Raw genomic sequence first — 115,343 nt, forward strand, 5'->3', positions numbered from 1 at the left:
GCAACAATTTCGCGCAAGTCAACCCATCCATTTCAGGCATTTGTATATCTAGTAAGATGACATCAGGCTCGAGGCTTTGAGCCAAGTCAATCGCTTGTTGACCATGTGAAGCTTTCGCAACCACTTGATGTCCAAGTTGAGTGACTAAACGTGACAATCGCTCTACTGCTAGAGGCTCATCATCACAGATTAGGATGTCCATTTCTCCTCCTTATCTCGTTAACGTCATTTATTTTTATTGGTCAACTGAGATTTCTATTTATATTGATATTGCACCACAGTCGTATACATTCCCTCGCCTGCGTAGGTTTGAAAAGTGACATGCTGACCATAATATGCCTCAAGTCGCTGTTTCACGTTTTCGATGGCAATACCATTCCCCTGACGTAATTTAATTGTATCCTGTGTATAGGGATTTGTAATAACGATATTAATTTGATTTTGTAATATTTCAATCAATATATTTATCGTACTCTTTGTCAAAATCTTTTCAACTCCATGAAAAATACTATTTTCTAATAAAGGTTGTAAAGTTAATAGTGGAATTTGTACTTGAGCGTATTGTTCAATACCTTCTAGTTTCCACTCCACCTTAAGCCGATCACCTAAACGCATTTGTTCAATGGCCAAATAACGCTGACACAGATCGATCTCATCTTTGAGACTTACCAACTTCAATTCTTGAAAACTTGCACGGAACAATCGAGATAAATTCAGTAGCATTTGCTCCGCTTTATCTGGGTCAATCGCAATCAAGCTAATCACATTGTTTAAGCTATTAAATAAAAAATGTGGATGAATCCGAGCTTGCATAGCCTGAATGCGTGAGTTTAATTCACTATGATGTTGTCGACCCCACTGTTCTCTTAAATATAAATATCGAAAACAAAATGCCCCAAGTAATACCCCATAGCTCAGATTTAAAACCACACCAGCAGTTAAAACGTCTGCACTCAAACCAGCTAAACTGAAATTTTCACCAAAATAGATCAAAACATTTAAAGTTATGGTGGTGAATAACACCAAAGCTTGCAATAAAACAAACCCGCTAAACATGAGCATTTTCATGCTTAAACCACGCGTCTTGCTCTGCAAAAGCTCTGAAAATGCTGCAAATGCCAATAATATCCAGTTAATAAACAACACATGCTGCATGACACTGGAAACACTTAAGGCTTGCCACGATTGAGCTTGTGCCAAGACCAAAACCAAAGCCAAGATATTGCCCGCAAGAAACAGCTCCCACAGATAGTGCCAACGGCCCATTTTTCCTGAAAATACAGAAATTGTCATAGACCTAAACCCTGTCTAAAAGTTTGATCAACTTGCCCTTCGGCAACTGGGTTCGAATTTGCTATACTCTTGCTCAGTTCTATGCTTTTTATCTTATTGAGCCGACATGACCACATCTTCTAATTCCTCAAATCCGTCACAAGCCCAAACTTCAGGCATGTGGGGCGGTCGTTTTTCCGAAGCTACTGACGCTTTTGTTGCTGAATTTACAGCATCTGTACAGTTTGACCAACGCTTTTATAAACAAGATATTGCAGGTTCAATTGCACATGCAACCATGCTTGCAAAAGTTGGCGTTCTAACTGAACAAGAGCGTGACGATATTATTAATGGCTTAAACACCATTAAAGCAGAAATTGAAGCGGGTAACTTCGAATGGCGCATTGACCTAGAAGATGTGCACATGAATATTGAGTCACGCTTGACTCAACGTATCGGTATTACAGGTAAAAAACTACACACCGGTCGTAGTCGTAATGACCAAGTTGCAACCGATATCCGTCTGTATGTTCGCGACGAAATCGATGCGATTTTAGAATTATTGAAAAAATTACAAAAAGGCATCCTAGGCTTAGCGGCGAAAAATACCAATACCATCATGCCAGGCTTCACGCATTTACAAACTGCACAGCCAGTGACTTTTGGTCACCATTTAATGGCGTGGTTTGAAATGTTGGTACGTGACTCAGAGCGTTTAATCGACTGCCGTAAACGTACCAACCGTATGCCTTTAGGTTCTGCTGCACTTGCAGGAACAACCTACCCAATTGACCGTGCATTCACTGCCGAATTACTAGGTTTTGAAGCTGTCGCTGAAAACTCTTTAGACGCCGTATCTGACCGTGATTTTGGTATTGAATTCAATGCGGCAGCATCACTCATCATGATGCATTTATCACGCATGTCAGAAGAAATGATTCTTTGGACATCGGCTCAGTTCAAATTTGTGAACATCCCTGACCGTTTCTGCACTGGCTCTTCAATCATGCCGCAAAAGAAAAACCCAGACGTTCCTGAGTTGATCCGTGGTAAAACTGGCCGTGTATATGGTGACTTGATGAGCCTATTGACCCTGATGAAAGGTCAACCATTGGCATACAACAAAGACAACCAAGAAGATAAAGAACCACTATTCGATGCAATCGATACTGTTCGTGGCTCACTCATGGCATTTGCCGACATGATCCCTGCACTAGTGCCAAACATTGACATAATGCGTGAAGCAGCGCTGCGTGGCTTCTCAACTGCAACTGACCTTGCCGACTACCTAGTTAAAAATGGCGTGGCATTCCGTGATGCACATGAGATTGTGGGTAAAGCAGTTGCTCTCGGTGTTCAAGAAGGCAAAGATCTTTCAGAATTAACCCTTGAGCAACTTCAACAGTTCTCTGACTTGATTCAGGCCGATGTCTTCGAAAAAGCATTAACACTTGAAGCATCTGTCAATGCACGTAACCACATTGGTGGTACTGCACCAGCTCAAGTTGAAGCAGCAATTGAACGCGCACACGCACGTTTAGAAAAACTTTACGCATAACTTTTTCAAGTTAAATGGAGTATTGATATGTCTCGACAAGTTTTTTGCCGTAAATATCAGGCTGAAATGGAAGGTTTAGACTTTGCACCATTCCCGGGTGCGAAGGGACAAGAATTGTTTGATACGGTATCTAAACAAGCTTGGCAAGAATGGCTAAAACACCAAACCACGTTGATCAATGAAAAACGTTTAAACGTGTTTGAAGCTAACGCGAAAAAGTTCCTTGAAGAGCAACGTGAAAAATTCTTCAGCAATGATGAATCTTTAGAAAAAGCCGAAGGCCTAAAGCCTGAGTAAAACTTAAAGCGTTGCTTTAAGTTTTACGCAAGACAAGCGAAGCGCGTAGTTTCAAATGTCATGAAGGAGTCCCAAAGGGGCTCCTATTTTTATACTCCGCCACGCCGCAAGACAAGCAGCTATGCTGCGCGTAGGCTTGAATTGAAAAGAATCTCCAATCTTGGGGATTCTTTTTTATTGCTCTAAAAATTACGCAAGACAAGCGAAGTGCGTAATTTCAAACTAAAGTCTGAAAGGACTCTTTTTTTTGCTTCGGAGCACTGCTATTTCCGCAAAACAAAGATGACGTCTGTGTAAGCTTTCATTGGGAAATGATCTTCATCATTGCTGAAATATCTTTTATCCATTGATCAATTTTATTTAAACTTAAATAAATGAACTTATTATTTAAATAATGTTAATTGTATTTTTTCCATTACATATATCGATTTTTATCGTTTAAATCCAAACAAAACCTACCAAAGTTACTGGCCAATTTGTATCAAAAATTCTGAATGTAAATTTGTGATACATTTCTCAATAAAACACAACATTACACTACAATAAACTCCATGTATTTCTAAATCTGCTTTCCTATAATAGCAATCAAGAAGATGGAAACATCTTCCATAATAGCGATAAGTAACCCCGATTTTCCTTCCCAGATTTCCCCCAAAATCTGGGAATTTTTTTATCCAAAATTTGCACTAACGTCTCACATTTAACTTCAAGCTCTAATCAAATGAAGCGCTGTTCAAACTAGACAAACCCTCAATTTTTTCTAAAAGCTCGGCAATAAAAAAGCCCCGATCACGGAGCTTTTAGTAACTTACTTTTAAATCAAGGTTGTTTTAAATACGGCCATGCAGCTTTCAAATAAATAAACATCGACCATAACGTTAAAACCACGGCTGTATAGAGCAATCCATACGCCAACATTTCTAGGGGCTGCCAATTTAGCAAAAATACTGAAATCGCAATCATCTGGAATGCTGTTTTATATTTACCAACGGTTGAAACCGCAACACTGGTACGCGCGCCTAATTCAGCCATCCACTCACGTAGGGCAGACACCGTGATTTCACGTGAAATAATTACAATCGCTGCAAAGGCCATCGAAATGGTAGGTTGCCATTGCACCAAAACGATCAACGCTGTTGCAACCATCAATTTATCTGCAACAGGATCGAGAAAACGTCCAAATGCTGAAGTCTGATTTAAACTTCTTGCAAGGTAGCCATCAAACCAGTCAGTGACAGCTGCGATCACAAAAATAGCAGTCAGCAATATATGACGTGACATGCTGGCAGCATGCTCACCCACGCCCATTGCAGGTGGCCAGTACGCCACCAACAAAAACACAGGAATTAAAGCAATTCGTGCCAATGTTAAAATATTAGGAATATTCAGGATTCGACCTGTTGTCATAGACACCCCAGTTTTCCCCTCATGCACGATGAAAATGCAAAATAATTTGAGGATTTATCCATCGTTAGTTGCACTCACTTTATACGAAATGCCCCGCAGTGTCACTAGGCAAACACCGTAACAGTCTGTCGCGCAATCGCTATCAACTGGTTATTTTCATCCCATAAATGAGCATATTCTGTAGCGTATCCATCCGCTGCATAATCGGTAAATACTTTATATTTAAACCAATTATGTAAGTTTGATTGCAAGGGATGTACATAAGTCAATGTCCACGTTAAAGAACTCGCAGGTGCCATGGTTTTGTACATAGGCAGTACACCGGGCGGCCACATATCCATCGAGACCATTAGGTCAGCAACAGTCATCTTACGGTTATCATGACGTTCTGGGTTAAAACGCATCCAACCACTAAAGTCAGGCTTTTGACTTGCTGTACATGGATACTGCCCATCTACCCAGACCAAATCCATTTGCTGAAAGCACTGGGGTGCAAGTGGATGATGTTCGGCAATCTTTAAGCTGCTCACTTCAGGAAAATCGGGTGCTTGACGCTCCTGATTGACGGCAATGCTTGATTCACGTGGAACACCAAAGCTCGCCAATAAAATGCTTTGTACGGCATCATCTTGCCAAAGTCGAACTTCGATAGTGGTGACGGATTTGCCCTGTCTTAAAATTTCAGCACTTAAACGCACGGGCGCCAATTGTACTGGCCCAACAAAGGTCACATTACAACTGAGTAAACGTCGCTGCGGATCGGCAATGGTGGCAACGGCTTTGTGCATCATCATGCCAGCCACTAAGCCGCCATAGATCGTACGTCCTTGCAACCATCCTTCTGGAATCTCAACCCATTCATTGTGTTCAATATGTTGATACAACTGTGCGAGTGACATCATCATCCCTGATCATATTTTTGATTTTTATATCATTGTATAAAAATTAAATGATGTGAATGATCAGTGACTCATGCGTCAATGATCATTTTGGCAAATTCAGGATTGACCCGTCATCGATTGGGCTTAGTTCGCGCTATTCATGCAGGATTTTATAAATGGTGCGCGCCATCACATCACCTAAACCCGGTACAAGTTTTAGATCATGTTCAGAAGCCTTCAACACCCCTTGAATGCCGCCGAAATGGGTTAAAAGATCCCGACGACGTTTTGGCCCTAAGCCCGGAATCACCTCAAGTACCGATGAGCCGCGCTTTTTATCTCGTTTCGCTCGGTGTTTGGTAATGGCAAATCGGTGGGCTTCATCACGAACCTGTTGAATCAAATGCAGGGCTTTATGGTCTTCGGGCAATTGGATTTTTTCACCATCGGTAAAGTGCAAGGTTTCCAAACCTGGTTTACGCCCCTCACCTTTGGACACCCCGACCATAAAGGCATCGAGCTCGAGTTCTTGCATGACTTCCATCGCCATGTGTAATTGACCTTTACCCCCGTCAATTAACAACAAATCGGGCAACATGTGCTTTTTATAACGGCGGGTCAGCGCTTGACGCATGGCAGCATAATCATCGCCTTCGGTAATGTCATTGATGGAAAATTGGCGATAGTCGCGCTTTCTTGCGCCGCCCGCATCAAAGACCACACAAGACGCTATGGTCGCCTCACCCATAGTATGAGAAATATCAAAACACTCAATACTGTCAATCGGCCGCCCAACGACTTGCTCTAACTGATGAAAGCGCTCATTCAATTCAAAATGGTCAGCCAGTTTACCTTTAATGGCGTGCTGCACATTCATTTGTGCAAGCTCTTGCCACTCTGCACGGGTTTCACGCACTTTATGTTTGATTTGAATTTTTTTATCAAAGTGCTGATGTAGTGCATCTTCCATGTCTTTGCGATCTGGAATATCGACATTGATGATGAGTTCTGCAGGGATTTCGTCTGCCACCTGAAAGTAAAAATTAGCAATGAAGTCAGAGAGCATTTGACCTAGATCATCACCCTGCATATCAGGGAAATAACTCTTTCCGCCGAGCATTTTGCCATTGCGCACATGCATGATTTGCACACAGGTCACACCAGCTTGATAAGCAATGGCAATGATATCTGCCTCGCCTTTGACTTTATAAATCGCTTGCTGAGTTTGTACATCACGCAGCAGTGCCATACGATCACGATAAAACACTGCCTTTTCAAACTCGAGTGCTTCGGCCGCAGCTTCCATTTTCCCAATCAGCTCTTGATTAAGCTCTTTAGTGTCGCCTTGTAAAAACCGAATCGAGTTATTGACATCTTCTTTATAATCTTCGGGTGAGATCAAACCCACACAAGGCGCGGAACAGCGTTTAATTTGGTATTGCAAGCATGGTCGTTTGCGCTGCGAAAAATAGTTATTTTCACACTGACGCACATTAAACAGTTTTTGCAGCACCACCAAAGTATCACGCGCGTTATAAGCACTCGGATAAGGCCCAAAAAACTTACCGGCCTGATGCTTGGCTTTGCCTCGCCCTGCGGCAATTCGTGGATAGGGTTTATCGGCTGAAATAAAGATATAAACATAAGATTTATCGTCCCGCAGCATGATGTTATATGGTGGACGATGGAGCTTAATCAGGTTTTGTTCCAGCAATAGGGCTTCAGTTTCGGAACGCACTACTAGCGTTTCAATATCATAAATACGGGCAACCAAAGCCTGCGTTTTGGGATGCTCAATGGTTTTCACAAAATAACTCGACACACGATTTTTTAAATTCTTTGCTTTACCCACATACAGCAACTCACCGTCTTTACCCAGCATGCGGTAAACACCGGGTAGAGTCGTCATATTGGCAAGAATTTTTTCAATATGTTCGCGTGCGTTTTCGTTCACTTTTGCCTTGTTCCGTCTTCGATATTGCTCTTTGACATGATGTGATGCTTTTACCTACATTTTCAAGCAATCCCGCAAATTTATTGTTGCTCATAGCAATGATCTGATTGCTAAAAGCTATTAATGCAAAATTCTAAATTTGCTATGCTCAAAACATCACGCTTTAGGAACATGATGCATGACGAACGCCAATCCCGCCATCCATGTCGTACACCCGACAACTTCGACGCAGAGCACTGCTGAAAAAAACCGTTTGATGGGTAAGCCGCGTTTTCATTTTGAACCGCATGACGTTATGCAACGCTTAAAGCAACGGATCATTGGACAAGAAGCAGCATTAGACGAAATTGAAAAAATGCTGCATGTGGTCAAGGCTGATTTTTCCAGTCCTGAACGACCGCTCTCCGTAACCTTAATGCTTGGACCGACAGGTGTTGGTAAAACCGAAACTGTGCGTTTAATCAGTGAAGTGATTTATGGCCGACCTGATGCCTTTTGCCGCATTGATATGAACACGCTCGCACAGGAACATTATGCGGCTGCCATTACTGGTGCGCCTCCGGGCTATGTCGGCTCGAAAGAAGGCCATAGTTTATTTGATGAAGTTGCCATTGCAGGTAGTCATACCCGACCGGGCATCGTGCTTTTTGATGAACTGGAAAAAGCGTCAACCGAAGTTCTTCGCGGCTTAATGAATGTGCTGGATAGCGGAAAATTAACCCTAACCTCAGGTACAAAAACCATCGACTTTCGTAATTGTATGGTCTTTATGACCAGCAATGTCGGTGCACAAGCGGCACAGCAATATCTAGATAAGTTAAATTTTTTACCCGAAAAAATACAGAAGGTTTGTCTCAAGCGCGTGCCAGTCAGCAGCATTATTGAAAAAGTCATGCAACGTAAATTCGACCCTGAATTTATTAACCGTATTGACCGTGTACTGCAATATCAACCCGTTCAAGATGATGCTTTACCTCGTTTGGTCGAAATTGAGCTGGAAAAACTTAATCAACGCCTACAGCATCAAAAACGCAGTATCAAACTCACAGATGCAGCCAAAGCACATTTTTATCAGAATCATGATATTCGGTATGGCGCACGGCATTTAGCACGAAAAATGCGGGTCGAGCTTGAACCTATTTTGGCGGTGTATTTTTTGAATCATCCCGAACAAACTAAAATACACCTAGATGCACAACTTGGACAATTGGTTATTATTAAATAATTCTCTGGTCTTTAAAAGGCATGCTCACATACCTTTATTCAGCATTCTTATATTTATTGGATTGGAACACCAATCGCTTTAGCAAAAGCTTGCGGATCTTTCGGTGAAACCATGACGAATTTACGTTGTCCATTCTGTATATATTCAATTTTTAACCGTGTAATGGAAAGCGCAGGTGCCGCAGATAAATCCTGACTTGCACTGATGCGTTGGATATTCTGCAAAGGAATCTGCCAATGTAGAAACATGCTACGGATGTTTAATTCTGTAGCGGAAATTTGATAACGTGTATTGAATATTGGCCACCACAGCAGTAATACCGTTAAAATATACACCGCGGTATGAAGAGGATATTGCTGCATCGTGCCTTTGGCTTGCATGGTGAGTAATAATTGAATGAGTAAACCGCTCATACAAACAATAAACGCCACCACCCACCAATCTTTTTTTGAACGAAAAACTTGCATCTTATCCCCCATCAACTGCTTTTATTCTATACAAGATTTTGAAGGATGCATCTGCTATTTCAGCTTTTATTTTTGCAGGAAATAAGCGTATTTATCACATTATTTTCAAGAATATGGAGAACCATTTCGCTCAAGTACCGCTATTCATCAATTGTCATTTTTGGCGTTCTTTACGCTCGAATCACGCTTCTTTCGACATAGGTTGTTCCTGCAAACGTTTATAATTCTTTTTCTCTTGATACATTTTAGCATCGGCTTGTTGTACCAAGCTCATGGCATCTATATAGCCTTGCTGATGGTCTGTTTGACAGAGCCCAATACTTAAACTTAAGCCTGCTTCCATTTCAGCCACCGCTTCTAATAAACGCGGGATAAAACTCGCTTCCACATGCTTTTCACTACATCCCGGCAAGACCAAACAAAATTCGTCTCCGCCATAACGGAAGCAATGATCATCTAAACGTGCAACCGACTTTATGGCCGCAGCAACCGTTTGTAGTACCTGATCTCCACGTGGATGACCTTGTTCATCATTGATCTTTTTAAAATCATTGATATCAATAAACACTACTGTTACGGGTTCATGATTACGCTGTGCGGTATATAAAATACTGGTCAATAAGGTCGATAAATGCCGGACATTTAACAGTCCTGTTAATGGATCGCGCTGTGAAAGTTCTTCCATTTCTTGTGCACGAAACTCTAGCGCATGCGCATACTGTTCCATTTTTTCACGGGAGATCTTCACCTCATTAATCAAACTCCACACATAGGTTTCCACCACCAATGTAGTGTCGAACATAAAGAGCTTTTCCAAGGTGTTAATAATCCGCTGATATTGTTCCGTATCATTAAAGGTACGCTGAATTAAGCGAAACAACATGGTCTTTAGGGTATGCACCGCAGAGAGATACAATTTCGGCTCTACACCTATACGCTTATGAACCAAACCAATCCGTAAACGGTTATTCACATACGCGCTGTCATAGCGCCCGGAAAATAAATCCAATAAATATTGATGCTGCGCGCGTTGCAAACGCTTCAAGGTATCAAGATCACCAATCAAAGTGGCAATTTCTGGAATTGAGGTCTGATTTTCATAAAATTCATCGACCATACTGTCGAGTATTGGCGCCACAATTCCACCAATCGAAGCCAGTTCCGCCAGCTCTAAATCAGTCAAGCCAAGCAACTGTTTACGTCGTTCTATATCTTGCATCGAAATATGCATTTGATGCATCAATGTTTGGTTGGTTGCTTTCATGAATCGGATACCCTTCCCGCCAAATCAATCCCTTCAGGCGTTTACACAGGGTTTCTATGCAGTAGGTCTTCATGCCTGCATGCAAAGCTTCCACCGTTTTCACCTTTGGGTTTTGGCTATCATTGATGATGACGCTTTTCTTTCAGCTCAACGGTTTTGCATGGGCTTAAGTTCGGACGTCAACATCATATTCCTCGTCTATTGGCTCATTTTTTCTGGCTTATTCTGATTCTGGCTTATTTTGGCTAACACGATTCCTGTATTTAGCTGATTTGCTCTGCATAATTATTTTTATTCTGCTTGCAAGATAACTGATATTTCACTGACTGTCAGCATAAAAAAACGCCCCTAAGGGCGCATTTTTTCGATATTTATTCCACTTTTAAAATAAATATGGACGTACAAAAATCAGGAAGAACAGCCCCAACATCAGGAACCACTTTAAAAAGTAATACAGTGAACGATTGGTTTTTTTCAAGGCTTTGGCTTTTATGCGAATTTGATAGACATAGCCAAATACTTTATTTAAACCACCTGTTTTATCACCGCTTTCATTCGGTGAACTTGCAGCAGTCATGACATTTTTACCAAACCAATGGTTAAAAGCTTCCATCCACTTTGACTTTAATGGCCGTTCAACATCTGCAAAGAAAATGATCCGGTTCTGATCCGTTTTATTTTCAGCATAGTGAATATAAGTTTCATCAAACACCACACTCTCGCCGTCACGCCATGAGTACCGCTGACCATCGACATCAATAAAACAACGGTCATCATTGGGCGTCAGTAAGCCCAAGTGATAACGCAACGAACCTGCATAGGGGTCACGATGACGAACTAAACGACTGTCGGGCGCCAACTCAGTAAACATCGCGGCTTTAATAGTGGGTAAATTTTTTAACAAGGCCGTAGTTTTTGGGCAAAGTTCAGCAGCCGAAGGATGAGCTGAGTCATACCATTTTAAATAAAAGCGTTTCCAACCTGTTTTAAAGAACGAGTTAAATCCAAGGTCATCATAAGTACTCGATGCTTTGATGCCCCCTTTTTCATACAAGGCCTTGGCTTCATCACGAATCATTTCCCAGTTTTCATCTAAGACTTTTAAATCTTTAAAATGCTGCGTGTCGATATAGGGTTGACTCGGCACTTTTGAAAACATGTACATGAGAAAATTGATCGGTGCGAGCAATGTCGAATGATCAAAAAACTGACGATAAAATGAATGACGGACTTTACCGCGTTGCTGGATATAAAACGCAGAAATGACAAAGACCGCCAGGATAATCCACTTAATCATATGAGGACCTCGTGCTAATAAGCATTGTGCTTAATGAAAAATTAACTTTTTTGAGAACGCGGCGAGTATAGCATAGTGCTCAGTGATGCCTAAATAAGCAGCATAGAACACTGTGTCTCAGCAAAGATGGATGACAATGTTAAAAGTGAATTGACCATTCTGCCGAAAAATATACTTGCTTTTTTCTTGAATTTTTCTTTCGCATCTCAATCTATAGCTTACATTTATAAAAAAATGTGAACTGAAACATAAGCTTCAACATATTTAATTAGAGCGATAGCGATTAAAGGCAGATCCAAAGTCTATTTCCAAAAGAAATTTTGATGACCCTAGCGTCACGGCTTGATACAACTTGTTATGTTCTTTTTAGATATAGTTATCGTAAGATTAGCGAGGCATAAAGTGTACGCAGGAACCGCGTACTCGCTTCACAACATCAACTTAGAAGTCCTCCAAAATAAAGGAGATCAGGCATGATCCACGCTGGCAATGCCATTACCGTCCAAATGCTTTCGGACGGAATTGCAGAATTCCGCTTTGACTTACAAGGTGAGTCGGTCAACAAATTTAACCGCGCAACAATTGAAGATTTTAAAGCTGCAATTGACGCTGTTAAAGCAAACGGTGACATCAAAGGTTTAATCGTTACTTCAGGTAAATCTACATTTATCGTGGGTGCAGATATCACTGAATTCGGTGACAACTTCGCTCAAGGCGAACAAGCGATTGTGGATTGGGCATTGCCTGTTCACGACATCTTCAATGCGTTTGAAGATCTAAACGTTCCTAAAGTTGCTGCAATCAATGGTATGGCATTGGGCGGCGGTTTTGAAATGTGCTTAGTGTGTGACTATCGTGTGATGTCAGAAGCTGCACAAGTTGGCCTTCCAGAAATCAAACTGGGTATCTACCCTGGTTTTGGTGGTACGGTTCGTTTAAGCCGCGTGATTGGTATCGACAATGCGGTTGAATGGATGGCAATGGCTGCACCGAAAAAGCCGGCTGCTGCGCTCAAAGACGGTGCTGTTGATGCAGTTGTTGCTGCAGACAAACTACAAGACGCTGCAATTGACCTTGTGAAACAAGCAATTGCTGGCCGTGTAGACTGGAAAGCAAAACGTCAAGAAAAATTAGATCCTGTTAAATTGAACATGCTTGAACAAATGATGGCATTCAATACAGCGAAAGGTGCAGTTCTTGCAAAAGCAAATCCTGCTCAATACCCAGCGCCAAAACTTCTTCTAGACTCATTACAAGCAGGTGCAAGCCTTCCACGTGATGAAGCATTGAAAATCGAAGCGCAAGGTTTTGCTAAAGCGGCTGTGACTCCACAAGCAGGTGCGTTAATTGGTTTATTCCTTAACGACCAAATTGTGAAGAAAACTTCGAAGAAATATGAAAAAGGTGCTCACCCTGTCAACCAAGCTGCTGTACTAGGCGCAGGTATCATGGGTGGTGGTATTGCTTACCAAGCGGCAAGCAAAGGCACACCAATCATCATGAAAGACATTGGTAACCCACAATTGGCGTTAGGTATGTCTGAAGCGAACAAATTGTTGACTAAACAAGTTGATCGCAAAAAAATGACTGCGGCGAAAATGGGTGAAACTCTTGCGCGCATCCGTCCGACTTTAAGCTATGACGAGTTTAAAGAAGTGGACATCGTGATTGAAGCAGTTACAGAGAACCCTAAAGTTAAGGGTATCGTACTTGCTGAAACTGAGAAGAATGTTCGTGAAAACACGATCATTGCGTCTAACACATCAACCATTTCAATCACACGTTTGGCTGAAAACCTAGAGCGTCCTGAAAACTTCGTAGGTATGCACTTCTTTAACCCAGTTCACATGATGCCATTGGTTGAAGTGATCCGTGGTGAGAAAACATCTGCTGAGGCAATCGCAACGACTGTGGTTCTTGCTCAGAAAATGGGTAAAACCCCAATCGTAGTCAATGACTGCCCGGGCTTCTTGGTGAACCGCGTATTGTTCCCTTACTTTGGTGCATTTGACCTTCTACTGAAAGACGGTGCTGACTTCCAGCAAGTTGATAAAGTGATGGAAAAATTCGGCTGGCCAATGGGTCCTGCTTACCTCATCGACGTTGTGGGTATCGACACAGGCGTACACGGTGCAGAAGTAATGGCGGAAGGTTTCCCTGACCGTATGAAGCCTGACTTCAAAGGTTCAATTCAAACGATGTATGAAGCAAAACGTTTGGGTCAAAAGAATGACGTTGGTTTCTACAAATACGAACTTGACCGTAAAGGTAAGAAAGCCAAAGTGGTTGATCCTGTGGCTTACGAACTTGTGGCTTCTGTTGCAACTGCGGAAAAACGTGAATTTGATGCTCAAGAAATCATTGACCGTATGATGCTGACGTTCTGTAACGAAACTGTTCGTTGTCTAGAAGACAACATCGTTGCAACGGCTGCTGAAGCAGATATGGCGATGATCATGGGTGTAGGTTTCCCTCCATTCCGTGGTGGTCCATGCCGTTACATCGACCAAACAGGTGTCGCTGAATACGTAGCGCTTTGCGACAAATATGCGTATTTAGGTAAGGCTTATGAAGCGCCACAAATGTTGCGTGACATGGCTGCAAACAACAAAAAATTCTACGGTTAAGGAGCAACGTGAATGGCTACTTTAAATCCACGTGACGTTGTCATCGTTGATGGCGTACGTTCAGCAATGGGTAAAACCAAAAATGGTATGTTCCGTAACGTACGTGCTGACAGCTTATCTGCTGAATTAGTACGCGCGCTTGTTGCTCGTAACCAGTTTGATACCAATGAAGTTGAAGACGTAATCTGGGGCTGTGTAAACCAAACCCTAGAGCAAGGTATGAACATTGGTCGTAACATTGCGTTATTGGCTGATCTTCCAAAGACTGTTGCAGGTCAAACAGTGAACCGTCTTTGTGGTTCTTCTATGCAAGCAATCCACACAGCGGCTGCGCAAATTGCAACCAACCAAGGTGATATCTTCATCATTGGTGGTGTAGAGCACATGGGTCACGTTGGCATGATGCACGGCATCGACATCAACCCAGAAGCGTCTAAGCACTATGCAAAAGCGTCTAACATGATGGGCTTAACGGCTGAAATGTTAGGTCGTATGAACGGTATATCGCGTGAAGAACAAGATGCGTTTGGTGTTGAATCACACCGCCGTGCTTGGGCTGCAACACAAGAAGGTCGTTTCAAAAATGAAATCGTGGGCGTTGAAGGTCACGATGCAAATGGCTTCAAAATTCTGTGCGATATCGATGAAGTGATTCGTCCTGATGCAAACCTTGAAGCATTCCAAGCTTTACGTCCAGTATTCGATCCGAAAGGCGGTACAGTAACTGCTGCGACTTCATCAGCATTGTCTGATGGTGCGTCTGCAATGTTGCTGATGTCTGCTGAACGTGCTCAATCTCTTGGTCTTAAGCCACGCGCTGTGATTCGCTCTATGGCTGTTGCAGGCTGTGATGCTGCGATCATGGGTTATGGTCCTGTTCCTGCGACTCAAAAAGCGCTTAAACGTGCTGGCTTGTCAATTGCTGATATTCAAACGTTTGAATTGAACGAAGCGTTCGCAGCACAAGGTTTGTCTGTTCTTAAAGGCTTAGGCATTTATGACCAACAAGACCGTGTGAACTTGAACGGTGGTGCGATTGCATTGGGTCACCCATTGGGCTGTTCTGGTGCTCGTATTACGACTACATTGCTGAACGTTATGGAACAGCAAGATACACAAATCGGTCTTGCGACCATGTGTATCGGTTTGGGTCAAGGTATCGCGACTATTATCGAACGTGTTTAATGCTTAATTAAATACTGAGATAAAAGAAACCCCGCTTATTGCGGGGTTTCTTTTTGGCATATCATAATATTTCACTTTGTTATAATTACTAATGAAGAAATTCCTATTACACTCAACAAACTTACAATCATTCCGGCTTTAAACAAATTATAGTTACGATCATTTTTTGTATTTAAAGCCAATATCCAACTTGTTAGAAGCATAATAAGCAATGTAAAGCTTAATAATAAAATTGATACTGCAAATACAAAGACAGGTAAACTCCCCTCATTGGTAAGTAATTCTACAGCTGCTTTTACTAAGCTCATTCCCCCAAATAAGGCTATAATAATAGAAGCAAAAATACCTAGAATTGTGACAAATTGAGTTTTAGACTCCTCAGCATCTTTTTGCGCCCTCTGAGCTGAAATCAGTGCCTTGTTAGTATCTTCTTGTAACTTTGTTATCGTACTATTTAATGTCTCTACTGTTATTTGCGTATCTTTAGCAATTTCACTTGAAGTTCTGACTGATCTTAATGATTTAGCAATGATTGTACGCGAATCACTTAACTCTACCTTTGCTCTTCTCAACTCCCCTTCCAAATCAAATATTTTATTTTTTAAATCATATATTTGACCTGATACTTTTAATGTCTCTTTACTAATAAAAACTTTTTGGCATACAGCTAATTGAATATGCGAGACAAACCGCTTGTATGCATTTAATTGATGGTTTGCTTTCCTATTTTTTTCTAATTTCAGTTCATCAGAAGTCAAACCATCTAATTTTAATAATTTCTTTAATGGCTCGATTAATCCTTCAATTACACTATTTAATTCATCTGAAAATTCAAAATCTGATGCATAAATACATTCTGTAATTTCTTGATATGGAATAGGATAAAAAGTTTCGCCTGTACTATCATCTACAAGGTTCTTTTCCTGACATATAAGTAAAAATGACTGTAAAATTTGCTGGTGCAAATCTACAGTCATTTTTAGTGGGTCAAGATGTGATTCAATTAATTCATTTAACTTTAGAAATTTATCAGAATTACTATTCACACTGTACCTAGCTAATCAAATCTTCAATATCATAACTTTCATTACGTAACTCATCTTCAGAATATGGGATATTCTTTTCCCCATTCTTAATAGCTTGTTGTGCTCTTAACCAAGAGTCTTCTTTATGAGTTAATTCAACTAATTCAAAAGCTTCTTTATCTACTAAATTTGTAATTATAAAATTTAACCTTTGTCTTTGATCAACCGTTAGGTCTAGGAGTTCTGGATCAAACTGCTCTCTTTCAAAGCGAATCCCATTTTCGTCATTTACAAAGCGAACTGGTGTTTCAGGCGTAGTAATACGACTAAATCCATACGAACGAAAAGTACTATAGACATTAGGCGTCACCGGCCCATATTGCCATTTTTCAATTTGATCATCAAAAATCGAGAAGCCACTCTTCAAAAAGTCACAATAAACATAGTAAAGAATTTTTTGTAATTTCACGTGTGTAAAGCTAGTATTCGGAAAATTTTGATTAACAAACCAAATAATATAGTTAGCAAAAGCTAGAGCATTCATACCATACCTCCATTTTCACTAAAACGAATTTAAAACCCAAAAGTACTTATATAATAAGTGTCGACGTATTATCCATAAATCAATATTTTTATAAAGGCTGAATAACTTAAATATCTATACTATTTTTAACATGAGCGACCTAAGCTGTCACCCTAAATCCGATATGAATTTTTTTAATTTTTAAAATTAAAAAATATATAACCATAACTTAACTAAAAATTGAGGAGGTTAATCAGTTCGCTGCGCCAACAAAGTTGCAAAATGCTGTTTAATCCGCTTCCCATCAGCATCCACCCGATGCAACTCCCCGACATTTTCATTGTATTTCACAATATTCCAGCCATCGTATAGCGTACTTAACTCCCCTGCTTTAAAGCTAAATGGAAAGTCAGGCTGCGCAGGTAAATCAGGCGTATCCATAGCGCAAACTATCAGGTTATAGCCATTTACACTTGTCGCTTGCTGCATCTGCTGAATCAGCGGCTTGACTGTATTGGCCTCTAAAAACATCATCACCACAGTACAGCAAATAAAGTCGTATGTACCTGTAATGCTTGGGTCAGCGTTTAGATCACGCTGCTGTACATGAATATTTTCAATGCCTTCCGCAGCGATCACCTCTTGCAGCTTGTGCAAACTGTGTGGATTGACATCCCATGCATCCACCTCAAAACGCTGCTCAGACAACTGACTTAAGTACAGCGAATTACGCCCCTGACCACAGCCGACATCCAAAGCACGTCCACCATGCAAATACGGTGTTGCAGCCAAAATTTCTGAATGTGTTGGGCTGAGTTGATACTTCTTATAAAAATAGTCCTGTGCTAAACAATAAAAACTTAACTGACATTGCACATCATCACTCGCAGACATAATCTTGTGCCACGCCTGTGGTTCTATAAACGGCGGTGGTAGGTCTGGACTAAATACATGCGTCGAGAGGACATTTCCAGACGCATCTAACATGGCAAAATTTACTTCACCTTGCAGCACGGTGAGTTTTGCCCATGTCCCTGCTTTGGTATTGTGCTGTTGTTTAAAACCTTGTGGAATCGATTGCTGCGTCCACACAGGGAGCTGTTTATAACAAATAAGCTGCTGCATCTGTAGTTATCCCTCAAGCGACGTTATTTTTATGCCATACCAATGGCGGAAATGTATATTCACCATAACGGCTTTAACAGTGATTTTAAATCAGCTTTGAATTGAAAATTTCGAATGCTGTGCAATGCACGCTGTTTTTGTTTGTTTTTCTGCGTAACACCATGTTATCCGTTTGTAACATTGGTGGAATATTCACACAATCGAATCCCTCACTCTGTGCCGTGTAACCTAAGCGCTGTTGATAAGGCATAAAATTTACAATGCCTTATTTTAACTAAGTTTTATAGAGTGATGACTATGAACGCGATCAAAACTACTTTAGCTGTTGCTTTAGTTGCTGCTACAACTTCTGCTATGGCAACTACTGCTGTAGAACAAAAACCTGCGACTGCTGTTGAAGTTGTAAAAGCTCAAGCTGCACAAGCGAAAACTGCAACTGTAGCTGCTGCTCAAGCAACTAAAGATGCTGCTAAAACTCAAGTGGCTGTTGCAGAAAAAGCAACTCAAACTAAAACTTTAACAGTGAAAGAAACCACTAAAGCAAAAACTGCTGACATGAAAAAAGCAGTTGTAGAAAAAGCAGCAGCAACTAAAGAAACTGCAGTTGCAGCAAAAGATGCAACTGTAGCAAAAACTGTAGCGGCTAAAGACGTTGTTGTTGCGAACACTGTTGCAGCAAAAGACGCGACTGTAGCAAAAACTGTAGCAACTAAAGATGCTGTCGTTGCAAAAACTGTTGAAGCAAAAGATGCAGCTGTAGAAAAAGCAACTGATGCAAAAGAAGCTGTTGAAACTAAAACTGAAGAAGTAAAAGCTGAAGCGAAAAAAGACTGCGCTAAAAAATGTGCAGAGAAAAAAGCTGAAGCAGCAAAAGCTGAGAAAAAAGGTTTCTTTTCTTGGTTCAAAAAAGCAGCTTAATCGTTGATTAAATGCTAAAAAAAGATGCCTTCACGGCATCTTTTTTGCCCATTTAGACTGCAATACTGCTTTCTGCTAACGGAATAATCTTTTGATAAACAAACTGATTTTTCCCCTGTGATTTCGCCTGATATAGGCAGGCATCGACATGCTGTAGAGTCGTGGAGTAATTGGACAAACTCAACTGTTGAAACTCGGCCAAGCCCATACTAAAGCTGACATCTAGCCTTAATTGATCTTTTCGAAACGGTACATGTTCGCAGCGTTCCAAAATTGTTTCACACAACATTTTACCCTGCTCCAAATCGGCACCTTCGAGCAAAATTAAAAATTCTTCACCGCCCCAGCGACTGATAAAACTCGCGCGAGGACTACAATTTTTTAAGATTTTTGCCAAATGCACCAAAACACTGTCCCCCATTTGGTGTCCATATTGGTCATTAATTTTTTTAAAATTATCGACATCGAGCAAAATGACACAGCCTTTATCAACCGCACCCTCTATAAATATTTGTTCTTTAAAAGCATGGCGATTTTTCAGCCCCGTCAACTCATCGCAAAAACTTACACGTTGCAAAGCCAAATACAGGCGTTTATTTCGTGCATATAGCTCACAAATAAACAGAAAAATGATCAGATAAATACCCAATGCCAAACGATAAGAACTGATCCGCGAGAGCATATGTACTTGTGCATCCGACCAATATTCCCCAGCCAATGGCATGGCACCATACCAGCCACAGATCAGCGTCATTAAACCAATCAGCCAGCAAAAGGTTTTGAGTTCGTATTTGATCGCGTAATAACACATCAATAAAGGCAAGACCATGCAAGCATAGAAGATCTGATCATTTGAGATCACATATTGCACGGCCAGTGCCACGATCAGATAGCCATAATCCATCCACGGCACATTCATCCAGCGCTGAACACCAAATAATAAACACACCACAGCCAAACTTGTTGCAAATTGCTCTAGAAAATAATCAACAAAGGCAAAATATTGGTTGTCCATCTGAAAGCACGCCACGAACAATAGACTGCCTGCAAAAGCACTCACGATACTCGGAACAGCCAACATCAGGGTTCGCTTAAAGCGTCGTTTTTTTAAATGGCTCAGTGCCAAATAGGCTTTAATAAATACCCAAATCTGAAATGCTGAAATCGCACACAGGAGAAATTTATCTTCTAAGGTTTTGGCGGGATCGACCATCAGCGAAGCCACAAAGATCGCACTAAAAGCATAGAGCACGATCAGTAAATCGTGGCTTAAATGCTTGCGTATTAAAATCATGCCATAGGCAGCGAATGCATTTACCACCCAAACAGGGCTAATAAATAATTCATAGGTATAGCCTATCGACACCAATGAAACCGCACATATGGCAAGCCATAGCAGTATTAATTTTTTCATACGCTAAAAAAATCGTCTCTAAAAATGGCGATAAACCTTTCATTCAAAGCCAATCGGTCTAAGGTTAGAATGATTGCAAGTTCAATACAGCTCAGCTTCTTATGCGTTATGGGCTGCTGGCTAAAAATTTATGTTTAAATTTTCGGCGTATTTTAAGTGATTTAAGTCACACTATTGATTAATAGTTGTATTAAATTTGCAATTTAAACAATCAAAGACTGTTTTAAAGCCAATGTTTTTTGCGTTATTCATGCTAGTTCGGAACTCAGCTCCCAAATTGATGCTCGATAGCAACAAAAAAGCCATCCGCTAAAGGATGGCTTTCACTTGTATAACATGTCTTGAAGCTGTGCTGAATAATTTGAATGAGAAGGACTTATTTTAATATTTGTAATTGTTCCATCAACCAAGCCATGTATTTGTCTTGATCCATAAAGTCAGGCGCCGTCCCTGTATCCAAACTATAAAATTGTTGATTAAATTCAATCACAATCTGTTCAGTCAGATGCCAATCTTCAATCATGCGAAAATACTGACTAAAGAAAAAACGGTTCTTGCCCCAGTTGTTTAAACTTTCCAAACGTGGATATTGGCGGTTCGCGATAAAGTCGATATAGACCTGCTGAATATCATCAAAAATCTGAATAGCTCGCATGAGCATGGACCTCTATATGATGTAAAACCCTGCTATAAGCCACTTTATCGCGCAAATTTGAAAGAGTGATGACAGTCAGTTAAAGCTTTTGTTTCAACTCTGAACGGTTCTTTTGGCGGATCTCATCCATTTGCGCATTGAGCGCTAACATCTCTGTATAAAGCTGATTAAACTGCTTTAAAGGCGCATCTTCATAGAACATAAATAATTTATTTTTCTTTTCCCATTTATTGGCTTTCAGCACAGCAAAGAGCTCATCAGCCTTCGCCAAGCTTTGCTTTTCTAACTCAAATAAAGCATGCGACTCATCACTATCACGACTGTCTCTTAAACTCTGGGCAATTTGCTGACGAAACACCTGTTTGACCGCCAACTGTTTGGCCTGAGCTAAACCATTTTCCTCTTGCTGAGTGGTTTTTTGCTCATAAGCATCGACCACAGCATGCACCTGTTGCAGCATTTGCTCAGTCTCTTGATATTGGTTTTTTTTATCTTGCAACAAGCGATCGATGTCGAGAAATTTATCCCAATTCAGTGCTTTAAGATCACGAATATATTGATTCCGCGCTTCTGCACGCTGCAGCATTTGGCTCAAAATAAAATCCGACATGATTTTATAATCACCCGTTAGCCGTGCATCTGTCACATTGAGTTGTATCGGCTCTTCCCAGTGCTGAGCTTGCTGAAAAATTTGCTCGGTTTTTTCGCGCAAAACCGTTTCATAGGTCGAGAGTTGCACAGCTTCTTTTTGCTGTACTGAATATTGATAAAACATCCATCCAAAGACCAATACCGTAGCACTGGCCAAGACAACAAAGATACGCGGCATAATGAGCTCCGAATGCCCTTTTATTCAGTTTAACCAAAAGTTTGAAGATTGACGATAAAATAGCCATGCTTTTTAAGGAGGCTATTTGAAAACATCAATGTCAATACACTTAAATTGCGCACGTCATCAAAACGAAAATTCATGGATAAAACATGAATTTTCGCCTTCAATTTGCTATAGAGATGTATTCGATTATGGGGTCTTGATCGGATTGGTATTTAACTGACGGTCAATATTGCCAAGATTGATTTGATCACGACTGATTTGCACATTGGTCGCATTTCGGTCTATCCCAAAGGGTTGCAACATAATATATAAACCATTGCGTGGGTCAGAAGACTGTAAGCCTGCGGCAATATCTAAAACATGCTGCTGCATCAAAGGCGATAAATTCGACATATCAGGCACTGCTGTCGCAGGCAAGACATCTACATTTGATACGATTGTTGCATCGACACCTTTGTTTTGCGTATCGCGCTCAAGTTGCATCACCCGTTGCTGTAAAGCTTTACGGCGATCCACCTGCTCTTGATACTCAACAATGCCCGTCTCTGCACGCATTTCACGCTCTGCCATAATGGTTAAAGCAGGCATCTGAATAGCTTGTTGTTCGGTATCCTCAGCTTTTGTAGTGGCTTTTTCCGCAGCCAAAGTACTCATAGCCGTCATTGCTGCGCTAACAAAAACCAAAACGGAAACAGATTTAGGGAGATTCATCATGTTCATTCCGAGAGATTTAAAAATAGAAAATTGAAAAAATTTACACTGCCATTATTGTACAACAATTAATCAATTTACTAGATTTAAGCCCGACAAACGGCACGTGAGTACAGCTTATTTAAAGCTCACGTTGCTCATTCTAGACTTAAGATTTCATCCTTTATCTATCTATATTGCGGCTACTTTTTCTTTTTTATACGGTCCCGATTCTTAACAGCACAGGAAATGACAAAGCAAACTCTTGCTGCAGATGGCGGCTAAATAAGTCATGCAAAGCTGCACACGGTTGATGTGTTGGATGTTGTTTTTGGTAGTGTTTTAACCCAGACCACGTTTGCAAATAGTCCAAAATTTGCTGTGCACTCCACCTATAATTTAAAAACAGCTGAGGTGTCGCTAACTCCTGAAATGGAAACGGAATACTGCGATATTCTTCGTCGATGTAACGACGTTCAACATCCCAATAGCCTTTTAAGGTGACAAAATACAGATCCTGTAAAAGCTGGTTTAATTCCGCATGTTCAAATTGAATCAGACCATAGCCCACAATGGCGATGTGACCTTGGGGTTTCAAAACGCGTCGTACTTCTGCATAAAAGGCAGCAAAATCGAACCAATGAATCGCTTGCGCAACTGTGATTAAATCCACTGAATGGTCTGCAAGCGGACAATGTTCTGCGCTGGCTTGCTCATAACGTACATTATCTAAATTGGGTGCTTGTGCCAATTGTTCGGCACTCAGATCTGTCGCTAAAACCTGTTGAAAATAGGACGCCAAACCTTTGGTAAATTGACCTGAACCTGCACCACAGTCCCATGCCAGTTCACGCACGGCAACATGCTGCAAGATGCTATCGACGACTTCAGCAGAATAACTTGGACGTGATTGTTGATACAGCGCACTCCCTGTAGAGAAAAGGTCTTTCATTGTAAAAATTCATTGGTTATTTTTTATCAGTTTAATCGAATTTTTAGGGGCAGAAACTAGCACTTAAGTCATAGCTTCAACGATAAAATTTAGCTTTAAATATTTACTCAATCACGTGCTGTATATAAAAACTGGTCTGCGCAATCGGGCTTAATTGATCATTCATTTGATAATATTTCACATCATAGTGACCTGGCTTCCAGCCAGCGACAGGACTAAAACTGACCCAATTCTGTTCACGCTGAGCACTAATCCGTTGAGGCATAAAAAACAGTACTTCTCCAGTAGATTGATCGCTCCAACGTACAAAAACCTGCTCATTATTCGGAGTTTTTCCTAAAGTATCAAAGTGAGCAAACAACTGCTGCTCTGCATAAATGTCACGCGGCAGTACATTTTCAACCCCGTATTCTTGCTGTGCCATAACCGCGGCTCGTCCACTCATAGGCTCATGAGGATTATTTGTTGCATCAACAAATTCGCGTACAAGATGCTTCGCAAATTCGCGTTTGTTTTTTATTGCCGATAAATCATAGCTGGGAAAAGCTTGTTTTAAATATTGATCCAACTGTTGTGGTGTCGCCTGATCAATGACGGCATTCACCTGAGTCATTTGATTTTTAAGTTGCTGTTGTAATTCGATATTATTTTCAGACTGCTCAGGTATATTCTGCTGAAGGTTTTGAATAAACCTAATCCCTGTCTGATCTCTATTACTTTCTATAACTGTAGGATCATCAGATACAGTATTAGACGGGGCTATTAAATAGCCCAATCCAAAACAGACGAGTCCAATCAACATTGGCACAATGAATTTCATCAGCATTAATTACACGTAATCGTTTCAGTCACGTTATTCGCCAGCGTGATTTTCAAACTTCCATTTGTAAATAATGCCCCCTGATTCACTTCTTCTTTAGTTCGATTACTGCCTGACAATAATCTTAATCCTTCTGATGTACAGATTCCTGTCTGGGTATCATTTGTTAGCTTTAATACACAGCCTGCTGTTGTCACTTTATGGGTATTTGCTACAGGTTGAGTACATATTGCCGTGATCACATTTGTAGACGGTGTTTTAAGATCACACGCTGAACAATCTCGACTTGCACTACCGCATGCATTTGCTGCTTTTTCACTGCGGCAAATATAGGTTTGAGTACCAAAAGTAAATTCTTTTTCATAAGATGAATTAAAACTCCCACTGCTTCCACCACCACATGCTGTTAATAAAGCACTTGTCATTACAGTTAAAGCCATTAACATTTTGTTCATATGCATTGTCATACCTTTTATTTTTAAAAATTTTTTTAACTATTAGTCAAATTATATTCGGTAGATTGTAGCAGTTAAATTGTGTAAATGATAAACAACCGAAAAAACAACAGGCAAAAAAAAACCTCAAACAATGGTTTGAGGTTTTTTCGAATATGGTGGCGAGACCCAGGATCGAACTGGGGACACACGGATTTTCAATCCGTTGCTCTACCTACTGAGCTATCACGCCGATGCGGTGTATTAAGCCGTATCTCAGTCAATTAGTCAATCATATTTATAAAAATATTTTTCGTATGCATATTTTTTAGGCAAAAAAAAATCCCTGATGGGATCAGGGATTGATAAACTGAAAAATCAGTTTTGAATATGGTGGCGAGACCCAGGATCGAACTGGGGACACACGGATTTTCAATCCGTTGCTCTACCTACTGAGCTATCACGCCGATGGGGCGTATTAAACAATTTCAGTCTCATGGCGTCAAGCATCCGTTGCACTTTTTTGTGCAAATGTTTATTTTTAAATCAATATTTCACATTATTTGCTTATTTTTTGAGTGCTTTTAAATTTCCACAGCTGAAATTACTGTGACAACAACGTATTTATCCAACAAAAAAGCAGCTCAATGGCTGCTTTCAATTGGGGGACCAGTTATTCAGCCGCAGTAATTTTTCCAATGTGCGCCAAACAGCGATGGATCGCGCCACAACCTGGTTCAAAAGTTTTCACCCCTTTTTCTTCTTCCATACGGGTGGCCTCACTGACCAAGCGCTCTGCAACACCACGCCCGCGATTTGCTGGGTGTACCACAATATATTCAAGGGTTTTGCTTTCACCTTGGCCTGTACACCAAATCGCACCAATCACTTTTGTATTAAATTCTGCAGTATAAACTAAGGTATACTGAGCTAAGTTCTGCTCAAGTTGTTCAATCGCATCGGAACCGTCGCTAAACTCAGGGCTGGTGTCATACAGTCGCTCAAGCTGGCTGCGCACTTCATCATTTTCCAAAGAAGTATAGGCATGTACGGTAATAGGCATTGATAAACCCTCCTGAGCAATCTAATATGCGGTGACTTTTCGTCACAGCGAAAATATTTTTACATCAATCATTTTGACGTATTTGAGGAACGTGTCTATGACAGATCGTATCAGTGAAGTGGTAAGAAACACCAACGAAACCAAAATTCGAGTTCGTGTGAATCTTGATGGTACTGGTCAAGGCACTTTAAACACTGGTGTTCCATTTTTAGATCATATGATTGATCAAATCAAGCGACATGGTCTGTTTGATATTGATATTCATTGTGATGGCGATCTTGAAATTGACGATCATCATACCGTAGAAGACTGTGGGATTACACTTGGCCAAGCGTTTGCTCAAGCACTGGGCAATAAAAAAGGCTTACGTCGCTACGGTCACTTCTATGCGCCGCTCGATGAATCACTGAGTCGTGTTGTGGTGGATTTATCTGGCCGTCCGGGTCTGTGGATGGATATTCCATTCACTCGCGCGCGCATCGGGACTTTTGATGTGGATCTTTTCTCTGAATTTTTCCAAGGTTTTGTGAACCATGCGTTAATGACGCTGCACATCGACAACCTAAAAGGTAAAAACAGCCACCACCAAATTGAAAGCGTATTTAAAGCCTTTGCCCGTGCATTACGTATGGCGTGTGAAGTTGACCCGCGTGCCGAAAATACTGTTGCGTCTACCAAAGGAACATTGTAATGACCCGTATTGCCCTTCTTGACTATGGCATGGGAAATCTTCACTCAGCAGCAAAAGCCCTCGAACACGTGGGCGCAACTGTTGATGTCACCAATGATCCTAAGCTGATTGCACAAGCAGATAAAATTGTGTTTCCTGGCGTTGGCGCAATGCGTGACTGTATGCAAGGCATGCATGATGCAGGCATTGATGAAGTGGTCCGTAAAGCGGCATTTAATAAACCTGTGCTTGCGATCTGTGTCGGTATGCAAGCCCTAATGCAGCATTCCGAAGAAAATGGCGGTGCAGATGCATTGGGTATTTTTGAAGGTTCGGTTAAACGCTTCCCTGATGTAGAGGGATTAAAAGTGCCGCACATGGGCTGGAACCAAGTGCATCAGGCAGACCATAGCCACCCGATGTGGAAAAACATTGAGCAAAATGCACGTTTCTATTTCGTACATAGCTTCTATGTAGAGCCGCAAGACTCAAGCATTGTCGCTGCTACCTGTGACTATGGTTTGGAATTTTGTACCGCAATTCACAAGGAAAACTTGTTTGCGACACAATTTCACCCAGAAAAAAGTCATACAGCCGGTCTGCAATTGCTGAAAAACTTTGTGGAATGGGATATTTAAAATTCCTTCGCCGCAAAAAAGCCCGCTCCTTGCGGGCTTTTTTGTACTGTTTATTTTTCATCCTTTTATTTTCTACATATTCATTTTAGAATTTGCCTACTTATAAAAATACCAAAGCCTAGGAATAATAATGAATACATTCACATCTGACTCACCGACCCAAGCCAGTGGTCGCTTTAGCCGTCGCGCATATCTTGCATGGAATCTACTGCTCGGCATTATTTTTACACTAATTGCTGTTGTAGTCGGCCTGCTCATACCCGGTGCGCAAAATGCGTTGACTGAAGGTGCAATGTCGACGCCACTCATGATTATTTTCTTTATCATGTATGCCATCGTCATTTATTACAGCGTCATTTTCTTAATCCGTCGTTTACATGACCGAGACCATTCTGGATGGCTTGCACTGCTGATCTTAGTTCCTGTAGTGAATATATTATTTGCGCTCTATGTGTTATTTGCACCGGGTAATAGCGGTAGTAATAGCTTTGGACAACCACGCCCGACCAAAGGCTGGGAAACAGTGCTGGCTGTTTTGTATATCGTGGTGTTTATAGTCGGGATACTTGCTGCGATCATGATTCCCTCTTACCAAAACTATGTGATCCGCTCTCAGCAAACCACGATTCAACAACAATAATGATAAATTATTAGATGCCGCCTATATCACTCTAAACAGCAATACATCTACTCAAACAAACTCACACATGTGGGCTTTTTTTGTACTTTACCTTTATAATCAACGCGCTTTTTATGTTCAGGATCAAATCCTGTACTTTTTCACATTTTTATGTCGTTTTTAGCTCAATTTTTTTGCGGCTAAAAATGAATGATAACTATACTTTTTACGATAATTTAAGATCATTTAATATGAATAATTCACCCAATATAAACTCTGGTTGGAACCGTGACGGTCGTTTTAATCGCATGTCTTTTATCGGTTGGAATGTCTTCTATGGCCTCATGCTGAGCATATTGATGCTACTGATCGTCAGCATGATGCCCAATACCCTCAATGCCCTAATAGCTCATGCAGAAAATCCAATGACGCAAGTGATTGGATTTATCCTGAATGTTTTAATGCTGATCCCTTTGATGATTTTTTCCGTACGTCGTCTGCATGACTTTAATCTCTCAGGCTGGTTTGCACTCTTAGAGTTGATTCCGTTGCTCAATATCGTTATGTGCATTGCTCTGATGCTCATCCCTGGGTCTGCAAATGCCAATCAATATGGTGAGCCACGTGCATCCAAAACATGGGAAGTGGTCCTCGCCTTTCTCTTTATCGGTTTATTCTTACTGATCTTGGTAAATGTATTATTTACTGCGCGTTTTCTGTTTTAAGTCACTGTGTTTAAGTGCCCTCGTCACTGTCATAGCAACGCGCTATGACAGGCAGATGAGTCAATGGCTCATGCTCAACGCCACATCTCGGTATTTGCATTTCCCTACTAAACGCTCTAGGCTGCAACAACAAGCCTTTGAATTGAATCACAATGACTGATGCTCTACTGACACCTATTTTGCCAACAAAAGAACAGATTAAAGATTTTCCATTGTTCCAAAATTTAGTGCCAGAGCAGATCCATGTCATTCACAATGCCGAACAATGCCAACACTGGTCCGATGAATTACAGACAACTGCCTTATTCGGTTTCGACTCTGAATCTAAGCCGACTTTTCGTAAAGGTGAGGTCTCTACCGGCCCACATTTAATCCAACTCGCGACGGCGCAACAGGCATGGTTGTTTCAAATGAACGAATGCACTTGGGATTTTTTAAGACCAATCTTGAGTAATCGTGATCAAATTAAAGTGGGTTTTGGCTTAAAAAATGATGCGCATTTATTTCGTAAAAAAGGCATCGAACTGAATAGTGTCTTGGAACTCTCCAAGTGCTTTGCTTCTTTTGGCTTAAGCCAACCTTTAGGTTTAAAAAATGCCATGGCACTGCTTTTTCGTGTGAATTTTCCAAAATCTAAATCGGTCAGCACCTCGAATTGGGCCAAAAAGCGCTTAAGTCCGGAGCAAATTCGTTATGCCGCTGCCGATGCCTATGCCCCTGTTTTGGTCTTTGAAGAATTATTACAACGTGGCTTATTACCCAAAACCATTCCCAATACTTCTCTCAAACTAAGAATTCGTCCGCACATGAATTTATAAATCCTTAATTATTTTAATGATTTAATTTATATTCAGCGATGTAACCGCTCTGTAACTGGATATTGCCCCAATCTATGGCATGACCAAGTGCAAAGATCGGCTGAAGAGTGCCAATGAATTTGCAGTTTATTTGCACTAGAGATTTAAACAGTACGTTATTGCTTTAAAAATAGTCACAACACAGTCTAAAAACAATAAAATCGCACCTTTTAAGTACATTTATATCTTTGATTTAACTCATTTTAATTACATTAATATACATTTATATTTTTATTCAGCTAAGGTTTTGATCTCTCTGGGTTTTCTAGCAGAATTACATGATTTATCTCATTCTTTCTATACTTTCATAATTTGTTTTCATCAATCTCCTTTTGCTAAAACAAGTCTGCCAAATACATAACACATTATAATTTAAAAGCTTGGAGAACCTGACATGTTGAACTTATTTACAGGAAAAATCAGCGGTGTACTCAGCCTGACTTTACAAGGGATCAGTAAAGCGGTTGGACTGGTTTTAAATACTGTTTTGGATACAGTAGACAGCGTATTAGAGACCGTAAGTAGCTTAACAGCGCCCTTAACGAATGCACTGACTGAGCTTCCGCTCATTGGTGGGACCATCGAAAAAGTACTCGCGGTTGAAAATCAGTTGGTTGGCACCTTAGGTGATGGCTTACATGCGGTAGCCGATCAACTAGCGACAGGTGATCTTCTCGGCGGTGTACAAACCGCTCTCAATGGCGTAACTGGTGTGGTCGGTCAAACCGTGACGGAAGTTGCAGGTTTGGTTGATCATCTCAGTGGCGTGGCTGCACCAATCACAGATGTACTTTCTGACCTGCCATTGCTGGGCGGTCTATTGGATGCAGTAGGCGAAACTACGGGGAATTTAACAGGCTTGTTGGCTGAAACGGGCGACTATGTAGCCAGTATTGATCCTACCGAATTATTAACATCCGTCCTGAATGATCCTTTAGCAAGTATGGGTAGTGTCGTGCAAGATGTTTCAGGCACTTTAGATGCCTTACTGGATGACATTGTACCGATTACATCGATTGCCACTGAACTTCCTGTGGTGGGTGATCTTATTCAAGTGGTCGGTGAAAGTACCACAGCCCTCAATCAAGGCTTATACGATGTCGGTAGCTTACTTCAATCCGTAAACAGCGATTTATTACAAACAACCGCTTATGTTTAATGACTAAAAACGCTAATACACAGCGCATTTTTATAGACCAACAATAAAATCCAATCCTTTATTTGCACTAGCCTGACACATGTCAGGCTTTTTTAATTCATCAATTCTGATATTAGCATTTAGTGTATAGCCGTTTATTTGATAAGATTAGGTACAAATTCATTCTTAATTTGATTGAGCAAGGAGCGAAAGCATGCTGATCATCCCTGCAATTGACCTGAAAGATGGCAAATGTGTCCGTTTAAAACAAGGTCGTATGGAAGACGATACCGTATTTTCTGACGATCCAGTGGCAACTGCACAGCATTGGGTAAATGAAGGCGCGCGTCGCTTACATTTGGTAGATTTAAACGGTGCTTTCGCTGGTACACCGATTCATAAGCCTGTGGTTGAAGCGATTGCTAAAGCACAGCCTGAATTACCAATTCAAATTGGTGGTGGTATCCGCTCTCTTGAAACTATTGAACACTACCTTGATGCAGGCGTATCGTTTGTCATCATTGGTACAAAAGCGGTAAAAGAGCCTGAATTTGTTGAAGAAGCGTGCAAAAAATTTGCAGGCCATATCATTGTCGGTATCGATGCCATGAACGGTATGGTAGCAACAGATGGTTGGGCAAATGTCACTGATGTGAAAGCTACTGATTTGGCAAAACGCTTTGCAGATGCTGGCGTATCGAGCATCGTCTACACCGACATCGCACGTGATGGCATGATGCAAGGTGTGAACGTTGAACAAACCGTAAACCTTGCAACATATTCAGGCTTACCTGTTATTGCATCGGGTGGCGTGACTAACCTTGACGACGTACGTAACTTAAAAGGCCAACCGGGCATTTTAGGTGCGATTACTGGTCGTGCAATTTATGAAGGGACATTGAACCTTCGTGAAGCTCAATTACTGCTTGATCAACAAAGCTTGTAATTTGCCCGAGCAGAAAAGAGGTCTTCGGGCCTCTTTTTTTATTTCTCATTTTTATTTCCCCTCTTCGAACAATCAAATACACATGTCAACCGTCCAATCTGCTTGGAAAGCCAAGTTTCCGCAGCTCGCACTCATCCTGATTACCATGATTTGGGGCGCCAGTTTTATCACCGTGCAATACGGTTTAAATTTTAGCAGTCCCGTGCTGTTTGTCGGTCTACGTTTTGCCGCAGCAACACTGGCTGTGAGTCTTTTATCACTCAAATATCTTAGACACTTTTCTCAATATGATGTCATTGCGGGCGCAAGTATCGGCGCGGTGATTGCGATCGGCTATGCGACGCAAACAATCGGCCTGCAAAGCATCAGCAGCAGTGAATCAGCTTTTTTAACAGCGCTGTATGTACCGCTGGTGCCGATTTTTATGTGGCTCTGTTTTCGGCATAAACCGCATGTGATTACATGGCTGGGTGTGTGTTTGGCTTTTGTTGGTTTGGTCTTTTTAACTGGTAATGGTTTTGGCGCCATTCAGCTCAACTTTGGACAAATCATTACGCTGCTCGGGTCGATTGCCATTGCCTTTGAAATTATCTTGATCAGTTATTTTGCACCCCGCGTCAATCTACGCAGAGTGACGGTTCTACAATTGGCATTTGCCTCACTGTTCTGTTTTTGCTTTGCTCCAATGGTAGGTGAAACCACATTGCCCAAATTTGAATGGCCATTAATCGCTGTACTGTGCGGATTGGGGCTGGCCAGCGCCGTGATTCAACTGGTGATGAACTGGGCGCAGCGTATGGTTGATCCTGCACAGGCGGCAATCATCTATGCAGGTGAACCGGTTTGGGCCGCAATCATTGGGCGGCTTGCAGGTGAACGCTTAACACCGCTCGCTCTCATTGGCGGACTGTGTGTAGTGCTTGGTGTGATTGTGAGTGAATGGCGGCCGAAATGGTTAAAGAAACGCTAATTTCTGCATCCTCTATTAGATCAAAAAAGCGACTCATACGGTCGCTTTTTTGATGCTAAGATTTTTATTCCAAAAAGTTCTGAACTCGCATTACTCATACATCGGTCGGTTGTCATTGACACGGATTAAACCTTTAATCGCGCGGTACACAATCCATAACCAAGACAGTCCGATCACCGTGACACAGAAGGTACTCGCTCCCAGTGCTACACCTGCAAAGGCATTGGCATTATTGCCGGTAAAGAACAGAAAAATAAAAGGCACGAAAGCAATGATATTCCAAATGAGATACCACCAAAACGTGCGAATCTGCCAAGTGAAATGGCTTTCAAAAATCGTACCGCGGACATCACTGCGTTTGACGTAATTGATAATCAGCGCGAGGACCGCAAGCAAGCCGGCAGAAAAAATTGCCACAATATAAAGAATATACAAAATAATCGTGAGCAGGCGGTTTGGATCTTTATCAATGGAATAATTCATTTCGCTCTCCGTCATGATGATTTTGCGGATCGTTCCACCTAAATATGCAGGATATTAAATGGTGAAATTAGCCATAAAATCAGTAGTATGTTAAAGGCTATGGTACAGAAATATATTTTTCGAAACGGTTGTTTTTGTGTTTTATGCCGCAAACGTTGCTGAGCCAGCCATGCCGCCGGCCACCCACCTAAAAAAGACAAAAGATGCAGTGTATTTTCAGGCACGCGTCGGTTCCCCATTTGCGCAGCTTCTTTATCCTGCGCATAGAACCAATAGGTCAAGACATTGATAATACTTACAAAAAGCAGCACCATGCCACTGAGTAAACCAGCCACAGACAAGCCCGCCAAGGCGAGGATATAAATGATGCACAAGATTTGCATCGGCTCTGCCTGACGCGGCATCTGCACCACATTTTTTTTATTGGGGCGTTGTGTAGCTTTGGTTTGTGAGGCTTTTAAATAATGCACTTGCTGCGCACGAAAGCGTCCGCGTTCGTCTAAGATGACAGCATAATCCAACGCGCAGCCCACGATTGGTCGTGGGCCGGGACGGGAAAAGTCTTTGATGTGCAAAAATACGCGATCTTTGGTGCTATCGTTCGGTTGAATGAAGCCGTAACCCTTATCATCAAACCATTCTACTAAGCGTCCTTGATCACGCATGCTTTTCCCCCTCGTTGTTTTTAAAATTTATGCAGTGACGAACTTTAATCGTTCAATCAGCATATTACGCATTTCAGCAGGGTTTTTCTGCAAAATATCATCCCCTGTACGGCCTTCTGCCGCATTTTTCTGTGCTACCTGTAAACGCATCATCCAGAAACGACCTGCCGCCATCGCCAAATATAACTCTAGGCATGATTTTTCATCTGCGGTTAATGGACGCACGCTTTCATAGGCATTTAAAAAGGCAATGGCTTTGTCTTCATTCAAATGTACATCCGGATATTCAGTACAAAAGTCATTTAAAGTAATAGCAATATCAAACAAGAGTTCGTCTTTATTTAACTCATAAAAGTCTAAAATGCCGTTGAGTTGATCGCCTTCAAATAGAGTATTGTCACGGAACAAATCAGAATGAATAAAACCGGTAGGACGGTTTGGGTACATCGCTGTTAAGATGTCATATAAGCCCAACAAATTGTTAAGCAACGTGGTATCTGCTTCATTTAATGTTGGACGAATATCCCGTGAAACTTGTAACCAATAAGCATGATCACGATATTCTGCACGTTCCAAAGGGAAATCTTGTAAAGCCACATGCATTTTCGCTTGGGCTACAGCAATCGCTTCTGCTTGCGCTAAGCTCGCAGGCATGGGATGTTGACCTTGCATGCGTGGCGCAATCTGTGCAGGTTTATCCTTTAAGCTATGAATCGCTTTACCCGAATGATTCAGTGGTACAGGCACAGCTAGACCAGCCTGCCCCAAGTGTTCGAGTACAGGCACCAATTCCCCTGCACCTTGCTCGTCCATCTCTTCAAAAACGGTTAATACATACTGCGTGCCATTTTCGCAAACAATAAAATAGTTGGTATTTTGAATACCGCCTTGAATCGGAATCAGGTCAATCACCTCCAGTCCATAAGGTGCTGCAAAATCCTGAACTTCCTTTAAAGTCAAAGTGGTATAAACCGACATAGAAAACCTGCGAAAAAACTTACATATTTTTGATAGAATAACCGCTCCGACTACTAAGGTGTAGCATCTAAGTCGCGAAGTTTCATAATCGGCTGTTATTTTTGGAAAAAATTATGCTTGCTAAACGTATTATTCCTTGCCTCGACGTGGACAACGGTCGTGTAGTGAAAGGTGTTCAATTTCTTGATATTCGTGATGCAGGCGATCCAGTTGAAGTTGCACGCCGTTATAACGAACAAGGTGCGGACGAAATTACCTTCTTAGACATTACCGCAACCTCAAATGGTCGTGATACCACTTACCGTACGGTAGAGCGTATGGCTGAGTCTGTATTTGTGCCATTAACAGTCGGTGGTGGCGTGCGTAAAGTAGAAGATATCCGCCTGTTATTAAATGCGGGTGCGGACAAAGTTTCGATTAACTCTGCGGCTATTTATAACCCTGAATTTGTACAAGAAGCCTCTCAGCGTTTTGGCGCACAGTGTATTGTGGTTGCTATTGATGCGAAAAAAACCGGCGATAATAAATGGGAAATTTTCACCCACGGTGGTCGTAAAGAAACCGGTATCGATGCCATCGAATGGGCGGTAAAAATGGCGGACTTCGGTGCAGGTGAATTACTCATCACCTCAATGGATGCCGATGGAACCAAAGCCGGTTATGACATTGAACTGATGCGTAATATCAATGACCGTGTGACCATTCCAACCATTGCTTCTGGTGGTGTCGGTAATCTCCAACATTTGGCCGATGGCATTTTAAAAGGCGGTGCAGATGCGGTGCTTGCAGCCTCTATTTTCCACTTTGGTCAACACACCATTCCTGAAGCGAAAAAATATCTTGCAGAACAAGGTATTGAAATGCGTCTTTAATTGATTCGTTTTCAATGAAGATTTAAAAGAGCGATGATTCGCTCTTTTTTTTGCTTTGGTGTTTTTGATGCAACAACATGAAGTTACAGCAGAGCATCGTCCATACAATTCATTTACTATAGACATAAAAAAAGGAGCCTTGTCGGCTCCTATAAACCAAGAAAAACTACAGCACTTGGTCTGATACTTAAAACAAATGAAAAAATATACATAGCAACTTCATCAATCAACTCGTCGTGTACAAGCCTTTTGATCATTTAAATATAGGGCATTTGCACTGCATTTGATTGACAGTAGATTCATAATTTATTGACAAATTGCGACAGCTCAATTGAATGGCAAAGCTAGTTGTCAAAACCCATGGTGCGTTCATATTAGACCGTTTCAAGAAGTGCAGCTGGCTTTTCACGCTCAGCGACCCACTTTGCAGGAAATACCCGATTGACCCAGTGTGACAATGGTTTAGCAATCGCTGTCGGCAGTAGCACACCCAATGGGTTCTGCTCCTGTAATTTCGCCGAGGAGATCACCCGAGTTCCTAAAATATAATCAAACCACGGCTTAGTCACACACCAATTGGCATCCTGATTTGAGTTCATATGGTGGTCATAGTGCCATGGAATCTTTTTCATCGCCCACTCTGGCTCAAGATGTGCGCGACGATGGATATAATAATAATTCCCTGCACAATACAATACCGACAAACTCATTCCTTTGGAAATAGGATAAAACAGCGGGACAAATACGGCTGAAACTGCCACCAGTGACAATATTTCATTTTTAGTGCGCCAGTTCTGTACACCTTCAACATAGCCATGATCATGAAAATCTGTTTTTCGAACTTCACGATGATGTTCCCAATGTGATTTCATGCTTTTCGGTACTGGACTAAAACGTGGCTTGCCTGACCGATGTGTCCCATGCAAAACATATTTATGTGCGAACCATTCAAAGGCATTGGCGACGACCAACCCTGCAATAAAACCTTTTAACATGACCAATATCTCCTTTTCTTAGCTCCACTATAGGTAATGAAAAAGGCTAGATATTGACCGTTTTTTTTAATATTATTGACAAAACACGACAAAATTTAGAATTAAAAAAATATGCAACAACTCAAGGACTATACAGGATCGGTCTATGGAGGACTGGGCCATTTGCTCTATGCTTATCACCAAGCTCAAGGCATTGCCATTCCTGAAAAATTGAATAGAGTTCAAAACTTAGAGCGTTTTGATTATGCCATTTGGCGTGATTTATTGATGGATTTAGATCAAAAGATCCAAAAGCCGGCGCTGGGTTTAGAAATTGCTGAACATGTGCAACCCAAACATATTGGCATTATTGCGTATATTGCTCTGTCCTGTGAAAACTTGGGCGAAGCACTGCTCCGCTACCATGATTTTCATCGCTTAATCTTCGATGGCAGTCCATTGCTGATTGATATTCAAAATGATTTTTTCTCCATCGGTTGGAATGATTTACCCATGAATATGGCCAATCAATTGACCGATGAAATTGCGATTGCGTTAATGCTGCAGTTTCTAAAATTATTTATGCGTTTTGAAGATATCAATTTACACGAAGTGCATTTTCATAATCCTGCACCGAAAAATGTCGCTCAGTATGAACAATATTTTCGCTGCAAAGTTCGTTTTTCCCAAGAAAAGTCGAAGGTTATCGTTCCCATTCAAGAACTGTCTCGCCCTTTTTCCCAAGGCGATCAGACCTTACAAAAACTGTTGATGCAACAAGCACAGTCTTTATTAGAAAAACTGCCGAATACCACGCAAATCGACCAACGCTTACAGCAAGCCATCTTAATGGGTTTGCAAAAAAATCAGTTCCAAATTGAACATGTCGCTACGCAACTCAATCTTTCCGTCCGACAATTACAACGCCATTTACAACAACAAGGCAGCACCTATCAGCAACGTATGCAGGAAGTCCGCTGCATGATGGCAGAAGAATTTTTAAGAGACCCACATTTGAGTTTGCAAGAAATTGCGCTACTGCTGGGTTATTCAGAACAGAGTGCATTTCAACGTGCTTTTAAACAATGGCGAAATTTAACCCCACAGCAATGGCGCTTATCGCAAATTGAAGCAGCAAGTTAAAATGTGACACAGTTATCAATTTAAATGTTGTGATTTTCAGCAAAATCCATTAAATCTATGCATATTCAATAAATGAATAAAACAACACTTCACAACTAGATTGCACTCATGCTGAGTGAAAGATTGAAAATCTATTCCAAATGACAAAAACAAATGGAGTTTTAAATGAATAAATATTTAGCAGAACTGATCGGTACGTTTTGGCTGGTCTTTGGTGGTTGTGGTAGTGCGGTCTTGGCTGCGGCCTTTCCTGAACTTGGCATTGGCTTCGCTGGCGTGGCACTGGCCTTCGGTTTAACGGTATTGACGGCTGCTTATGCGCTGGGTCATATCTCAGGGGGACATTTTAACCCTGCCGTGAGTATTGGCTTGTGGGCCGGTGGTCGTTTTGAAGCCAAAGAACTAGCGCCCTATATTATTTCTCAATTGCTGGGTGCAACCCTCGCCGCATTTATTCTATTCATCATTGTGCAAGGTCAGGCCGGATTTACAGGCGTCGGCGGTTTTGCCACCAATGGCTATGGTGAATTATCTCCGGGCAAATACTCTATGCTCTCAGCCTTAATCATTGAGATTGTGCTGACTGCTGGCTTTTTGATTGTGATCATGGGAGCAACGGATAAACGTGCACCTGCCGGATTTGCCCCAATTGCGATCGGTCTTGCGCTTACATTGATCCATCTCATCAGCATTCCCGTCACCAATACTTCGGTCAACCCAGCGCGTAGTATGGGTGTCGCATTCTTTGCTGAAACTGCTGCGCTGTCACAAGTTTGGCTGTTTTGGGTAGCCCCAATCATTGGCGCAGTGATTGGTGCGGTCATCTATAAACTGATGGCAAAAGACGCATAAATAGAAGAAGACACTATAAAAAAGCTCACAACCTGTGAGCTTTTTTTCATTCATCCCGAATTGAGCATTGCTTCCTTCGACGGTCGATGACACAGCTTTAAAGAAATGGATTTTCCACTTCGTTGTCTTCACCGCCCTGCGCTATTTTTTCAGCTAAGTTGGTATCCGCCTCAAGCGTTGTCACCACATCATTGAAAAATGCCTGTAAAGCTTTCGCTGCAGCTAAACCTGCTTTGTCTTTCGTCACCTGTAAATTGCCATAAATATTAATTCGATCTTGGCCATTTTCTAGTGTTAAGTCATGAATTGCATGCGACGCTGTATCATTTTCAAATGCTTTGAACATGATGGATATCCTTCTTTTTTGTTGTAGTGATGCAGCAATAGAAATACGTGAAAAAGATTTCAACTGCAAGCAATGATCTTCTTCATCACTCACAGTTCAGCGCTATTATCTGCTCGATTATTTCAAAATCTGTAGCAGATATTGCAGAATTTCTTCAATCAATTGTTTGACCAAGGCATCTTGATTGTTGTCATTTCCACTACTTGCCGTGGATGTCTCGCCCACAGATCCACCACTCGATTTAAACTCTTTTTGCAAACTTAAAATCTTGTCTTCTGCGACATCTGCAGCACACTGGCTTTCAGCATCCCAATGCAAATAAGCGATATCTTGATTTGCTTTTACTTGGGTGGCTTTGAGTGGCAAACGGTAGGTATTACGCTTTTGGTCTTCGGTTAATTCTGGAAAGAAATTAATTCCAGTCAGTTCTTCTAGCGCACAAATACTCATGACTTTGACTGTAGGTGCGGTATCACGCAAGGCATTGTCTGCATAGTACACGCCTGCAACACCTTTTTTCGGCAAATAGATCGCCTTATAAGTGGCGGTCGGCACGATGACCCCTTGCCCGATGGTTTTTAATTTTTTCGCACTGTATACCGGCCCCGTCACCACATAGACATCTTGCTTTTGTTTGGTCACTATCGCCCGTGTGGCTTCTTCTAACTCACGCCACACTTGCTGATTATTTTTTGGAGCTTGCGGCACCATATTGGCCAAAGAAAAACTGTCTAACTGCGCAGCTTTATTGGGCATATCGGCATTTGGCGCCATGTGTCCACGGTCATAGCCTGAAGATTTATAGTCTGAAAGCAAAGCCCGATATTCAGACGGCACGCGAGTCTCTTCATGAAAGTTATCTTCACGCGGAATTTTTTGACTCAGGCGTGCGGGGGTTAATGCTTCTGCAACCCAAAGCGGTGTCTTGGATATCCCTGAATACATGACATTAAAGCCATTAAAACACAATGGAAAACTGTTTTTATGTAGGCTTTCACGGACCAAATAAGGAGGCACTTCACGATAAAATTGGTCCAAACAAGCGCTATTTGAAGTGCTGCTCATAGAAACAAGTTGTTGAATTTTTTCTTGCCCGAAAGCAATAGCAAAGCTTCCTGTTGCCACCAGACCCAACAGCACTTTTATGCCATTTTGCCCAAATAACTGTGAAAGCGGATTTGCTGAATTGCGTTTCTTTTTGACCATGACTTACAACAATGACTTCTAAAAGGACTATTTTTCCGCAGCTTAACAAGGGTGCAAATTTTAGTACACTTTTCTTTTTTAATTTGCTTAACAATCACACAAATATTGTTTAACAAAGCAGCAGTTGATGTAACTTTATGTCGCAGTTGTGCAGGTCTTTATAGGAAGTCATGAAGCAGTTGCGTATGTTTCATTGAATTCGCCTCAAGAATTATGACAAGGTAAAAATACAAAAAATTGCGATAAAAATATACGGAGTGATTATGCATTCTAAAATTTTAGGTTTAGGTTTAATTTCAGGTTTAATGAGCGCAGCAGCATTTGCAGAGCCGCCGATTCAACCCGGTGATACATTAGAAAGCTTATCTAAAGTCAAAATTGTGACCACCGTGAATGGTCAACCTGGTTCCATTCAGGACTTAGTTTCAAGTGGCCAAGTTCAATTGGTTGAAGCTCCTGCCGGACAAGTCAATGCCGCTGCAACAGAACAGCCCTTAAACCCTGAACAGGCTCAGGCAAACCAAATCGATCCGAATGCCCCTGCAGTCCCTGCAAATGCTGAACAAGCCGTGACTGAAGCGGAAAATGCACTCGCAAATGAACAACAAAGTGTAGCTGCTGCACCTACAGAGCAGTCCGTTCCAACTGAACAAACGGCAGTGGTCAATACACCTGAAGCCGTTATAACTGAAGCACCTGTGGAAACAGCACAGCAAGCACCTGAAGCCGTAGCAACGGATGCCAATGCTGCGCCAGTCATTGCCTCTTCTGCAGAAGCGCCAGTGAATGCCGATAGCGCATCGGCTGCATTGCCTGAAGCTCCTCAAGGACAACAAGATGCTTTTATGGCAGCACCTGAGACTCAAAGTGTAAATCCTGCAGATGCATCAATTCAAGCCAACCCAGAAGCACCTGTTGCTGACGAAGCCATCCAAGCTGCGCCTGAAGCCTCTGCAGATGTAGACGCGACAATCAACTAATCAGCGTATTTTCAAGGATGAAATAACGCAACATCTTCATTCTGTTGTTTTGCTCGCATACTCCTCCCAGGAAAAAGCAACAGAATGATCTCTATGTCTTTGGACTAAAAAAGTTTAATTATTACAGATAAAAAAAAGCCAGAATTGATCTGGCTTTTTCGTGTCTAACTTTTAAATCTATGCCTAAAAGTTCAATCTACGTCTTAAATTTCAATCTGACTGCCCAACTCAACCACACGGTTGGTTGGAATTTGATAAAAATCGCTGACTGGACTGGTATTTCGCTGCATAGAGATAAACAGCTTTTCTCGCCAAGGTGCCATGCCTTCACCCAAGGTATGAATAATACGGTCTCTGGAAATAAAGAAACTGATTTGCATTAGATCAAATTCAAAGCCCAATTCACGATACGCATGCTCCAAAGCGGCAGGAATATTCGGCTGATCTTTAAACCCATAAAACATCGTGATTCGATAGAATCGATCATCTAGTTTTTCCGTGATCACCCGCTCATTTTCGGGTACAAATGGCACATCTCGGGTGTTGACCGTAACCATAATATTGCGTTCATGCAGAACTTTGTTGTGCTTAATATTATGCAACATGGCATGAGGCACGATCTCAGGCGTTCCTGTCAAGAATACGGCATCACCTGGAACAAACTTGGTTTCACTACCCATGCTGACACTGCGAATAAACAGGTCAATAGGCAAAGCATCTTTACCGAGTCGATTGAGCACCAATGCCCGACCATCTTTCCACGTCATTAAAATCGTAAACAATACCGCACCAATCAGGATTGGAACCCAACCGCCCGCTGCGATTTTTAATGATGTCGATGCAACAAAGATCAAATCAATCAATAAAAATGGCACTGCAAATATTGCCACTTTCCAAACGGGCCAACGCCATAAACCATAAGCCAAAACTGAGATCAAAATCGTACCGCAGAGCATGGTCATGGTCACAGCTACGCCATACGCACTGGCCAAATTCGCACTGTTTTCAAACAGCAAGATCAAGATCAGCACCGAGATAAATAATGCCCAGTTAATAAATGGTAAATAAATCTGACCACGTTCAACTTCAGAGGTATGTTTCACTGTCAAACGCGGCAAATAACGCAATTGAATCGCCTGATTGACCATAGAGAATACCCCTGTGATCACCGCTTGAGAGGCAATCACCGCGGCCGCTGTTGCCAAAGCAATCATTGGATACAATGCCCATTCAGGAATCAGCATATAGAATGGATTGGCTAAAGCTTCAGGATTACGCAGTAGCAAGGCACCTTGGCCCGCATAGTTCAACAGCAAGCACGGCATCACCACAATAAACCATGCCAAGCGGATTGGGAGTCGGCCAAAATGGCCCATATCGGCATAGATTGCCTCACCACCCGTCATCGTCAAGATGACCGCACCCATGGTTAAAAACGCAACATAGGGCTGCTGTACCACAAAATTGAAAGCCCAATGCGGACTGATCATGGTCAACACAAATGGCGTTTGCGAAATACTCCATAGTCCAAAACCGCCAATGGATAAAAACCACATGAGCGTCAAGGGACCAAAGAATTTACCCATCGTGCCTGTGCCATGGCGTTGCACTAAGAATAGCCCCGCTAAAATACCAATCGATAAGGGTTGCAGCCATTGGTTAAACATCGGCGTCGCAATACTTAAGCCTTCAATCGCGGATAACACAGAGATTGCGGGGGTAATGATCCCATCACCAAAGAACAAAGATGCCCCAATAAAGCCAAGGGCGATCAGGTAGATTTTTTTGTTTTCGGCAATTCGTGTGGTTCGTAGATTCAAGGCCAACAGCGACATAATACCGCCCTCGCCATTGTTATCTGCGCGCATAATGATGCTGACGTATTTAAAACTAATCGTCAGCATGATGCACCAGAAAATCAGGGACAGAATACCCAGCACAGACGCTTCGCTAATCGCCAAGTGTGCTGTGAGGAAACATTGGCGCAGCGCATATAACGGGCTCGTCCCAATGTCTCCGAATACTACGCCCAAAGCTGCCAAGGTGATGGCAGGCAATGCGGCTTTTTGTGCAGTACTTTGCATATAATTGTCTTCAATTTAGACAGGATTTTTGCGAATCATAGCACCGCTCAAGATGTTTTTGTCTAATTCAATTGTTTCTCTTGGCAGAATATATTTTTTTCGCTATTATCCACCGCGCAAAAGGTGAAGTGTCCGAGTGGCTGAAGGAGCACGCCTGGAAAGTGTGTAAACGTTTATAGCGTTTCGAGGGTTCGAATCCCTCTTTCACCGCCAGAATAAACTGCAATGCCAAGCAGAATGAAGGTCTAAATTGATAAAATTTAGGCCTTTTTTAATTTTATTGTTCTCAATATTAAATATTCCCCTAATTGATCTTCTATTTGTTTAGCTCAATAACTTCACAGTATTTAAGTCCTGATTTATGGATTTAATTCACACGTTTTTTTCCTAATGCACGACTTATGGATTTTTTATTGGCAGCAAGAAAGACACGTTTATTTACAAATACAAATTTTATATTCTAAAGACAATTACTTAAGCCTATGCTAAAAATAAATCATCCTCTCAATATAGGTGCTATTCAAAAAATTATTCATTAATTTAAACATCATAGAACTGAAACGCGATTGCGGTACTTTTAACTTGATCAACGAAAAACTTAAAAAATACCTTTCATATATCACTGCTATTCGGGAGAGAACATGAATAACAGCCAGAATTATGTTAAGCAGATCAAGAACGCCAAACGTGGTGGCTATACCCCAACCCTTGCCAAAGACATCAATAAACATAAAATTCAAAAAGCACAGCGTCTGATTGACGAATGGCGAAAGCTCGCCAATGAACTCCGCCCCCAAATGCAACTGGAGATGGCATATACACTTGAAGAATGCGCACAGGATCTAGACCAAATTTTAAGAATGAAATAGCACCCAACGTTCATCTATCCTACTTTTTCGCCCACATCTTGTGGGTGAAACATTGCCTAATTTTATTTCTCTGGTTTTTAGAGCCAAACATCGGTCAAATGCTGAATAAATCAAACGTATAAATTACATTCGATTTGCTGTTTTTTTAACTTGCACCACTTCAAAAAATCTGTAGAATGCATTCCACAACGCCGGCATAGCTCAGTTGGTAGAGCAACTGACTTGTAATCAGTAGGTCCACAGTTCGAATCCGTGTGCCGGCACCATTTCTTAGCCTCGCTTTTTAGTGAGGCTTTGATGTTTTTAGAGCCGCTCTTTTATGGCTTCCTCGCGCTAATCTGCACATAACGAATCAGCCCATCTCGATACAACTTCTCGCACAATTTTGCCGTCATCTTGATTTTGAATTGATCCACATGACTCAGGCTCGTCTGACTTTGTTGTTCTTGAATATAATCGGCAAAACCCTGAAATACGAATTCGCTGATATCTTCGATCTGGATATTTTCGAAACCTGCCTGTTGCACTTGGTGTTGTAAATTTTGTTTTGAATTTAAATTTTTAAAATTCACATCTGCTGCTTTCAGCAGACTTTGATATTTCAGTCGCTGTAATGAATTTAAATTCAAAAACGCATCGGATAACATTAAATAGTGAAAAGCAAAGCGCCCTTTTGAATTCAAAACATCAACGACTGGTAAAAGCAATGAATTCAAATCACTATGATAAGCAGCATCAATACACAGTACGGCATCCATACAGTTTTGTGGATAAATATTTTTTAAATTCAAAAATGAATCTTGTTGTATTTTGATTTTTGAATTTAAATTTTTTTGGATTTTTTCCACACATTCGGTTTGCAATTCGACTGCGGATAAGTTTTGAATTTGAAAATGTTCCATCCAAAAAACCAAGCTCGCGCCCTGCCCACAACCAAGGTCTAAAACACGATCTGTAGATTTTAATTGAATGGATTCGGCAAGATGTAAAGCGAGTTTTTGACAGGCTGCAGGATAGGATGATTTTGCATCATCCCAATAGCCCAAATTGCTCCAAGCAAGCTCCGCATCATCTCCGAGTAGTCGACTGTTAATCGCATATTTATGGCTAGGAATATAATGACGAATTGATTGAAGCCATTTCATGTTAGTAACCGAGTTGAGGGGCAACCTCCACTTTAGGTTTTAAACCTACAAACGGCAATGGTGCACCAAAAATTTCTGCAATATGCATAGCAGACGTTACCGCAGATTCTAAAATCGGCAGACCGTCACAAGACCATGAGCCACAGAAGAAGACTTTACGCTCAGGCGATAAATGTCGTTGCTGTAACTCTTTATTCAGCGCCACGGTATGAGAATCCACCACTGCGCGTGTCAAACTAACCGAAGAGATCACTTTTTTAGGATCAATCGGTGTCACTGGCTGCCAAGTTTGGAACACTGGAGTTTTACCCACCAAGCTCGGCTCGATTGAGTTCAGCCACACGGTAAATTGCTGACGAGTAAATTTACGATCCATCATATAACTTAGTACAGACCAATCTTTACGCTTCGGCGGCATCACGGTTTGATCGGTGTGAATCACCAACTGACCTTGCTCAAATTTAAATTTCTTTAAGAGCTCAATATCATCAGCAAACTGGGTTGGATCTAAAAATTCTTCCGTTTTGGTGGTTGGTGTCGCAACAACCACACGATCGAATAGATGATGTGCTCCGGCCTCAGTTTCCACCAAGACTTTATCGTCTTGCTGGTGCACTTTGGTAATTGCCGTACCACTTTGAATATTTAAACCTTCAATCAGTTTATCAACCAACGCAGGTGTACCACCTTGGATTCGCAGCAAGGCATCACCATTGGTCAATTGACGCAAGAAAATCAATAGTGGTTTCGCAGGCCATTCCCCAATCGTTTTCGGGTTACAGGTGCAAATGGTATACAACACAGGCATGACCGCACCATGCCAAAATACTTCTTCAATTTCATTTTTATTAATGAACTCGGCAAGCGTGATGTCCTGATTTTTTGATTTAAAAAATCGAGTGATCGCGGCTTTGAGTTGCAACATTCCTTTGACTAAACGCCAGCCATATTGTTGTAAGCCTTTACGATTATTAATAATTGGGAAATTACCAATACGGCTACGACTAGTGGTCAACCACGTTTCTGTACGATCTTCAAATAGCCAACTGCATGCCATATAGGTACGGACTGGGAAAGTTTTAATCCCTAAATGGGTCGCCAAACTTAAGGTATTTTTCCAGAGGTGTGGATTCATCACACGCAAAGGGGCATCGATCAAGCCACCTTCAAACTCAGTGCTGTGGCTATCCATACCACGACCAGGCAGAGCTTCGAAAATTGTAATGTTATGCCCTGCGTCTTTAAGAATTCTTGCGGTAGCCAGCCCAGCCATGCCACTACCGATGACTGCAATTTCCAATTTTCTTTTCCATCTATAAAACACAGTTTAAAAGTATGACTGATCAGAAGTTAAAAATAGCTATTAAAAAATACCAGATTCGCACTTTTTGTATGGATTTCAGTACAGCCGTTTTTAAGTTAAATTTACAAATATTTACAGTCAAAAATCACACAATTTAAGCTTTGTTTTTTAAACATATTTTTCTTTAAAATTTTAATTACTCTATAAAACCAAACAATTAAATTAACCATTTTTATAACTTTCGGTTTACTTTAAAGCCAAGTCTCGCTAAGATGCGCCACATAAGAAAGTGATAAATTCATCACAATTTATAAAAAGTAAAATGATATTTAAATCATGACAACTATAAATACTACAGCGCTTAATAAAAAAGCCTCTGACTGTTCAGAGGCTTTTTTTTCGGCTATTTCAATGTCATGAATTTCGCTTAAGCTTCATGCGCCACTGCAATTTCACCAAATTTTCCGTTATTGAAATCATCAAAGGCTTGAATGATTTCAGCTTTGCTATTCATCACAAATGGGCCATAACCTTGAATCGGCTCATTTAGTGGCTCACCGCTAAGCAACAAAAATTGTGTGTCCTGCAACGCTTGTAGCTGAATGGCGATATCGTCTTTGGCAAACATGACCATCGAACTGTCTTGCACTTTATGGCTTTCATTCACCACAACCTCACCCTTCAAGACCACCAAAATGGTGTTATGCCCTTCAGGTACATGTAAGGTGGTTTCATATTGAGCTTTTAACTCACCATCCCACACATTCACTGGACTAAAGGTCTGTGCTAGCCCAAGGTGACCACCCATTTCACCGGCAATCACCCGAATATGCCCTGCACCTTCATCCATGTCTATGCGTGGAATATCTTGGCGCGTGATCGCTTGATAACGAGGCTGAGTCATTTTGTCTTTTGCCGGTAAATTCACCCACAATTGAACCATCTCAAAAAGACCACCTGCTTGAGCAAATTCAGGCGAATGAAATTCTTCATGTACCAAACCCGAACCTGCGGTCATCCATTGCACATCGCCCGTTTGAATTGTGCCACCACCACCACTTGAGTCTTTATGAGTCACTTCACCGCTGTAGGCGATAGTCACGGTTTCAAAACCACGATGTGGATGTGAACCCACGCCATGCTGTGCAGTGGTGGGATCGAACTGATAAGGTGCCGCATAATCCAAAAGCAAAAATGGGCTAATCGCCTGACCTAGACGATCATAGGAAAATAAGCTTTTGACTGGAAAACCATCGCCCACCCAGTGCATTTGCTGATTACGATAAACACCAATTACTTTTTTCATTTCTTAGCTCCTATATTCATACGATAGGATGAACATAGCGCTAATTTTAAACTTTGAAATACTTACTGACCATCATCCAGATAGCATTCTATATCTCAAATATAGAACAATAATCAGTAATACAATCTAAAATTTACTCAAAAACAAGCATTGATTTGAAAAATATAGGGGTTTAAGTCATATTCAACAATAAATTATCCCAATTTTATGATTGTTTTTCTCATTTAAACCCATTCCATTATCCCATTTGTATAGCTATGCTAAATCGAGTTAACACGCAGACTTCATCTGATCCTGCGTACTTGCAAACAGGAAAGAGGACAATAAAATGGGCAAACCTTACGTTCGTTTAGACAAAGACAATGCCGCGGTACTTTTAGTTGACCATCAAACAGGTCTACTTTCATTGGTTCGCGATATTGATCCAGATAAATTTAAAAATAATGTGCTTGCACTGGCTGCAGCTGCTAAATATTTTAATCTTCCAACAATTCTCACCACCAGTTTTGAACAAGGTCCAAACGGGCCATTGGTTCCAGAACTCAAAGAAATGTTCCCTGACGCACCTTATATTGCACGACCAGGTCAAATTAATGCTTGGGATAATGAAGATTTTGTGAAAGCAGTCAAAGCAACCGGCAAAAAACAATTGATTATTGCCGGTGTAGTGACTGAGGTTTGTGTGGCATTCCCAACCTTGTCTGCTTTAGAAGAAGACTTTGACGTCTTTGTGGTGACCGATGCTTCAGGTACTTTCAACCATTTAACCCGCGACTCAGCGTGGGAACGTATGACGCAAGCGGGTGCACAGCTCATGACGTGGTTTGGTACCGCGTGTGAATTACACCGTGACTGGCGTAATGATATTGAAGGTTTAGGTGCGCTTTTCGGCAACCATATTCCAGACTACCGTAACCTCATCAACAGCTATACGCAAAATACTGAAAAGAAATAATCCTCCAGTAGTAAAAAGCGGCTTCGAGCCGCTTTTTTTATACCTGATGTATAAATTGACGTATGATAATTGGAATTGAAATAATTTTTCACTGCATAAGGTGATCCATGCATTCATTTGATGACTATTACTACTTTTACTTGGTGGTGAAACATGGCGGTTTTAGCGCTGCAAGTGAAGCATCGAATATTACAAAATCAAAATTAAGCCGACGCATTTTAGATCTTGAAGCCAAATATAATGTCACCCTTATTCAGCGTTCTACCCGACACTTTAAGGTCACGACATTAGGCCAAGAATTGTATGAAGAATGCATAAAAGTGATCGAACAAGTCGAATGTGCGCATCAGGTGCTCTTGAAGCAAAAAAGTGAACTTGAAGGCTTGGTTAAAATTAGCTGTCCACCAGTCATGATGGAACATCAAATTCGCCCCTTGTTAAATCAGTTTTTAAAAGATCATCCCAAAGTTCAGGTCGAACTCGAGCTGTCTAGCCGCCGTGTGGATGTCTTACATGACGACATTGATTTGGCGATTCGCACCAATTTTAGTAAGAATGAAGACTCGAGTATTATTGTACGTGACGTGATTAAAACCGTGCATTGCTTAGTGATTAGTCCTGAACTTTTACAAGGACGCGAGTTAAAGCATATTACCGAATTGACAGAATTTCCGAGTATCGTTTTGGGCACTCAGAAAAACCGCTATCAATGGCATTTGCATCATACGGGACAGCAAGAACAGATTGAAATTGCCTTACAGCCTCGGATTAAAAGCAATGACTTAGCCGGTACTTATTATGCAGTACTCGATGGTTTAGGCATTGCAGACTTACCCTATTTAACCGTGCAAGCAGATATTGAGGCAGGTCGTTTAATTCACCTCTTCCCCGAATGGTGCTCAAATGTCGGTACGGTGCAATTGGTATATGCTTCGCGCAAAGGTCAACGCCTAGTCATGGAAAGATTAATTGACTATTTAGTCGATGGAGTTCGTGGCTATGCTCCAGAACATGATGGCTATTTAGTCTAATGATCTAAACCACAAAAAAGCCAGAACTGAGTTCTGGCTTTTTTAAATCTACGGTTGGATCACCAAATTAGATTTTACCCACTAGGTCGATCGATGGTGCAAGCGTCGCTTCACCTTCTTTCCATTTTGCAGGACATACTTCACCTGGGTGTGCATGTACATATTGAGCAGCTTTTACTTTACGCATCAATTCAGAAGCATCACGACCAATACCACCTGCATTGATTTCAACGATTTGGATTTTACCTTCAGGGTCAATTACGAAAGTACCACGGTCAGCAAGACCATCCGCTTCAATTAAAACATCAAAGTTTTTCGCAAGTGTCCAAGTTGGATCGCCAACCATTGGGTATTCGATTTTCTTAATTTCTTCAGAAGAATCGTGCCAAGCTTTATGCGTGAAGTGTGTATCAGTAGATACTGAATAAATTTCTACGCCCATTTTTTTGAATTCAGCATAGTGATCAGCAAGATCGCCTAATTCTGTTGGACATACAAAAGTAAAGTCAGCAGGATAGAAAAACACCACAGACCATTTACCGTAGAAGTCTTTTTCTGAAACTTCAATAAATTGACCGTCTTGGTAAGCGGTAGCGTTAAATGGTTTTACTTCAGTATTAATTAAACTCATTTGATATTCCTCTAACTCATTTCAGGGATTGCTTATCTGTTGAAGCTAGAATACGACTTATCAAATCATAGGTAAAACCGAACTTTTTTATAAAAACTATCGGATTTTTAGATTTATTATTTAAATCAATCTTTACCTTTCCATCGAGCAAACCAATCAATTTCAATGAGAGCAAGGCTTTATATCCATACAGAGGGCCTGCCAAGCAGCCTGTGTAAACTGTTGTTTATAGTGTGATGGTGGCGTTTTGACTTTATGCGATAACCATGCCCGACAATAATTTTCCGTTGCCCCTAAGACCAAAGACATCATTAATTCTTTGGGTAGATGCTCGATCAAATGCCAATCGGATTGTGCGGTCAACCAATCCAGCAGCGCGGTATTGCGTTGTAGATTATGTTGTTTTAACTCGGCTTGTAGCGTTTCCTTACGCATACTAAACCCTGCAGCATATAAGAATTCTGCAAAATCAGGATAGGCTTCGACTCAGTCTATATACGAGCACAAAATGGCTTGAATGCCTTCCTGCAGCGATTGGGCCTGTGTCAAGGCGTCTGCCCTTTTCGCAAATTGATCTTGCAATGCCGCAAAATACAATGCTGCTACTAAACCATCTTTATTTTTAAAATGATGGTAAATCGCTCCAACACTGGTCTCTGCACGGTCTCGTACATGTTCAATCGTCGTCGTTTCAATCCCTTGTTCTACAAAACATGCAAGGGCTTCTCCTAAGATCTGCCTTTTAAGTTCCGCTCTGCGACCACTGTAAATTCGTTGCAATAATGCTTGATTTGACGACATCGATACTTTCCTTTGCTCGGGTCATTTTAAAATAATGTTGGCTTTTTTTAATAGCTGTGACGTCATTTACGCCACTAACAGAATATTATTCTGCATTAGAATTATATTCTGAATAATGAAGGATAATTAAGCATGAGCCAAGCATTAAAATTATGGAAGACCTTCCAAAACAAACCCGCAGGGAAATGGACTTTTTCTAAATTGCTGTGTTTAAAAGCACCGTATTTCAGCAGTATTTCGCCTGTTTTTGATGAATTAAAGCCCCAATACTGTGAACTACATATTAAAAAACAGCGCAGTGTGTTGAATCATATTGGCACTGTCCACGCGATTGCCATGTGTAATATGGCCGAATTGGCTGGCGGTACCATGACGGATGTAACCGTTCCGAGCAGCCATCGTTGGATTCCCAAAGGCATGACTGTGGAATATTTGAAAAAAGCCGATACAGATTTAACGGCCATTGCCACGCCTGTCGATGCTAATTTTACGTGGAATGCAGGGAGTGATTATTTGGTGAATGTCGTGGTGAACAACACGCGTAATGAAGCCGTTTTTAAAGCCGTAATTACCATGTGGGTTTCTGAAAAAAAATAAGTCGTCGACTCAATTGCAAAATGAAACTGATCTTTCAAGATGAGACCTGCGAAAAAAACCCTCAAGATTGAGGGCTTTTTTTGATGATGATCTACCGTTTTAAACGCTGTGTTTAAGGTTCATTAGAACGGTAAGTCATCATCTAAATCTGCTGCTGCAGGAGCCGGTGTCGGTGCAGGCTGTTGTTTTGGCGCAAAACCACCTGGGTTGTTATTGCCATAGCTATTGCCTTGAGCTGGTTGGTTATTGCCATAACCGCCTTGGTTTGAGCTATTACCGTAGCCACCTTGGTTTTGGTTATTGTTATAACCACCTTGTTGATTATTAAAACGAGGCTGACCAAAATCACCGCCTTGACCTTGTTCGCCTTGTTGGCGATTATTGTCAAGCATTTGCATTTGTTCACCACGAATTTCAGTCGTGTAACGCTCTTGACCGCCTTGATCTGTCCACTGACGAGTACGTAATGAACCTTCAATATACACTTTAGAACCTTTGCGCAAATATTGCTGTGCAATTTCACCTAAGCGGTTATGTAACACAATACGGTGCCATTCTGTTTGCTCTTTACGTTCACCTGTATTTTTATCTGTCCATGAATCACTCGTTGCAATTGAGAACTGAGTGAGAGAACCACCATTTGGGAAAGTTTTTGTTTCAGGGTCACGACCCAAAGTACCAACTAAGATGACATTGCTCACTAATGTTTACTATAACTACTTTTTAATTCATATTTATCAATTAATTAAAATGATTTTTTAAAATTTAACTCTATCTTGAATTACTAACAATAAAGAATACTTTTTCGACATATAAATTTTTATAGATTTTACGAATGTATGATTTTAGCTAATTTTGAATTAGCTAAAATCTTGTAAAGGCTAGCTTGTGACTATAGATATAGAAATGTTGTTCATCATCCTATAAAGCATGAATACAGTACTTATTAGTCAAGAACAAAATCACACTAAAAAATGATCAATTAATCTAATCGATCAAACCCCATAACTTACAAACTTCTTGAATCTTCTGAATCATTAAATTTTATTATTGGCAATATATTTAGATTATGTTCATTTAATAACATCGTGAATTTTACTGATTCACCATTATTAGTTTCTGAATCATTAAGAACTGCCTGCTCTTTCAACTTTAAATACATTTGCTCAAAGCAATTTAGATAGCCCATAAGTTCAACTAGGATATCAAAGTAAAACATTTCGCTATAACCAAGAGTATCATCAAAGCACATTCCATTATCATAAGCATTTTTTACACAAAGAGAATTTAATAGTCCTGCCATTTCTTGGGTAGTGTAACTATGTTGCATAAGGCGTTTGATTTCCTCAAATCCTTCTTTGCTATTACGCCACTTATTTACCAAGTAAATATGTGACATTTTTTTTTCAATTACTGATTTTTCCGAGATTGGTCCACTTGAAATCCCCCCTCTAGTATGAGGAAGATAATAAAACAACTTGAATAAAGCCTCTCTCATTACATTTATAGAATCTTGGATGACTTCATCCTCACCAAAATACTTCTTGTCTGTATAATATTCACATACAACCTGCATAATCAAAATATCAAGCAAAACCATGAAATTTTCTTTGGTTTCTAAAACAGGATGCTTTATATCTCCAAAGGATAAAGGGTGTATAGTAATCTCACCTTTATAGTTATGTTCAGGAACTCTGGATAATTGCTTGAGGTAATGAGAAAACAGATCAGCAAAACGTCCAGTTAAGCCTGATGCTACGATATCAGAGTGATTTAAACGACCACTCACTAACTTTTTGTAAAATACCTCAAACAAACGGAAAGTACCGTCTTTGTTGTACTCAATGAACCGATTAAATAGTTCATTGTTTTGATACTTAATCATATCAACGAGGTGATTTGTGAAATGCAGTAACATCTTTTCGATATCAAGCTTAAATTCCCTTAAATCCTCATGTGTAACCACATCAGAACCAAAAGTATTCTGCATTAAATCAAGAAACTCTAATGGACTTAAGCCTTTCACTAAATGGGGTATAAATTTCGCTTTATTTGTCGGATCCATACTCTGACCACCAACAAATATCTTGGCATTCGAAGCTAATATTGAATCAATTAATGCAGATTTTTGATGATATTTTTCAATTGTTAATGCACCGATCCCCATAAGACACCTAATCTAATTTTCAACAAATTTATTTGAACAGTTAGTTTGATAAAACAGTAACAGAATCACTATGAAAAAGTTTTTAAAATGACAATATTGAGCTTTAAATCAAATAAATTATCTAATCGAAAGTCACAAATACTAACTCTATGCCACATTGTAGTTTCATATCACTATAGCTAGCACACTACAGTCATTACAACTTAAAAACGCAACGCATTTTTTTAATTTTTTGTTACAAAAAAAATCCGATATATGCTTATAAATAATACATCTAAACTGCAAAATGAGTTCTATCTAAATAAAAAATTTACTTAATGGCTTTAGAAAAAATAGAAACGTTGACCTCGATAAAGACTCGTGATGGCTTAATTGTAACTAATAAAGTAGTTGCCTCATTAAATGGAAACACAGAGACTTACTATTTTTCATATATTATTAATGAAAAAAGGCAAGTTGTGATTTCTGAGGACGTACGTTCAGACCTCAAAAATCTCAAAATAGAGAGCGTCGTAATCGACTTTTTAACAACCCCTTTTGTTTTAGATAAAATAGCACCCATCTGACAGATATTACATCTTCCGCAGATGGGCTATTCCAGAAAGCGTTATATGCGTACTCATATGTATTTGAAGAGGCTGTCTTGGATTATTTAAATCTCCACTCCTCTTTCACCTAAGTATTAAACATTTATCGTACAAAATATTTTGTTATGCGTTACAGAGACCATCATTGAAGGTGGCTGTATTATTAAACTCAATACTATTTTCTAAATTCAATCTCTTTCGTAAGCTTATTGTATTGATAATCCATTATCTGCCTGCGTATTCTTATTTAAATGAACAGGCGTTGGACACCTGTTCTTATTTTACTTGGACCCAGTATTTAAATCTGCTGCCAATCATCAGCTATCTCTTTCCAATCTACACAACGGGTAACGTTATTTCCATCCTTATCTTGTCCAGTCCATACATTCCAGTAATCAGGATCATCTGATCTAGGTCTATGTTCAGCTGAAAGATGATTCATTTGAACCAATACGGGTAATTCCGAAGCCCAACCAAGTAGTATTGCATTTCTAGAAGGTAACGAGGGTAAATCTCTCAATAATCCGCGAAGATTATCAGGCACCAATTTGTGTATCAGCTCTTGATCTCGTTCATTACTAATTCGATGAAGCAAAAAACTATTACATTGAGAAAGAACAGTAGGTGAAAGTTCGCTAGGTCTTTGTGATGAAAGCATCATACCTAATCCAAATTTACGACCTTCACGAGCAATTTTTTCAAAAACTTGACAACAAATAGAAGAAGAATTTTGATGCTCGACATCATCTTTGTATCTTTTCACAAAAGTATGAGCCTCCTCCATAACCAATACTGTAGGTAAGACTTGCCCATGATTCATTCGACGATATCTTTGTAACGATTCCAATGTCATTCGAGCTATAGTGGCTGCAATGATATGTGAAATTTCTGCTGGAACTAATGAAAGGTCAATAACTGTAACTGTTCCATTTGAAGAATTGTTATCCCCGATATAATTAGAAAGCCAACCATCCAAAGACATTTCTTCTGCACCGTCAATCTGACTTGTTAAAACTTTCATTCGAGTATCTGAGAGAAGAGTCTTAATTCTCATTTGCATAGTATCAATATATTCTGAGACACCTAGCAATTCGGCATTTCCTTCAATACTTTTTAATAAATTTTCACCAGAAAATGGTCTTGGAATATCAGCATCTATGGGCAATGCATCCATTGCACTACCACCAAATGAGGTATAGGCAATTTTTAGTAATTGTAAGAAGTCATTAATCTCAGTTCTCTCAAAGTCAAATTGTGCATATTGAGCTGAACGCGCTTGTTCAAAGTGGGTTATCTTATCTTTAATTTCTGTTAAACAAGTTTGTTGATTACCATCAAATACATCTTGATCAGTAATTCCAATTTTCCATTTTTTTAACTTTTCAAAAAAATTCTTGGGTTTGGGAAAGTTTCCCCAAGGTGAACCTGAGTTAATCTCGATTTGGGTAATGCTAATGAGTGTTCTTAAATATTGTTTCATTTCTTGATGAGCAGATTGCTCAATATTAAAAACACCTTCCCGAACCGAACGTAAGGCCTGAATTAATGTAGGACGTTGAGTTTTAGGACTTGCCTGAGTAAAAGAAACCCATTCAGAACTATTCCAAAGCCATAACGGAACTTGAAGTTGCTGTATGTCTTCATCTTTGGGTTCTACAGAAAAGATTCGAACGTTTTCTTTGTCTTTAAAAGTTTCTGAATACTCGCCATTAGGATCTAATATGATAAATCGGGCATTTGGCTGACTATGTCTAACTTTTTCTGCTGCATCAAGTGACCAGCGAATCAAACCAGCTACAGAACAAGATTTACCACTTCCAGTATTACCTAATACTGCTAAATGACGACCAAAAAGACGATCTGGATCAATCATCACTTTTGCACCATTTGCCAATGGACTGGTACCAATACAAACTCTTCGATTATCACCAGATTCAACTATATCTTGTAATTGATGTTGAGTTGGCAAAATAACAGGTGTTCCCACTGTGGGGTAGCTTTCTACACCTCTTTGAAATTTATAATAAACCCTATCATTTTCTTCTTTGTCGTAAATCAAACAACCCAAAGGATTTAAGCTCATTTTCCGCAAAGGATATGGTAAATCAACTAAACCAAAATCTTGCATTCCTTTTCTTTTTGGATATTGTGAGCGTTCTATCGTTATCCATTCAATTTGACCAACTAAATATCCGCAATCACTAGCTATAAGAACATATCCATTAACTTTGGGAAATGCTCTTGGTGTGCCTGTGTTTAATGCAGTGCCTTCTGGGGCTTCAATATCAAGTAGAACTTTGATTTCACTTGGTGAAACAAAATCCACAGTCCCTATTCTTAGTGAATCAGTATAAGCTAATGGAGAAATACTCATAATGTAATACCTCCATTAATTTTATCTAAATTTTCTGAAATAATGGATTCTTGATTTGAAGGCAATCTTTGTTTTAAAAGTTCACTCATCCGAGAAGTGGTTTTATCAATTGCGGCTTTAGGTAAATAGTATTGTGTTAAGTTTGTGAGATCTGCTAGTGCAGGACCTATAAGTAAACTAATTTGAGAATTACGTCCCAACTCCTCATATAATTTCATGATTCTTCCCATATTGTCATCATAAGAAATAATGACCAAATGGGTCGATGGGATCGTTAACATATCTCGAATAACTCTATTGATATGATCATCACCGAAACTATAGCCATATGTAACTAGAGTGCTATTAGGACGACAAATAGCAGCAGCCAGATCACGGAATAATTCAACATAAGGATAATTTGCCGTTTCTTGATCTTTTGCTGAATTTGGGTAAATCATTAATTCATGTGGGGTCATATCATCATAACCTGCCACTTCAAGAAATGGATCTATTGATTTTGCTCCAAATGGCAAACCAATACGCCGAATATCTTTATTTACTTGTATCCAATCTACTGATCCGTGAAGTTTTGTATATCGAACAACTCCTTCAAGGTAACGAGGTTCTCCACGGATACCAGGAGGATTATAATGCATGTCTAAATCTAAACGAGATGACCTAAAAATAGGCATTAAATTGCCTAAAAATCTATCAAGTAAGTGAATACCTGCTAATTCTGAACCAGCTTCGATAAGTCGATCATAGTTCGTTGTAAAAATATTTAACCTATCTCGTACACCAGTACGACTAGCAAAGCTCATTAGAAATGTAACTAAGATATTGAAAGCATTTTCTCTTTTTTCAAAGTTTGCTGTGGCAATACCATTTTCACTAACCAATATTGAATTAGCAAAGCCTTGCATTGCTATTTCTAATTCTTTTTTAAGGGCAATAGCTTTATCATCATTCAAAATTTCTAGCCCACGGAGCAATTCATTTGCTACACGTAATTGATCTTCTAGGTTACCATTTTTACGACCAGTCGCTTCAGATGATTTTTTTGCCGCCTGATTTACTTCGTCGTTGAAATTATTAAGTGTTAAAGCATTCATACCCGTAGCAGCTTTATCTGCTGCTAAATAATGAACTGCATGGGTTAAACCAGAACCCGCAAGCAAAGAAAGATGCTCAGATTGAAATAGAGCCGTTAGCCATGGTTCAATTCTTGTGCGAAGTTCTTTATAAGAAAATGATTCATTAGGATTGAGCCAAGAGCACTCAATATCTTCACATAAAGAAAATCTAGAAGAATCAGTAGAATCCTGTTGAAACTTTATTGGTGAATGATCATCCCGAACTTTAATAATATTAGTCATATATCCCTTTAAATTTAATTATCTTAATTCAATTGCTTTCGTAAACTTATTGTATCGATAATTCATAATTTGCCCATTTACCAATAATTCGACAGCTTGCTGAATTACTTCTAAAGGTGCAATAAACCACTCTTTAGGTTGATGATTTTTACCATGTTTGTCTGTGACCAATAGATCAAGGCAAGATTCACCAAAAAAGGCATGTAGGTAATATTCAAATTTTTGAGGATTAATATTGAAAGCTTGATATTCAGCAATGACTTCAACATCAGCCATCAAATAAGTAGGCTCTTTTTTTGCATTCGCAATACGTTTATCAACAGTTGTTGTTGCAAAACCAATTTTATAAAGATGATCATATGATTGGATACGTGGATCTGTACTTTTAGATTTCAGAATATAAATATAACCTGTCGATGTATCGTCTTCAGTGATACCGCCAAAATTAGTATAAAAGTTAGAGTTTTCTTGTTCGTTGGTCTCTGAAATAATGCGTCCATCTTTATACAATGCTTTGGCTAATGAACGGTAAAGCATGGTTGATTCGGTTCCATTCTCAAAGATAGTACGTGTTCGACCATCTTTGCGGAAACGTTTACCCTCAACAGTTTTGGCTTCTGACGTAAAATTAATATCGGCAAGATAAACCAGCAAGCCGTTTAAAACATAGTAATTACCTTCAACCAGTTGATAACCTTTATCATTAAAAGGCAATAATTTACGTTTACCCTCCCGAAGCTCTCGATGAACATCTTTAAATAAATGTTCAAATTGATCAAAGTCCTTACATCGCTTACGTTTAGCAACTTCATCAGCAGCTGCACGTTGGACAGGTATATGCTTAATTTTAAAGATGTCACCATCCTTACCGTCATCTAGCAAACCTAGATCATCATCATTAAAAATATCTTCTAGTGATTTTATCTCTGACATATTTTTAATCCTGATGTTGTGGGAGCAAATTATGTTCATCATAATCAGCCAAAGCCATATATTGCTCTGGATTGGACTTAATGGCTTCTAAACGGCTCGCAAGCATAAATTCCGAAATGTTTGTCATATTCTTAGCAGGTACACGCCCATTCTGTGTCACAAAGCTATTAATCTCATTAAATTTAGAGACCAATTGTTCATCAGCAGTAAGAGCTGCCGTCTTTTTCTTAACTTTTAAAAGCCCCAAGTCATCATCGGCAATCATATTGTGAAGCCAGTTAAAATCTTCCACCTATTACACCCCAGCTCGTCTACGTTGCTCACGAATATAGATCAAACATTCAGCTAATCGTTTCTCAATTAAGTTACTTGATTCTAGACTAGGCTCACGATCAAATTGAATTCTAAAGTCTTTAAGTTTAGGCCATAGCTCAATTGCTTCTTCCTGAGTCATACTAATCTTAGTTGCTTCAATTGCTTCCTTAATCAATTTTAGTACATTGACTGTGACTTCTTTTGATAGGATTTCAAACGCTTTTTGGAATGGATTCACAGATTGAATTAAATCAATATTCAGGTCTTCGATATTGATAAATTTATCCGCCATACGAATAAATTTTTTATCACCAACTTCTTTGACTTCTGCTGTGCTAATCACTGAGTCAACGACTAAATATTGACTCACTTCTTCAAGTTCAGCTTTCGTTAAGTTAGGATATTTTGTTTGGATAATCTTAGGGATAAGGACTTTATTCACCACTTCAGGCTCAACCTTACCTGCTGAACCTGCAATCACTTTAGCATCTTGAAGAATCGCTGCTTTTAGGTCCACAAGATCATTTTCAATAATAGCCTTTGTTTTTGCTGTACTTGGTTCTTTAAAACCTTTGATCGTAAGCGTACCTGATGGAACAATATCCTCATCATCACGTTTGGTTTTAAATTTGAAGTTTGGTGCGAGTATTTGTTCCATTAATAAAGATGCAGTAATTGCTTTTAGCATATTGTTTACTGCAAATTTAACTTCAGTATCCTGTGCATCAGGTTGAGCAATAAGATTAGTAAATTGCGCATGTGATTTGTTCGAGCTATCTCGTGTACAACGTCCCACAATCTGCACAATTTCAGTTAAAGAGCCACGATAACCAATCGTTAAAGCATGTTCACAGAATTGCCAGTCAAAGCCTTCCTTCGCCATGCCTAGGGCGATGATGAGATCAAGATCATCTACGGTTTTAATGTTACGTAGATATTCAACAACTTTATCACGACCATCTTCTTCAACAAGGTCCGCTATTTTTAAAATCTTACCATCTGCACGTTTTACGGTGATAATTCCAGTATCAGGATCTTTAGCGACAAATTCACCAATGATTTCGAGGATCGCATCCACCTCATCATATTTATCTTTGGTTGATTCACCTGAATTTACGTTTGGAATATGAATGATGGTTTTTTTATCGGTATCTAGTACTTCTGCAATTGCAATAACGCCTTCATCATCTTTTGCAAAGTAACGTCCTTTATAGAAGTGATAACCAATGCCTAATGACTTTAAATAGCTATAGCCATTAAGTTGCTCGTAATAGTTAAAAGAAACTTTATCAAACTTCGCTTCATCTTCAGGCGTAAGTACAGGAACGCTATCGCCACGGAAGTATGAACCTGTCATCGCAACAATATGAGCCGAGGTATTGTCCATTAAAGATTTAAGAACAGTACCTAGAATATTGTCAGCATCAGCTGAAACATGATGGAATTCATCAATTGCCACTAATGTATTATCAAATACATGATCTTCAAGCTCTTCAAAGGCAAATCTTAGTGTTGCATGAGTACATACTAAAATTTGATCTGTACCTTCCATAAAGCGTTTAAAGGCTTTTACTTTGCTTTTATCACCACCAGCAGTACATAAGTTGTTTTCAGGTTTGATATTCCAATCTGCAAAAAAACCACTTTCGCTCAGCTTTGTGCTAGCAAATGAACCACCAATAGAGCGTTCAGGTACAGCTACAATAACTTTGCTCAACCCTTGGTTGTGTATCTTGTCTAAACCCAAAAACATTAATGCACGAGATTTACCTGATGCGGGTGGGGCCTTTAAGAGTAAATACTGACTATTACGAGATTCGAAGGCACGAGCTTGCATAGCTCGCATCCCCATATTATTGATTGAGGTGCTTTCCCCAGTTTGTTGATAATTTACTTCTACTAAATTTTTCATTTTTATCTCAATTTAACATTGTTTCGTAGTAGTGGAATAATCGCTCTAGACGCTCTTCATCTGTCTTAAACTCGCTTGATTTATATAGTTTTTCTACTAACAAATCATTCTCTATATGAGCTTGTTTTAAGTCCAAAGGCATTTTTTCAGGATCATAAAGTTGAGCCAAACTCAAATGTGAATAGGATTCACGCACAGCCAGTATTTTAAAAGCAGATTCATTTAACTTGAAAATCGCTGCTTTCATAAGTTTTGGCACAGGAAAAGTGTTATAGCAAATCGCTGATGTATAGCGAATATCTGTTCTTAGTCTTCCTGCTAATGTTTTAGTCCATACCATGTGCATTCTTGATTGAAGTAACGCAAAAACATACGGTTCAGGATCATGCACGATACTTGCAGAATTACTTACAATCACAGATATATCACTAAAACCCATAGGAATATATTCTCTACGTTCCGAAGAAACGGTAGGAATAATAATTTGAGACTGTTGAGGTTGATTAATCCATGCAAATTTATGAGGACGTGAAATAGCTGTTTGCGCCCGTGTCCCAGCGTTACTTCTAAATTCCTTAACTGCATCAATTCGTTCTTTTAGTAAGGGGATTGCCAATGCTTTCTCTAATTCATTATCTTCAATCCATAGGCAGTATCTTTCAATTCCGTTAATGAATTCGTTAGAACCTGTATAGTTACGAACAAATGGCTTAACCCTTTCGTCAGCTAAGATTAATTTTGCTTTTTCCTCACTAGAAAGAATTAAATTCCCCCCATCCAACGCGCCACTTCCATCTGAAATTTTAGGCAGTTTTGAAAGTGGGACACGCCTTTTAGCTACTATGACATTTGAGCTATCAATAAGATAAGAGTTAATATTCTTGACTACTGATTTAGATAAATTATTTATAAGAGTTTTGGTTTTAATAGCGTCTTTATGCTGTAACCCAATAATAACGCAGGTAACCCCTGCATTAGATCTTGCATTATTTGACCACTTGAAGGATTGGTGAGCAAAGCAAATATCCACACTACGTTTATAAATTTCGGGCCACAAGAGTTCTACTTGTACCCCTTGGCAAATGGAATTAGTCGATACAAATCCAACCTTACAATTTTCATTAATATAATCACTTGCTAGCATAAACCAACAAGCAATGTAGTCTAAAAATTTATAATTCGATACTTCATTGAAAATCCTTTCCATATCCTTTTTTTGTTTTTGATCTTGCATCTTGAAACCCATATAAGGAGGATTACTCAAGATATAGATTTCAGAATCAGCGTTATTACAAACCGATTTCCAATTAATTTGTAGAGAATTACCTTGAACAATATTTCCAGAATCTCTTAATGGAAGTAAAGCCTTAGATTCCCCAAATTCATCTTTAAAGACAATATTCATTTGATGTTCTGTCAGCCATAAAGACAAAATCGCAATTTCATGAGCAAAATCATCAATTTCTATTCCATAAAATTGAGAAACTTGAATCACTGAAAATGGTTTTGAAAATTGCCCTGTTTTTTCTAGTTCTAACTCCTGAATACGTTTCAAAATCTCCATTTCAAACTTGCGAAGCTCTTTATACGCAATAATAAGGAAGTTACCTGAACCACAAGCAGGGTCAAAAATTTTAAGTTGACCTAAACGTTGCTGTAATTTTAATAGTTTATTAATACTGTCTTGGTTTCTCTCTAATTCTTCATAAAGATCATTTAAAAGTAAAGGTTCAATCACCTTCATAATGTTGGGAACTGAAGTGTAATGCTGTCCCATCGTACTACGCTGTTCAGTATGAACAACCGCTTGGAACATAGAACCAAAAATATCAGGGTTAATATCAGACCAATCTAATTCAGCACCACACTCAATCAAAATCCTACGTGATTTACGTGTGAATTTTGGTACTTGAATATCATCTTTAAACAAACCGCCATTTACATACGGAAAATCTGCTAAATAGTCAGGTAAATCTGCTTCACGATCTTCAGCCGATTGGTTTAAGACTTTAAATAATCGACTAATTAAAGCTGATAAATCTGATCCATCTTCATTACTCTTGGATATTGCCGAAGTGAACTGTTTGTCCTTAAAAATTTCGGTATCTTCAGCAAAATAACAAAATAAAAGTCGAGATAAGAAAATATTGAGTTGATGTAAGTTATCTTTATTATTTAAGTCATTTTCATCAAAATTATCGGCTTTAATTTCGTCAAATAGCTTTGCTAGTTTTTCAGCAGCCTTAACATCCGCAGGGTTTTCACCCTGATATACAGCTTTTTCCATGCCTGCCCAAGGCAAGAAAAAATCAAATTTCTTCGCTAAGTCAGCGAAAGGAACATCTAATGGATCATTTGTTTTTGTATCAATGGCTAAAATAGTTTTAAAGTCGGTCACAATCAAGAAACGAATTTTGTTGGTTTCAGTTCGCTTCTCTTTCTTCATTTCATCGATAAGAACATGTAGATCTTGTTGTCTTGCGATCTTAAAATAAAGCTGACGCTTCCAAAAAACGGAATTCTCTTTATCTTCAGCTAAATTTCGCTCACCTGAACGTACACGCCACACAGACTGACTACGATGACCATAAGCTAAAAGCAATTCATAGATAAAATCTTGTTGATTTAACTCATTTTGAGTAATTTTACTGATGATCTGTTTAACAGTTTCTTCGATTTGGACGATATTCATTTGTATAGATGACCGAGTTAAAGCTAATAATTAGTTTATAGAAACAGTAGTTTAAATGAAATAAATCCTCTTATCCCTACGACATAAACAGACGTACTATCAATTAAATGTTTTCAAGAATATTGAGAGATACCGAAGAACTAGAAACCCTTATAGTAAGGAATCAAGGTTTTTTGTTTAATTTATATCCAAAATTCTTAAAATAAATTTAATTATATTAATCAAGTTTTAACCCAAAATTTTCAAGTACTAATTGCTTAGGATCTTTTTTCGAATTGAGTAAAACCCGTTGTTTTTTTAAAATATCTAAAGTATAGAAAAAGCACTTTTCACATAACTGCAATTCGTACCGCTCACCATCAGATTGAGAAAAATACCCCCAATTAGCAGCTAATGTAGCAAACTCTAATGTAGTTGATTGACCACAAATGTCACACAGGACATCACTTATGACTTCAGTTAATCTAAGTTGTTTTATCTCCATAAATTATGTCCTTACAGAAAGTTTAAATCTAATTTCTCGATACAAATTAAGAATCTATTACTCGTATCTTAAGAGAAAATTCTACTTTTAGATCCTATTATGAGGGAGGATTACACAACAAAATTAGTGATAAATATATGACTAAAAAAAAGTTTACAGAATTATTTCTAATATCTGTAAACTTCTTTTGTAACCAATTAAAACTAAAGAATAATTTTATAAACTTTACAAAATCATATCTTTAGGGTGTGTCAGAATGGAAGATCATCATCTAAATCTCCAGGTGCTGGAGCCGCTGGTGCTGCCGCAGGCTTAGGTGATTGGAAACCTTGATTCACATTGTTTCCCCCACCATAGCTTTTACCTTGATTGCCATAACCACCTTGGTTACCACTAGTTTGGTTGTTACTAAAGCCAGCTTGTTGATTATTATTGAAACGTGGCTGATTGTAGCCGCCATTGTCTCCACCAAAGCCTTGACCTTGTTCACCTTGTTGACGTTGACTATCAAGCATTTGCATTTGTTCACCACGAATTTCGGTAGTGTAACGTTCTTGACCATTTTGATCTGTCCACTGACGAGTACGCAATGAACCTTCGATATACACTTTAGAACCTTTACGTAGAAACTGTTGGGCTATTTCACCTAAACGGTTATGTAATACAATACGGTGCCATTCGGTTTGTTCTTTACGCTCACCAGTATTTTTGTCTACCCATGAGTCGCTAGTAGCAATAGAAAATTGTGTTAGCGATCCGCCATTAGGAAAAGTTTTAGTCTCAGGATCTTTTCCTAATGAGCCAATCAAAATGACCTTATTAACAGAGCCTCTAGCCATAATAACCTCTTGAATTAAATATCTTTAAATTTAAACTAACCAACAATAACTTACTTACAATATAAGGTTATTAGCTATCCTTAAAACCTTCCGCAATGGAAATAATTTTAGAATATTCTATCTCATTTTTCATTATTTGAATTTGATCTTTCGCCTCCTTCAATCTTTCACCTCCAAAATACTTAACTTCAAATTTTTTTATAATATTATTCAATTTCTTATGCCCACCAATTTTTTGATTTAACAAAGAACTTACTATATACAAATTTATTTCTAGATTTTGTATATAATTTTCATCATTCTGATGAACTGTATTTTCTAAAGTATGCTCCAATTGCACAAACTGAGCTAATAATTTACCATTCTTACACTTAAGATCTTGTATTTCATTATTTTTTTCCTCAATTATTTCTGAGAAAGATTTTTTAAGCTTATCTGCGGGCTCTACTTTAGCTAAATCTGATATTTGTTGGTCCAACTCTTTTAGCAAATCTGCATGGATATACGCTTTCGTTACAGAATTTTTCGCATACAAGGTGGTTTTCCCCACAAGAGAACCATCTTCAAATTTAGCATTATCAATAATTTTCTTTTTAGTGATTTTTGTACCACTATTTTTAAGCAATTCAAATGAACGCCTTATCGCTTCTTCAAATCTGCCTTTACTATTTGCCACAAATTTTCTCACTCACCCTGCATCTTTTCTTTTACTAGAATAGAACTTAACATCTTTTCTGCCTGATTAATGAATATTGTAGAATGCTCGATCAATTTTTCATTTTTACTGCCATCAATAACCTCTTGATGTAGCTTAATTCTATTTTGCCAATGTTCTTTTCGCGAATTATCAATTGTAAAATTAGGACATTGTAAACATAAAGAATCTGTTCTCTTTAATGGATCTAACCCTATTCCATCAGTACGACATAAAGCTAAATCTAATCCATTCTTTTGAATAAAGCAGTACCCATCTGAATGAGCAACAATACGCATATTATTACTTTGAATAAATTCATCTACGAAGTCAGCAATAGATTGAGAATCTAAAAAATTAGATTTAGCTTGAATCAGGCGACTGTAGCGTTCAAGTGTATCGCTGATTTTTCCACTTAATATTACTTTTCCTTGAAAAACTCTATTCAATAGATCAAATGCCAAATCCTGTTCTGTTTGGCCCATAAACTCCCAAATATTTTCATCATCTGTATATTTTTTTGTAAAAGTTGTACTATTGTGCTTCAGCATTAAAGACAATTCCTCAAGATCTCCTATCTCAAATCTCCAAGTCCATAACATCGCATATGCTCTTCTGAACATATGTGGTCTCAGTTTTATCCTTTCAAATTTTGCCGATTTGGCAAATTGCTCTAAAATAACATATAGACCATTCGTCGTAAGATAAAAGGTTTTATTGCCTTTTCCATTATCTGAATGACTGAAAGGTAGCTTTAGTAAAATTGTTTCATTTTTTGATTTTATTCGATTGTATGAAGTTAATTCTAAAATAACTAACATTGCATCCTTAACCTCTTGAATAACAGCTCTCTCTGTTCTTTTTCCTGTTTTCGTTTTCGCAGTCTTTTTCTCTAGACCAATAAGAATATCAATTTCATTATTTAATAATTTTAAAACATCAGTTTCCTTAGTAAGTGATAACTCATGCTTTCTTTCTGCTAATAAAATAAAAATTATTGTTACCGCAGCACCGTATAATGCACGTACTTTACTTTGTAATTCACTAGATTTAAAACCAGTCTGCTTATAAAACTTCAAATACATTGACCTATGATAAATAGTACTATCTGCATGTATTTGCATATATTTTCTTAATAATATCAACGTTTCTTCAGATTCTTTTACTAACTTAATAGCATGATTTAAAAGTGAAAAAATTTCTTTAGGGTAAAGTGTAGGAGTATGTTCATTTTGAGTTGAATAAGCCTTAGCTAAAAGATATGTCTTTTTTGTTTTAAAAGGGTCGAAGCTTAGCGATTCTTTTAGATATCGTCTTAAAGAATACGCATATGAAATTACTATTAATTTAGATAAAACTGTACTTTCCTTTAACCGCATCAACGATATGTGCTCACAAAATGAGACAATATCTTCATTTTTCACTGCTGCTAAATCAAAACAATGTCTCTCAAAACATAACCATTCATAAAACTGTCGGATATTGCGACAAATACCAGCTAAAGTACTAGTAGTATTACATTTGCTTTCTGGGGCCTCCATTATCCAATATCCTAGTTCTTTTGCAGCATTCTTCCAATAATTCCATCTATGAAATACGCCACTATAGTTTTCTAAACCATATAAATCCCATGTAATTGTGTATTTTGCCTTATCATCCGTAATAATATGAGGCCTGAGTTCCCAAACATCATCCGTATAACAATTTTTCAACCACGTTATATTAATAGGTGCGAAGTTATTATTTTTAACTGTACCAATATCTTGTTGGAATAAATAATCATAAAGTTCTGAATTTTCAATCATATTACTCTCTTAAGACAAAGGTGGAAGCTTAATATTGGCAGCAATGATCAAAGCATTTTTCTTATCTGATGCTAGAACATTTCCTAATAAAGTTTGGTATTTAACTAATCTTGGCAACCAATAATTTTCCCATCTAATTGGGTTTTCAAACTTCAATTTGTCTTCAGATACACTGATAATTCTTTCCCAAGCAATCCATTCTGCAATTACCTCATTATCTTTAAACCATATTCTTTTAGCATCACAACTGATCCATTCATCTACAGCATGGTCTGTAGTTGGACTTAATAGTTCCTTACTATTATAAAACTCAGGTTTCTTTGAATTTTCAACGAGAAAGTTCTGAAATTTCTTAGACTTACTAAACATAATTCCCTTAGTTGACAAACGATCAGTATAACGTTGTGTAGTCGAAGAGGACTTATGATTAAATAATCGCTGAACTGATGCTAAGCTATTACCAGTCAATACTTTTATTAACCCTATGGTAGGTCTAAAATTTTGCCCAGTACATTTACCTTGAACTAAGGGTAAAATAAAAGGATGATTTTCTGATAAATTAACTAAAAATCTCTTAACTATATCTACAACTGTAGTTGGATCTAAAGTATGGATACCTCTCCTCTTACTTTTATTATTGTGTTGTAAAAGTAATGGAATATCCTTTTGAAGAATTATTTTTTTTGTCTCTTCAAGGTCGATACTTTTCAGTACTAACGACATCCTCTCTGAATGCTTCATACACAATGCAATCATAGGATCAGTAGAATTTATATCTCTATTTGTTGGTGTTGACCTTTTCTTATCTATAAAGATATTTACTTTTCCCTCTTTGTTACTAGGCCTAAAACTTGATAGATAAGTATAAAAAGCGACAGAGTCTACATTTGGTGCTATATCAACATGAGATAATAAACCTACAATAAAAGGAGTCAATGTATGTGGGGTTGGGAAAAATGCAGAAAGAATCCGAGAGCTACTCCAATTTCTATATTTTAAATAGTCGCCTAGACCAATTGGCCATTTCTGCGATTCTGGTAAAATACGACCATAATTCGCGTAAAGTATAGACAATGCCAATTCAATACTCCTAGGATCTCTGTCATGTGAATCTATATAATAATCCTCAACCTCATTTAATTTTTTTTTAAGTTCAGATGATAATTTTTTTAGACTTTTATTTAATATATCTAAATCATCAGGGTCTTTAGAGCTTCCATTTAATAAGTCTTTAACTCGGCTAGTTTTCCATTTCTTAAAGCGAAAAAATTCCTCCATACCTTTAGGCCAATATTTAACCGCTGGAATATTATTTCCAAATTTTGAGTATAATATTTGAAAGGCTTCTTCTAGACTCCTTTCACGTAGAGGAAATTCTTTTGTAAAATTAGTAACACATCTGAGCTTATCTAAATCTTTATCATCAAGTTTTTTAATGATTTTCTCTACTTTATCCCAATCTTCTTCCCATTTTTTTATATCACTCACTGCTTTTTGATGAATGAGATCTATTGCACCTAAATCGTAAATGATAGTCTTAGCCTGAAGACGATCTAAATCGAAATGATCTGCAATATTTTGTATATCTTGATTATCAAAGTTATTGTCATCTTCAATATAGGTTCTTGCTATTTCACAAAAAGTTTCTTTAGGTTCAGCATCTACATTTTCAAAGCCAAGAGGTATTGGAAAATCTTCAATAACATTCTCGCTAATTAAAAGTTTTACAAACCCAGTAGCTCTTAAAAATTTTTGATACTTAGTTGTCAATACAATCTCTTCACAAGCATCTAAAAAAACTTTATATCTGATAAGTGTATATTCATCTATCTTTCCACTATTTTCTAAAAAAAATTCCAGTAATTTTCTTAGCTCACGAAAGACAGACTTACCTTTGCTTTGGGTTTTTAAATATTTTTTTAGAACACTAACTATTTCAGAAATATTTTCTAGGCTCGAGAAATGACTAAGATCAAACGTCTCACCATCAACTGTAATTTCCAATTTTGGAAAGTCTAGAACAGCATTTTTTTGCGGATGCTTTAATACTATTGGTTCACGTTTTAACTTAGTCATACATATCTTCCAAATAAACACCAGCCGTGTATATATCTAATGTCGAAGCATGACTATGCCTTGTGAGCGTCTTTGTAACCTGACGGGGATCACGCACATATTTTAAGTGCGTTATTTCTTTAAGCTTATCTGTAGCAAATCTATGTCTTAATCCATGCACCCATACATGTTGATATTTAGTCAGGTTTCCATTTTCAACGGCTTTTTGCCACCTGGCATTCAGCTGATTAGAAAACGTCCTATAATGTAGTGCTTTACCCGTTCTACATGATATAAACACCTGATAAGGCTCAATATATGCGTTTCTCTCACTGCGTGCTTTCTTCTTAAATTTTTTTATTAAGTGATTTCGCTCAGAGTTAATATAATCTAGAGTTTGCTTTAATAAAATTCCACTTACTGGAATTCGTGCCTTCTTCTTTCCTTTCGTTACCGTTAATTCAATAAAGGTATTCTTCTTCTCTATAATATTTTGCTCTACCGTCTCCCGTGATGGTATTTGATCAATGGTTAACTCACATATCTCATGTGCCCGTAATCCACAACTACGTCCCCATTCAAGCATCAAATTAAAGCGTATTTCTAAATCTTTAGACCTAAAGTGATCTTGGCTCAATAATTTCTCTATCCATTCATCTCTAGGCGCAATTTTTGGAGGAGATTTCTGTTTTTCATAGTATTTAATTAAATTATGTGTGAAGCCTTTTTTAGTTGGACGGATTCTTATTCTAAAATTTGCGTTATGCCCAATGAGATTATTGCAATACTTATTATTTTCACACCAAACTAAGAAATTAAGCACACTACTTAATATTTGTGCTATGTACTTTCCTCCTGTTGATTTTGGATTCCTACGCGCAATCTCATGTGCATAAGCTTCTAACCAATCATCATCTATATGATCAAACGTACATTCTGGATTTTCAACTTCCAACTGAGAAATAAAGTCATATAAATGTTTTGTATAAGTATATATGGTGCTATCTGCCCACAATACTCTTTGAGATAGAAAATATTTGAGTATAAGTCTGTTTATATTATGATTATTATCTAAAATTAAGGGAAATTTTTCATAAGATTTGCCAGCAAAGACTACCTCGGCAGCATAATCAATATATGCCATATATTCACCTTAATTGATTGAATCAACCATGCTTTATAACATAGCACTCAAACAAACTTAAGTGAATATACAGCAACCTCTGAGGAAAGCATAAACGACTCTTAGAGTAAAAATTAGAGCAGTCTATTTGTGAGCAAGAATGACCTTATTTACACCACGCATCAGACGTATTCTTCCTATTTGTTTCTATTATTTACTTTATAAGAGTTATGCTTAAATGGCTACCTCTTTCCCTAACAAGTGCGTTAAATGTTGTCGCGCAGATTCATCCATCTGCTGCTTATCCACTTTTACATAAGCCACTTGCTGGTCAGACATCACCACAACTTCTTCAATACCACGAATTGCTAAAAGCTGAGAAGTCCATTCATCCGTTTCTTTATCTTCAGGCAAACTGAAAACCATAGACGATAAATAACGCGGCTGAGCCAACCCAAAACTAATGATCAACCATAAAGTGGCTAGCCCTGTCAGGATGCCCCATCCCATTGCCGTATCATTTAGCAACAGAAGTTGCCCGCCAATCATACCACCAAAAAATGCCCCCAGAAACTGACTGCTGGCATTCACGCCCATGGCAGTCGCTTTGGATTGAATTGGAGCTGCTTTCGATAACCATGACGGTAATAATGCCTCCATCACATTAAATGCGATAAAGAATAAACCTAAGCCTGTCAGCAAAATATATTTTGATTCGAAACCAAAAATTAAGATGCCCAATCCTAAAATAATGCCACCAATGGCGGTCAAGAAAATGCCGCGCATTTTGCGATATTTTTCCGCCAAAATAATACTTGGAAATGCAAAAAACAGGCTCACGACCAAAAGCGGCAAATACACCAGACCATGTGAATGTAATGGAATATTAGCGAAGTCAATCAACTGAGATGGCACATAAATAAACATCGCTGTGAGTAGTAAATGCAATGCAAAGACTGAAACGTGCAACCGATTTAGATCAGGCATTTTCAGCACTTGCTTCAATTGCGTCAGATAACCTTGTTGGAAATTTCGGTGATGACGCGTCACTTTCGGCACCAACAGCAACATCGCAATCGCAGCAAGTCCCATGATGGTGGTCACCCAAAATAAACCCGAGATACCGACTAAACCTGTGAGCCAAGGTCCAAGGCTAAATGCCACCACAAAGGACAAACCGATACTCATCCCCATCATCGCCATGGCTTTAGTACGCTGTTCTTCACGTGTGACATCGGCTAACAAAGCCATCACCACCGCAGATACAGCGCCACCACCAGCAATCGCACGCCCGATAATTACGCCATAGATACTATCGGACATCGCCGCAATTGCACCGCCTAAAGCGAACAACAGCAGCCCGATCACCACCAACGGTTTCCGGCTATAACGGTCTGCAATCAGACTAAACGGGATCTGTAAAATCGCTTGGGTCAAACCATAAACACCAACCGCTAAACCAATGAGTGCCGGTGTAGCCCCTGCATATTGCTGACCTGCCACAGAGAAAACAGGAATAATCATGAACAGCCCCAGCATACGTAAGGCAAAAATACTACTCAAAGCAAAAGTTGAGCGTCGTTCAAGAGCATTCATCATAGCTGGTTAAAAATTCATTAATCTTGGAATGGGATTATAGGACATTCAGCTTAAAACGAAGCAGGATTTTTATTGATTTTAAATATCCTGATAATTGGACAAATAAAAAGCGCAGCTAATGCTGCGCTTTTTGGGAGATTTCAGGCAAATTTAAATTAGCCTAGACTTTCTTGGCGCTTTTTATATTGAATTGAGGCAATCACCGCCCAAACAATAAATGCCACACCAATCAGGCCCGTTACCACTTCAGGGACATGCAGACCTGTGCCACTCGCCAACATAATGAAGGCCAAAGCACCAATCGCATAATGCGCACCATGTTCAAGGAAGATATAAGCATCTAAGGTGCCTTTATCCACCAAGTATATGGTCATCGAACGCACGAACATAGCACCAATAGCAAGACCGAGCATAATGATTACCACATCAGAGGTAATCGCAAATGCACCAATCACACCATCAAAACTGAATGAGGCATCGAGTACTTCAAGGTAAAGGAAACCACCAAAACCTGCTTTGATCACGCCCGTCGGTACGCCATTTGCGTCATGTCCAACCGCATTACCGTTTTCATCAACTTCAGGTTCACCACCCAATAAATGACTCAGTACTTGGACACCGATATACACCACGATCCCCCAGATACCCGCCATCACTACCGCTAGACGAGAGACTTCGGCCACGTTTGCTGCCATTACCAATAACGCAATTAGAGCAATAAACACGGACATCGCAGGAACGTTTGCAAGATTGGCCAAACGGCGCTCTAGCCAACGGAACCAATGGGTATCTTTCCCTTCATCTAAGAAGAAGTTCAGGAACACCAATAATAAGAAAGCACCACCAAAGGCCGCAATTTCTGCATGATGGGCCATCAATTTAGCTGAATACTGAATTGGATCATTCAACGCCATTTGAACCACTTCCATTGCACCCATGTCTGCGGTCACAGCCACGATCACAATTGGGAAAATCAGACGCATACCAAAGACAGCAATCACGATCCCAACGGTTAAGAAAATCATTTTCCAAAAATGATCCCAACCACGGAGTACGGATGCATTAACGACGGCATTGTCAAAAGACAAAGACACTTCCATCACCGCTAAAATGGCAGTAATGGTCAGTGCTGTCAGCATGGCTTGCACGCCTGCATTTGGGCCATGATTCAGACCCCAATATGCAGAAATAGCAAGACACACGATCGTAAAGACGATTGAGAAACCAAAATGTTTCATCATGATAGATCGACCTATTCATTCAATAAGATTTCAAAATGAGGGAATACCCAGTTTGAAGCTAAGTTTATGGCGCAATTATGCCGCTTTTCAGAATTGAAACCAAAAATTATTCGTTACATTTTGAATAAACACTCTAAGATGGAGGCTCTCAAATACATCGCATCATGGTGTAGACCCGTCTTTCATTTTTAACGACAGGAATGTTCAATGCGTTTTTCTGAAGAAGTTTGGCAACGTAATACCGCGTTATATCAGCAGATTCTCCATCTACCGTTTAATCAGGAATTGGCTCAGGGCAGTTTAAGCCGCGACGCCTTTTGCCACTATGTCATTCAGGATGCCCATTATTTATTGGCCTATGGTCGTGCGCTTGCGGTGTGTGCAGCCAAGGCATTTGATGCCGACGATGTGATTCAGTTTTCTGAAGCCGCCAAAATTGCCATCGTGGTGGAACGTAGTCTGCACAATAACTTTATGCAAGGTTTCAACATCAGTAAAGAACAGTTTGAAAATACCCCACTGACCCTTGCCTGCCATCATTACACTTCGTTTCTAACAGCGACAGCATGGTCAGAAAGTTACCCTGTGGTCCTTGCCTCACTCCTGCCTTGCTTTTGGATCTATGCGGAAGTCGGCAAAGCCATTGTCAGCCAATCTGTGCCGAATAACCCTTACCAAGCATGGATCGACACCTACTCAGGTGAAGACTTCAATACCGCTGTACAAAACGTGATTCAAACTATTGATCGAGTGGCAGCCCGCTGTGATGCAGATACACGTGAAAAAATGCATGCGGCTTATACGAACGGCGCAAAATTAGAATGGATGTTCTGGGACAGCGCGTATCAACAGCGGACTTGGCCCATTGAATAAACCTGTGATTTAAGCTGTATAAAAATTTAAGGATCTAAAATTGCTTTTAGATCCTTTTTTAATGCGGTTGGATTCGTTTTTTAAAATGATCCTGCACGATCATTCAGTGTATTAGCGTTTAAAACGATACCATCCGAGGAAAACCCCCATCGCAATAATCACCAAAAAAATCGCAAAACGTGCTTCACGCAATTCACTGCGCGCTGCTTTGCGTTCCTGCATTTCTTCTGAATGAAATTGTGATTTGATCATCGGATCAAGTTGAGCAATAGCCAATAAATCCTTGGGCTTTTCACCTTTACCTAAAATCAAATACAGTCCTTTCACCTGCATTTCATTGAGTTTACCCAGTTCAATATTCAGTTGAGTTGCGTGTGCATTATAGTCAGGCACCCAATCTTCTACGCGGGCATATACATGGGCACGACTAGCATCAAAGATTGATGCATCCTGCACTTTCTTGCCAGTTTGATCTTCCAGTTGTTCACTCAGATCGGAAAATTGGGACAGTACATAGTCTTTTTTCTGTGCCAACTGCACGCCGTCAAAACCGTACTCTTGTATTTTTTGTGCAGGATTATTTTTTAATAATATACCTTGAGGAACGACTTTAAAGTCCAGTACGGTGTTATCAGGGACTTGGTTGGTTTGCAGCACCATATATACTACAGACCATAGCTGTTCATTTTGCGCGACCGCAGGCACGCTCACGCTATAGCGCTGCTCTTCTGCAGGGTCAATAAACTGTTCAAACGCGAGGATTTGACTGTCTTCAGCCCACAAGATTTGACTTGAAAACATGAGGCAGATGATCACCCAAAATTGTTTTAACATTATTTGCTCTTATCATGATTATTTGCTGTTCTGGCAGAATTATAATCAATTATTCAAATACTTACATTCAAAATCACACATTTAATGATTGGAAATTCATCATAATTTAAAGCAAATCTATTGTTTTATAAATGATCTAGAACCCATAAAAAGTTGATCTGAATCAGCACCGATATAGGCTTTTGATGCTTACTGAAAACTCTGCCATGCATAAATCAAAACAGCTGCAGCAAGCACCCAACTCAAAGTTGCCACACTCAAACATGCCGTTAAGCTCATACGTGTTGCGAGCAGATACACCATTAATAAATAAATGAAATATGGGATGAGAGACCAGAGTCCAAACAGTGCTGTTTTTTGTAATGCGGCTGCACCCTGATCATTTGCCACGATCACATGGGCAATCAACGCAAAAGTCGGAAACAATGGGACCAGTCCTGCAATATAAAACGCCTTACTTTTAGACAGCAAAGCAATTAATACCACAACAAAGGCACCCATTAAGCTTTTGAGAAATAAGGACAGCATGCCTAACCGTTTCCACAAATTAATTCATCACGCCACGTAGTCTACGCTTCAAAACATGATTTGCTTAGACAAAATTCACCACTATTAAAGCAATTAAGGCTGGCAGCGCCTGAATATAGATAATTTTTTTACTCGCAGTGATGCCGCCATAGATCCCTGCAACCAACACACAGCCCAAAAAGAAATTCGCCAGTGCAACAGCATAGCTTTCAGGTGCAAACAGTGACCAAATCAGCCCTGCTGCTAAAAAGCCATTATAGAGTCCCTGATTTTGTGCCAGCACCTTAGTCAGTTTTGCTTTTTCTGCACTATTGCCAAAAGTTTTCATGCCTAAAGGTTTATCCCAGAGAAACATTTCCAAAATTAAAAAATAAATATGCAAGAATGCAATCAGGGCGATGAAAATTTTTCCAACAATCATGTGATTTTCCTTTTTGTTTTAACTCGCTTAGGATAGATTGCCTAAACTGCCAAATGATGATCCATCCCTAACAGCTCAAACTGGATGAATGCAATTTTTCTATTAATTACCCTAGATAAAGTTTACAGCTTTGACAATAGGTTAATTTAGCCGTCATAGGCTGACGTTTAATTTCATTTAAATAAAGCTTGAACATTTTTCATGCGCTATCATATATAGGTTTTTCGATGAATCTTTTAGGACCCCTTGCATGAGCCAAAGCCATATCCGTATTCGAGGCGCACGTACCCATAACTTAAAAAATGTGTCACTCGATATTCCACGCGACAAGTTTGTGGTCATTACGGGTCTTTCTGGTTCAGGGAAGTCCTCTTTGGCTTTTGATACCTTGTATGCTGAAGGTCAACGTCGCTATGTCGAGTCCTTATCTGCCTATGCACGCCAATTCCTTTCGCAAATGGAAAAGCCCGAAGTTGACTCGATTGAAGGCTTGAGTCCTGCGATTGCCATCGAACAAAAATCAACGAGCCACAACCCACGCTCAACAGTGGGAACAATCACCGAAATTTACGACTATTTACGTCTACTCTATGCCCGTGTCGGCACGCCGTATTGTCCTGAACATGACCTCCCGATGGTGGCTCAGACTGTGTCTGAAATGGTTGATACCGTCAAAGGTCTAGAAGAAGGTACGGCGCTTATGTTGCTTGCCCCTGTGGTCCGTGACCGTAAGGGTGAATACACCAACTTGTTCGAACAATTACAAGGTCAGGGTTTTGTCCGTGCCCGTGTCGATGGTGAAGTCATTGATATCGACACACCACCCGAATTAGACAAAAAGAAAAAGCACACCATCGAAGTCGTTGTTGACCGTTTTAAAGTTCGTGATGACCTCGGTAACCGTATTGCAGAAAGCTTTGAAACGGCTTTACGCATGGGCGGCGATATTGCCATTTTGTCGTGGATGAAAGGCGAACAAGAAGATCGCGTATTTTCTGCTAAGCACTCTTGCCCTGAATGTGAACGTGCCGTTGGTGAACTTGAACCACGGCTATTTTCCTTCAACAATCCATTCGGTGCCTGCCCTGTTTGTGATGGTTTAGGCACACGCAGCCATTTTAGTGCTGACAAATTGATTCCCAATAATGAAGTTTCGATTAGCCAAGGGGCGATTCGCGGTTGGGACCGTCAACGTCCGTATTACTATAGCATGATCCAAAAAGTGGCAGATCATTTTGGTTATTCTTTAGACACACCGTGGAATGAACTCGATGCCGAGACCAAAAAGAAATTCCTTTATGGTACAGGCAAGGAAAAAGTTGACCTCAGTTATATTGATGAACGTGGTCGCTCGCATAAACGAGTACAAGCCTTTGAAGGGATTTTGCCGCATTTAGAACGTCGTTACCGTGAAACCGAATCAAACTACGTGCGTGAAGATTTGGCGCAGTATTTATCCAATGCTGCATGTGATGCTTGCGGTGGCTCACGTCTCAATGAAATTTCACGTCATGTTCGAGTTAAAGATAAAACCATCGCGCAGATCACTAAAATGTCGATTGGCGATGCTGAAAGCTATTATCAAGACCTCAACTTAAGTGGTGCCAAAGGCGAAATTGCCGATAAGATTTTCAAGGAAATTCGTGAGCGTTTGCACTTCCTAGTCTCTGTGGGTTTGAATTATTTAAGTTTATCGCGCTCGGCAGAAACACTGTCGGGTGGTGAAGCACAGCGTATCCGTTTGGCTTCTCAAATTGGTGCGGGCCTCATGGGCGTGATGTATGTCCTCGATGAACCCTCAATTGGTCTACATCAGCGTGATAATGACCGCTTGCTTGAAACCTTAGTTCGCCTACGTGACCTTGGTAATACCGTGCTCGTCGTTGAGCATGATGAAGATGCCATTCGAGCGGCTGACCATATTATTGATATTGGTCCAGGTGCAGGTGTGCATGGCGGTCATGTCATTGCCGAAGGAACTTATGATGAAATTTTGGCAAACCCTGACTCACTGACAGGTCAGTATTTATCAGGCAAGTTAAAAATCGAAGTTCCAAAACAACGTGTACAGCCACCCAAACCTGAAGAACAAATCAAATTGATGGGCGCTGCGGGTCATAACTTAAAAAATGTTGATCTGACCATTCCTTTAGGGGTAATGACCTGTGTAACGGGGGTGTCGGGTTCAGGTAAATCGACACTGATTAACCGGACATTATTGCCGCTTGCAGCAACCCAATTGAACGGTGCAACCACACTGACTGCGGAAAAATTTGACTCGATTGATGGCTTACAGTTCCTTGATAAAGTCGTCGATATTGACCAAAGCCCAATTGGTCGTACTCCACGTTCAAACCCTGCAACTTACACCGGTTTGTTTACCCCTATTCGTGAACTGTTTGCGCAAACCCCTGAAGCCAAAGCACGTGGCTATGCTGCAGGTCGATTCTCGTTTAACGTGAAAGGCGGTCGCTGTGAGGCCTGTGAAGGCGACGGTATGATTAAGGTTGCAATGCACTTCTTACCTGATATGTATGTGCCTTGTGATGCCTGTCACGGCAAGCGCTATAACCGCGAAACGTTAGAAGTTGGTTATAAAGGTCGTAACATTTCAGATGTCTTAGAAATGACGGTTGAAGATGCGATGCATTTCTTTGATGCTATTCCTGTGATTCACCGTCGTTTGGAAACCTTGAACCAAGTGGGCTTGGGCTATATCCGTTTGGGTCAGTCTGCAACCACACTTTCAGGTGGTGAAGCGCAGCGTGTGAAATTGGCACGTGAGTTGGCGAAACGTGATACAGGCAAAACCTTGTACGTGCTTGATGAACCGACGACAGGTCTGCACTTCCATGATATTGCCAAGTTACTCGACATCCTGCATGAGCTACGTAATAAGGGCAATACCATCGTGGTGATTGAGCATAATTTAGATGTGATTAAAACGGCCGATTGGATTGTGGATTTAGGCCCTGAAGGTGGTGCAGGTGGCGGTATGATTATTGCGGAAGGTACGCCAGAGCAAGTGGCGAAGAATAAAGTGTCACATACAGCGAAGTTCTTAAAGCCGATGTTGAAGTAATTGAATCCTCCCCAACCCTCCTTTAATAAAGGAGGGGGTATCCCATTATTAATTCAGTGGAGTTTCCCCTCTTTTTTTCCTTGCGCCATATATGGCTCAGGGTTAGGGGGAGATTTAGTTCTCTAGTCGAGTTATCAGATAATCCATATAATTTTTATAAAATTCAGATTCTTTTCCTTTTTCTTCATAGATTTCAGTGATCATTGTTCTAAAAGAAGCTTTAAAATTTGAGGCAGTAGGCCTTTCGAGTATTTTTTTTACTATATAGCTACTATTAATATCATTAAATCTTTCATCTTGGAGGATTTGAATAAATAACAGTTCTTTCCATTGTTGTTTATTCGCTTTTTCTACGGATAACTCATCCTCACTACTTCCAGCGCCATTAACAAATATTTTAAAAACAGCATCAACTAGAATTGGTAAATGTTCAGAACTCAACTCAAATTTTTCAATATAATCTTCAAAAACGGGTCTAATTTCACCTAATTGATTTATACCTATAAATGATCTTCTATTTCTAATCATTTGTTCATGTATCCACTCACATGTAATACATTCTAATTCGATCGCTTGATCGGAATGCCCAAATAGCTCTAGAAGTTTAATTGCAAAACTTATATTTCCTAAATTTTCTAAGCCTATTACTTTTTTTGTTATTTCAAATAAATCTTTAGGAAAATTTTCATCTGCTTGCAACTTCCAAAATTTCTTAGTTATTGCATGAAAACTTTTTGTATAGTCATTATTTTTTTCGGATATCAATTCAGAACTAGCTAACTCTTTTAATAAACCGAAATCCAGTTCATCTACTTGATCAAACCATTTTTTGAACTCACTAAGCCATACATCAGAATGTATAAAATTGTACGAAATATTCTGTAATGCTTTATATGTTTTAACTTTCCTCTCAGACCAATCTTTTTGATTATCTTCGAGAACCAATTGGATATCTTCCCATTGAAAATCATATTTAACACCAAAATCAGAAATGAAATAACCTTGTAGAATTCTAGTTAGAATAATTAGTTTAGTGGAATCGGCCACCACTTTAGGTAGTTGATCTAGAAACTGGCTATACAATTTTATGACTTTTTGAAAAAATCTAAAATTATGAATCTCTAACTCTTCAGCAAATTTAATCATCAAATTAACTAAATCATCATCTATATCTTTTGTATTTGCACGAATCAAAGGTTCAACAGATGTAATTTTTATGGTTTCATCAATCAACTTTTCTTTATATTCAGCATATTTTTTCTTATTCTCTCCTTCAGCTTTATCTTCATCTAAAATCAAAACGATCTGACAATTTCTCTCTAACTTCAGTTGATTAGCTAAGCCCATGACATCCTGAATTTTAATTTTTTCCGATAACCTTTCAAAATCATCAAAACAAATAATCGCATTTTTCACTTGAGAAAAAAGTAATGACTCTATCAATCTAGAGCTCGAACTCACACCATAGTGAGAAAGCTTTATATCTTTAAACTGATTTAATGTATTTTTTAAAAGCTGAGGTATTCCATAATGAGCATGTTTATATTGAGAATATGGATTCCAGCCAAGTTTGATGGCTATTTCGTTTTTAAGGGCATCAAGACTTTCGATACCAAATAGTGATACATAAGCATATTTCTTATTTTCAAAAACATTCAGATATTGTTGCTTGCTAATTTCATAGTAAAAATTTTCTTTTGTATCAAACTCCTTAATTGTCTGGCTTCTAAAAAAATTATTCCAAAAGAAAGTTTTTCCCACACCCCAACAACCAGTGATTGCAATTGCGATTTCTTTATTTGCATTTTTTCTAAAAATTTCTTCTAAACGTTGTTCTTGAGAATGGTTCATTTTCTTGAAATATTAATAACTTGTACCTTTTATATCTGCAAAAAAATATAAATTCAATCTCATAACGGCGACATGGATGTCGCCTGTTTGACTGGGGCATACGGATGTACTCTCAGTCAAACAAAACATTTTGCTTACTTCTGTGCTTTCAAAAGTAAGCATCTCCTACGCAATGGAAACTCAAACCCAATGCAAAGTGAGGACATGCAAACTCAAAACTCATAAAATTAGCGTAAATAATGAAACACACCTAACTTATCCAACACATCCAAAGTTAACTGCTTACGCTCCGCCACATCATCCCCTGCTGCCATCTGCATATTCAAACTAAACGCCGTGATCTTGCCATGACCATCATCCACCCAACCGGTATACCAACCGACTTGAGGGTCAACATCCATGCCCCAACCGCTCTTGGCATACAATTTTGCATCGCCACGACTTTCAATATAAAGCATGTCTTTGACTTGCCTTTGCACCGCGACATCAAACGGTAGTTTCTCTGTCGCAAGCTGATACGCAAATTGAGCTTCTTGTTCAGGCGTAATCTTTAACGGCCCTACCAACCAAAAATGATCCACCTGTTTGCCAATATTGGCATTGCCAAAACCAACCCGCTGGACTTCACTTTGCATTAAGTCGTGACCAATCCGCCGTGCCAACTGCTGATAAACCGGTACAGCAGACGCTTGCATGGCTTCACCCAAAGTCAGGTCTTTTTCCCATGACGGGAAAGCACGTTTTTCACCTTTCCATTTAAAAACTTCAGTGGCTGTCGCCTTCTGATGTTGCAAACCAATTAAAGCATTTAACATTTTAAAAGTAGATGCAGGAATGTATTCTGTCTGGGCACGCTGTAAGTCATTGCCATAATGACTCACGCGCTGACCATCAAATGTGACAAAAACTGCCTGTGTTTGTGCTTGATTAAATAAAGACAGAATCTCACTCACCCATGAATTTTCTAAATTGGCTTGAGCCGTTTGTTTTAAGTGTTGAGATGAATCCAACATGCCTTCATTTGCTGTACATGCGGTCAAACTCAGGACAGTCATCAACGATAGATATATTTTTTTCATTGCACTATTTTTATGGTGTTTAAAGTCCATAGTATAAGATGAAGTTCAAACCTGAATTGTTTACTTTTCAACAGTCTTCAATCTGTCGAAAACTCAGCATATCGACTATTTATTTTTAAACAAAACATCCTTATGATGACGCCTATCGTGGACTCAACAACCAATAATTTTTAATTTTTAATTTTTAATTTTTAATTTTTTAAAATATAAAAGCATACTAACAATGAATAAATTTATCTTAAGTTTCAGCCTCTTATTATGTCCAATATATAGCTTTGCCGATGGCTATCTGAATGAATACATGGTGCTGTTTGTCTCACAAGAAGACCCCGATCTTAGCCCATGGAAAGATAAGCTGCAGTGTAAAGCCCTCAGCACCCCGACACCACACAATGGGATCTTTGAAAATCAATATGTCTATGCCAATGGCAATGCCCTGACCACCATCTTTCTGAGTAATAGCAAAATTAAAAACGGTGAATGTGAACATCTCATTCACTTTCCAGATGGTATTCAAGGCTCAGGCGTATTTGAAAGTTTCTTCCCCAACGGCAAACCCCGTAGCCGCATTGCTTATAAAAATGGGGAGTACGAGGGCAAACTTGAGTTTTGGTTTGCCAATGGGATAAAAGAGCAAGAAAGTAGCATCATCAATGGTGAATCGCAGGGGGATTACAAAATTTGGCATCCAAATGGGCAACTGGCTTTTTCTCAAAATTATAAAAATGGGATCGAAAATGGCCTGCGCCAACGCTGGTACAGTAATGGTAAACCGTGGACCTATGCCAATTTTCAAAACAATAAATTGATTGGCGAGCTGAAAATGTGGTTTGAAAACGGCAAACTAGAACGCCAAGGTTATTATCGTAATGGCGTTCGTCATAACAGTTATAAAATTTGGTATGACAATGGGCAACCTGAAGCGGTGCTTCAGTACGATTTAGGCAAAATTACCCAAGCCCAGTGTTGGAATGAAGATGGTAGTCAAATGAACCAACAAGCCTGCAATAAATTATATAAAGATGAAGATTAATTGATTTTTCTAGCTAACTTTATGAATCTGCCAAGATATTTATGAATATCAAGCTGCGTTTAGGCTGAAACACGGTCACGCCCCGCAGCTTTGGCTTTAAATAATGCTTGGTCTGCGCGCTCTAATAAATCGATCCAGCTTTTGGCACCCACTGCAACACCAATACTCACCGTCACGATGAGATCTGCTTCGTCTTCTGCCAAATTGAAATTCACATGCTGAATATCATGCCGTATGGTTTCGGCAATGTGCTGGGCTTTGAGCATATCAATCCCCTCGATCAGGACTAAAAACTCATCTCCACCATATCGCACCACCAAGTCGGATGAACGAATATGTTGTCGTAATTGATTGGCAACATGTTGAATCACCAAATCGCCGACAATATGCCCATAGCGATCATTCACCTGTTTAAAGTGATCAATATCAATCACGATCAGTGCTGTATGTAAAAAGCCTGAATTTTGGCTGTCACGAAATTTAATATATTCATCTAAGGCAAAACGATTGGCGACATTGGTGAGTGAGTCAGTATTGGCAATATGTTTAAGCTGAAATTCAAAGGCATCACGTTGTTCCAACATGTTTTCAATATGCTGAATGGCATCAAATAAACTGAGATAACCTACTTTGGCAGGTTCAATCACGCCTTGATCCATTTGTCGGTGCCGAGCCAGTTTAAATAACTGATTACGAGCACGAATTAAAGGTTCAAACACCCATTTCTTGGCATAGAACATCGTTAATAATGCAGTCAGTAATGACACGAGCGAGACAAAAAGCGTGAAAATCAATTTATTTCGCGCTTCACGTTGTTCATCCGCAGCTACTTTGAGACTGTAATCTAAAATATAACTTTGCAATTCCACCACTGTGACAAATTTATTGACCATTGCATCAGTGAGCTGGGTGCCATCCATGTGATAACGCTGATGTTGAAGACTTTTTTGAGCCAAACCATCAATAATTGGCAAACCTTTATCTAAAAATTCCGTTCGTACCGCATGATGTAACTGTTTAAACTCGGGTGTTTTGTCATGTTCGGACTGCACGACATTGATCAATTCCCATAGATAGCGTGTTTGACGCTGGGTTTGTAAACTCCGCGCTAAATTTTGCTCTGGAATTTCCTGTTGAAATGATACCGCAGCCATAATATTTGATGCGACTCTTCCCGCCTGATCACGTAATTCTGCCAGTAATAAAATCAGCGTGTAATAGTTCGATACACGGGTATCTTTACCATGTGAATGATTGACCAATTTCTGCATGGCAATATAGCTTTGATCCCAAGCTTGGAACATCGCCAAAATGGCATAATCCAATTTTTTAGCTTCACGCTGTTGTGTCGGCAGCGCAATATATTGATCGACCGTTTTGCGACCCTGCAACAAATATGGATATAAATTGGACTCTAACTGCTGGGCGATCGGTGCAAAGCCCGTTTCTTTTAAAACTTTCAGTGTATCTTGATATTGCCGATCAACGCCTTGACGATATTCAGCCAACTCAATAATTTTTTGCTCGCGCTGTTCACCTTGACTCGACATTGCACTGTTAGCTGGCGCACGTTCACGGGAAATTTGGTTGGTTAAATCTGCCACCATTTTCAGCATCTGAATTTCTTTCAGCGCTTCGGCACTTTTGAGGTAATGTTGATTGCTGCTCACAATCAATGGAACACTGATAAATACGATAGACAAGACGATTACTAGCATCGCAAGTTGCAAGCGCTTACTAATATGCTCTGTTCGTAATGTTTCCATCTATTTTATGCCCCACACTTGTTGCATACCCCAACCCACTTCTCAACTAAACGCGGGAATATTTAAATTAATAACCAATAATTTATTAATTTGTAAAGTGAACATTTATAGCTCTAAATTCTATATAAATGTGCTTAATCTGTCACATTTTTATCACTTTTGAACGAGATAATTTGCTAAAAAACAGCAGCATATTTCAAAGCGAAATATTTTTTATTAACTTGTTTAAATAAATATTTACAATTGCAATAAATTGGTGCAGAATGCACCGTATTAGGGCACACTAGATTTCTTCCTCAGCAGAATATTTTAGTTTCCCGAAAATTTTGGCTAAAAAATCCTGATTTTCCTTGAAAATCAGGATTTTTTTTGTCTATATCACTTTAATTGAAAGATAAATAGAATTATTAACGCACCATAAAAGTGCATTGATTTCTACAAGATATTTGCTCTATATTTTATCTTTAATATAAAGTTGCATTTTTGAATAAAAAAAAGCCCAACCTTGGGGAAAGCTGGGCGAATAAAAAACAATAATGGAGAATCAGGGTCAAAGTCACACTTTTAAACCGTGTGACGACTCGATTGGCAAATTATGAATCAAATAAAACCTGATGTAAAGCCAAGTATTTCACTAGGATATTAAAAATATCACAAAGACACATATTTAAGTGACATATCCCTCAAACTTAAAACAAAAATGTCTATTTAATATACAAATAAGTGGTTTTAGCCCAACAATTCAGCAGTCAAAGTCCCGATTTATTACCTCAAATGCGTGAAAAGCGTTAGAATTTACCCACTACAATAAATGTTATTTTGAATTAAAATAACAATAATAATTGTTATTTTAGATTGAAAAGTTGTGTATTTTTTCAAGTGTATTTTTTTAATTAAGAATTTAATCAAACTTACTTAATTGTTCTCAATGATTTTTTTTCAGTGACTTATTAGTTAGAGTAAAAACTGAATTTCTTATTATGAAATAAAGATCTGAGTCAGAGACTGAATAATAACCTTTAGGATCATTGACTTAATATATTGTTACAATACAATGCTCAATGTTTAATCCATTTGTAACAACTGGTAGAAAATCATGAAAAAACTCGGTTTAGCCACTGCTTTATTATTAGCCATGACCGGTGCTCAAGCTTACCAATTTGAAGTTCAAGGCCAAGCAGAATACATCGACACAACTGCAAATGACAAAGATTTCATTGGTGGTGTTCAAGGTACTTACTACTTCAAAAATGTTGACTCTACAAAAGGTCCTTTAGCAGAAGCTGCATTCTTAAACCAAGCTTCTAACGTAGCTGTTGCTTACAACTACGGCGAAGTTGGTTCACAAGGTGTTGACGTAATTGCTCATAACTTTGGTGCTAAAGCTGAAGCTTATGTTCCAACTAAAGTTGTTCCTGTATATGCAAGCGCGTCTTACAGCCACACTATTTTAGATTCTAAAAACCAAGCATCTAAAGTATTAGAAGACAACGGCGACCGTTATGCATTAGAAGTTGGTGCGCTTCCAACTCAAAACTTCTTAGTTGCTGTTGGTTACACTAGCGTTGCTGACCAAGCTGCTGTTGACGCGTTCAACGTTATGGGTAACGGTGTTGCTAAAGCTGTTGCTGAAGCTACAACTATTGGCCAAGACCAAGACGCAATCACTGCACGTGCTAAATATGTTGGCGCAATCGACGACACTAACATGGCAATTGGTTTCGAATCAGGCATCATCTACGGTGATGACACTGCTTACCAATTCAAAACTGATCTTTTCGTAACCCCTAAATTAAGCGTTGGTGCTTCTTACGCTGAATCTAGCTTTGCTGGTACTCCAGACTCAGCTTGGGGCGCGAACGTAAACTACTTCATCACTCCTGCTGTTGCAGTTGGTGCTAGCTATGTAAATGCTAATGCTGAAGAAGTTGCGCTTGACACTCAAACTGTTGGCGTAAACGCTAAATTCCGTTTCTAATTCATATTAGATACTGAATACCAAAAAGGACGCATTTGCGTCCTTTTTTTATTCTGCCATTATTTGTCTTTAGGCTCATGGCGTTCCGGTAAATGGGCAATATATTGCAAAGCAATTAAGCGAGAAACGATGAGAGCCAAATACATCACTCCACAAAACATTTGAAGCATAGCCAACACCCGTGCAGGCGCACTCACAGGCATGAGATCTGACAAGCCCGTTGCAGACTGCAAACTAAAACTTAAAAATAGTAAATCTAACCACGACTGCATACCCGGCTCTGCAGGATTTACAAAACTATCCGGATAAATCAGCTGACAAATACTATAGAGAAAAGCAAAACCCCATGCGATGAGGGTAAATACTGCCCCTGCTGCAAAAAGTTCATCTTTGGTTAAATAGCGATCGGCAAACATATAGCGTAATAAGCCATAGGCTGCACTAAAATATGCGCATGCTTCAAAACCATGCGCAATAATTTGAATATTGGGATGATTTACACCGAGCATAATCAAAGTAGAAAACAATACGGCGCAGCCAACAAAACTCAGTCCTAGAATCGTAAACATTGGAGTTTGGCGAATCACTTTGGCAATGATCAATAGTACTGACACCCCAAGTACCCAAATCAGCGCACGAAAAGACAGACTTTCTCGGGTAATCGCGGTTAAAACCAAGATCAGAAACTGCACCAGTAACAGCCATGCTGAGGGTAAAAGTCTAAAGCTTTTCCAAAAATCTACAAAACCTTGCATTATTTTCAATCTCTATATTTTTTTTCATGCGCTGAAATGATCGATCTGAAGCATCATCAACTGATTGATTTTAAATTAGCACGAAGTGAGTTTTTTTTATTGCAAAAATTTGTTGATCTTAATCTGAAAAAGCATCCATATGAGCACTGTTCTAGCTGGGTTTCTTATTACCAAAGAGGTTCAAAAAACCTACTGTAAGTTTCAGTTTTCAGGCACATATTCAAAGGAATCTCCTGCGTGGTAGATTTCATTATGAAAAAACATCTCGTATTTGCACCCCTCTGTCTGCTCATGCTCTCTGCCTGTACACAAAACAGTCCGCTCCTCAAAGGCCATAAAAATTATGTGGGGACTTGGCAAAACAACCACAGTGAATTAGTGATCAAATCGTCGGGCGAAGTGACGTATTACCATCAAGAACATACTGAAAAAAGTATTGCCAACCAAACCTTCAGTGGTGCTGAACAGTCGTGAATAAAAGCCCATTTGAGCAGTTTTGGTGATCAGAGCTTTAGCATCGGTCAGGATAATTTCTCTCAACAATTCACCATTCAGCGCTCGCCTTATCAAGATGATCAAGGCCATTGGAAAATGTCGATCAATGGAGAAAATTATACACGCAAATAGGACAGAGATTTGTCTACAAACCTCTGCGTCATATCATTCACTAAATATAAAAAAAGCCCCTTATTAGGGGCTTTTTAGGCGATTCAGATTAGTGATCTGAAGCACCAGAGATACCAATACCAGTTTGTGAACGTACATACTGTGCATCGAATGCTTTACGCTCAGCTTGTGCTTGTGCTGAATTATCAGTCACAGAGAACAACCAGCAGCAGATGAATGCCAATGGCATTGCAAAGATAGCAGGACCATTGAATGGGTTAATTGGTGTTTCAGAGATTGCGAATGTATCTACCCAAACTGCTTTAGACAATACAATTAGAATCACGGCAGTTGCTAGACCAACCACACCACCCATCACCGCACCACGCGTCGTTAAACCTTTCCAGAACATCGACAATACAAGCACTGGGAAGTTTGCACACGCTGCTACAGAGAATGCAAGACCGACCATGAATGCAACGTTTTGTTTCTCGAATAAGATACCTAAAATCATTGCGAAGATCGCAAGACCTAAAGTCGCGATTTTAGACATACGAAGTTCAGATTCAGGTGTAGTTTGACCTTTCTTGAATACGTTTGCATACAAGTCATGTGAAATTGCTGAAGCACCTGACAATGTTAGACCTGCAACTACTGCAAGAATCGTTGCGAATGCTACCGCTGAAATAAAGCCCATGAACAAGTCACCGCCCAATGCATCAGACAAGTGAACCGCTGCCATGTTGTTACCACCAACAAGTTCTAACTTGCCAGTTACAGCCATTTTCGCTACATCAAGAAATTGTGGGTTGTTCGATACATAAAGGATCGCACCAAAACCGATGATGAAAGTCAGTAGGTAGAAGTAACCAATGAAACCTGTAGCAACAACTACTGATTTACGTGCTTCTTTTGCATCTTTTACAGTAAAGAAACGCATCAAAATGTGTGGAAGACCTGCTGTACCAAACATCAATGCAAGACCTAGAGAGATCGCATCAATTGGGTTGGCTGCAAGTTTACCTGGACCCATAATGTTTGCAGCTTCAGCTAAAGATACGTCATGTACTTTAGAGAAAACTTGGATCGATTGAGTGAACATTTCAGAGAAGCTGAAGCCCACGCCTTTCATGACCATGAATGCCATGAAGCTTGCGCCAGAAAGTAGCATCACTGCTTTAATGATCTGTACCCAAGTTGTTGCCAACATACCACCGAAGATTACATAAGCCATCATCAGTAGACCAACGATCACAACCGCAATGTTGTAGTTCAAACCGAATAGCAGTTTAATCAACTGACCTGCACCCACCATCTGTGCAATCAGGTAGAACGCTACAACCACAAGCGAGCTTACTGCTGCAAGGGTACGGACAGGTTTCTCAGCTAGACGGAATGACACCACGTCAGATAAGTTGAACTTACCTAAGTTACGCAGACGCTCAGCCACCAAGAACAATACGATTGGCCAACCCACCATAAAGCCCAATGAATACAGCAAGCCGTCAAAGCCTGAACTGAATACCATTGCGGAAATACCGAGAAACGATGCTGCTGACATGTAGTCACCGGCAATCGCTAAACCATTTTGGAAACCCGAAATACCACCACCGGCAGTATAGAAGTCTGCAGTGTTGGTGGTTTGCTTCGCTGCCCATTTGGTAATAAACAAAGTCAAGCCAACAAAAATTGCGAACATGATAATCGCATGCCAGTTGGTTGCTTGTTGCTGTGCTTCACCTAAATCTGGTCCAGCCATTGCCATGCTTGACATGAGCAGAGCAGGAGCCGCTAATACTATTGCTTTCAATGAATTCCATTTCATCTTAGTGCGGTCCTTTTTCTTGAGTAATTGCTTCTACTTCACGCATTGCTTCTGCGTTTAATGCATCCAACTTGTTGTTTGCAATATACGAATAAACACCACACAGTAAGAATGACAATACGATAATGCTTAGACCTAATGGCATACCAATCGTGGTCACACCACCACTCACGGATTGCATCAAGAACTCTTTGTTATAGCCCACAAGTAGCATAAAGCCGACATATACCACCAACATAATGATCGTCAAAGTCCAGCTCAACTTACTTTTACGGCTGACCATTTCCTTAAATTTTGGATTCTGTAGAATTTGTTCTACCTGTCTCTCATCCATAATATTCTCCTTACGCCGAACCTTGGCGCGTAATTTTCTAATTCGAATTATTTCGAAGCTAAACTTACCAATGTTCCTTATCTCTTGTAATTTAGACTTTGGTCGTTAAATTTTGATCAATAACCTCCCTAAGCCTATGGATGCGTTATCATTAAGCGAGAATTAATATGCTGCAGGCTCTATGAATAGTTGGCTTATCGTCGGGGTATTGGCCCTTTACATCGCATTACTCTTTGTATGTGCATTCTTTGGTGAAAAGCATGCCAGCAGGCTCAGTACTCGCGGCAGAATGCTTCTCTTTAGCCTAACTTTAGGGGTTTACTGTTCATCTTGGACATTTTATGGCGCAACAGGTGCCGCCGTTCGTGAGGGCATTATTTTCCTGCCAATTTATCTGGGACCGCTGCTATTTGTTGCGCTCGGCTATGATATTTGGCGACGTTTAGGGCGTGTCCGTCAGCATCATGCCATTTCATCGATTGCCGACTTTGTAGCAGCACGATATGGTAAAAGTGGCCCCTTAGCATCACTGGTCACGATCCTTGCCGTAATTGCCATTATTCCCTATTTAGCCTTGCAGCTACGTGCGATTGCCTTAAGTGCAACAGTCATTTTAGAACCGACCGCTGGTCTGACAGGTACCACCAATAGTGTGCTGTTTTTGACCGGTGTATTGGCGATTTTGGCCATGATGTTTGGGACACGACAGATTGCTAATACTGAACAGCACGGTGGCTTAATGTTGGCTGTGGCATTTGAGTCCTTCGTCAAGCTGTTTGCACTACTTGCAGTTGCATTTTTCTTTGTTTTTGAAGCACCTGAAAACATGGCGCAAATCAGCCATGACATTAGCAGTACATTTAAAGATGTCCAGCTCAAAGGTGTGCCAGAAAGCTTCTGGATTCAAACTTTATTGGCTGCTTTAGCAATTATTTGTCTACCACGTCAGTTCCATGTCGCGGTAGTTGAACTACGTGATGAAAAGCATATCCGTGGTGCTCGTCGTTGGTTCGCCATTTATCTGATTTTAACCATTATCGCGATCATCCCGATTGCCAGTTGGGCGCTGCATGCAGCACCGGCTTACTTGGCAATACCCGATGTTGCCGTGCTCTCACTGCCTTTAAGTTATAACCAAGACTGGTTGACCTTACTTGCATTTCTCGGTGGTTTTTCAGCTTCGACAGGTATGCTGTTGGTGTCGTCAGTGGCCTTATCCATTATGCTCAGTAATGACTTGATCATGCCTGCACTGTGGCGTACACGCTTATTGTCACGTCATGACAAACGCCTACCACTCGTACTGAAATTCACACGTCGTGTGTGTATTTTAGCAGTCATGTTATTGGGCTTCTTGTTCTTCCATTTCTTCAATGACATTGACCAATTATCGGTATTTGGCCTATTGGCCTTCAGTGCTGTGGCACAGTTTGCACCGGCGCTAATTGGTGGTTTGTATTGGCGTGGCGGAAGTAAGCAAGGTGTATATGCGGGTCTGTTGGTCGGTTTTGGCATGTGGGCTTATACCCTGTTATTACCAACCGTATTGCGTAGCTTACCTGAACAATTTAAAACATTTACCGAAAATCTTTTAAGTCAGGGTCCGCTAGGCTTGAGTTGGTTACGTCCTGAAGCACTGTTAGGGTTTGAATCTTTCGATCCACTTACCCATGGCGTAGTTTGGGCACTCGGTTTAAATATCACCCTCTATATTTGGATTTCCCGCGTCTTCCGTCCAAGTGTTGCCGAGCAAATTCAGGCCGAAAGTTTCTTTTATTATGAAACCAAGCCCCTTCCTGCTCAAAGTACATCGAATGACATCAGTTATATTCACCATGATGTGGCGCGCTTAAAAGTAGGTGATCTGATTACTTTGGCAAAACGCATTACCGGTGAAGGTCCAACCATGCGTGCCTTCAACCAGTTCTGCGCACAAAACAATGTCGTTTTAAATGAAAATAGCAGCGCCAACGGCATGTGGTGGCGTTTTACCGAACAGTATCTTGCCGGCACCATCGGTGCGGCATCTGCCCGTACCTTACTCACCACAGCCATGGTCAATAATGGTTTAGCACTCGGTCAGGTCGCCAATATTCTTGACCAAGCCTCACAGTGGCAGCGCTTTAACCAAAACCTGATCATGACCATGATCGACCATATGACTCAAGGTGTGTCCGTGGTTGATGAAAATATGTGTTTGGTGGCATGGAACAATCAATACCTCAAACTGTTTGATTATCCAAAAGACATTGTCTATGTCGGTTGCCCAATTTCAGATTTGATTCGTTATAACGCTGAACGCGGCGAATGTGGTCCCGGTTCAGTCGAAGAACATGTGCGTAAACGCATGCATTGGATGCAAGTCGGCAGCGCACACGAATTTGAACGAATTCGTAAAGATGGTCGTGTAATTCAGATGCGCGGGAACCCAATCGAAGGCGGTGGTTTCGTCACGACCTTTGCCGATATTACCGCATTCCGTGAAAATGAAGCCTTGCTTGAAGGGCGTGTACAAGACCGTACCCAACAGTTGGCAGATGCCCTGTCCGAACAACAATTGGCACGTGAGCAAGCCGATAAAGCCAATATGTCGAAAAGCCGCTTTATTGCTGCAGCAAGCCATGACTTATTGCAACCGATGCATGCTGCGCGCCTGTTTAGTACCGCCCTCGAGCAAAGCGTACAAAATGATGATGATCGTAAAACGCTTCAGCAACTTGATCGTGCGCTGCATGGTGCGGAAAGTATGCTCTCTGCCCTCTTGGATATTGCACGACTCGAAGGTGGAACGATCCAGCCGAAACGTCAGCCTTATCCGCTGCATGACTTACTCAGCGACCTTGAACTGCAATTTAAATCGATTGCAGCACAGCGTAATATCAAACTGACCGTACACGATGCTCAGTTCTGGATTGACACGGATCCACAGTGGATTCGTCGTATTATCCAAAACTTCGTCAGCAATGCCCTACGCTATACAGCGCGTGGTCGTGTTGTGGTGGGTGTGCTACGTTCAGCACGTCCGGGGCATATTCGTATTGGCGTTTGGGATACAGGTCCTGGGATCGCGGAAGAACAGCGCATTAAGTTGTTCCAAGAGTTCGAACGCTGTGGACACACCTCTCCATGGGGCGAACAGGGTCTGGGCTTAGGTTTAGCCATCGTGCAACGCATGACCAGCCTACTCGACTACCCAGTACATGTGTTCTCAGAACTTGGTCATGGTTCATGCTTTATGATTGAAGTCCCTGTAGTCGCTGCGCCAAAAGTGGTCGCTGCACCGACTCAAGCCGTTCCGCTGAAAACCAAAGCCTATAAGATTCTGTGCTTAGACAATGATGAAACGATTTTAGAAGGTATGTCGACCTTACTGACCAAATGGGGCTATCAAGTCTTTAAGGCCACTGAACCTGAACAGGCCATGGAGTTAATTCAACAAGAAAATATTCAAGTTTGGTTGGTTGACCAACACTTAAATAATAATAAGATCGGTCTCGACTTTATTTTAGATAACCGTCAGGAAAATGTCCCTGTGGCGCTGATTACCGCAGATTCTGATCCTGAATTACCGCAACGTCTAAAAGAGTTAAACATCGTCTTACTGAAAAAACCGTTGAAACCGGCTTCACTCCGTTCATGGTTATCTGGTTTGAAGATTTCAAATCAGTAGCGCTGTTACATGACATCGCTCTGTGAAAAATAGCCCATTTCATTCACATGAAATGGGCTTTTGTTTACCTTGTTCTTACTTAAACTTACCTAACTGGCAAAAAAATTTGTCTCAGCGGCAAGATCATTCAAAATAGCCCCGACATTTCGTCTATTTATTAGCCATAAATATCAAATTTAGATTGCCTATGGCAAAAGATATCGAATGCATGAGTGAACACTTGTACACTTAGTTACAATTAAAAATCTATTTGATTTAACTCAGTATTTTATAAGTTAAAATAAAAACTAAAACTTTAGTCGTATATTTAGCTGCCACCGTTCGTTTTAAAAATATTCATAAGAAGTTGATCAGTTTCAAGCCAATTCAAGAAGCGTCATAAATCAACACTTGAGAAGCTGATCTCCCCCTCATATTAGGAGTGATCTTGTGAATATTTCAGAAACAATGCCGCATGGTTTTGATCAAAATCTACAGTTTCATCGTCAGTATGGTGCCAATGCCATTTTGCCAGAGATCGATTGGCGTCAGCTATTTAAGTTCAGCAAATTAAGTGATGTGCATGTCGAAGCGCTAGAAACGCTCTATCGCAGTGCCGTTCCTCTTGCGTTACAGGTATTTGACGAACTGAATTTTGATGTCTTTGCACCAAATGCCTACAAACCCCAAGGTCTTGGCTTATTCGATCGACTGGCAGAACAAGAAGATCTACTGCTGCAAAATTTAGAAGCAGAATCCAATAGCTTAGGTTTGGACACCCGTCATCAGATTTGGAGCATGCTACTGCGTGGTGGTGCGGTCTTAGTATTTAAAGCTTGGCTCGGTAAAGTCAAAACCGACAAAAACCAGCTGGATAAAACACAGTTTGATGAATTATCTGATTTACTGTTTATTAAAACAGCGCCATTTGAATTGGCACAACGTTTAAATGTCGATGCCAACTCCAAGCAAGACCATATCTTCCTGATGTACGACAATGATGTCTATCTGGACCGTTTTAACAGCTTAGAAACTGCAGCCCTATTTGTGGATTTGGGTGTTTATGATGCTGCTTTTCTAAGTTTACGTGATGACCGTGTCGCGGATTATCTCAAAGCGCGCGGCTATGTGTCCGATGAACAAATTGATGAACTGCAATGTGCGCTCAATCCTTTGTATTGTACCGATCTGACGCCTAAGCAAGACTATATTGCTTAAGTTGAAGTGGTCTGTTTAAGTCATTGTTAAGTTGCATTGCTCTATTGCATTTAAACCGCATGTAAAGACCAAACGGCATTTAAAATGCGAAATGATCTAGCGCCAGCCTTAGTGCTTAAACAGCAAAAAAAAGACCTCCACGATGGAGGTCTTTTTTTTTTGAAAAAATCCTTAGATTTTCTTTTCTTCAATATTCAATGCATTAATTGCCAAAACAGCTTGGGTTCGGTTTTGTACGCCCAACTTACGGAAAATTGCCGTCACATGTGCTTTGATGGTTGCTTCAGACACATCCAACTCATAGGCAATTTGTTTATTCAACAAACCTTCCGCCACCATCATTAACACACGGAATTGTTGCGGTGTTAAAGACTGAATACGTTCTGCCAATGCTGTTTCATCTGCAGCACGTGGGTCAAAGTTCATGTTGGCAGGTAAATTTGGTGGCAACCAAATCTCGCCTTCTAAGACTTGACGAATCGCTTCACCAATGTGGCTTGGATGCGCAGATTTTGGAATATAACCCATCGCACCATGTGCAATTGCACGTTGGATAATCGACGCTTCTTCATGCGCAGAGACCACAATGATTGGAATCGATGGATATTGTGCGCGAATATGCACCAAGGCAGAAAAGCCTGAAGCACCCGGCAAGTTTAAATCCAATAACACAAGATCAGGCTCAGGGCCATTTTCAAGACGTTCATAGCATTCATTGACTGCTGCAGTCTCATGAATTTGCGCCTGAGGCAAACTATAACGAACCGCCTGAATTAAAGCATGACGAAACAGCGGGTGATCATCAACGATTAAAATATTCATAAGCAACGTGAGAGATCTTGTGCACAATGACCCTATTCTAACCACACATGCTATGTGAAGGATATGCAAGAACTTATTTTTTTGCATTTAAAATGTAGATTTTCACCTAAAATGCGTCTTTTTTCGCATTTTCTATAAATCTTTAAATCTAATCATATTTTCATATAAATTTTATCAACACAGTAAAAATGCTTATAGCTAAGCATTATATGTTGAAATATCAACAGTTTAAAATTTGATATTTCACGAATCTTGTGGTTTTTCCAACATATCTAAAAATCAGATAACTTTTCTGATTTTCGTTATTTTACAGTGATCCACCCATCGGGATTAATAAAAGGCATTCCGAGAAACCACACTTTTAGGTTTAAAAAATGTCTCAAGTTAATCTACAAAAACCCCTGAATATTGTTGCTGTGTCAGGTGGTCTAAACAATCCATCTAAAACCGAAGCTTTGGTACAAGCCATTGTTAATGAACTCGGTGATGCAACTCCAATCAATGTGCATTTTATTAAGTTTAGTGAAATTGGCAATTTATTAGGTGGCGCGATTTACCGTAACCAATTGCCACAACGTGTACAAGATGACCTTGCTGCCGTTGAAGCTGCTGATGCACTGATTGTTGGAACACCCGTTTACCGTGCTTCATTTACAGGTCTGTTTAAACACTTCTTTGACTTTGTCGAACAAACTGCATTGGTCGATGTTCCTGTCTTGCTTGCAGCTTCGGGTGGTTCTGAACGCCATGCCTTAGTGCTTGAACATCAATTGCGTCCATTATTCAGTTTCTTCCAAGCGCAAACATTACCGATTGGGGTCTATGCAACAGACCGTGATTTCACCCCTGAATATACCATTCATAGTGAATTACTCCGTGACCGCATTACTTTAGCTGTAGCACGTGCGCTGCCGATTTTGGAATGGGCTCCAGCCAAAGGTCAGCGTGCTGAAGTGGTGAAAGCCAAGTCTCAACAAGCCAACCAAAACTTGGGCATTAATAAGCAAATCGAGCAAGAAGAAGTCCTTCCTTCTGCAGCTGTTCCAAGTTTGGATGCCGCTGAAGCTCGACTGCATAGTAAAAAGCCAAAAACGCAAGTGGCCTAAACACCACAGCATAACAATTCGATCCCGAGGGTTTGCAAAATGTCAGTACAAGAAAAAAACATTACATTTGCGTACTGGGTACCAAACGTGAGTGGTGGTTTGGTGGTCAGTAATATTGAACAGCGTACCGATTGGAGCTATGACTATAACGTGCGTTTGGCACAAGCTGCAGAAAAAAGTGGCTTTGATTATGCGCTGACTCAAATTCGTTTTACAGCAGGTTATAACGCAGAGAATCAACACGAATCGGTGAGTTTCAGTCATGGAATTTTGGCCAAAACTGAAAAACTCAAAGTCATTGCAGCGATTTTACCCGGCCCTTGGAAACCGGCTCTGGCTGCAAAACAATTGGCGACCATCGATCATCTTACCAATGGCCGTATTGCAATCAATGTTGTAAGTGGTTGGTTCCGTGGTGAGTTTGATGCGATTGGTGAAGAATGGCCCGAGCATGATCAACGCTATGCACGCTCTGAAGAATTCATTCGTAGCCTAAAAGGCGTTTGGACGCAGGATAACTTTAGCTTTGATGGTAAATACTATCAATTTAAAGACTACACCCTATCTCCAAAACCGGTGCAAAAACCGCATATCGAAATTTTCCAAGGTGGCAGTTCACGTGCAGCACGTGACATGGCATCACGTGTTTCCGATTGGTACTTCACCAACGGCAATACCCCTGCTGAGTTGAAAAAGCAGATCGATGATATTCGTGAAAAAGCCAAAGCTAACAACCATCAGGTCAAAATCGGGGTGAATGCCTTCATTATTGCCCGAGATACGGAGGAAGAAGCCCAAGCGGTGCTTCAAGCTATTATCGATAATGCCAATACTGAAGCGGTCAATGCCTTTGGCGATGCAACTCGTGAAGCAGGTGCATCCACAAAAGAAGGCGAAGGTAACTGGGCAAAATCTACTTTTGAAGATTTGGTTCAATACAACGACGGCTTTAAAACCAATCTGATTGGCACGCCACAACAAATTGCCGAACGCATTGTGGAACTCAAAAGTGTAGGTGTCGATTTGGTTCTCTCAGGTTTTCTCCACTTCATTGAAGAAGTGGAATACTTTGGCGAAAAAGTGTTGCCACTGGTTCGTGAACTGGAAGCTCAACAGCAGCAAGTTGTGCAGGCTAAATCAGCATAATTGTTGATGGAGTCACAGCTCATGTAATCAGCATAATAATCACAACCGGCTCACTTCACTTTCCTCCCCTAAGGCTCGGCTTAGGGGATTTTTTATCTCGAGTACCATTTAAAGACATGCTCTGATTCTAGAAAATGAGCGGATCTGTAGACAAAGAAAAAGCCCGACATCCTGTCGGGCTTTTTCTATATGGATACTTAAGCATGACTCCTGTCTTGCTTCACAGTCCTGATGGTGAACACTTTGTTATTGTTTTATGTTCCGGAACGTCCTGTTCCTGTATGAGTTCATCTTAGGTAAAATTTAAAAGTGCGCCTAGCGTCAAAAACTTCGTTGCTTGTACGCTTAAGCTGACAGAATTGTGCGCAATAGGTTAAGTTAAACGATAGATATTATATGGTTTTTTATTAAAATCGATATTTTTTTAGATGATTTTATCACCAATTGACACCCCCGTAATTCCAGTGATATTTCCAACACAAACGAGGCAATAAATATGCAACTGGTTTGGTTTCGACAAGATTTAAGACGACATGACCATAGCGCACTGTGGCAGGCGACACAGTCTGGTCCAACGATTGCCTTTATTGCGCTTTCTCCTGAACAATGGGCAAGGCATGACGATGCCCCCATTAAAATCCATCGCTATCTTGCCCAACTGGAACTTTTGCGACAGCAATTGGCTGAGCTAAATATTCCACTGATTATTCAGCATATTCCCCATTGGTCAGACATCGCCAATGAGCTATTAACCCTATGTACTCAGCTCAATATACACACTGTTCATGCACATATTGAACATGGTGTGAATGAACTTAAACGAGATCGCGAAGTACAACAGTTATTAGAACAGCAGCACATCTCTGTTGAGCTGTACCATGACCGCACCCTGTTTCCTGTTGGCAGTATTCGCAATCAATCTGGACATCCTTATCAAGTTTTCGGTGCATTTAAGAAAAATTGCTACGAAAAATTGAGCATCAGTTTGCCTACTTGTTATCCCGCTATTGAAGCCCAAGCGGCTCTCGAACCGCATCCGCTGTGGCAAAATCAATTTGATTTACGTCCTTTTTATCCCACATCGCTGTTAGCTGCTCAAATCGAGCTTTGGCCGATTGGAGAAGATCACGCAATACAGTGCTTAGATGAATTTATTGAACAACATCTGCATCGTTATGCTGATGATCGGGACTTTCCTGCGCTCAATGGAACCAGTCGAATTGGCATGTATTTAAACTTGGGCATCTTGTCTATTCGCCAATGTCTGCAAGCCCTGTTTCGTGAACAAGGCGGCTATTTCCAGATCGACCACAGAGGACAACAAACTTGGCTCGATGAGCTGCTTTGGCGTGAATTTTACCAGCACATTTTATTTGACTACCCGCAAGTTTCTCAGCACCAGCCGTTTCAAACCAAAACATTAAAAATAAAATGGCGCCATGCACCACAAGACTTTGCTGCGTGGCAATACGGCCAGACGGGCATTCCGATCGTCGATGCAGGGATGCGTCAACTACTGGCTACGGGTTGGATGCATAATCGGGTGCGGATGATTTGTGCCATGTTCCTTAGTAAGAATCTACTGATCGATTGGCGGTTGGGGGAGCAATGGTTTATGCAGCACCTTGTCGATGGTGACTTAGCAGCCAATAATGGCGGTTGGCAATGGTGCGCCTCGACGGGTACAGATGCTGTACCTTATTTTCGGATTTTTAACCCGATCAGCCAATCTCAGAAATTTGATCCGAACGGGGATTATTTACGTCAATGGCTACCTGAACTGGCAGATTTGGATGCCAAACAAATTCACCAACCCTTTGCCAAAAATCCTCAACTGGAATTGAATTACCCTCAACCGATCGTCGATATAAAGCAGTCTCGCTTAACTGCAATTGAAACATTCCGAGCATTGTAGATATTGCCAAGATCGAACTGTTAGAGATCAAAACACTGTACTGAAATGGTCACTCTAAGGCATAGCCGAGCGTTCGTTTTGTCCCTACAATACAGAAAACGCAAATCATTTTAGAGACGCTCACATGTATACAGGCATCGTGCAAGGTTTAGAAAAAGTCTTAGAGATTCGTCAAGGCAATGGCTTCACAACCTTGGTGATTTCAAATCATCAGAATTTTTTTCATGATGTCTTTATCGGGGCAAGTGTAGCGATTAATGGCGTGTGTTTAACGGCTACACATATTGATTTGGCAGCCAACCAAGTGCATTTTGATGTTTCTGAATTGACCAATCAACTCACCACGTTAAAAGCACTCAAGGCCGGTGATGAAGTCAATGTCGAACGCTCAGCCAAAGTTGGAGCAGAAAATGGTGGTCACAATCTATATGGTCATATCGAAGGCACAGCCACGATCAAAAACTTAGAGCATCGCGGGGAAACCTTTCATCTCGATATTCACATTCCGGCAGGCAATATTAAATATTTCTTTCTCAAAGGTTTTATTGGACTCAATGGTTGCAGTTTGACTGTGAACCGTGTTGATCGTGCCAATAGTGAAATTTCAATCGATCTCATTCCTGAAACACTGCGTCTCACCACATGGAAAGATGTCCAAGTCGGTGATGCCGTGAATTATGAAATTGATCAAACAACGCGAACCTTAGTCGATACCTTAGAAAATATTCATCAGCGTTAAATCGACTGACAGCACATTGCAAAAAAGCCTCCAAAACGGAGGCTTTTTATTGGCTCATGTGCAATATACGTTTAAGAATAAAAACTTGGATCTGGCACTTTCGCTGTGAGCACCCATTCACCGACCTCCTGATATTTATAATCAATCGGATCGTGTAAGGTTTGGGTACGTACATTGCGCCAGAAGCGATCTAAATTTAGTTTGGCAGTTGTGGCACGTGCGCCCATCACTTGGAAAATATTTTGCGTAATGTACAGCGCACTATTGGTGGCCGAAATTTTGGCTGTTGCAATCGCAATAGAAACTTCTCCACGTTGTTCCGCCGTTAAAGCTTCACCAATCTCCCAAGCCCATTGCAAACGCTGAACCGCTTTATCTGCCAATAAACGTACACTTTCTAATTGCACATAAAACTCAGCAAAATGCTTTTGAATAAATGGGTCATTCACTGCATTTTCAACCAATGATTTTGACCATGCTTTTTGGTTTTGAACCGTCTGTTTTGCTGTTTCAAAAGCCCCTTCTGCCACCCCTAAAAACATATGCACAAAGATCAACTGTGCAATCAACGGACGTAAGCTTGAATACGGTGTACTCAAAGGCCCCGGGTTCAGTAGTAATTCATCTTTGGAAATTTTAACTTGTTCAAAATGGCTACTTCCACTGTCGGTTTGACGTTGCCCCATATTGTCCCAATCGCCGAGAAAACTGACGCCTTCACGTGCTGTAGGAATCACCCCGATCAATAATTTTCCATCTTCATTGAAGCCAGAACACAGCAAAATGTCTGAATCCATGGAACCCGAACAAAAACTTTTATCGCCATGAAAGACGTATTCGTGTTCAGACAGTTGCGTCGCTGTAGTACGACGGTCTAAGGGGTTTAAGGTATTGCCCCAAAATAAATGCTCACGTGCAGTCTGTTCAAACCACGGGCCATATTGCTCTGGCTGCGCGAACAACTGTACCGTTGCAATTAATAAATGATGGAAACCATAAACATGCGCCAATGAGCTATCCACTTGAGCAATGGTTTGAATGGTTTTAAAAATCGTCAGCCAATCTGCACCCTGTCCACCGTATTGCTGTCCAATGGACAATGCAAGTAAACCACTTTGACGAATCAAATCACGTTCAGCTTTGGGATTTCCCCCCTGCTTATCACGCTGAGCAGCCGTCGTGGCAAATTCTGCCGCCAGTTTTTGGGCAATATCGATTGGATCTTGAGTCAATGGAGTTGAAGCGTTCATATATCTGTCTGATTATTCTGTTACCGTTTTAGCTTAACAAAGTAGAGGCATTCAGCTTATCTCAATGCCTGCAGTCTATATCTGTAAAATCTATATCTAATGAAATCTAAGTCACCAAGATTCAGGCGACTTATAATTTGATCATTTTATACGTCGTATTTAGGATGGATAAAATGCATCATGAACGGCCCTTCATCCTAATCAACTTTTATAGGAGAAAGGACGTTCATTATTGCTTTAATAATCCTTCATATAAGCCATAGTGAACTTTCATCAGAACGTGATCACTGACGCTCAAATTGTTCTTATGACTTCGGATAAACCGTAGCAATCAAATGTTCAACCACTTGAGGTTCTGCCAAGGTCGAGGTATCACCTAAAGAGTCCAACTCATTGGCCGCAATTTTTCTTAAAATACGGCGCATGATTTTACCAGAACGGGTTTTCGGTAAGGCCGGCGCCCAATGCAATGCATCTGGCGTTGCCACTGGTCCAAGGACTTTGCGTACCCAAGCCACCAGTTCCTGACGTAACTCATCCGTCTCTGCTGTCCCTGCTTGTAAAGTCACAAAGGCGCAAATCCCTTGTCCTTTAATATCATGTGGCATACCCACCACCGCAGACTCTGCCACAGCATCATGTGCAACCAGCGCACTTTCAATTTCAGCCGTTCCCAATCGATGCCCTGAAACGTTCAAGACGTCATCCACACGACCCGTAATCCAATAATAGCCAGACTCGTCACGACGTGCGCCATCACCTGTAAAATACGTCCCCGGATAAGTGGAGAAATAGGCCTCAATAAAGCGCTCAGGATCACCCCAAATGGTTCGCATTTGTCCCGGCCAAGAATCCTTAATCACCAAGTTACCTTCTACGGCACCTTCAAGCTCATTGCCTTCAGCATCGACAATCGCAGGTTGCACACCAAAGAATGGACGCGTCGCTGAACCTGGTTTTAAATCGGTTGCTCCCGGCAATGGCGTAATCATGAAACCACCCGTCTCTGTTTGCCACCATGTATCCACCACTGGGCAGCGGCTTTCACCTACCACGGTGTAGTACCAATTCCATGCCTCTGGGTTAATGGGTTCACCCACCGAACCTAGTAAACGCAGACTACTGCGGTCACTTTCTCGGACAAAGGCATCCCCTTCTCGCATCATGGCGCGAATTGCAGTCGGTGCCGTATATAAAATAGTGACGTTATGTTTATCAACAATATGTCCGGTCCGAGCCCAACTTGGATATTGTGGTACACCTTCAAACATCACGGTCGTGGTGCCATTCGACAATGGCCCATACAACACATAAGAATGTCCCGTAATCCAACCAACATCGGCAGTACACCAAAACACATCATCTTGTTTAAGGTCAAAAACTTCACGGAAGGTACAATTCACATAGGTTAAATAGCCGCCTGTGGTATGCAATACACCTTTCGGTTTTCCTGTCGAACCTGATGTATACAAAATAAATAGCGGGTCCTCGGCATTCATAGGTTCAGGTGGGCAGAGATCATTGACCGACATGATTTCCATGTGATACCACAAATCACGGTCCGCTTTCATTTCGATCGGATTACCTGTACGGTGTACCACAATGACATTTTGAACCGAAGATGTGCCTTCGATGTCGAGTGCAAGATCGACATTTTCTTTGAGTGGAATGGGCTTGCCACCACGCATCCCACAATCCGCAGTAATCACGACTTTCGCCTGACTGTCATCGATACGACTTGCCAATGAGTCTGGTGAGAAACCGCCAAAAACCACGCAATGTACTGCACCAATTCGGGTACAGGCCAACATCGCAATTGCCGCTTCGGGCACCATTGGCATATACAACACCACACGGTCGCCTTTGCCCACGCCATGTTTTTTTAACACATTGGCAAAACGGCAAGTTTCATCATGCAGTTCTTCAAAAGAAATAATTTTATGCCGTGAAGGATGATCACCTTCCCAAATAATGGCCGGTTTATGTGGATGTTCTTTTAAATGTCGATCGAGACAGTTAGCACTGACATTCAATTCACCGTCAGCAAACCACTCGATCTTAAAATCATCTTGCTTAAAATTTGTATTTTTAACTTGGGTAAACGGTTTGATCCAATCGATCTTTTGCGCTTGCTCCGCCCAAAACTCATCTGGTTGTTCAATCGATTTTTGATAACGCTCAAAGTACTCCGACTCGTTGATGCGTGCGGTTTTTTTGAAACTTTCAGGTACTGGATAGATCTCTTTCATATTGTATTTTCCTTGATCTGATTCATCTCATCACGAGATGCCATGCCACATTTCTACTTTTATAATTCCTGCATCACAGCAGTATGACGATTAATTTTTAATCGCAGCAATCATGCTTTGGTCGTATTATTCTTTCCCATTTAAAGCACATCTATAAGCAAAATTTCAACAAAAACATGTTTTAATTCAGTATCTGACCAGTTCAATTAAACCTATACTGCAAAGGTAATTTTACTCAGCACTCCGCTTTTTCATTCTTTCATATACGTTGAGTTGATCCGATCATGAACACCAATGACTCTTCTTTCTTTTCCCGTCAGACGACCACTACATCGGATAATCCCCTGAAACCTGATGGACGTTTTGGTCGACTGAGCATGATTGGTTGGTATGGCTTTCTCAATATCATCAGCTTTTTTGCCATAATCGCTTTAAGCCTTGCCGTGGGTATTTTTAACATCAATACCATGGCGTTAAATGAGCAATTTGTTGGCATATTCACCGGGGTATCTGGCCTCGCCTATTTGGCAATTATTATTCTCTATATCTATTTCTATTGTGTCTTTGTCGTCCGTCGACTGCATGACCTCAATAAAGCCGGTTGGTTGCTACTGCTTTTATTTATCCCCGTGATCAATCTATTCTTTATCCTGTATTTATTATTGGCCTCAGGCACACCGACCGTAAATCAATACGGCGCGCCACGCCCTGCTGCCGTTTGGGAAAAAATTCTGGCATGGTTGATGATTTTAATCAGTGTGTTGTCGCTCTTGGCTACAGGTAGCATCACCTCGTATATGATGGGTAGCGGTGAAATTGAATCGCCGACAGAAATCATTCAACAAGGCACTGAATATTTCTAAGCCACTGACCGAATCTGAGCCTGTCTGAATTTTGATACATCTGTTCACAAGCCTGTAAATGAGGGTTATTTTCGCCACTAATTTCAGGCAAAATAGCGAAAAACCGAAACATTTGGAAAACTCGTGGCTGAAAAAGAAAATGCCTTGAGTGATGTCACTCAAGGCACGACTCAACTTTTGCAAGAGGCAACAGAAAAAACCGCACAAACCGTGCTGGAACATACCTCTAAATATAATGACGCATACTCAACGATCGATAAATTTGTCGATGGATTTTGGGAACGCCTGCCATATATTTGTATCGCATTAATTGTTTTTACGATCTTCTATCTACTGTCTAAACTCTTTAGATTCTTTGTTCGTAAAGCGCTCACTGACCGCTCTTACTCAAAACAAAATCTAGTTTTGGTCCTGAACCGTGTCGGTAGCTCAGCCATTATGTTCTTCGGTTTCCTAATTGCAATGGTCATTGCGATTCCTGGGTTCACACCGGGTCAGCTCATGAGTGCATTGGGGATTGGTTCGGTCGCAATCGGTTTCGCGTTTAAAGATATTTTCCAGAACTTACTGTCAGGTATTTTGATTCTCCTAGGCGAACCGTTCAAAATCGGTGATGACATTATTGTGTCAGGAATGGAAGGTACTGTTGAAGATATTCAGATCCGTGCAACCTTCCTACGCTCTCCAGATGGTCGTCGTATCGTGATTCCAAACGCGACGGTTTACACCAGTGCGGTAACGGTGAATACCGCTTATCAACGTCGTCGTTGTGAATTTGTGGTGGGTATTGGTTATGAAGATGACATTCAAAAAGCTAAAAACATTGTTTTGGCTATTTTGGACAAAGACCCAACCATCTTGAGCCAACCTGCGTTTACCGTAAACGTGAATGCTTTGGCTGATTTCTCAGTCAATCTGAATGTCCGTTGGTGGGTAGATACCACAGAAACCACCACTGCGAACTCAATCAGTGAAGTGCAAGAACACGTTATCCAAGCATTCAATCAAAATGGTATTTCAATTCCTTACCCTGTACAGGAAGTGAAAGTTTACCGTGGTGATCAAGCTGAGACAGAAGCGTCAACAGCTAAATAATCGCCCTAAAACGTACGGAATCACAGTTTCTGTGCGGATAATTCGGTTGCCTAAGCTGACTGCTTGGCAACCGTTTTTTATGAGTAAATCGACCTCATAAGGGATAAATCCACCTTCAGGTCCAATAATGATCGTACATCCATGTTGAATCCCTGCAGGCATCACATCTTCGACATAAGGGTGCGCCACATAAGCGGGATAATCCGATGAAATCATGCTTGGCAAAACATCCTCCACAAAGGGTTTAAAGCGTTTATACAGTTCAATTTTGGGCGCAATGGTGTCACCTGCCTGCTCCAAACCCAACGTCACATAGTGATCGAGCTGCTGTAAAAATGGTGTCTGCCAATAGCTTTTATCCACGCGATAACTGTGCAGCAGAATGATTTTTTCTACACCTAAAGTGACTACATCCATGATCAGACGGCGCAACACTTTCGGACGAGGCATTGCCACAATTAAAGTCACCGGATGCTTTGCAGGTACTTCTTCTTCTTGTAAGGGTTTAAGTTGAATGCGCTCATCACTGATACTGACGATTTGGGTTAAATAGCGTCTTCCTTCCCGAATACCGACTTTGAGTGTATCGCCCACCTGTATATTCACATGGTTTTTTAAATGCTCAATTTGACGTTTGGCACTGATACTCCACAGTTCAGATTCAGTTTGACGTGGGTCAAGCAGGACGATGTTCATAAAAAATTCTCTTACCCAACTCAATTGGATACACGAAAACGTCATCCACAACGGTTCAAGGCAACACTCAATAGAATCACTCAAATTTTAGCGATTATTTGTTAGACATAAAAATTCGACGCGTTTTGTCGTGAGCTGCATTGCACCGCAAGATGGCTTCCTTGCGAAGCTTCGCATCTCATTTTACCGAATGAGAAACAACGTTTCGTAAGAGTACCTTCAGCCGAAGGCTAACACCTTTCTTCAAAACTTAGACGTAAGACTCCGTCGAGTCTATTCATAAATCTATTTAAAATATCCAACAATTTAATTCATTGTGAAAAATCAAAGGTACTGATCAATCACCTGAATATGCTTTTGCAGCGACCCGGTATTCTTTTGCATAATCAGCTGAGCTGCATCATTTAAAGCCTGAGCTTTCGCAGTATTTTGAATGATGTCAACCAATGCACTGGCCGCCTGCTCAAAATCCCGCACAACCACAACCGCATAGGCCGCTACAAACTCATCCACAATGGTTTGAAAATTAAAATAATGCTGACCTAATACTGTCGGGACATGTAACGTAATGGGCTCCAAAATATTATGCCCACCACCAGGTTCATTGAGCGATCCACCCACAAAACAAGCCTGACTCAATGCGTACCACAACCACATTTCACCCATACTGTCTGCTAAATACACTTGTGTATCAGGCAAAATAGTCTGATTAAGGCTGCGGCGCTGGGTATTTAAATTTAGTTTCTGCGCTTCTACAAAAACGTCATCAAAGCGTTCAGGATGACGTGGTACGACGATACATAACAGCTCAGGCTGTTGTTGCAAAATCGGCTGCAGCGCTGCGAGTAGTTTTTGTTCCTCGGGCGCATGCGTACTGGCAATGGTGATGATTTTACGCTCTTGTAAAGCCCAATCTTGACGCAACTGCGCTGCTTGTTGCACAAAGCTATCGGGCGCATGAATATCAAACTTGATACTACCGACGACCTGACTGGTATGCGGGTTTGCACCCAACTCAATAAATCGCGCTAAAGTTGCCTGATCTTGCGCCAATAATTGTTTCAAACTCTTTAGCATCGGCTGCGTCAAACTCGGGACTTTGCTATAACCCTTCGCCGATTTTTCAGATAATCTGGCATTAATCAATAAACACGGAACATTGGCCTGATCGGCTTCAATCATCAAATTTGGCCAGAGTTCAGTTTCGACTAGAGCCAACATTTTCGGTTGATATTTTTCGATAAAACGACGGACTAATTTTTTTTGATCTGCTGGCAGATACACGGCCTGAAATAGCGATTCATACGGTGCTTTTAAAAATAATTGTTTCGCACGCGCTTGTCCGGTTTTGGTGGTATTGGTGACTAAGACTGGATGGCCTGCTTTGAGATAATGTTCAATCAGCGGCTGCGCAGCGTTGGTTTCTCCGACGGAAACCACATGAAACCAAATTGCATTGCGGTTTTTAACCGGCTGAAATGGCCCAAAGCGCTCAAGACACTCTTGCTGATATAGTTGGAGATCTTCAGCACGTTTTTTGATGCGCCATTGATATAGCGGCTTAATCAGCGCCAAAGCTGCGTTATACCAAAAAGGAGTAGTCAAATTATTACGCTCAAAAACGGTTTGAATCGGCAGAATATATCAGAGCATTATCCACATGTTAATGGATAATGCGTATTCAAGTGTCGATTAATAGGTTGAACGACCTGAACCAAATTTATTTTTCATGCTTGGATAATCAATATAGCCTTCGGCAACATCTGTCCCAATCATATTTTCCAACTGCAATTCATTCAGTGCAGCATTCGCTAGCAAACGTTCAAACAAATCTGGATTGGCAATATAAGCTTTACCAAAAGACACCGCATCGGCTTTACCTGAGGCCAATAAATCAACGGCATCTTCACGGCTTAAACGCATATTGGCAATGTACGGCACACCATTTGAGCGCTGTTTCAGATAGTCACTAATACTGTCATCCGCCAGATATTCACGGGTAAAGAAGAAGGCAATCTTCCTCTGCCCCAACTGTTCTAAAGCATAGCCAAAGGTTTCACGTGGATCATGATCGCCCATGTCGTGTTCATCACCACGCGGCGCAAGATGCACACCTACACGACCTGCCCCCCACACTTCAATCAGCGCATCCACCACTTCAAGCAATAAACGTGCGCGGTTTTCTACAGAACCACCATACTCATCTTCACGTAGGTTGGTTTTGCTTTGTAGGAATTGATCGATCAAATAACCATTGGCCGCATGCAGTTCCACACCATCAAATCCCGCTTCTTTGGCTTTGATCGCAGACTGTTTGTATTGTTCTACAATGCTTTTGATTTCTGCAATCTCTAATGGACGTGGCACGACATATTCGCGTTTTGGGCGAAGCAGACTGACATAACCCGCCTGTTGTACCGCACTGGCAGAAACTGGTGTATCACCATTCAAAAGATCGGGATGTGAGACACGTCCGACATGCCACAATTGTGCCACAATTAAACCTTGCTGTTCATGTACGGCTTGGGTCACCAATTTCCAGCCCTTAACTTGAGCATCGGTAAATAAACCCGGCGTCTGCAAATAGCCATTAGCTGCTTCTGAAATGACTGTTGCTTCTGAAATGATTAATCCAGCACTTGCACGCTGTGCATAATATTCAGCCATCATCGGCGTTGGAACACGGTCAATGGTTGCACGACTACGGGTTAGTGGCGCCATTACAACGCGATTTTTGAGGTGTAAATCACCCAAAATGAGAGGAGTATTAAGTTCAGCCATATATGTCTCGCCTGACACTTCAAATGCGAAAAATGATTTAAAGTGAGTTCTGCAGATAATCAATATATTGCTGAATGAGTTCTTCATTGCGTGAAAAATACGACCATTGACCATATTTCTCGGCTTGAATTAAGCCCGCCTGTTGTAACACAGACAAATGATTAGACATCGTAGACTGCGAAACATTACCGAGTTTTTCGATATTGCCAGCGCATACACCACGATTAAAGCCGCCACATTGTTCTTCTGACAAAAACTGTTCTGGTGTTTTCAACCATTCCAAGATTTGACGTCGAGTCGGATTGGCAAGTGCTTTAAAAATTAAATCAATATCCATAATTTAAACGGGTTTAATTAAATAAAAATTTGGACAACAAAGTTCTATTCAGCATCTTGAATACACTATATCGTATTTTTTCGATTTTTATATCGATTTTTATAGATATATTAATCAAAAACAGATAGAACTTTGTTTTCTATATAAATTTAAATTACAAACCTTGTTTGAGGCTGGCTTCAATAAACTTATCTAAATCGCCATCAAGCACTGCACCAGTGTTTGAACTTTCCACACTGGTACGTAAGTCTTTAATACGCGAGTCATCTAAAACGTATGAACGAATTTGACTGCCCCAACCAATATCTGACTTGGTGTCTTCCAACGCTTGTGCCGCATCATTACGTTTTTGCATTTCAAGTTCGTACAATTTTGCACGTAACTGTTTCCATGCATGGTCACGGTTGGCGTGCTGTGAACGTTGGTTCTGACATGCCACCACAATCCCTGTTGGAGCGTGAGTTAAACGTACCGCAGAGTCTGTTTTGTTAATGTGCTGACCACCCGCACCAGATGCACGATAGGTATCAGTACGAACATCAGCAGGATTGATTTCAATTTCAATATTGTCATCAATTTCAGGGGATACAAAAACCGCTGAGAATGAAGTATGGCGACGATTACCCGAGTCAAAAGGTGACTTACGGACTAAACGGTGTACGCCAGATTCTGTACGTAACCAACCATATGCATACTCACCTTCTACACGGATCGTTGCAGACTTGATCCCTGCCACATCACCATCAGATTCTTCCATCACTTCTGCTTTAAAGCCATGACGTTCAATCCAACGTAGATACATACGCAGTAACATGGATGCCCAATCCTGTGCTTCAGTACCACCAGAACCTGCTTGGATTTCGACATAGCATGGGTTCGGGTCCATCGGATTACTGAACATACGACGGAATTCTAATTTCGCAAGTTCTGCTTCCGCTGAAGTTAACTCTGCTTGCACATCCGCAAGTAAGCTTTCTTCTTCTGCTTCAACCGCAAGATCCAACATCGCTTGGGCATCTTCTAGCTGAGTTGAAAGCCCTTCGAGCACGTTAATGACGTTTTCGAGTTCACCTTTTTCTTTTGCCATTGCTTGTGCACGGCTTTGATCATTCCAAATTGCTGGGTCTTCCAGCTCACGTAGAACCTCTTCTAAACGCTCTTTTTTCAGATCGTAGTCAAAGATACCCCCGTAATGTTTGACCACGGTCGTTTAAGTCTTTTAGCTGTAATAGATACGGATTAATTTCCACGTGAATTACTCTCAATCAAAAAATTTGGCTTAAATAGCCGCCTATTATATCACAGAGAATTTGCACAGATTCAGCCAGATTGATCATCCAAATCATTGACTTCAATGCACATAATATGAACAATACGCTCGCGTTACTATTTATTACATTTTATTTACAACAATAATGTTTCGAGGGTTTTATGAAAAAGACATTACTTGCACTAGGGTTAGCTGTTATCACTTCATCAACTTTTGCTTATGATGGTCAAGTTGATGGCGGTTTTACTTATACAGATTGGGACAATGACATCGTAGATTCAAACGGATTGTTCAACTTACAAGGCACGTTATATTTAGACTCAGTAAACCCTAAAAATGGCCCATTAAACGAAGCTGCATTTTTAGGTCATAACAGCAATATTTATGCTAAATATAGCTATCAATATTTAGATACAAAAACAGTTGATGTATCAGATTATTTTCCTGTTTCAGGTCCGCTTGCAGGCAAAGCAGAATATGACAGCCACCATATTTCATTAGGTGCTGAATACTTCTTTGAACAATTCTACTTTAATGGTGAATTAGGCTACAAAGAAGAAAAAGCTGAAGTAAAAGTTGCTGGTATTTCAGCAAGCGAGGACTATGATTCAACAACATACCGCGCATTAGTAGGTTATTTACCTGTCTCTAACCTTTTACTTGCTGTTGGTATTGATGGCTATCAAGGTGACAATGATGAAGACGAAGACAACCGTTTTGCTGTTAAAGCAAAATATGTTGCTCCTCTTAATAATGGTCAATACATCAACCTAGAAGCAGATGGCGCTTTTGGTGATTTAGACTCTGTTACGATTGGCGCAGACTACTACTTCGATCAAGCATTTAGCGTAGGTGCATCTTACAATATCGAAGATGATGGTGATGAAGACACGGATTACTTCGCTATTCGTTCAAAATATTTCCTTAACCCGAACCTAGCAATCGGTGGTCAAGTTGGTTTTGGTGATGACGTTCAAGCGTTCAACATCAATGCAACTTTCCGTTTCTAATTTCGTTTGAATTAGAAGTTTGCTAAAAAAGCACCTCTATTTTGAGGTGCTTTTTTCTTTTCGATGTAATATTTACTTTAAAAAAAGTCCAGTTATTGACCAAATAACCCACAAATTCATATTATCTACACAGTTTTAATAAAACAAAACATTATAAATAAACACATACTTTTCAATATTTTAAATAATTTTAATTACATAAAATTACCGAATTCACAGTTCCACAACTTTGCAGCGATTGACCATCTTTAAAATTTCTCTAGACTAAAACTTGTAACAAAAAATGTATTAAATTTAGCCAAACAATTTAGAGGGGTAGTTTCCATGAAAAAACTCGCAATTGCTTCAGCACTTCTTTCTGCACTTGCTATTACAGGTACAGCTCATGCTTATCAAGCAGAAGTGGGCGCTTCAGCTGGTTACATCGACCCAGATAATGGAAGCTCTGGCAGTGAATTTGGTGTAAACGGTACTTATTACTTCAACCCTGTTCAAACTCGTAACGCTCCTCTTGCAGAAGCTGCATTCTTAAACCGTGCAAGTAACGTAAATGCACATGCAACTTTCGCTGACCGTGGCAATGTTGACGACAATACTTATGGCGTTGGTATCGAATATTTCGTACCAAACTCAGATTTCTATGTATCTGGTGATGTAAGCCGTAATAATGTCGAAGTTGACACTCCATTCGGCACAGTAGACAACGATACAACTTACTACGGTGCTGAAGTCGGTTATCTTCCTGCACCAGGCTTCTTAGTTGCAGTTGGTGTGAAAGGTTGGGATAACGATGAAGATGACGGCGTAGATCCAACTTTACGTGCTAAATACGTAACAACTTTAAGCAATGGTAAAGACATTAACCTTGAAGCGGGTGCAGCATTCGGTGATCTAGATGAATTCAATCTAGCAGCGGATTACTTCATCGACAAAACATTCAGTGTTGGTGCTGACTACTACAACAACGATGTCACTGATCGTAACGAAGTAGGGATCAATGCACGTAAATTCTTTAACCAACAAGTAAGCCTTGAAGGTCGTGTTGGTTTCGGTGAAGTTCGCAACAATGACTACAATTCATTTGGTGTAGCAGCGAAATACCGCTTCTAATCCATTGAAGTCAAAACCATAAAAAAACCGCTCTTCTGAGCGGTTTTTTTATTTGCCTGTAAAAATAGAATTTATTGAGCCAAGTGTAGAACTCTCAATTGAACACTGACATTTCCTCTAAATTCATTTTTATCGAGTTCGTAGACCAAGCGGATTTTATCTTGCATAGGATTAAATTCATATTTTTCTGCCGCATTAAATGCAATTGCGTCCACCATTAAGCCATTATCTAAAGCAAGTTTTAATTTCAGATGCACATCTTTCAACCAACGATAATCTAAAACTTTAAATAGGCCTTCATAGACCGGTGCAGGGAATTTTTGTCCCCATGGACTTAAATTTTGCAAAAGATCGACGGTTTCGACATTAATGGCCGAATCGGGCAATTCGCCATCTGTCCAAATAGTGGCCTGAAATAAATTTTCATCTTGCGCAGCGATGAGTGCTTCAAAAGCGGTTTTAAATTCAGAAAAATGCTGCTTTTGAATGGTTAGTCCTGCCGCAGCAGCATGCCCTCCAAAATGACTCACCAAATGCGGATGTAATTCAGCAATACGCTCAATACTGTCTCGAATATGAATACCTTCGATCGAACGCGCAGAGCCTTTAATATGTACGCCATCCTCATCTGCGGCAAAGACGATTGCAGGTCTATGAAATTGTTCTTTCAAACGCCCTGCAACAATCCCAATCACCCCTTGATGCCAATGCTGTTCAAACATGATCAAGGCTGCAGGTAAGTTATCCTGATCAAGCTGAATATGTTCTAACTCAGCCAGAGCTTCCTGTTTAATCTGCCCTTCGACTTGGCGTCTTTCAATATTGAGTTGATTCAACTGCTGCGCAATCGGATAAGCCGTACTTAAATCTGCCGCAATCAGACACTCAATCCCAATATCCATAGTCTCCATACGCCCAGCTGCATTGAGTCGTGGGCCGACCACAAAGCCCAAGTCCTGTGCTTTTAACTGTGCAGGATCACGACCGGCAATATCCAATAATGCACTGATCCCTGGACGACATAATCCTTGCTGTATCCGCTTCAAACCAGCATCAATCAAAATCCGATTATTCAGATCTAGACTTGCAACATCGGCATAAGTGCCTAAGGCCACCAAGTCCAAATATTGGCTGAGGTTGGCTGTGGATTTAGCATTTTTTTTACGCATACTGGCCAAATTTGCCAACACATAAAATGCAACACCTACGCCAGCCAAGGCTTTACTTGGAAATTCACATCCCAATTGATTGGGATTTACCACCGCTTCTGCT

Annotated in this window: 100 protein-coding genes, 4 tRNA genes and 2 pseudogenes (2 of these 106 running past the window's edge); 39 read left to right on the plus strand and 67 right to left on the minus strand. The window is 40.2% G+C overall.

The genetic code is table 11. The features are described 5' to 3' along the window. Both FTU62_RS01135 and FTU62_RS01140 read right to left on the minus strand, forming a co-directional pair. On the minus strand, positions 1 to 202 hold the 5' end (the start) of the coding sequence (locus FTU62_RS01135) for a LytTR family DNA-binding domain-containing protein (RefSeq protein ID WP_078190465.1). It extends 539 nt beyond the left edge of the window; the window shows 202 of its 741 coding nt (coding positions 1-202); it begins with the start codon at positions 200 to 202; the stop codon falls past the left edge of the window. A 53-nt stretch (positions 203 to 255) separates the two neighbouring features. After that, positions 256 to 1,409 (minus strand): annotated as a pseudogene (locus FTU62_RS01140) (sensor histidine kinase). On the opposite strand from FTU62_RS01140, the gene argH reads away from it, so the two are divergent. After that, a complete protein-coding gene (gene argH / locus FTU62_RS01145) occupies positions 1,400 to 2,830 on the plus strand; it encodes an argininosuccinate lyase (protein ID WP_171319324.1) in 1,431 nt (476 codons plus the stop codon). The pseudogene FTU62_RS01140 and the gene argH sit on opposite strands and share 10 nt — an antisense overlap. Positions 2,831 to 2,857: 27 nt before the next feature. After that, on the plus strand, positions 2,858 to 3,127 hold the full coding sequence (locus tag FTU62_RS01150; RefSeq protein ID WP_180101552.1) for an oxidative damage protection protein: 270 nt from the start codon (positions 2,858 to 2,860) through the stop codon (positions 3,125 to 3,127). Positions 3,128 to 3,946: 819 nt separating this feature from the next. Here FTU62_RS01150 and pgsA read toward each other — a convergent pair. The 3 genes from pgsA to uvrC all read right to left on the minus strand — a co-directional run bounded on the left by pgsA (position 3,947) and on the right by uvrC (position 7,369). After that, on the minus strand, positions 3,947 to 4,534 hold the full coding sequence (gene pgsA, locus FTU62_RS01155; protein WP_078190467.1) for a CDP-diacylglycerol--glycerol-3-phosphate 3-phosphatidyltransferase: 588 nt from the start codon (positions 4,532 to 4,534) through the stop codon (positions 3,947 to 3,949). Positions 4,535 to 4,638: 104 nt separating this feature from the next. Then, on the minus strand, positions 4,639 to 5,433 hold the full coding sequence (locus tag FTU62_RS01160; protein WP_180063073.1) for a thioesterase family protein: 795 nt from the start codon (positions 5,431 to 5,433) through the stop codon (positions 4,639 to 4,641). Between the two features lie 136 nt (positions 5,434 to 5,569). Further along, positions 5,570 to 7,369, minus strand: coding sequence for an excinuclease ABC subunit UvrC (gene uvrC, locus FTU62_RS01165; RefSeq protein WP_180101553.1), 1,800 nt, complete (start codon positions 7,367 to 7,369; stop codon positions 5,570 to 5,572). Positions 7,370 to 7,547: 178 nt separating this feature from the next. On the opposite strand from uvrC, the gene FTU62_RS01170 reads away from it, so the two are divergent. After that, positions 7,548 to 8,594, plus strand: a complete 1,047-nt coding sequence (locus tag FTU62_RS01170) for an AAA family ATPase (RefSeq protein ID WP_180078006.1) — start codon at positions 7,548 to 7,550, stop codon at positions 8,592 to 8,594. Positions 8,595 to 8,647: 53 nt separating this feature from the next. Here FTU62_RS01170 and FTU62_RS01175 read toward each other — a convergent pair whose 3' ends face one another. The 3 genes from FTU62_RS01175 to lpxO form a co-directional block, all read right to left on the minus strand. Beyond that, positions 8,648 to 9,061, minus strand: a complete 414-nt coding sequence (locus FTU62_RS01175) for a PH domain-containing protein (protein WP_180078004.1) — start codon at positions 9,059 to 9,061, stop codon at positions 8,648 to 8,650. Between the two features lie 181 nt (positions 9,062 to 9,242). After that, a complete protein-coding gene (locus FTU62_RS01180) occupies positions 9,243 to 10,325 on the minus strand; it encodes a diguanylate cyclase domain-containing protein (protein WP_180024933.1) in 1,083 nt (360 codons plus the stop codon). 382 nt (positions 10,326 to 10,707) lie between these two features. Next, positions 10,708 to 11,622 (minus strand): lipid A hydroxylase LpxO, encoded by a 915-nt coding sequence (gene lpxO, locus FTU62_RS01185; RefSeq protein WP_078190472.1) that lies wholly within the window; start codon positions 11,620 to 11,622, stop codon positions 10,708 to 10,710. 473 nt (positions 11,623 to 12,095) lie between these two features. Between lpxO and fadB the strand changes: the two genes are divergently transcribed. Together fadB and fadA are read left to right on the plus strand one after the other, a co-directional pair. Further along, on the plus strand, positions 12,096 to 14,249 hold the full coding sequence (gene fadB / locus FTU62_RS01190) for a fatty acid oxidation complex subunit alpha FadB (protein WP_180059365.1): 2,154 nt from the start codon (positions 12,096 to 12,098) through the stop codon (positions 14,247 to 14,249). A gap of 12 nt (positions 14,250 to 14,261) precedes the next feature. Continuing rightward, on the plus strand, positions 14,262 to 15,434 hold the full coding sequence (gene fadA / locus FTU62_RS01195) for an acetyl-CoA C-acyltransferase FadA (protein ID WP_180101555.1): 1,173 nt from the start codon (positions 14,262 to 14,264) through the stop codon (positions 15,432 to 15,434). Positions 15,435 to 15,505: 71 nt separating this feature from the next. On the opposite strand, the gene FTU62_RS01200 is transcribed toward fadA, so the two are convergent. The 3 genes from FTU62_RS01200 to tehB form a co-directional block, all read right to left on the minus strand. Next, the gene (locus FTU62_RS01200; protein WP_180101557.1) at positions 15,506 to 16,480 is read right to left on the minus strand and encodes a hypothetical protein; all 975 of its coding nucleotides are present in this window, start codon (positions 16,478 to 16,480) and stop codon (positions 15,506 to 15,508) included. Positions 16,481 to 16,487: 7 nt separating this feature from the next. Beyond that, positions 16,488 to 17,003, minus strand: coding sequence for a Panacea domain-containing protein (locus FTU62_RS01205; RefSeq protein WP_180101559.1), 516 nt, complete (start codon positions 17,001 to 17,003; stop codon positions 16,488 to 16,490). A 228-nt stretch (positions 17,004 to 17,231) separates the two neighbouring features. Beyond that, positions 17,232 to 18,107: an SAM-dependent methyltransferase TehB gene (tehB, locus tag FTU62_RS01210; protein ID WP_180101561.1), complete on the minus strand. Its 876-nt coding sequence runs from the start codon at positions 18,105 to 18,107 to the stop codon at positions 17,232 to 17,234. Positions 18,108 to 18,404: 297 nt separating this feature from the next. Here tehB and FTU62_RS01215 point away from each other — a divergent pair, with 297 nt between their 5' ends. Further along, positions 18,405 to 19,025: a hypothetical protein gene (locus FTU62_RS01215; RefSeq protein WP_180101563.1), complete on the plus strand. Its 621-nt coding sequence runs from the start codon at positions 18,405 to 18,407 to the stop codon at positions 19,023 to 19,025. A gap of 52 nt (positions 19,026 to 19,077) precedes the next feature. Here the strand turns inward: FTU62_RS01215 and FTU62_RS01220 are convergent, their stop codons facing one another. The 10 genes from FTU62_RS01220 to FTU62_RS01265 all read right to left on the minus strand — a co-directional run bounded on the left by FTU62_RS01220 (position 19,078) and on the right by FTU62_RS01265 (position 25,888). Further along, positions 19,078 to 20,439 (minus strand): GGDEF domain-containing protein, encoded by a 1,362-nt coding sequence (locus tag FTU62_RS01220; protein WP_180101565.1) that lies wholly within the window; start codon positions 20,437 to 20,439, stop codon positions 19,078 to 19,080. A gap of 376 nt (positions 20,440 to 20,815) precedes the next feature. After that, positions 20,816 to 21,094, minus strand: a complete 279-nt coding sequence (locus FTU62_RS01225) for a hypothetical protein (protein WP_078190480.1) — start codon at positions 21,092 to 21,094, stop codon at positions 20,816 to 20,818. Positions 21,095 to 21,173: 79 nt separating this feature from the next. Then, positions 21,174 to 21,923 (minus strand): hypothetical protein, encoded by a 750-nt coding sequence (locus FTU62_RS01230; protein WP_180101567.1) that lies wholly within the window; start codon positions 21,921 to 21,923, stop codon positions 21,174 to 21,176. A 192-nt stretch (positions 21,924 to 22,115) separates the two neighbouring features. Continuing rightward, positions 22,116 to 22,643, minus strand: a complete 528-nt coding sequence (locus FTU62_RS01235; RefSeq protein ID WP_227591847.1) for a hypothetical protein — start codon at positions 22,641 to 22,643, stop codon at positions 22,116 to 22,118. A gap of 193 nt (positions 22,644 to 22,836) precedes the next feature. Then, positions 22,837 to 23,571, minus strand: a complete 735-nt coding sequence (locus FTU62_RS01240) for a class I SAM-dependent methyltransferase (protein WP_180101569.1) — start codon at positions 23,569 to 23,571, stop codon at positions 22,837 to 22,839. A gap of 103 nt (positions 23,572 to 23,674) precedes the next feature. Next, the gene (locus tag FTU62_RS01245; protein ID WP_180101571.1) at positions 23,675 to 24,397 is read right to left on the minus strand and encodes a hypothetical protein; all 723 of its coding nucleotides are present in this window, start codon (positions 24,395 to 24,397) and stop codon (positions 23,675 to 23,677) included. Then, positions 24,397 to 24,846 carry a hypothetical protein gene (locus tag FTU62_RS01250; RefSeq protein ID WP_180025927.1) on the minus strand — a complete coding sequence of 150 codons (450 nt, stop codon included), beginning with the start codon at positions 24,844 to 24,846 and terminating at the stop codon, positions 24,397 to 24,399. The genes FTU62_RS01245 and FTU62_RS01250 overlap by 1 nt, the downstream gene beginning before the upstream one ends. Before the next feature lie 156 nt (positions 24,847 to 25,002). Further along, positions 25,003 to 25,078: transfer RNA gene (locus FTU62_RS01255), tRNA-Phe, on the minus strand. A gap of 138 nt (positions 25,079 to 25,216) precedes the next feature. After that, positions 25,217 to 25,292, minus strand: a tRNA-Phe gene (locus FTU62_RS01260). Positions 25,293 to 25,498: 206 nt separating this feature from the next. Beyond that, positions 25,499 to 25,888 carry a GNAT family N-acetyltransferase gene (locus FTU62_RS01265; RefSeq protein ID WP_180101573.1) on the minus strand — a complete coding sequence of 130 codons (390 nt, stop codon included), beginning with the start codon at positions 25,886 to 25,888 and terminating at the stop codon, positions 25,499 to 25,501. A 97-nt stretch (positions 25,889 to 25,985) separates the two neighbouring features. Here FTU62_RS01265 and hisB point away from each other — a divergent pair, with 97 nt between their 5' ends. The 8 genes from hisB to FTU62_RS01305 all read left to right on the plus strand — a co-directional run bounded on the left by hisB (position 25,986) and on the right by FTU62_RS01305 (position 32,451). Beyond that, complete coding sequence (hisB, locus tag FTU62_RS01270; RefSeq protein WP_078190487.1) at positions 25,986 to 26,579, plus strand: imidazoleglycerol-phosphate dehydratase HisB; 594 nt, start codon at positions 25,986 to 25,988, stop codon at positions 26,577 to 26,579. Further along, the gene (hisH, locus tag FTU62_RS01275) at positions 26,579 to 27,196 is read left to right on the plus strand and encodes an imidazole glycerol phosphate synthase subunit HisH (RefSeq protein WP_180101575.1); all 618 of its coding nucleotides are present in this window, start codon (positions 26,579 to 26,581) and stop codon (positions 27,194 to 27,196) included. Before hisB ends, hisH begins: the two co-directional genes overlap by 1 nt. Positions 27,197 to 27,326: 130 nt before the next feature. Then, positions 27,327 to 27,836: a DUF805 domain-containing protein gene (locus tag FTU62_RS01280; RefSeq protein WP_180009276.1), complete on the plus strand. Its 510-nt coding sequence runs from the start codon at positions 27,327 to 27,329 to the stop codon at positions 27,834 to 27,836. Between the two features lie 230 nt (positions 27,837 to 28,066). Continuing rightward, complete coding sequence (locus FTU62_RS01285; protein WP_180009274.1) at positions 28,067 to 28,540, plus strand: DUF805 domain-containing protein; 474 nt, start codon at positions 28,067 to 28,069, stop codon at positions 28,538 to 28,540. 152 nt (positions 28,541 to 28,692) lie between these two features. Then, positions 28,693 to 29,358: a 3'-5' exonuclease gene (locus tag FTU62_RS01290; protein WP_180092800.1), complete on the plus strand. Its 666-nt coding sequence runs from the start codon at positions 28,693 to 28,695 to the stop codon at positions 29,356 to 29,358. Between the two features lie 433 nt (positions 29,359 to 29,791). Then, on the plus strand, positions 29,792 to 30,556 hold the full coding sequence (locus FTU62_RS01295) for a hypothetical protein (protein WP_180101577.1): 765 nt from the start codon (positions 29,792 to 29,794) through the stop codon (positions 30,554 to 30,556). A gap of 193 nt (positions 30,557 to 30,749) precedes the next feature. Next, positions 30,750 to 31,481 (plus strand): 1-(5-phosphoribosyl)-5-[(5-phosphoribosylamino)methylideneamino]imidazole-4-carboxamide isomerase, encoded by a 732-nt coding sequence (gene hisA, locus FTU62_RS01300; RefSeq protein WP_078190493.1) that lies wholly within the window; start codon positions 30,750 to 30,752, stop codon positions 31,479 to 31,481. A gap of 82 nt (positions 31,482 to 31,563) precedes the next feature. Continuing rightward, the gene (locus FTU62_RS01305) at positions 31,564 to 32,451 is read left to right on the plus strand and encodes a DMT family transporter (protein ID WP_180035463.1); all 888 of its coding nucleotides are present in this window, start codon (positions 31,564 to 31,566) and stop codon (positions 32,449 to 32,451) included. A gap of 90 nt (positions 32,452 to 32,541) precedes the next feature. Here the strand turns inward: FTU62_RS01305 and FTU62_RS01310 are convergent, their stop codons facing one another. From FTU62_RS01310 to FTU62_RS01320, 3 genes are read right to left on the minus strand one after another with little or no spacing between them, the layout of a single operon-like run. Further along, positions 32,542 to 32,934 (minus strand): hypothetical protein, encoded by a 393-nt coding sequence (locus FTU62_RS01310; RefSeq protein WP_168378990.1) that lies wholly within the window; start codon positions 32,932 to 32,934, stop codon positions 32,542 to 32,544. A gap of 38 nt (positions 32,935 to 32,972) precedes the next feature. After that, the gene (locus FTU62_RS01315) at positions 32,973 to 33,599 is read right to left on the minus strand and encodes a DUF1294 domain-containing protein (RefSeq protein WP_180022370.1); all 627 of its coding nucleotides are present in this window, start codon (positions 33,597 to 33,599) and stop codon (positions 32,973 to 32,975) included. Between the two features lie 27 nt (positions 33,600 to 33,626). After that, the gene (locus FTU62_RS01320) at positions 33,627 to 34,577 is read right to left on the minus strand and encodes a homoserine kinase (protein ID WP_180101579.1); all 951 of its coding nucleotides are present in this window, start codon (positions 34,575 to 34,577) and stop codon (positions 33,627 to 33,629) included. Positions 34,578 to 34,687: 110 nt separating this feature from the next. Between FTU62_RS01320 and hisF the strand changes: the two genes are divergently transcribed. Next, complete coding sequence (gene hisF, locus FTU62_RS01325) at positions 34,688 to 35,449, plus strand: imidazole glycerol phosphate synthase subunit HisF (protein WP_320109244.1); 762 nt, start codon at positions 34,688 to 34,690, stop codon at positions 35,447 to 35,449. A 374-nt stretch (positions 35,450 to 35,823) separates the two neighbouring features. On the opposite strand, the gene FTU62_RS01330 is transcribed toward hisF, so the two are convergent. Further along, positions 35,824 to 36,444, minus strand: coding sequence for a hypothetical protein (locus tag FTU62_RS01330; RefSeq protein WP_111884519.1), 621 nt, complete (start codon positions 36,442 to 36,444; stop codon positions 35,824 to 35,826). A gap of 111 nt (positions 36,445 to 36,555) precedes the next feature. Here FTU62_RS01330 and FTU62_RS01335 point away from each other — a divergent pair, with 111 nt between their 5' ends. Together FTU62_RS01335 and aqpZ are read left to right on the plus strand one after the other, a co-directional pair. Next, positions 36,556 to 37,566, plus strand: a complete 1,011-nt coding sequence (locus FTU62_RS01335) for an AraC family transcriptional regulator (RefSeq protein WP_180101581.1) — start codon at positions 36,556 to 36,558, stop codon at positions 37,564 to 37,566. Between the two features lie 165 nt (positions 37,567 to 37,731). Continuing rightward, on the plus strand, positions 37,732 to 38,418 hold the full coding sequence (gene aqpZ, locus FTU62_RS01340; RefSeq protein ID WP_078190501.1) for an aquaporin Z: 687 nt from the start codon (positions 37,732 to 37,734) through the stop codon (positions 38,416 to 38,418). 97 nt (positions 38,419 to 38,515) lie between these two features. Here the strand turns inward: aqpZ and FTU62_RS01345 are convergent, their stop codons facing one another. After that, the gene (locus FTU62_RS01345) at positions 38,516 to 38,764 is read right to left on the minus strand and encodes a hypothetical protein (protein WP_180101583.1); all 249 of its coding nucleotides are present in this window, start codon (positions 38,762 to 38,764) and stop codon (positions 38,516 to 38,518) included. Positions 38,765 to 38,881: 117 nt separating this feature from the next. Next, a complete protein-coding gene (locus FTU62_RS01350; protein WP_180101585.1) occupies positions 38,882 to 39,970 on the minus strand; it encodes a DNA/RNA non-specific endonuclease in 1,089 nt (362 codons plus the stop codon). A 263-nt stretch (positions 39,971 to 40,233) separates the two neighbouring features. Here FTU62_RS01350 and FTU62_RS17580 point away from each other — a divergent pair, with 263 nt between their 5' ends. Further along, a complete protein-coding gene (locus FTU62_RS17580; protein WP_180101587.1) occupies positions 40,234 to 40,950 on the plus strand; it encodes a hypothetical protein in 717 nt (238 codons plus the stop codon). A 203-nt stretch (positions 40,951 to 41,153) separates the two neighbouring features. Here the strand turns inward: FTU62_RS17580 and FTU62_RS01360 are convergent, their stop codons facing one another. Then, the gene (locus tag FTU62_RS01360) at positions 41,154 to 43,034 is read right to left on the minus strand and encodes a potassium transporter Kup (protein WP_078193161.1); all 1,881 of its coding nucleotides are present in this window, start codon (positions 43,032 to 43,034) and stop codon (positions 41,154 to 41,156) included. A 122-nt stretch (positions 43,035 to 43,156) separates the two neighbouring features. Here FTU62_RS01360 and FTU62_RS01365 point away from each other — a divergent pair. The 3 genes from FTU62_RS01365 to FTU62_RS01375 all read left to right on the plus strand — a co-directional run bounded on the left by FTU62_RS01365 (position 43,157) and on the right by FTU62_RS01375 (position 44,169). Next, positions 43,157 to 43,247: transfer RNA gene (locus FTU62_RS01365), tRNA-Ser, on the plus strand. A 428-nt stretch (positions 43,248 to 43,675) separates the two neighbouring features. Then, positions 43,676 to 43,903, plus strand: a complete 228-nt coding sequence (locus FTU62_RS01370) for a hypothetical protein (protein WP_078190515.1) — start codon at positions 43,676 to 43,678, stop codon at positions 43,901 to 43,903. Between the two features lie 190 nt (positions 43,904 to 44,093). Further along, a tRNA-Thr gene (locus FTU62_RS01375) sits at positions 44,094 to 44,169 on the plus strand. Between the two features lie 51 nt (positions 44,170 to 44,220). On the opposite strand, the gene FTU62_RS01380 is transcribed toward FTU62_RS01375, so the two are convergent. The 3 genes from FTU62_RS01380 to FTU62_RS01390 form a co-directional block, all read right to left on the minus strand. Next, positions 44,221 to 45,048: a cyclopropane-fatty-acyl-phospholipid synthase family protein gene (locus tag FTU62_RS01380; protein WP_180101589.1), complete on the minus strand. Its 828-nt coding sequence runs from the start codon at positions 45,046 to 45,048 to the stop codon at positions 44,221 to 44,223. 1 nt (position 45,049) lies between these two features. Continuing rightward, entirely contained in the window at positions 45,050 to 46,348 is a 1,299-nt protein-coding gene (locus tag FTU62_RS01385; protein ID WP_180101591.1) for an FAD-dependent oxidoreductase, read from the minus strand. 430 nt (positions 46,349 to 46,778) lie between these two features. After that, positions 46,779 to 47,657, minus strand: a complete 879-nt coding sequence (locus FTU62_RS01390) for a pirin family protein (protein ID WP_180101593.1) — start codon at positions 47,655 to 47,657, stop codon at positions 46,779 to 46,781. A gap of 328 nt (positions 47,658 to 47,985) precedes the next feature. On the opposite strand from FTU62_RS01390, the gene ycaC reads away from it, so the two are divergent. Then, positions 47,986 to 48,612 carry an isochorismate family cysteine hydrolase YcaC gene (ycaC, locus tag FTU62_RS01395; RefSeq protein ID WP_078193174.1) on the plus strand — a complete coding sequence of 209 codons (627 nt, stop codon included), beginning with the start codon at positions 47,986 to 47,988 and terminating at the stop codon, positions 48,610 to 48,612. A 107-nt stretch (positions 48,613 to 48,719) separates the two neighbouring features. Further along, positions 48,720 to 49,643: a LysR substrate-binding domain-containing protein gene (locus tag FTU62_RS01400; RefSeq protein ID WP_180101595.1), complete on the plus strand. Its 924-nt coding sequence runs from the start codon at positions 48,720 to 48,722 to the stop codon at positions 49,641 to 49,643. 67 nt (positions 49,644 to 49,710) lie between these two features. Here the strand turns inward: FTU62_RS01400 and ahpC are convergent, their stop codons facing one another. Together ahpC and FTU62_RS01410 are read right to left on the minus strand one after the other, a co-directional pair. Next, on the minus strand, positions 49,711 to 50,274 hold the full coding sequence (gene ahpC / locus FTU62_RS01405; protein WP_078190520.1) for an alkyl hydroperoxide reductase subunit C: 564 nt from the start codon (positions 50,272 to 50,274) through the stop codon (positions 49,711 to 49,713). Between the two features lie 162 nt (positions 50,275 to 50,436). Continuing rightward, positions 50,437 to 51,075 (minus strand): annotated as a pseudogene (locus tag FTU62_RS01410) (TetR/AcrR family transcriptional regulator). Between the two features lie 132 nt (positions 51,076 to 51,207). Here FTU62_RS01410 and FTU62_RS01415 point away from each other — a divergent pair. Beyond that, positions 51,208 to 51,672 carry a hotdog fold domain-containing protein gene (locus FTU62_RS01415; RefSeq protein ID WP_168378960.1) on the plus strand — a complete coding sequence of 155 codons (465 nt, stop codon included), beginning with the start codon at positions 51,208 to 51,210 and terminating at the stop codon, positions 51,670 to 51,672. 122 nt (positions 51,673 to 51,794) lie between these two features. On the opposite strand, the gene ssb (FTU62_RS01420) is transcribed toward FTU62_RS01415, so the two are convergent. From ssb (FTU62_RS01420) to FTU62_RS01495, 16 genes are all read right to left on the minus strand, one after another. Then, positions 51,795 to 52,373 carry a single-stranded DNA-binding protein gene (gene ssb, locus FTU62_RS01420; RefSeq protein WP_180025068.1) on the minus strand — a complete coding sequence of 193 codons (579 nt, stop codon included), beginning with the start codon at positions 52,371 to 52,373 and terminating at the stop codon, positions 51,795 to 51,797. A 308-nt stretch (positions 52,374 to 52,681) separates the two neighbouring features. Then, positions 52,682 to 53,839: a hypothetical protein gene (locus FTU62_RS01425; protein ID WP_180101597.1), complete on the minus strand. Its 1,158-nt coding sequence runs from the start codon at positions 53,837 to 53,839 to the stop codon at positions 52,682 to 52,684. Positions 53,840 to 54,724: 885 nt separating this feature from the next. Next, positions 54,725 to 56,800, minus strand: coding sequence for an ATP-binding protein (locus FTU62_RS01430; RefSeq protein WP_180101599.1), 2,076 nt, complete (start codon positions 56,798 to 56,800; stop codon positions 54,725 to 54,727). Beyond that, positions 56,797 to 58,158 (minus strand): SIR2 family protein, encoded by a 1,362-nt coding sequence (locus FTU62_RS01435; RefSeq protein WP_180101601.1) that lies wholly within the window; start codon positions 58,156 to 58,158, stop codon positions 56,797 to 56,799. Before FTU62_RS01435 ends, FTU62_RS01430 begins: the two co-directional genes overlap by 4 nt. Before the next feature lie 18 nt (positions 58,159 to 58,176). Further along, positions 58,177 to 59,091, minus strand: coding sequence for a GIY-YIG nuclease family protein (locus FTU62_RS01440; RefSeq protein WP_180101603.1), 915 nt, complete (start codon positions 59,089 to 59,091; stop codon positions 58,177 to 58,179). A 4-nt stretch (positions 59,092 to 59,095) separates the two neighbouring features. Beyond that, positions 59,096 to 59,383 (minus strand): hypothetical protein, encoded by a 288-nt coding sequence (locus FTU62_RS01445; protein ID WP_180101605.1) that lies wholly within the window; start codon positions 59,381 to 59,383, stop codon positions 59,096 to 59,098. Positions 59,384 to 59,386: 3 nt separating this feature from the next. Further along, on the minus strand, positions 59,387 to 61,318 hold the full coding sequence (locus FTU62_RS01450) for a DEAD/DEAH box helicase (RefSeq protein WP_180101607.1): 1,932 nt from the start codon (positions 61,316 to 61,318) through the stop codon (positions 59,387 to 59,389). 7 nt (positions 61,319 to 61,325) lie between these two features. Beyond that, positions 61,326 to 64,010 (minus strand): DNA methyltransferase, encoded by a 2,685-nt coding sequence (locus tag FTU62_RS01455; protein ID WP_180101609.1) that lies wholly within the window; start codon positions 64,008 to 64,010, stop codon positions 61,326 to 61,328. A 217-nt stretch (positions 64,011 to 64,227) separates the two neighbouring features. Next, the gene (locus tag FTU62_RS01460) at positions 64,228 to 64,494 is read right to left on the minus strand and encodes a hypothetical protein (protein ID WP_257223025.1); all 267 of its coding nucleotides are present in this window, start codon (positions 64,492 to 64,494) and stop codon (positions 64,228 to 64,230) included. A gap of 251 nt (positions 64,495 to 64,745) precedes the next feature. Continuing rightward, positions 64,746 to 65,333 carry a single-stranded DNA-binding protein gene (gene ssb, locus FTU62_RS01465; RefSeq protein WP_180101611.1) on the minus strand — a complete coding sequence of 196 codons (588 nt, stop codon included), beginning with the start codon at positions 65,331 to 65,333 and terminating at the stop codon, positions 64,746 to 64,748. A gap of 70 nt (positions 65,334 to 65,403) precedes the next feature. Beyond that, positions 65,404 to 66,009, minus strand: a complete 606-nt coding sequence (locus tag FTU62_RS01470) for a hypothetical protein (protein WP_180101613.1) — start codon at positions 66,007 to 66,009, stop codon at positions 65,404 to 65,406. Between the two features lie 8 nt (positions 66,010 to 66,017). Continuing rightward, a complete protein-coding gene (locus FTU62_RS01475; RefSeq protein WP_218948554.1) occupies positions 66,018 to 67,832 on the minus strand; it encodes a site-specific integrase in 1,815 nt (604 codons plus the stop codon). A 9-nt stretch (positions 67,833 to 67,841) separates the two neighbouring features. Then, positions 67,842 to 69,908, minus strand: coding sequence for a hypothetical protein (locus tag FTU62_RS01480; RefSeq protein WP_180101615.1), 2,067 nt, complete (start codon positions 69,906 to 69,908; stop codon positions 67,842 to 67,844). Beyond that, entirely contained in the window at positions 69,901 to 71,031 is a 1,131-nt protein-coding gene (locus tag FTU62_RS01485; protein WP_180101617.1) for a tyrosine-type recombinase/integrase, read from the minus strand. Before FTU62_RS01485 ends, FTU62_RS01480 begins: the two co-directional genes overlap by 8 nt. A gap of 213 nt (positions 71,032 to 71,244) precedes the next feature. Further along, on the minus strand, positions 71,245 to 72,609 hold the full coding sequence (locus FTU62_RS01490) for an MFS transporter (protein ID WP_180101619.1): 1,365 nt from the start codon (positions 72,607 to 72,609) through the stop codon (positions 71,245 to 71,247). A 155-nt stretch (positions 72,610 to 72,764) separates the two neighbouring features. After that, entirely contained in the window at positions 72,765 to 73,850 is a 1,086-nt protein-coding gene (locus FTU62_RS01495; RefSeq protein WP_180002749.1) for a DUF475 domain-containing protein, read from the minus strand. 207 nt (positions 73,851 to 74,057) lie between these two features. Between FTU62_RS01495 and tenA the strand changes: the two genes are divergently transcribed. Beyond that, positions 74,058 to 74,723, plus strand: coding sequence for a thiaminase II (gene tenA / locus FTU62_RS01500; RefSeq protein ID WP_180101621.1), 666 nt, complete (start codon positions 74,058 to 74,060; stop codon positions 74,721 to 74,723). A gap of 111 nt (positions 74,724 to 74,834) precedes the next feature. Here the strand turns inward: tenA and FTU62_RS01505 are convergent, their stop codons facing one another. The 3 genes from FTU62_RS01505 to FTU62_RS01515 all read right to left on the minus strand — a co-directional run bounded on the left by FTU62_RS01505 (position 74,835) and on the right by FTU62_RS01515 (position 76,503). Then, the gene (locus tag FTU62_RS01505; RefSeq protein WP_180101623.1) at positions 74,835 to 75,557 is read right to left on the minus strand and encodes a hypothetical protein; all 723 of its coding nucleotides are present in this window, start codon (positions 75,555 to 75,557) and stop codon (positions 74,835 to 74,837) included. 189 nt (positions 75,558 to 75,746) lie between these two features. Further along, a complete protein-coding gene (locus FTU62_RS01510) occupies positions 75,747 to 76,085 on the minus strand; it encodes a GlpM family protein (RefSeq protein WP_078190528.1) in 339 nt (112 codons plus the stop codon). A 64-nt stretch (positions 76,086 to 76,149) separates the two neighbouring features. Beyond that, a complete protein-coding gene (locus tag FTU62_RS01515; RefSeq protein WP_180101731.1) occupies positions 76,150 to 76,503 on the minus strand; it encodes a DUF1304 domain-containing protein in 354 nt (117 codons plus the stop codon). 253 nt (positions 76,504 to 76,756) lie between these two features. Between FTU62_RS01515 and uvrA the strand changes: the two genes are divergently transcribed. Further along, entirely contained in the window at positions 76,757 to 79,588 is a 2,832-nt protein-coding gene (uvrA, locus tag FTU62_RS01520; protein WP_180101625.1) for an excinuclease ABC subunit UvrA, read from the plus strand. 114 nt (positions 79,589 to 79,702) lie between these two features. Here the strand turns inward: uvrA and FTU62_RS01525 are convergent, their stop codons facing one another. Both FTU62_RS01525 and blaOXA read right to left on the minus strand, forming a co-directional pair. Then, complete coding sequence (locus FTU62_RS01525; protein WP_180101627.1) at positions 79,703 to 81,439, minus strand: P-loop NTPase fold protein; 1,737 nt, start codon at positions 81,437 to 81,439, stop codon at positions 79,703 to 79,705. Between the two features lie 227 nt (positions 81,440 to 81,666). Then, complete coding sequence (gene blaOXA / locus FTU62_RS01530) at positions 81,667 to 82,518, minus strand: class D beta-lactamase (RefSeq protein WP_373886312.1); 852 nt, start codon at positions 82,516 to 82,518, stop codon at positions 81,667 to 81,669. Between the two features lie 223 nt (positions 82,519 to 82,741). Between blaOXA and FTU62_RS01535 the strand changes: the two genes are divergently transcribed. Beyond that, a complete protein-coding gene (locus FTU62_RS01535; protein ID WP_180101629.1) occupies positions 82,742 to 83,551 on the plus strand; it encodes a toxin-antitoxin system YwqK family antitoxin in 810 nt (269 codons plus the stop codon). A 59-nt stretch (positions 83,552 to 83,610) separates the two neighbouring features. On the opposite strand, the gene FTU62_RS01540 is transcribed toward FTU62_RS01535, so the two are convergent. After that, positions 83,611 to 85,317: a diguanylate cyclase gene (locus FTU62_RS01540; RefSeq protein ID WP_180101631.1), complete on the minus strand. Its 1,707-nt coding sequence runs from the start codon at positions 85,315 to 85,317 to the stop codon at positions 83,611 to 83,613. Positions 85,318 to 86,413: 1,096 nt separating this feature from the next. On the opposite strand from FTU62_RS01540, the gene omp33-36 reads away from it, so the two are divergent. Further along, a complete protein-coding gene (gene omp33-36 / locus FTU62_RS01545) occupies positions 86,414 to 87,295 on the plus strand; it encodes a porin Omp33-36 (protein WP_180101633.1) in 882 nt (293 codons plus the stop codon). A gap of 59 nt (positions 87,296 to 87,354) precedes the next feature. Here omp33-36 and FTU62_RS01550 read toward each other — a convergent pair whose 3' ends face one another. Continuing rightward, entirely contained in the window at positions 87,355 to 88,050 is a 696-nt protein-coding gene (locus FTU62_RS01550) for an ion channel (protein WP_180008803.1), read from the minus strand. A 252-nt stretch (positions 88,051 to 88,302) separates the two neighbouring features. Here FTU62_RS01550 and FTU62_RS01555 point away from each other — a divergent pair, with 252 nt between their 5' ends. Continuing rightward, positions 88,303 to 88,524 (plus strand): hypothetical protein, encoded by a 222-nt coding sequence (locus FTU62_RS01555; RefSeq protein WP_180101635.1) that lies wholly within the window; start codon positions 88,303 to 88,305, stop codon positions 88,522 to 88,524. A 241-nt stretch (positions 88,525 to 88,765) separates the two neighbouring features. Here FTU62_RS01555 and FTU62_RS01560 read toward each other — a convergent pair whose 3' ends face one another. Together FTU62_RS01560 and FTU62_RS01565 are read right to left on the minus strand one after the other, a co-directional pair. Then, positions 88,766 to 90,481: a cation acetate symporter gene (locus FTU62_RS01560; protein WP_180101638.1), complete on the minus strand. Its 1,716-nt coding sequence runs from the start codon at positions 90,479 to 90,481 to the stop codon at positions 88,766 to 88,768. A 1-nt stretch (position 90,482) separates the two neighbouring features. Further along, positions 90,483 to 90,815 carry a DUF485 domain-containing protein gene (locus FTU62_RS01565; protein WP_078193192.1) on the minus strand — a complete coding sequence of 111 codons (333 nt, stop codon included), beginning with the start codon at positions 90,813 to 90,815 and terminating at the stop codon, positions 90,483 to 90,485. A 181-nt stretch (positions 90,816 to 90,996) separates the two neighbouring features. Between FTU62_RS01565 and FTU62_RS01570 the strand changes: the two genes are divergently transcribed. Both FTU62_RS01570 and FTU62_RS01575 read left to right on the plus strand, forming a co-directional pair. Further along, positions 90,997 to 94,485, plus strand: coding sequence for a PAS domain-containing hybrid sensor histidine kinase/response regulator (locus FTU62_RS01570; RefSeq protein WP_180101640.1), 3,489 nt, complete (start codon positions 90,997 to 90,999; stop codon positions 94,483 to 94,485). Positions 94,486 to 94,914: 429 nt separating this feature from the next. Further along, the gene (locus tag FTU62_RS01575; protein WP_180101642.1) at positions 94,915 to 95,682 is read left to right on the plus strand and encodes a hypothetical protein; all 768 of its coding nucleotides are present in this window, start codon (positions 94,915 to 94,917) and stop codon (positions 95,680 to 95,682) included. A 171-nt stretch (positions 95,683 to 95,853) separates the two neighbouring features. Here the strand turns inward: FTU62_RS01575 and FTU62_RS01580 are convergent, their stop codons facing one another. Continuing rightward, positions 95,854 to 96,504 carry a response regulator transcription factor gene (locus tag FTU62_RS01580; protein ID WP_078190543.1) on the minus strand — a complete coding sequence of 217 codons (651 nt, stop codon included), beginning with the start codon at positions 96,502 to 96,504 and terminating at the stop codon, positions 95,854 to 95,856. Positions 96,505 to 96,878: 374 nt separating this feature from the next. Here FTU62_RS01580 and msuE point away from each other — a divergent pair, with 374 nt between their 5' ends. The 4 genes from msuE to FTU62_RS01600 all read left to right on the plus strand — a co-directional run bounded on the left by msuE (position 96,879) and on the right by FTU62_RS01600 (position 101,410). Further along, on the plus strand, positions 96,879 to 97,610 hold the full coding sequence (gene msuE, locus FTU62_RS01585; RefSeq protein ID WP_180101644.1) for an FMN reductase: 732 nt from the start codon (positions 96,879 to 96,881) through the stop codon (positions 97,608 to 97,610). A gap of 39 nt (positions 97,611 to 97,649) precedes the next feature. Further along, positions 97,650 to 98,756: a dimethylsulfone monooxygenase SfnG gene (sfnG, locus tag FTU62_RS01590; RefSeq protein ID WP_078190545.1), complete on the plus strand. Its 1,107-nt coding sequence runs from the start codon at positions 97,650 to 97,652 to the stop codon at positions 98,754 to 98,756. 496 nt (positions 98,757 to 99,252) lie between these two features. Continuing rightward, on the plus strand, positions 99,253 to 100,671 hold the full coding sequence (locus tag FTU62_RS01595; protein WP_180101646.1) for a deoxyribodipyrimidine photo-lyase: 1,419 nt from the start codon (positions 99,253 to 99,255) through the stop codon (positions 100,669 to 100,671). Between the two features lie 124 nt (positions 100,672 to 100,795). Continuing rightward, positions 100,796 to 101,410, plus strand: coding sequence for a riboflavin synthase subunit alpha (locus FTU62_RS01600; RefSeq protein ID WP_180101648.1), 615 nt, complete (start codon positions 100,796 to 100,798; stop codon positions 101,408 to 101,410). A 71-nt stretch (positions 101,411 to 101,481) separates the two neighbouring features. On the opposite strand, the gene FTU62_RS01605 is transcribed toward FTU62_RS01600, so the two are convergent. Then, positions 101,482 to 102,660, minus strand: a complete 1,179-nt coding sequence (locus FTU62_RS01605; RefSeq protein WP_180101650.1) for an acyl-CoA dehydrogenase family protein — start codon at positions 102,658 to 102,660, stop codon at positions 101,482 to 101,484. 305 nt (positions 102,661 to 102,965) lie between these two features. After that, positions 102,966 to 104,909, minus strand: a complete 1,944-nt coding sequence (gene acs / locus FTU62_RS01610) for an acetate--CoA ligase (RefSeq protein ID WP_180101652.1) — start codon at positions 104,907 to 104,909, stop codon at positions 102,966 to 102,968. Positions 104,910 to 105,193: 284 nt separating this feature from the next. Between acs and FTU62_RS01615 the strand changes: the two genes are divergently transcribed. Together FTU62_RS01615 and FTU62_RS01620 are read left to right on the plus strand one after the other, a co-directional pair. Next, positions 105,194 to 105,772: a DUF805 domain-containing protein gene (locus FTU62_RS01615; protein ID WP_078193199.1), complete on the plus strand. Its 579-nt coding sequence runs from the start codon at positions 105,194 to 105,196 to the stop codon at positions 105,770 to 105,772. Positions 105,773 to 105,895: 123 nt separating this feature from the next. Then, on the plus strand, positions 105,896 to 106,867 hold the full coding sequence (locus tag FTU62_RS01620) for a mechanosensitive ion channel family protein (RefSeq protein ID WP_078193200.1): 972 nt from the start codon (positions 105,896 to 105,898) through the stop codon (positions 106,865 to 106,867). Here FTU62_RS01620 and FTU62_RS01625 read toward each other — a convergent pair. The 5 genes from FTU62_RS01625 to prfB all read right to left on the minus strand — a co-directional run bounded on the left by FTU62_RS01625 (position 106,853) and on the right by prfB (position 111,931). Then, positions 106,853 to 107,563: a 16S rRNA (uracil(1498)-N(3))-methyltransferase gene (locus FTU62_RS01625; RefSeq protein ID WP_180101654.1), complete on the minus strand. Its 711-nt coding sequence runs from the start codon at positions 107,561 to 107,563 to the stop codon at positions 106,853 to 106,855. The two genes, FTU62_RS01620 and FTU62_RS01625, sit on opposite strands and share 15 nt — an antisense overlap. Before the next feature lie 324 nt (positions 107,564 to 107,887). Further along, entirely contained in the window at positions 107,888 to 109,168 is a 1,281-nt protein-coding gene (locus FTU62_RS01630; RefSeq protein ID WP_180101656.1) for a 3-deoxy-D-manno-octulosonic acid transferase, read from the minus strand. A gap of 87 nt (positions 109,169 to 109,255) precedes the next feature. Continuing rightward, complete coding sequence (locus FTU62_RS01635; protein ID WP_180101657.1) at positions 109,256 to 110,344, minus strand: alkene reductase; 1,089 nt, start codon at positions 110,342 to 110,344, stop codon at positions 109,256 to 109,258. A 37-nt stretch (positions 110,345 to 110,381) separates the two neighbouring features. Continuing rightward, the gene (locus FTU62_RS01640; protein ID WP_078190555.1) at positions 110,382 to 110,681 is read right to left on the minus strand and encodes a helix-turn-helix transcriptional regulator; all 300 of its coding nucleotides are present in this window, start codon (positions 110,679 to 110,681) and stop codon (positions 110,382 to 110,384) included. 154 nt (positions 110,682 to 110,835) lie between these two features. Continuing rightward, positions 110,836 to 111,931 (minus strand): peptide chain release factor 2 gene (prfB, locus tag FTU62_RS01645; protein ID WP_111884474.1). Its coding sequence is split into 2 segments (ribosomal slippage): positions 110,836 to 111,858 and positions 111,860 to 111,931, totalling 1,095 coding nucleotides; the frame shifts between segments, so codons are not numbered across the junction. Between the two features lie 181 nt (positions 111,932 to 112,112). Between prfB and FTU62_RS01650 the strand changes: the two genes are divergently transcribed. Next, entirely contained in the window at positions 112,113 to 112,961 is an 849-nt protein-coding gene (locus FTU62_RS01650; protein ID WP_180101658.1) for a putative porin, read from the plus strand. A 324-nt stretch (positions 112,962 to 113,285) separates the two neighbouring features. Beyond that, positions 113,286 to 114,071, plus strand: a complete 786-nt coding sequence (locus tag FTU62_RS01655; protein ID WP_180101659.1) for a putative porin — start codon at positions 113,286 to 113,288, stop codon at positions 114,069 to 114,071. A 71-nt stretch (positions 114,072 to 114,142) separates the two neighbouring features. On the opposite strand, the gene recJ is transcribed toward FTU62_RS01655, so the two are convergent. Next, a protein-coding gene (recJ, locus tag FTU62_RS01660) for a single-stranded-DNA-specific exonuclease RecJ (protein WP_180101660.1) crosses the window boundary here: on the minus strand, positions 114,143 to 115,343 show its 3' portion. 503 nt of this gene lie beyond the right edge of the window; 1,201 of the gene's 1,704 nt are visible here — the last part of the coding sequence; its start codon lies off the right edge, out of view — the gene reads right to left on this strand; its stop codon occupies positions 114,143 to 114,145.

Source organism: Acinetobacter sp. YH12126 (genome assembly GCF_013418745.1).
GTDB classification, from domain to species: domain Bacteria; phylum Pseudomonadota; class Gammaproteobacteria; order Pseudomonadales; family Moraxellaceae; genus Acinetobacter; species Acinetobacter amyesii.

Excerpts from the sequence above, each read along its gene's own strand:
- argH (WP_171319324.1), top strand. The coding sequence starts at position 1,400 with ATGACCACATCTTCTAATTCCTCAAATCCGTCACAAGCCCAAACTTCA.
- FTU62_RS01150 (WP_180101552.1), top strand. The coding sequence starts at position 2,858 with ATGTCTCGACAAGTTTTTTGCCGTAAATATCAGGCTGAAATGGAAGGT.
- pgsA (WP_078190467.1), bottom strand. The coding sequence starts at position 4,534 with ATGACAACAGGTCGAATCCTGAATATTCCTAATATTTTAACATTGGCA.
- FTU62_RS01160 (WP_180063073.1), bottom strand. The coding sequence starts at position 5,433 with ATGTCACTCGCACAGTTGTATCAACATATTGAACACAATGAATGGGTT.
- FTU62_RS01170 (WP_180078006.1), top strand. The coding sequence starts at position 7,548 with ATGACGAACGCCAATCCCGCCATCCATGTCGTACACCCGACAACTTCG.
- FTU62_RS01175 (WP_180078004.1), bottom strand. The coding sequence starts at position 9,061 with ATGCAAGTTTTTCGTTCAAAAAAAGATTGGTGGGTGGTGGCGTTTATT.
- FTU62_RS01180 (WP_180024933.1), bottom strand. The coding sequence starts at position 10,325 with ATGAAAGCAACCAACCAAACATTGATGCATCAAATGCATATTTCGATG.
- lpxO (WP_078190472.1), bottom strand. The coding sequence starts at position 11,622 with ATGATTAAGTGGATTATCCTGGCGGTCTTTGTCATTTCTGCGTTTTAT.
- fadB (WP_180059365.1), top strand. The coding sequence starts at position 12,096 with ATGATCCACGCTGGCAATGCCATTACCGTCCAAATGCTTTCGGACGGA.
- fadA (WP_180101555.1), top strand. The coding sequence starts at position 14,262 with ATGGCTACTTTAAATCCACGTGACGTTGTCATCGTTGATGGCGTACGT.
- FTU62_RS01205 (WP_180101559.1), bottom strand. The coding sequence starts at position 17,003 with ATGAATGCTCTAGCTTTTGCTAACTATATTATTTGGTTTGTTAATCAA.
- tehB (WP_180101561.1), bottom strand. The coding sequence starts at position 18,107 with ATGCAGCAGCTTATTTGTTATAAACAGCTCCCTGTGTGGACGCAGCAA.
- FTU62_RS01215 (WP_180101563.1), top strand. The coding sequence starts at position 18,405 with ATGAACGCGATCAAAACTACTTTAGCTGTTGCTTTAGTTGCTGCTACA.
- FTU62_RS01220 (WP_180101565.1), bottom strand. The coding sequence starts at position 20,439 with ATGAAAAAATTAATACTGCTATGGCTTGCCATATGTGCGGTTTCATTG.
- FTU62_RS01225 (WP_078190480.1), bottom strand. The coding sequence starts at position 21,094 with ATGCGAGCTATTCAGATTTTTGATGATATTCAGCAGGTCTATATCGAC.
- FTU62_RS01230 (WP_180101567.1), bottom strand. The coding sequence starts at position 21,923 with ATGCCGCGTATCTTTGTTGTCTTGGCCAGTGCTACGGTATTGGTCTTT.
- FTU62_RS01235 (WP_227591847.1), bottom strand. The coding sequence starts at position 22,643 with ATGATGAATCTCCCTAAATCTGTTTCCGTTTTGGTTTTTGTTAGCGCA.
- FTU62_RS01240 (WP_180101569.1), bottom strand. The coding sequence starts at position 23,571 with ATGAAAGACCTTTTCTCTACAGGGAGTGCGCTGTATCAACAATCACGT.
- FTU62_RS01245 (WP_180101571.1), bottom strand. The coding sequence starts at position 24,397 with ATGCTGATGAAATTCATTGTGCCAATGTTGATTGGACTCGTCTGTTTT.
- FTU62_RS01250 (WP_180025927.1), bottom strand. The coding sequence starts at position 24,846 with ATGAACAAAATGTTAATGGCTTTAACTGTAATGACAAGTGCTTTATTA.
- FTU62_RS01265 (WP_180101573.1), bottom strand. The coding sequence starts at position 25,888 with ATGCCTATTACCGTACATGCCTATACTTCTTTGGAAAATGATGAAGTG.
- hisB (WP_078190487.1), top strand. The coding sequence starts at position 25,986 with ATGACAGATCGTATCAGTGAAGTGGTAAGAAACACCAACGAAACCAAA.
- hisH (WP_180101575.1), top strand. The coding sequence starts at position 26,579 with ATGACCCGTATTGCCCTTCTTGACTATGGCATGGGAAATCTTCACTCA.
- FTU62_RS01280 (WP_180009276.1), top strand. The coding sequence starts at position 27,327 with ATGAATACATTCACATCTGACTCACCGACCCAAGCCAGTGGTCGCTTT.
- FTU62_RS01285 (WP_180009274.1), top strand. The coding sequence starts at position 28,067 with ATGAATAATTCACCCAATATAAACTCTGGTTGGAACCGTGACGGTCGT.
- FTU62_RS01290 (WP_180092800.1), top strand. The coding sequence starts at position 28,693 with ATGACTGATGCTCTACTGACACCTATTTTGCCAACAAAAGAACAGATT.
- FTU62_RS01295 (WP_180101577.1), top strand. The coding sequence starts at position 29,792 with ATGTTGAACTTATTTACAGGAAAAATCAGCGGTGTACTCAGCCTGACT.
- hisA (WP_078190493.1), top strand. The coding sequence starts at position 30,750 with ATGCTGATCATCCCTGCAATTGACCTGAAAGATGGCAAATGTGTCCGT.
- FTU62_RS01305 (WP_180035463.1), top strand. The coding sequence starts at position 31,564 with ATGTCAACCGTCCAATCTGCTTGGAAAGCCAAGTTTCCGCAGCTCGCA.
- FTU62_RS01310 (WP_168378990.1), bottom strand. The coding sequence starts at position 32,934 with ATGAATTATTCCATTGATAAAGATCCAAACCGCCTGCTCACGATTATT.
- FTU62_RS01315 (WP_180022370.1), bottom strand. The coding sequence starts at position 33,599 with ATGCGTGATCAAGGACGCTTAGTAGAATGGTTTGATGATAAGGGTTAC.
- FTU62_RS01320 (WP_180101579.1), bottom strand. The coding sequence starts at position 34,577 with ATGTCGGTTTATACCACTTTGACTTTAAAGGAAGTTCAGGATTTTGCA.
- FTU62_RS01330 (WP_111884519.1), bottom strand. The coding sequence starts at position 36,444 with ATGTTAAAAGGTTTTATTGCAGGGTTGGTCGTCGCCAATGCCTTTGAA.
- FTU62_RS01335 (WP_180101581.1), top strand. The coding sequence starts at position 36,556 with ATGCAACAACTCAAGGACTATACAGGATCGGTCTATGGAGGACTGGGC.
- aqpZ (WP_078190501.1), top strand. The coding sequence starts at position 37,732 with ATGAATAAATATTTAGCAGAACTGATCGGTACGTTTTGGCTGGTCTTT.
- FTU62_RS01345 (WP_180101583.1), bottom strand. The coding sequence starts at position 38,764 with ATGTTCAAAGCATTTGAAAATGATACAGCGTCGCATGCAATTCATGAC.
- FTU62_RS01350 (WP_180101585.1), bottom strand. The coding sequence starts at position 39,970 with ATGGTCAAAAAGAAACGCAATTCAGCAAATCCGCTTTCACAGTTATTT.
- FTU62_RS17580 (WP_180101587.1), top strand. The coding sequence starts at position 40,234 with ATGCATTCTAAAATTTTAGGTTTAGGTTTAATTTCAGGTTTAATGAGC.
- FTU62_RS01360 (WP_078193161.1), bottom strand. The coding sequence starts at position 43,034 with ATGCAAAGTACTGCACAAAAAGCCGCATTGCCTGCCATCACCTTGGCA.
- FTU62_RS01370 (WP_078190515.1), top strand. The coding sequence starts at position 43,676 with ATGAATAACAGCCAGAATTATGTTAAGCAGATCAAGAACGCCAAACGT.
- FTU62_RS01380 (WP_180101589.1), bottom strand. The coding sequence starts at position 45,048 with ATGAAATGGCTTCAATCAATTCGTCATTATATTCCTAGCCATAAATAT.
- FTU62_RS01390 (WP_180101593.1), bottom strand. The coding sequence starts at position 47,657 with ATGAAAAAAGTAATTGGTGTTTATCGTAATCAGCAAATGCACTGGGTG.
- ycaC (WP_078193174.1), top strand. The coding sequence starts at position 47,986 with ATGGGCAAACCTTACGTTCGTTTAGACAAAGACAATGCCGCGGTACTT.
- FTU62_RS01400 (WP_180101595.1), top strand. The coding sequence starts at position 48,720 with ATGCATTCATTTGATGACTATTACTACTTTTACTTGGTGGTGAAACAT.
- ahpC (WP_078190520.1), bottom strand. The coding sequence starts at position 50,274 with ATGAGTTTAATTAATACTGAAGTAAAACCATTTAACGCTACCGCTTAC.
- FTU62_RS01415 (WP_168378960.1), top strand. The coding sequence starts at position 51,208 with ATGAGCCAAGCATTAAAATTATGGAAGACCTTCCAAAACAAACCCGCA.
- FTU62_RS01425 (WP_180101597.1), bottom strand. The coding sequence starts at position 53,839 with ATGGGGATCGGTGCATTAACAATTGAAAAATATCATCAAAAATCTGCA.
- FTU62_RS01430 (WP_180101599.1), bottom strand. The coding sequence starts at position 56,800 with ATGAGTATTTCTCCATTAGCTTATACTGATTCACTAAGAATAGGGACT.
- FTU62_RS01435 (WP_180101601.1), bottom strand. The coding sequence starts at position 58,158 with ATGACTAATATTATTAAAGTTCGGGATGATCATTCACCAATAAAGTTT.
- FTU62_RS01440 (WP_180101603.1), bottom strand. The coding sequence starts at position 59,091 with ATGTCAGAGATAAAATCACTAGAAGATATTTTTAATGATGATGATCTA.
- FTU62_RS01450 (WP_180101607.1), bottom strand. The coding sequence starts at position 61,318 with ATGAAAAATTTAGTAGAAGTAAATTATCAACAAACTGGGGAAAGCACC.
- FTU62_RS01455 (WP_180101609.1), bottom strand. The coding sequence starts at position 64,010 with ATGAATATCGTCCAAATCGAAGAAACTGTTAAACAGATCATCAGTAAA.
- FTU62_RS01460 (WP_257223025.1), bottom strand. The coding sequence starts at position 64,494 with ATGGAGATAAAACAACTTAGATTAACTGAAGTCATAAGTGATGTCCTG.
- ssb (WP_180101611.1), bottom strand. The coding sequence starts at position 65,333 with ATGGCTAGAGGCTCTGTTAATAAGGTCATTTTGATTGGCTCATTAGGA.
- FTU62_RS01475 (WP_218948554.1), bottom strand. The coding sequence starts at position 67,832 with ATGATTGAAAATTCAGAACTTTATGATTATTTATTCCAACAAGATATT.
- FTU62_RS01480 (WP_180101615.1), bottom strand. The coding sequence starts at position 69,908 with ATGACTAAGTTAAAACGTGAACCAATAGTATTAAAGCATCCGCAAAAA.
- FTU62_RS01485 (WP_180101617.1), bottom strand. The coding sequence starts at position 71,031 with ATGGCATATATTGATTATGCTGCCGAGGTAGTCTTTGCTGGCAAATCT.
- FTU62_RS01490 (WP_180101619.1), bottom strand. The coding sequence starts at position 72,609 with ATGATGAATGCTCTTGAACGACGCTCAACTTTTGCTTTGAGTAGTATT.
- FTU62_RS01495 (WP_180002749.1), bottom strand. The coding sequence starts at position 73,850 with ATGATGAAACATTTTGGTTTCTCAATCGTCTTTACGATCGTGTGTCTT.
- tenA (WP_180101621.1), top strand. The coding sequence starts at position 74,058 with ATGCGTTTTTCTGAAGAAGTTTGGCAACGTAATACCGCGTTATATCAG.
- FTU62_RS01505 (WP_180101623.1), bottom strand. The coding sequence starts at position 75,557 with ATGTTAAAACAATTTTGGGTGATCATCTGCCTCATGTTTTCAAGTCAA.
- FTU62_RS01510 (WP_078190528.1), bottom strand. The coding sequence starts at position 76,085 with ATGCTGTCCTTATTTCTCAAAAGCTTAATGGGTGCCTTTGTTGTGGTA.
- uvrA (WP_180101625.1), top strand. The coding sequence starts at position 76,757 with ATGAGCCAAAGCCATATCCGTATTCGAGGCGCACGTACCCATAACTTA.
- FTU62_RS01525 (WP_180101627.1), bottom strand. The coding sequence starts at position 81,439 with ATGAACCATTCTCAAGAACAACGTTTAGAAGAAATTTTTAGAAAAAAT.
- blaOXA (WP_373886312.1), bottom strand. The coding sequence starts at position 82,518 with ATGAAAAAAATATATCTATCGTTGATGACTGTCCTGAGTTTGACCGCA.
- FTU62_RS01535 (WP_180101629.1), top strand. The coding sequence starts at position 82,742 with ATGAATAAATTTATCTTAAGTTTCAGCCTCTTATTATGTCCAATATAT.
- FTU62_RS01540 (WP_180101631.1), bottom strand. The coding sequence starts at position 85,317 with ATGGAAACATTACGAACAGAGCATATTAGTAAGCGCTTGCAACTTGCG.
- omp33-36 (WP_180101633.1), top strand. The coding sequence starts at position 86,414 with ATGAAAAAACTCGGTTTAGCCACTGCTTTATTATTAGCCATGACCGGT.
- FTU62_RS01550 (WP_180008803.1), bottom strand. The coding sequence starts at position 88,050 with ATGCAAGGTTTTGTAGATTTTTGGAAAAGCTTTAGACTTTTACCCTCA.
- FTU62_RS01555 (WP_180101635.1), top strand. The coding sequence starts at position 88,303 with ATGAAAAAACATCTCGTATTTGCACCCCTCTGTCTGCTCATGCTCTCT.
- FTU62_RS01560 (WP_180101638.1), bottom strand. The coding sequence starts at position 90,481 with ATGAAATGGAATTCATTGAAAGCAATAGTATTAGCGGCTCCTGCTCTG.
- FTU62_RS01565 (WP_078193192.1), bottom strand. The coding sequence starts at position 90,815 with ATGGATGAGAGACAGGTAGAACAAATTCTACAGAATCCAAAATTTAAG.
- FTU62_RS01570 (WP_180101640.1), top strand. The coding sequence starts at position 90,997 with ATGAATAGTTGGCTTATCGTCGGGGTATTGGCCCTTTACATCGCATTA.
- FTU62_RS01580 (WP_078190543.1), bottom strand. The coding sequence starts at position 96,504 with ATGAATATTTTAATCGTTGATGATCACCCGCTGTTTCGTCATGCTTTA.
- msuE (WP_180101644.1), top strand. The coding sequence starts at position 96,879 with ATGTCTCAAGTTAATCTACAAAAACCCCTGAATATTGTTGCTGTGTCA.
- sfnG (WP_078190545.1), top strand. The coding sequence starts at position 97,650 with ATGTCAGTACAAGAAAAAAACATTACATTTGCGTACTGGGTACCAAAC.
- FTU62_RS01595 (WP_180101646.1), top strand. The coding sequence starts at position 99,253 with ATGCAACTGGTTTGGTTTCGACAAGATTTAAGACGACATGACCATAGC.
- FTU62_RS01600 (WP_180101648.1), top strand. The coding sequence starts at position 100,796 with ATGTATACAGGCATCGTGCAAGGTTTAGAAAAAGTCTTAGAGATTCGT.
- FTU62_RS01605 (WP_180101650.1), bottom strand. The coding sequence starts at position 102,660 with ATGAACGCTTCAACTCCATTGACTCAAGATCCAATCGATATTGCCCAA.
- acs (WP_180101652.1), bottom strand. The coding sequence starts at position 104,909 with ATGAAAGAGATCTATCCAGTACCTGAAAGTTTCAAAAAAACCGCACGC.
- FTU62_RS01615 (WP_078193199.1), top strand. The coding sequence starts at position 105,194 with ATGAACACCAATGACTCTTCTTTCTTTTCCCGTCAGACGACCACTACA.
- FTU62_RS01625 (WP_180101654.1), bottom strand. The coding sequence starts at position 107,563 with ATGAACATCGTCCTGCTTGACCCACGTCAAACTGAATCTGAACTGTGG.
- FTU62_RS01635 (WP_180101657.1), bottom strand. The coding sequence starts at position 110,344 with ATGGCTGAACTTAATACTCCTCTCATTTTGGGTGATTTACACCTCAAA.
- FTU62_RS01640 (WP_078190555.1), bottom strand. The coding sequence starts at position 110,681 with ATGGATATTGATTTAATTTTTAAAGCACTTGCCAATCCGACTCGACGT.
- FTU62_RS01650 (WP_180101658.1), top strand. The coding sequence starts at position 112,113 with ATGAAAAAGACATTACTTGCACTAGGGTTAGCTGTTATCACTTCATCA.
- FTU62_RS01655 (WP_180101659.1), top strand. The coding sequence starts at position 113,286 with ATGAAAAAACTCGCAATTGCTTCAGCACTTCTTTCTGCACTTGCTATT.